The organism is Winogradskyella pulchriflava, assembly GCF_042434315.1.
Classification (GTDB): Bacteria; Bacteroidota; Bacteroidia; order Flavobacteriales; family Flavobacteriaceae; genus Winogradskyella; species Winogradskyella pulchriflava.
On record NZ_JBHLTQ010000007.1, the window covers coordinates 57,672 to 173,014 of the forward strand.

The 115,343-nt window shown below is 33.2% G+C and carries 90 protein-coding genes (2 of these 90 cut by a window edge); 66 read left to right on the plus strand and 24 right to left on the minus strand.

What is annotated here, in order from left to right:
• The 12 genes from ACFFGA_RS13840 to truA all read left to right on the plus strand — a co-directional run.
• A protein-coding gene (locus tag ACFFGA_RS13840; protein WP_386064921.1) for a prohibitin family protein crosses the window boundary here: on the plus strand, positions 1-170 show its end. The gene continues 643 nt to the left of window position 1, outside the view; the window shows 170 of its 813 coding nt (coding positions 644-813); its start codon lies off the left edge, out of view; it ends in the stop codon at positions 168-170.
• Between the two features lie 270 nt (positions 171-440).
• A complete protein-coding gene (gene hisG / locus ACFFGA_RS13845; RefSeq protein WP_386064922.1) occupies positions 441-1,298 on the plus strand; it encodes an ATP phosphoribosyltransferase in 858 nt (285 codons plus the stop codon).
• A 58-nt stretch (positions 1,299-1,356) separates the two neighbouring features.
• Positions 1,357-2,643, plus strand: a complete 1,287-nt coding sequence (gene hisD / locus ACFFGA_RS13850; protein WP_386064923.1) for a histidinol dehydrogenase — start codon at positions 1,357-1,359, stop codon at positions 2,641-2,643.
• On the plus strand, positions 2,640-3,677 hold the full coding sequence (hisC, locus tag ACFFGA_RS13855) for a histidinol-phosphate transaminase (protein WP_386064924.1): 1,038 nt from the start codon (positions 2,640-2,642) through the stop codon (positions 3,675-3,677). The genes hisD and hisC overlap by 4 nt, the downstream gene beginning before the upstream one ends.
• Positions 3,677-4,813 (plus strand): bifunctional histidinol-phosphatase/imidazoleglycerol-phosphate dehydratase HisB, encoded by a 1,137-nt coding sequence (gene hisB / locus ACFFGA_RS13860; RefSeq protein WP_386064925.1) that lies wholly within the window; start codon positions 3,677-3,679, stop codon positions 4,811-4,813. The genes hisC and hisB overlap by 1 nt, the downstream gene beginning before the upstream one ends.
• A 91-nt stretch (positions 4,814-4,904) precedes the next feature.
• Positions 4,905-5,486, plus strand: a complete 582-nt coding sequence (gene hisH, locus ACFFGA_RS13865) for an imidazole glycerol phosphate synthase subunit HisH (protein ID WP_386064926.1) — start codon at positions 4,905-4,907, stop codon at positions 5,484-5,486.
• A 72-nt stretch (positions 5,487-5,558) separates the two neighbouring features.
• On the plus strand, positions 5,559-6,293 hold the full coding sequence (gene hisA / locus ACFFGA_RS13870) for a 1-(5-phosphoribosyl)-5-[(5-phosphoribosylamino)methylideneamino]imidazole-4-carboxamide isomerase (RefSeq protein WP_386064927.1): 735 nt from the start codon (positions 5,559-5,561) through the stop codon (positions 6,291-6,293).
• Positions 6,294-6,361: 68 nt separating this feature from the next.
• On the plus strand, positions 6,362-7,117 hold the full coding sequence (gene hisF / locus ACFFGA_RS13875) for an imidazole glycerol phosphate synthase subunit HisF (RefSeq protein WP_386064928.1): 756 nt from the start codon (positions 6,362-6,364) through the stop codon (positions 7,115-7,117).
• Positions 7,114-7,713: a bifunctional phosphoribosyl-AMP cyclohydrolase/phosphoribosyl-ATP diphosphatase HisIE gene (gene hisIE, locus ACFFGA_RS13880; RefSeq protein WP_386064929.1), complete on the plus strand. Its 600-nt coding sequence runs from the start codon at positions 7,114-7,116 to the stop codon at positions 7,711-7,713. The genes hisF and hisIE overlap by 4 nt, the downstream gene beginning before the upstream one ends.
• A gap of 95 nt (positions 7,714-7,808) precedes the next feature.
• A complete protein-coding gene (locus ACFFGA_RS13885; RefSeq protein ID WP_386064930.1) occupies positions 7,809-9,605 on the plus strand; it encodes a zinc-dependent metalloprotease in 1,797 nt (598 codons plus the stop codon).
• 135 nt (positions 9,606-9,740) lie between these two features.
• Positions 9,741-12,869 (plus strand): DUF8693 domain-containing protein, encoded by a 3,129-nt coding sequence (locus tag ACFFGA_RS13890; protein ID WP_386064931.1) that lies wholly within the window; start codon positions 9,741-9,743, stop codon positions 12,867-12,869.
• Positions 12,870-12,979: 110 nt separating this feature from the next.
• Entirely contained in the window at positions 12,980-13,765 is a 786-nt protein-coding gene (truA, locus tag ACFFGA_RS13895; protein ID WP_386064932.1) for a tRNA pseudouridine(38-40) synthase TruA, read from the plus strand.
• A 51-nt stretch (positions 13,766-13,816) separates the two neighbouring features.
• Here truA and ACFFGA_RS13900 read toward each other — a convergent pair whose 3' ends face one another.
• Together ACFFGA_RS13900 and ACFFGA_RS13905 are read right to left on the minus strand one after the other, a co-directional pair.
• On the minus strand, positions 13,817-14,251 hold the full coding sequence (locus ACFFGA_RS13900; protein WP_386064933.1) for a hypothetical protein: 435 nt from the start codon (positions 14,249-14,251) through the stop codon (positions 13,817-13,819).
• Between the two features lie 163 nt (positions 14,252-14,414).
• Positions 14,415-14,636, minus strand: coding sequence for a hypothetical protein (locus tag ACFFGA_RS13905; RefSeq protein ID WP_386064934.1), 222 nt, complete (start codon positions 14,634-14,636; stop codon positions 14,415-14,417).
• Positions 14,637-14,889: 253 nt separating this feature from the next.
• Here ACFFGA_RS13905 and ACFFGA_RS13910 point away from each other — a divergent pair, with 253 nt between their 5' ends.
• The 6 genes from ACFFGA_RS13910 (at position 14,890) to ACFFGA_RS13935 (ending at position 17,820) form a co-directional block, all read left to right on the plus strand.
• On the plus strand, positions 14,890-15,381 hold the full coding sequence (locus ACFFGA_RS13910) for a Dps family protein (RefSeq protein WP_386064935.1): 492 nt from the start codon (positions 14,890-14,892) through the stop codon (positions 15,379-15,381).
• Positions 15,382-15,435: 54 nt separating this feature from the next.
• The gene (locus ACFFGA_RS13915; protein ID WP_386064936.1) at positions 15,436-16,338 is read left to right on the plus strand and encodes a mechanosensitive ion channel family protein; all 903 of its coding nucleotides are present in this window, start codon (positions 15,436-15,438) and stop codon (positions 16,336-16,338) included.
• Positions 16,339-16,451: 113 nt separating this feature from the next.
• Positions 16,452-16,613, plus strand: a complete 162-nt coding sequence (locus tag ACFFGA_RS13920) for a DUF1328 domain-containing protein (protein WP_386064937.1) — start codon at positions 16,452-16,454, stop codon at positions 16,611-16,613.
• Positions 16,614-16,657: 44 nt separating this feature from the next.
• The gene (locus tag ACFFGA_RS13925; protein WP_386064938.1) at positions 16,658-16,828 is read left to right on the plus strand and encodes a hypothetical protein; all 171 of its coding nucleotides are present in this window, start codon (positions 16,658-16,660) and stop codon (positions 16,826-16,828) included.
• Positions 16,829-16,839: 11 nt separating this feature from the next.
• The gene (locus ACFFGA_RS13930; protein WP_386064939.1) at positions 16,840-17,055 is read left to right on the plus strand and encodes a hypothetical protein; all 216 of its coding nucleotides are present in this window, start codon (positions 16,840-16,842) and stop codon (positions 17,053-17,055) included.
• Positions 17,056-17,130: 75 nt separating this feature from the next.
• Positions 17,131-17,820 carry a DUF2461 domain-containing protein gene (locus ACFFGA_RS13935; RefSeq protein WP_386064940.1) on the plus strand — a complete coding sequence of 230 codons (690 nt, stop codon included), beginning with the start codon at positions 17,131-17,133 and terminating at the stop codon, positions 17,818-17,820.
• Here the strand turns inward: ACFFGA_RS13935 and ACFFGA_RS13940 are convergent.
• Positions 17,806-18,222, minus strand: coding sequence for a glyoxalase (locus ACFFGA_RS13940; protein WP_386064941.1), 417 nt, complete (start codon positions 18,220-18,222; stop codon positions 17,806-17,808). The genes ACFFGA_RS13935 and ACFFGA_RS13940 overlap by 15 nt on opposite strands.
• A gap of 191 nt (positions 18,223-18,413) precedes the next feature.
• Between ACFFGA_RS13940 and ACFFGA_RS13945 the strand changes: the two genes are divergently transcribed.
• Positions 18,414-19,307: a DUF72 domain-containing protein gene (locus ACFFGA_RS13945; RefSeq protein ID WP_386064942.1), complete on the plus strand. Its 894-nt coding sequence runs from the start codon at positions 18,414-18,416 to the stop codon at positions 19,305-19,307.
• 22 nt (positions 19,308-19,329) lie between these two features.
• Positions 19,330-19,722, plus strand: a complete 393-nt coding sequence (locus ACFFGA_RS13950; RefSeq protein WP_386064943.1) for an acyl-CoA thioesterase — start codon at positions 19,330-19,332, stop codon at positions 19,720-19,722.
• Here ACFFGA_RS13950 and ACFFGA_RS13955 read toward each other — a convergent pair.
• The gene (locus ACFFGA_RS13955; protein WP_386064944.1) at positions 19,719-20,957 is read right to left on the minus strand and encodes a mechanosensitive ion channel family protein; all 1,239 of its coding nucleotides are present in this window, start codon (positions 20,955-20,957) and stop codon (positions 19,719-19,721) included. The genes ACFFGA_RS13950 and ACFFGA_RS13955 overlap by 4 nt on opposite strands.
• On the minus strand, positions 20,950-21,246 hold the full coding sequence (locus tag ACFFGA_RS13960; protein ID WP_386064945.1) for a DUF3817 domain-containing protein: 297 nt from the start codon (positions 21,244-21,246) through the stop codon (positions 20,950-20,952). Before ACFFGA_RS13960 ends, ACFFGA_RS13955 begins: the two co-directional genes overlap by 8 nt.
• 130 nt (positions 21,247-21,376) lie before the next feature.
• Between ACFFGA_RS13960 and ACFFGA_RS13965 the strand changes: the two genes are divergently transcribed.
• The 4 genes from ACFFGA_RS13965 (at position 21,377) to ACFFGA_RS13980 (ending at position 25,453) form a co-directional block, all read left to right on the plus strand.
• Positions 21,377-23,845 (plus strand): zinc-dependent metalloprotease, encoded by a 2,469-nt coding sequence (locus ACFFGA_RS13965; RefSeq protein ID WP_386064946.1) that lies wholly within the window; start codon positions 21,377-21,379, stop codon positions 23,843-23,845.
• A gap of 5 nt (positions 23,846-23,850) precedes the next feature.
• The gene (locus ACFFGA_RS13970) at positions 23,851-24,309 is read left to right on the plus strand and encodes a DUF4251 domain-containing protein (RefSeq protein WP_386064947.1); all 459 of its coding nucleotides are present in this window, start codon (positions 23,851-23,853) and stop codon (positions 24,307-24,309) included.
• 156 nt (positions 24,310-24,465) lie between these two features.
• Positions 24,466-24,921: a cold-shock protein gene (locus ACFFGA_RS13975; RefSeq protein WP_386064948.1), complete on the plus strand. Its 456-nt coding sequence runs from the start codon at positions 24,466-24,468 to the stop codon at positions 24,919-24,921.
• A 64-nt stretch (positions 24,922-24,985) separates the two neighbouring features.
• On the plus strand, positions 24,986-25,453 hold the full coding sequence (locus ACFFGA_RS13980) for a GyrI-like domain-containing protein (protein ID WP_386064949.1): 468 nt from the start codon (positions 24,986-24,988) through the stop codon (positions 25,451-25,453).
• On the opposite strand, the gene ACFFGA_RS13985 is transcribed toward ACFFGA_RS13980, so the two are convergent.
• Together ACFFGA_RS13985 and ACFFGA_RS13990 are read right to left on the minus strand one after the other, a co-directional pair.
• Positions 25,442-27,667: a type IA DNA topoisomerase gene (locus ACFFGA_RS13985; RefSeq protein ID WP_386064950.1), complete on the minus strand. Its 2,226-nt coding sequence runs from the start codon at positions 27,665-27,667 to the stop codon at positions 25,442-25,444. The two genes, ACFFGA_RS13980 and ACFFGA_RS13985, sit on opposite strands and share 12 nt — an antisense overlap.
• 38 nt (positions 27,668-27,705) lie before the next feature.
• Positions 27,706-28,638: a peptidoglycan DD-metalloendopeptidase family protein gene (locus ACFFGA_RS13990; RefSeq protein ID WP_386064951.1), complete on the minus strand. Its 933-nt coding sequence runs from the start codon at positions 28,636-28,638 to the stop codon at positions 27,706-27,708.
• A gap of 199 nt (positions 28,639-28,837) precedes the next feature.
• On the opposite strand from ACFFGA_RS13990, the gene ACFFGA_RS13995 reads away from it, so the two are divergent.
• The 8 genes from ACFFGA_RS13995 (at position 28,838) to ACFFGA_RS14030 (ending at position 38,783) form a co-directional block, all read left to right on the plus strand.
• The gene (locus ACFFGA_RS13995; protein ID WP_386064952.1) at positions 28,838-29,263 is read left to right on the plus strand and encodes a PepSY-like domain-containing protein; all 426 of its coding nucleotides are present in this window, start codon (positions 28,838-28,840) and stop codon (positions 29,261-29,263) included.
• A 102-nt stretch (positions 29,264-29,365) separates the two neighbouring features.
• On the plus strand, positions 29,366-30,919 hold the full coding sequence (locus tag ACFFGA_RS14000) for a DEAD/DEAH box helicase (protein ID WP_386064953.1): 1,554 nt from the start codon (positions 29,366-29,368) through the stop codon (positions 30,917-30,919).
• Positions 30,920-30,945: 26 nt separating this feature from the next.
• Positions 30,946-32,064, plus strand: coding sequence for a DEAD/DEAH box helicase (locus ACFFGA_RS14005; RefSeq protein ID WP_386064954.1), 1,119 nt, complete (start codon positions 30,946-30,948; stop codon positions 32,062-32,064).
• An 83-nt stretch (positions 32,065-32,147) separates the two neighbouring features.
• Complete coding sequence (locus ACFFGA_RS14010; protein ID WP_386065182.1) at positions 32,148-32,327, plus strand: cold-shock protein; 180 nt, start codon at positions 32,148-32,150, stop codon at positions 32,325-32,327.
• Positions 32,328-32,729: 402 nt separating this feature from the next.
• Positions 32,730-33,860 carry a hypothetical protein gene (locus ACFFGA_RS14015; protein WP_386064955.1) on the plus strand — a complete coding sequence of 377 codons (1,131 nt, stop codon included), beginning with the start codon at positions 32,730-32,732 and terminating at the stop codon, positions 33,858-33,860.
• A complete protein-coding gene (locus ACFFGA_RS14020) occupies positions 33,847-35,664 on the plus strand; it encodes an adenylate/guanylate cyclase domain-containing protein (protein ID WP_386064956.1) in 1,818 nt (605 codons plus the stop codon). Before ACFFGA_RS14015 ends, ACFFGA_RS14020 begins: the two co-directional genes overlap by 14 nt.
• A 43-nt stretch (positions 35,665-35,707) precedes the next feature.
• Positions 35,708-36,439: a hypothetical protein gene (locus tag ACFFGA_RS14025; RefSeq protein WP_386064957.1), complete on the plus strand. Its 732-nt coding sequence runs from the start codon at positions 35,708-35,710 to the stop codon at positions 36,437-36,439.
• Between the two features lie 730 nt (positions 36,440-37,169).
• Positions 37,170-38,783, plus strand: coding sequence for a hypothetical protein (locus ACFFGA_RS14030; RefSeq protein WP_386064958.1), 1,614 nt, complete (start codon positions 37,170-37,172; stop codon positions 38,781-38,783).
• Positions 38,784-39,054: 271 nt separating this feature from the next.
• Here the strand turns inward: ACFFGA_RS14030 and ACFFGA_RS14035 are convergent, their stop codons facing one another.
• From ACFFGA_RS14035 to ACFFGA_RS14050, 4 genes are all read right to left on the minus strand, one after another.
• Entirely contained in the window at positions 39,055-39,780 is a 726-nt protein-coding gene (locus ACFFGA_RS14035; RefSeq protein ID WP_386064959.1) for an NAD(P)-dependent oxidoreductase, read from the minus strand.
• 67 nt (positions 39,781-39,847) lie between these two features.
• Positions 39,848-40,906: a serine hydrolase domain-containing protein gene (locus ACFFGA_RS14040; RefSeq protein ID WP_386064960.1), complete on the minus strand. Its 1,059-nt coding sequence runs from the start codon at positions 40,904-40,906 to the stop codon at positions 39,848-39,850.
• 141 nt (positions 40,907-41,047) lie between these two features.
• Positions 41,048-43,546 (minus strand): ABC transporter permease, encoded by a 2,499-nt coding sequence (locus tag ACFFGA_RS14045; RefSeq protein ID WP_386065184.1) that lies wholly within the window; start codon positions 43,544-43,546, stop codon positions 41,048-41,050.
• Positions 43,547-43,593: 47 nt separating this feature from the next.
• Positions 43,594-44,283 (minus strand): ABC transporter ATP-binding protein, encoded by a 690-nt coding sequence (locus ACFFGA_RS14050; RefSeq protein ID WP_386064961.1) that lies wholly within the window; start codon positions 44,281-44,283, stop codon positions 43,594-43,596.
• A 26-nt stretch (positions 44,284-44,309) separates the two neighbouring features.
• On the opposite strand from ACFFGA_RS14050, the gene ACFFGA_RS14055 reads away from it, so the two are divergent.
• Positions 44,310-45,062 (plus strand): arylesterase, encoded by a 753-nt coding sequence (locus tag ACFFGA_RS14055; protein WP_386064962.1) that lies wholly within the window; start codon positions 44,310-44,312, stop codon positions 45,060-45,062.
• A gap of 9 nt (positions 45,063-45,071) precedes the next feature.
• Here the strand turns inward: ACFFGA_RS14055 and ACFFGA_RS14060 are convergent, their stop codons facing one another.
• The gene (locus tag ACFFGA_RS14060) at positions 45,072-46,811 is read right to left on the minus strand and encodes a patatin-like phospholipase family protein (protein WP_386064963.1); all 1,740 of its coding nucleotides are present in this window, start codon (positions 46,809-46,811) and stop codon (positions 45,072-45,074) included.
• A 205-nt stretch (positions 46,812-47,016) separates the two neighbouring features.
• On the minus strand, positions 47,017-47,610 hold the full coding sequence (locus tag ACFFGA_RS14065) for a hypothetical protein (protein ID WP_386064964.1): 594 nt from the start codon (positions 47,608-47,610) through the stop codon (positions 47,017-47,019).
• 462 nt (positions 47,611-48,072) lie between these two features.
• On the opposite strand from ACFFGA_RS14065, the gene ACFFGA_RS14070 reads away from it, so the two are divergent.
• From ACFFGA_RS14070 to ACFFGA_RS14095, 6 genes are all read left to right on the plus strand, one after another.
• A complete protein-coding gene (locus ACFFGA_RS14070; RefSeq protein WP_386064965.1) occupies positions 48,073-48,546 on the plus strand; it encodes a hypothetical protein in 474 nt (157 codons plus the stop codon).
• Between the two features lie 257 nt (positions 48,547-48,803).
• Entirely contained in the window at positions 48,804-50,120 is a 1,317-nt protein-coding gene (locus ACFFGA_RS14075; protein WP_386064966.1) for a beta-helix domain-containing protein, read from the plus strand.
• A 103-nt stretch (positions 50,121-50,223) separates the two neighbouring features.
• Complete coding sequence (locus tag ACFFGA_RS14080; RefSeq protein WP_386064967.1) at positions 50,224-51,684, plus strand: T9SS type B sorting domain-containing protein; 1,461 nt, start codon at positions 50,224-50,226, stop codon at positions 51,682-51,684.
• Between the two features lies 1 nt (position 51,685).
• Positions 51,686-54,280: a PorP/SprF family type IX secretion system membrane protein gene (locus ACFFGA_RS14085; protein ID WP_386064968.1), complete on the plus strand. Its 2,595-nt coding sequence runs from the start codon at positions 51,686-51,688 to the stop codon at positions 54,278-54,280.
• A 65-nt stretch (positions 54,281-54,345) separates the two neighbouring features.
• On the plus strand, positions 54,346-62,571 hold the full coding sequence (locus ACFFGA_RS14090; RefSeq protein WP_386064969.1) for a T9SS type B sorting domain-containing protein: 8,226 nt from the start codon (positions 54,346-54,348) through the stop codon (positions 62,569-62,571).
• 121 nt (positions 62,572-62,692) lie between these two features.
• Positions 62,693-63,682 carry a PorP/SprF family type IX secretion system membrane protein gene (locus ACFFGA_RS14095; protein ID WP_386064970.1) on the plus strand — a complete coding sequence of 330 codons (990 nt, stop codon included), beginning with the start codon at positions 62,693-62,695 and terminating at the stop codon, positions 63,680-63,682.
• A gap of 6 nt (positions 63,683-63,688) precedes the next feature.
• On the opposite strand, the gene ACFFGA_RS14100 is transcribed toward ACFFGA_RS14095, so the two are convergent.
• Positions 63,689-64,549: a winged helix-turn-helix domain-containing protein gene (locus ACFFGA_RS14100; RefSeq protein ID WP_386064971.1), complete on the minus strand. Its 861-nt coding sequence runs from the start codon at positions 64,547-64,549 to the stop codon at positions 63,689-63,691.
• Between the two features lie 130 nt (positions 64,550-64,679).
• Here ACFFGA_RS14100 and ACFFGA_RS14105 point away from each other — a divergent pair, with 130 nt between their 5' ends.
• The 7 genes from ACFFGA_RS14105 (at position 64,680) to ACFFGA_RS14135 (ending at position 75,240) form a co-directional block, all read left to right on the plus strand.
• Positions 64,680-65,243: a YceI family protein gene (locus tag ACFFGA_RS14105; RefSeq protein WP_386064972.1), complete on the plus strand. Its 564-nt coding sequence runs from the start codon at positions 64,680-64,682 to the stop codon at positions 65,241-65,243.
• 342 nt (positions 65,244-65,585) lie between these two features.
• Positions 65,586-66,449, plus strand: coding sequence for a hypothetical protein (locus ACFFGA_RS14110; RefSeq protein ID WP_386064973.1), 864 nt, complete (start codon positions 65,586-65,588; stop codon positions 66,447-66,449).
• Positions 66,449-70,840 carry a DUF8693 domain-containing protein gene (locus tag ACFFGA_RS14115; RefSeq protein WP_386064974.1) on the plus strand — a complete coding sequence of 1,464 codons (4,392 nt, stop codon included), beginning with the start codon at positions 66,449-66,451 and terminating at the stop codon, positions 70,838-70,840. Before ACFFGA_RS14110 ends, ACFFGA_RS14115 begins: the two co-directional genes overlap by 1 nt.
• 169 nt (positions 70,841-71,009) lie before the next feature.
• Positions 71,010-72,209 carry an alanine dehydrogenase gene (locus ACFFGA_RS14120; protein WP_386064975.1) on the plus strand — a complete coding sequence of 400 codons (1,200 nt, stop codon included), beginning with the start codon at positions 71,010-71,012 and terminating at the stop codon, positions 72,207-72,209.
• A gap of 10 nt (positions 72,210-72,219) precedes the next feature.
• Positions 72,220-72,591, plus strand: coding sequence for a hypothetical protein (locus ACFFGA_RS14125; RefSeq protein WP_386064976.1), 372 nt, complete (start codon positions 72,220-72,222; stop codon positions 72,589-72,591).
• A gap of 89 nt (positions 72,592-72,680) precedes the next feature.
• Positions 72,681-73,700 (plus strand): NAD-dependent epimerase, encoded by a 1,020-nt coding sequence (locus tag ACFFGA_RS14130; RefSeq protein WP_386064977.1) that lies wholly within the window; start codon positions 72,681-72,683, stop codon positions 73,698-73,700.
• 160 nt (positions 73,701-73,860) lie between these two features.
• The gene (locus ACFFGA_RS14135) at positions 73,861-75,240 is read left to right on the plus strand and encodes a nucleotide sugar dehydrogenase (RefSeq protein WP_386064978.1); all 1,380 of its coding nucleotides are present in this window, start codon (positions 73,861-73,863) and stop codon (positions 75,238-75,240) included.
• Positions 75,241-75,334: 94 nt separating this feature from the next.
• Here ACFFGA_RS14135 and ACFFGA_RS14140 read toward each other — a convergent pair whose 3' ends face one another.
• Complete coding sequence (locus ACFFGA_RS14140) at positions 75,335-80,077, minus strand: T9SS type A sorting domain-containing protein (RefSeq protein ID WP_386064979.1); 4,743 nt, start codon at positions 80,075-80,077, stop codon at positions 75,335-75,337.
• Positions 80,078-80,445: 368 nt separating this feature from the next.
• Between ACFFGA_RS14140 and asnB (ACFFGA_RS14145) the strand changes: the two genes are divergently transcribed.
• Positions 80,446-82,251: an asparagine synthase (glutamine-hydrolyzing) gene (gene asnB, locus ACFFGA_RS14145; RefSeq protein WP_386064980.1), complete on the plus strand. Its 1,806-nt coding sequence runs from the start codon at positions 80,446-80,448 to the stop codon at positions 82,249-82,251.
• 7 nt (positions 82,252-82,258) lie between these two features.
• Here the strand turns inward: asnB (ACFFGA_RS14145) and ACFFGA_RS14150 are convergent, their stop codons facing one another.
• Positions 82,259-83,584: a right-handed parallel beta-helix repeat-containing protein gene (locus tag ACFFGA_RS14150; protein ID WP_386064981.1), complete on the minus strand. Its 1,326-nt coding sequence runs from the start codon at positions 83,582-83,584 to the stop codon at positions 82,259-82,261.
• A gap of 447 nt (positions 83,585-84,031) precedes the next feature.
• On the opposite strand from ACFFGA_RS14150, the gene ACFFGA_RS14155 reads away from it, so the two are divergent.
• The 11 genes from ACFFGA_RS14155 (at position 84,032) to ACFFGA_RS14205 (ending at position 96,619) form a co-directional block, all read left to right on the plus strand.
• Positions 84,032-85,582 carry a lipopolysaccharide biosynthesis protein gene (locus tag ACFFGA_RS14155; RefSeq protein ID WP_386064982.1) on the plus strand — a complete coding sequence of 517 codons (1,551 nt, stop codon included), beginning with the start codon at positions 84,032-84,034 and terminating at the stop codon, positions 85,580-85,582.
• A 4-nt stretch (positions 85,583-85,586) separates the two neighbouring features.
• On the plus strand, positions 85,587-86,681 hold the full coding sequence (locus tag ACFFGA_RS14160; RefSeq protein WP_386064983.1) for a glycosyltransferase family 4 protein: 1,095 nt from the start codon (positions 85,587-85,589) through the stop codon (positions 86,679-86,681).
• A 19-nt stretch (positions 86,682-86,700) separates the two neighbouring features.
• Positions 86,701-87,825 carry an O-antigen ligase family protein gene (locus tag ACFFGA_RS14165; RefSeq protein ID WP_386064984.1) on the plus strand — a complete coding sequence of 375 codons (1,125 nt, stop codon included), beginning with the start codon at positions 86,701-86,703 and terminating at the stop codon, positions 87,823-87,825.
• The gene (locus ACFFGA_RS14170) at positions 87,822-88,403 is read left to right on the plus strand and encodes a serine O-acetyltransferase (protein ID WP_386064985.1); all 582 of its coding nucleotides are present in this window, start codon (positions 87,822-87,824) and stop codon (positions 88,401-88,403) included. The genes ACFFGA_RS14165 and ACFFGA_RS14170 overlap by 4 nt, the downstream gene beginning before the upstream one ends.
• A gap of 17 nt (positions 88,404-88,420) precedes the next feature.
• Positions 88,421-89,386, plus strand: a complete 966-nt coding sequence (locus ACFFGA_RS14175) for an ATP-grasp fold amidoligase family protein (protein ID WP_386064986.1) — start codon at positions 88,421-88,423, stop codon at positions 89,384-89,386.
• A 117-nt stretch (positions 89,387-89,503) separates the two neighbouring features.
• On the plus strand, positions 89,504-90,436 hold the full coding sequence (locus tag ACFFGA_RS14180) for an ATP-grasp fold amidoligase family protein (protein WP_386064987.1): 933 nt from the start codon (positions 89,504-89,506) through the stop codon (positions 90,434-90,436).
• Positions 90,429-91,511 (plus strand): glycosyltransferase, encoded by a 1,083-nt coding sequence (locus ACFFGA_RS14185; RefSeq protein WP_386064988.1) that lies wholly within the window; start codon positions 90,429-90,431, stop codon positions 91,509-91,511. Before ACFFGA_RS14180 ends, ACFFGA_RS14185 begins: the two co-directional genes overlap by 8 nt.
• Positions 91,512-91,771: 260 nt before the next feature.
• The gene (locus tag ACFFGA_RS14190; RefSeq protein ID WP_386064989.1) at positions 91,772-92,923 is read left to right on the plus strand and encodes a glycosyltransferase; all 1,152 of its coding nucleotides are present in this window, start codon (positions 91,772-91,774) and stop codon (positions 92,921-92,923) included.
• A 12-nt stretch (positions 92,924-92,935) separates the two neighbouring features.
• Positions 92,936-94,840 carry an asparagine synthase (glutamine-hydrolyzing) gene (gene asnB / locus ACFFGA_RS14195; RefSeq protein ID WP_386064990.1) on the plus strand — a complete coding sequence of 635 codons (1,905 nt, stop codon included), beginning with the start codon at positions 92,936-92,938 and terminating at the stop codon, positions 94,838-94,840.
• Between the two features lie 6 nt (positions 94,841-94,846).
• Positions 94,847-95,980, plus strand: a complete 1,134-nt coding sequence (locus ACFFGA_RS14200) for a glycosyltransferase family 4 protein (protein WP_386064991.1) — start codon at positions 94,847-94,849, stop codon at positions 95,978-95,980.
• 24 nt (positions 95,981-96,004) lie between these two features.
• Entirely contained in the window at positions 96,005-96,619 is a 615-nt protein-coding gene (locus tag ACFFGA_RS14205) for a sugar transferase (RefSeq protein WP_386064992.1), read from the plus strand.
• Here ACFFGA_RS14205 and ACFFGA_RS14210 read toward each other — a convergent pair whose 3' ends face one another.
• Together ACFFGA_RS14210 and ACFFGA_RS14215 are read right to left on the minus strand one after the other, a co-directional pair.
• Positions 96,620-97,276: an HAD family hydrolase gene (locus tag ACFFGA_RS14210; protein WP_386064993.1), complete on the minus strand. Its 657-nt coding sequence runs from the start codon at positions 97,274-97,276 to the stop codon at positions 96,620-96,622.
• Positions 97,260-98,231, minus strand: a complete 972-nt coding sequence (locus ACFFGA_RS14215; RefSeq protein WP_386064994.1) for an ATP-grasp domain-containing protein — start codon at positions 98,229-98,231, stop codon at positions 97,260-97,262. Before ACFFGA_RS14215 ends, ACFFGA_RS14210 begins: the two co-directional genes overlap by 17 nt.
• Positions 98,232-98,541: 310 nt before the next feature.
• Between ACFFGA_RS14215 and ACFFGA_RS14220 the strand changes: the two genes are divergently transcribed.
• The 4 genes from ACFFGA_RS14220 to ACFFGA_RS14235 are packed head-to-tail and all read left to right on the plus strand — an operon-like array spanning position 98,542 to position 104,756.
• On the plus strand, positions 98,542-99,669 hold the full coding sequence (locus ACFFGA_RS14220; RefSeq protein WP_386064995.1) for a DegT/DnrJ/EryC1/StrS family aminotransferase: 1,128 nt from the start codon (positions 98,542-98,544) through the stop codon (positions 99,667-99,669).
• On the plus strand, positions 99,663-101,558 hold the full coding sequence (locus tag ACFFGA_RS14225; RefSeq protein ID WP_386064996.1) for a polysaccharide biosynthesis protein: 1,896 nt from the start codon (positions 99,663-99,665) through the stop codon (positions 101,556-101,558). The genes ACFFGA_RS14220 and ACFFGA_RS14225 overlap by 7 nt, the downstream gene beginning before the upstream one ends.
• Before the next feature lie 33 nt (positions 101,559-101,591).
• A complete protein-coding gene (locus ACFFGA_RS14230; protein WP_386064997.1) occupies positions 101,592-102,368 on the plus strand; it encodes a polysaccharide biosynthesis/export family protein in 777 nt (258 codons plus the stop codon).
• 21 nt (positions 102,369-102,389) lie between these two features.
• A complete protein-coding gene (locus tag ACFFGA_RS14235; protein ID WP_386064998.1) occupies positions 102,390-104,756 on the plus strand; it encodes a GumC family protein in 2,367 nt (788 codons plus the stop codon).
• Positions 104,757-104,806: 50 nt separating this feature from the next.
• On the opposite strand, the gene ACFFGA_RS14240 is transcribed toward ACFFGA_RS14235, so the two are convergent.
• Entirely contained in the window at positions 104,807-105,979 is a 1,173-nt protein-coding gene (locus tag ACFFGA_RS14240) for a proline dehydrogenase family protein (protein WP_386064999.1), read from the minus strand.
• Between the two features lie 101 nt (positions 105,980-106,080).
• Between ACFFGA_RS14240 and aroB the strand changes: the two genes are divergently transcribed.
• A complete protein-coding gene (aroB, locus tag ACFFGA_RS14245; protein WP_386065000.1) occupies positions 106,081-107,157 on the plus strand; it encodes a 3-dehydroquinate synthase in 1,077 nt (358 codons plus the stop codon).
• Between the two features lie 90 nt (positions 107,158-107,247).
• On the opposite strand, the gene ACFFGA_RS14250 is transcribed toward aroB, so the two are convergent.
• Complete coding sequence (locus ACFFGA_RS14250) at positions 107,248-107,727, minus strand: Lrp/AsnC family transcriptional regulator (protein ID WP_386065001.1); 480 nt, start codon at positions 107,725-107,727, stop codon at positions 107,248-107,250.
• A 65-nt stretch (positions 107,728-107,792) separates the two neighbouring features.
• Positions 107,793-108,947, minus strand: a complete 1,155-nt coding sequence (locus ACFFGA_RS14255) for a M14 family metallopeptidase (RefSeq protein WP_386065002.1) — start codon at positions 108,945-108,947, stop codon at positions 107,793-107,795.
• A 304-nt stretch (positions 108,948-109,251) separates the two neighbouring features.
• On the opposite strand from ACFFGA_RS14255, the gene ACFFGA_RS14260 reads away from it, so the two are divergent.
• The 3 genes from ACFFGA_RS14260 to ACFFGA_RS14270 are packed head-to-tail and all read left to right on the plus strand — an operon-like array spanning position 109,252 to position 110,852.
• Entirely contained in the window at positions 109,252-109,623 is a 372-nt protein-coding gene (locus ACFFGA_RS14260) for a helix-turn-helix domain-containing protein (RefSeq protein WP_386065003.1), read from the plus strand.
• A gap of 45 nt (positions 109,624-109,668) precedes the next feature.
• Complete coding sequence (locus ACFFGA_RS14265; RefSeq protein WP_386065004.1) at positions 109,669-110,058, plus strand: hypothetical protein; 390 nt, start codon at positions 109,669-109,671, stop codon at positions 110,056-110,058.
• A 5-nt stretch (positions 110,059-110,063) separates the two neighbouring features.
• Positions 110,064-110,852 (plus strand): TerC family protein, encoded by a 789-nt coding sequence (locus tag ACFFGA_RS14270; protein WP_386065005.1) that lies wholly within the window; start codon positions 110,064-110,066, stop codon positions 110,850-110,852.
• On the opposite strand, the gene ACFFGA_RS14275 is transcribed toward ACFFGA_RS14270, so the two are convergent.
• The 3 genes in view from ACFFGA_RS14275 to ACFFGA_RS14285 are tightly spaced (each overlapping or abutting the next) and all read right to left on the minus strand, a layout consistent with a single transcriptional unit that may run on beyond the window.
• Positions 110,849-113,524, minus strand: coding sequence for a DNA gyrase/topoisomerase IV subunit A (locus ACFFGA_RS14275; RefSeq protein WP_386065006.1), 2,676 nt, complete (start codon positions 113,522-113,524; stop codon positions 110,849-110,851). The two genes, ACFFGA_RS14270 and ACFFGA_RS14275, sit on opposite strands and share 4 nt — an antisense overlap.
• Complete coding sequence (locus ACFFGA_RS14280) at positions 113,525-113,998, minus strand: hypothetical protein (RefSeq protein ID WP_386065007.1); 474 nt, start codon at positions 113,996-113,998, stop codon at positions 113,525-113,527.
• Positions 113,995-115,343: the 3' portion of a DNA topoisomerase IV subunit B gene (locus ACFFGA_RS14285; protein WP_386065008.1), read on the minus strand. Its footprint extends 511 nt past the window's final position; the window shows 1,349 of its 1,860 coding nt (coding positions 512-1,860); its start codon lies beyond the right edge, outside the window; the stop codon is at positions 113,995-113,997. The genes ACFFGA_RS14280 and ACFFGA_RS14285 overlap by 4 nt, the downstream gene beginning before the upstream one ends.

Sequence of the window (115,343 nt, forward strand, 5' to 3'; positions counted from 1 at the left end):
CGCAAGGTAAAGCAGACGCTAACCGTATTTTGAGTGCATCATTAACGGATAAAATCCTTCAAGATAAAGGTATTGAAGCCACAGTTAAATTGTCTGAATCTCCAAACAGCAAAGTAATTGTTATAGGTTCTGGTGATTCTGGAATGCCAATTATTTTAGGAAATCAATAATTTAAACTAGCAAATATTAAAAATTTCCTAAAAATTGAATTTCATTGAGTAATTATTAGGATTAATAAATTTTATTTATCAATATTTGTAGCAACAAAAGAAATATGACATTAATTCAATTACATCATCATTTTCATATAATCGCTCAAGCGAGGTGAAAGTGTATTGAATAAATTCAAAATATATTTTAAAAACCCGTTTGAGAATTCAGACGGGTTTTTTGTTTTTTAAAGCTCGACTAAGAATTCTTAGACACTACTAAAATTAAAAATGAGTAAATTAAAAATTGCAGTTCAGAAATCGGGTCGGCTTCACGATGATTCAATGAAAATTTTAAAGGAAATTGGTATCTCTGTCGATAACGGAAAGGACCAACTAAAAGCATCAGCTCGAAATTTTCCGTTAGAAGTGTTTTATTTAAGAAATGGAGATATCCCACAGTATTTACGAGATGGAGTAGTAGATGCGGCCATTATTGGCGAAAATATATTGATTGAAAAAGGGAATGATCTCACAATTATTGAACGTTTAGGATTTTCAAAATGCAAAGTGTCTATAGCAGTTCCAAAATCATCTAAAGCAAATAGTCTAAAGGATTTACAAGGCAAACGTATAGCAACATCATATCCAAATACAGTTAATCAATTTTTAGAAAAGGAACATATAAAGGCCAATCTTCATATCATTAATGGTTCTGTTGAGATTGCACCAAATATTGGTCTCGCTGATGGTATTTGTGATATTGTTTCTAGTGGAAGTACCTTATTCAAAAATGGTTTAAAAGAAGTTGAAGTGCTTTTAAAATCCGAAGCTGTTTTAGCCACTTCTCCAAAAATATCAACGGATAACCAAGCGTTAATTGATAAAATTCAGTTCCGTTTAAAATCCGTTTTAAAAGGACGAGAAAATAAATATGTGTTATTAAATGTACCAAATGATAAATTAGAGCAAATCATAGACATTCTTCCAGGTATGAAAAGCCCAACAGTTTTACCCTTAGCACAAGAGGGTTGGAGTTCTATTCACTCTGTGATTAACAAAAATGATTTTTGGAATGTTATTGACGAGCTAAAAGCTAATGGCGCAGAAGGTATTTTAGTCTGTCCAATCGAAAACATGGTATTATAGCTGTCATTCCTGCGAAGGCAGGAATCTCTTAATTAAATGAAATGAATTTAGTCTGAACATGAAACTTTACATAAATCCAAATAAATCAGATTGGCCAGAACTATTAAGGCGACCAACACAAACCGTTGAAGATATAGAAACTACGGTAAATCAAGTGTTCGAAGATGTTTCAAAGAATGGTGATAAGGCTGTCGAAAAATATACTAGTAAGTTTGATGGCGTAACACTTCAGAATACCATAGTATCTCAAGTAGAAATTTCTGATGCTGTCGCAAATATTCCTGAAAAATTAAAACAAGCCATTCAACTTGCAAAATCTAATATTGAGAAATTTCACAGTGCCCAAAAAACAGACAAGGTTTTTGTTGAAACCATGAATGGAGTAGAGTGCTGGCAAGTAAAACGACCTATCCAGAAAGTAGGTTTATATATTCCAGGAGGTACAGCACCATTATTTTCAACAGTTTTAATGTTAGCTGTTCCTGCTCAAATTGCTGGTTGTAAAGAGATTGTTCTGTGTTCACCACCTAATAAAGAAGGGAAAATTGCTGACGAAATTTTATATGCTGCTCAATTATGTGGAGTGACTCAAATTATAAAAGTTGGTGGTATTCAAGCCATTGCTGGACTTACATTTGGCACAGTAACGATTCCACAAGTTTATAAAATATTTGGACCAGGAAACCAATTTGTAACCGTTGCAAAGCAATTGGCAACCAAGTATGGTGTAGCAATTGATATGCCTGCAGGTCCAAGTGAATTGTTGGTGATGGCAGATGAATCTGCTAATGCTGCTTTTGTGGCATCCGATTTATTGAGTCAGGCAGAACACGGAAAGGATAGTCAAGTGATATTAGTGACAATGTCTAGGAATTTCGCGGATTTGGTTTCGGCAGAAGTAGAAAAACAATTAGAAGCGTTACCGAGAAAAGATATGGCAAAGATTGCCATTTCTAACTCTAAATCTATAGTTGTCGATAATTTCGAGAAAGCTCTAGATCTTATTGATATGTATGGACCAGAGCACTTTATTGTTGCTACTAATGATAATGACTTTTTTGTAGAAAACATTAGCAATGCAGGTTCTGTTTTTATTGGCAACTACACACCAGAAAGTGCTGGTGATTATGCTTCTGGAACCAATCATACCTTGCCAACTAATGGGTTTTCAAAAGCATATTCTGGAGTGAATCTAGATAGTTTTCAAAAGAGTATGACCTTTCAGAAAATTTCAAAAGTAGGTATTCAAAATATAGGAACTGCTATAGAATTAATGGCAGAAGCTGAAGGATTACAAGCGCATAAAAATGCGGTTTCATTACGATTAAAAGATTTGGAGTCATGAATTTAGATAGTTTAATTAGAGATAATATAAAAACTCTTAAGCCATATTCTTCAGCTAGAGATGAATTTAAAGAATTCTCTAGTGATATTGTTTTCTTAGATGCCAATGAAAATCCGTTTGAAAATGGTGTTAATCGCTATCCAGATCCGCAACAACTTTCAGTGAAAGCGAAATTGTCTGAAATAAAAGGCATACCAAGCGAGCATATTCTTTTAGGAAACGGGAGTGATGAAGTATTAGATTTAATATTCAGAGTTTTTTGTGAACCCAATAAGGATAACATAATTACTTTACCACCAACGTATGGTATGTATTCAGTTCTTGCTAATACCAATGCGGTAGGTATTAAAGAAGTGCCATTAAATGAAGATTTTCAGCCAAACGTTGATGCTATTCTAAAAACAGCAGATGCAAATTCAAAGTTGCTATTCTTGTGTTCACCTAACAATCCGACGGCAAATAGTTTTGATGCAAAAAAAGTTGAAGATTTAATAAGAAAATTTGAAGGCATTGTTGTTATTGATGAAGCTTATATAGATTTTTCAAATCAAGAAAGTTGGCTAAGTCGATTAAATGAATTTCCAAATCTTATAGTTACTCAAACATTGTCTAAGGCCTATGGAATGGCAGGCATACGCTTGGGAATCTGTTTTGCTTCCGAAGAAATTATAAATGCTTTAAACAAAATTAAGCCACCATATAACGTCAATCAATTAACACAAACCAAAGCGTTTGAAAGGCTGATTAAAATTGATGACGTCAACAAAGAAATTGCGGCAATTTTGGATGAGCGGAAGCGATTAATAGAAAAGCTTAATTCGATTTCATTTGTTGAAAAAATTTTTCCATCTGATGCTAATTTTGTGTTAGTAAAAGTTGATAATGCAACAGGGCGTTACAACGAATTAGTAAAAAAAGGAATCGTGGTAAGAAATAGAACCAATCAACCTGGATGTGAAAATTGTTTACGTTTTACAATTGGGACGGAAAAAGAAAATACGAGATTATTAAACACACTAAAAGATATTCAATAATGGGAAAGCCAGTACTATTTATAGATAGAGACGGAACCTTAATAAAAGAGCCTGCAGATGAACAAATTGATTCATTTGAAAAATTAGAGTTTTACCCAAAAGTATTTCAATATTTAAGCAAGATTGCTAAAGAATTGAATTTTGAAATTGTAATGATTACCAATCAAGATGGTTTAGGTACAGATGTATATCCAGAAGATACTTTTTGGCCAGTACATAATTTTGTATTAAAAACTTTTGAATCAGAAGGTGTTATCTTTAAAGAACAATTTATCGATAGAACTTTCGCAAAAGATAATGCTCCAACACGCAAGCCAAATACTGGTTTATTAAACAAGTATTTTTCTGAGCCTTATGATTTAAAAAATTCGTTTGTTATTGGAGATCGACTTACTGATGTTGAATTAGCCAAAAACCTTGGAGCAAAAGGCATCTTTATTAATGACAATACCAATTTAGGTACAGATGAAGTTACAGTAAGTAATAATGAATTAGAGCAGTATATTGCCTTAGAAACCAACGATTGGGAAGAAATTTATAAGTTTCTAAAATCTACAGAACGCGTTGGAAGCATAGAGAGAAATACCAACGAAACCAAAATTAAAATCGATTTAAATTTAGACGGAACAGGTAAAAGTAATATTGATACTGGTATTGCATTTTTTGATCATATGTTAGATCAAATTGCGCGTCATGGTCAATTAGATTTAAACATAACGGTTGAAGGTGATTTAGAAGTGGATGAACATCACACTATTGAAGATACTGCTATAGCTTTAGGTGAAGTGTTTGCTACAACTTTAGGTAACAAATTGGGTATAGAACGTTATGGATTTTCATTACCGATGGACGATTGCTTGGCTCAAGTTGCAATTGACTTTGGCGGAAGAAACTGGTTGGTTTGGGATGCCGAGTTTAAAAGAGAAATGATAGGCAAAATGCCAACAGAAATGTTTTACCATTTCTTTAAATCGTTTACTGATGGTGCTAAATGTAACCTTAATATAAAAGTTGAAGGTACCAATGAACATCATAAAATTGAAGCCATCTTCAAAGCCTTTGCAAAAGCCATTAAAATGGCGGTAAAACAAGATGTTGAGAAGATGATTTTGCCATCTACAAAAGGAATGCTTTAATTAGGGTTGTCATTCCTGCGAAGGCAGGAATCCACTTTGAAGAATTAAATAATTAGATTCCTGCCTTCGCAGGAATGACAATAAATTGTCAATGAAATTAACATTAGTAAATTACGGAGCAGGAAACATTAAAAGTATTCAATTTGCTTTTCAACGTTTAGGTTTTGAAGCAGTATTAACGAATAATCCAGAAGAGATAGTAGCATCTGATAAAGTTATATTTCCTGGAGTTGGTGAGGCTAGAAATGCAATGACAAAGCTAAAACAAAGTGGCTTAGATCAGTTAATACCAACTTTAAAACAACCTGTACTTGGTATCTGTTTGGGTATGCAATTAATGTGCAATCATACCGAAGAAGGAAATACACCAGGTTTAGGAATTTTTGATGTCAACGTAAAACGCTTTTCTAATAAGGTAAAGGTGCCACAAATGGGTTGGAACACCATTTCAAATCTGAAATCTGATTTGTTTAAAGGAATAAAAGAAAAAGAATACATGTACCTTGTGCATAGTTATTATGCCGAACAGTGCGATGAATCTATTGCAACATCAGATTATGAACTTGAATATGCATCAGCATTAGAGAATGATAATTTTTTCGGAGTGCAATTTCACCCTGAAAAGAGTAGTAAAGCAGGAGAGCAAATTTTGAAGAATTTTTTGGAGTTGTAGTGTCATTCTGAACTTGTTTCAGAATCTAATAAATATTAATTAAAAAAGATTCCTGCCTTCGCAGGAAATGTTATGAGAATAATACCAGCCATAGATATCATAGAAGGAAAGTGTGTGCGTCTTACAAAGGGCGATTACGACACCAAAAAAATATATAACGAAAATCCCATAGAAGTAGCAAAAGCTTTTGAAGATGCAGGTATTGAATACTTACATCTTGTAGATTTAGATGGTGCTAAAGCAAAGCACATTGTAAATTATAAAGTGTTAGAATTACTAGCTTCAAAAACTAATCTTAAAATTGATTTTGGTGGAGGCTTAAAGTCTAATGAAGACTTAAATATTGCGTTTAATTCTGGTGCAAAACAAATTACAGGAGGAAGCATCGCTGTCAGTGATAGAAACACTTTTGAAGGTTGGTTATCTAAGTATGGAGCACAAAAAATCATTTTAGGCGCTGATAGTAATGATGGAAAAATAGCGATTAACGGTTGGCAAGATAATAGTAAAGAGGAAGTGATTTCTTTTATAAAAGATTATCAAAGAAAACACATTCAGTATGTTATTTGTACCGATATATCTAAAGATGGTATGTTAGAAGGCCCTTCAATTGAACTATATAAAAAGATAATAGACGAATGTAGCAATAGTAGTGGAGCACAATCTATAAAATTAATTGCTTCAGGAGGTGTTTCAGAAATAAAGGATTTGGAAGATTTAAAAACTATTGGTTGCGAAGGAGTCATTATTGGAAAAGCACTGTATGAAAATAGAATTACTTTAAAAGAATTAGAAAAGTTTATATAAAAATAGGAAATAGCCTTTAGCAGTTGCTTATAGCTAATGCCTAAAGACTAATGCCTAAAAGCTAAATTATGCTAACAAAACGTATAGTCCCTTGTTTGGACATTAAAAATGGAAGAACTGTAAAAGGTGTCAACTTTGTAGATTTAAGAGATGCAGGCGATCCCGTGGTATTGGCCAAACAGTATGCAGAATTAGGAGCAGATGAATTAGTGTTTCTTGATATTGCTGCAACACTCGAAAATAGAAGGACTATGCACGACATGGTTTTAAAAGTAGCAGAACAAGTTAATATACCCTTTACAGTTGGTGGTGGAATTTCATCAGTTGAAGATGTAGATGATTTATTGCATTGTGGTGCTGATAAGGTGTCAATTAATTCTTCTGCGGTAAAACGACCAGAACTAATTAATGAACTTTCAGATAAATTCGGAAGTCAATGTGTAGTTGTAGCAATTGATGCAAAAGAGGTTGAAGGGGAGTGGCTAGTACATTTAGCAGGTGGAACAATTCCAACAGAATTAAATTTATTCGAATGGGCTAAAGAAGTAGAGCAACGAGGTGCTGGTGAGATATTATTCACATCAATGAATCACGATGGTACTAAATCTGGTTTTGCAAATAAGGCTTTATCTAGACTTTCTGAAATAGTAAATATTCCAATTATAGCTTCAGGTGGAGCAGGAACAATTCAGCATTTTATTGATACATTTAAGGAAGGAAAAGCTGATGCTGCTTTGGCTGCAAGTGTCTTTCATTTTGGAGAAATACCAATTTTAGAATTGAAAGAAGAGTTAAGAAAAAACAATATAGAAGTACGATTATGAACGTAGATTTTAGTAAAAATCCAGATGGTTTAGTGCCAGCAATCATTCAAGATGAATTGACCAATAAAGTATTAATGCTTGGTTATATGAACGATGACGCACTTCAAAAAACTATAGAAACCAAGTCAGTTACTTTTTTTAGTAGAACAAAACAACGCTTATGGACTAAAGGTGAAGAGAGCGGTAATACATTAAGGCTGGTTGATATAAAATTAGATTGTGATAGCGATTCACTTTTAGTAAAAGTCAATCCAAAAGGACCAACCTGTCATAAAGGCTCTGATACTTGTTGGAATGAAATAAATAATGAAACCTTTGGATTCATATCAAAGCTTGAGGATACAATCTCAAGTAGAATTAACTCTGCAGATTCAGATAAGTCCTATGTAGCTTCTTTAGTTGCGAAAGGCATTAATAAAGTGGCTCAAAAAGTAGGTGAGGAAGCTATAGAAGTTGTCATTGAAGCTAAAGATAGCAATGACGAATTGTTTTTAGAAGAAAGCGCAGATTTATTATTTCACTATTTAATATTATTACAAGCCAAAGGTTTTAGAATAAATGACATAATAACTGTGTTAAAGTTTAGGGGTAAATAATTATTTTTCATCGTTGAAATGCATATTTTTACGACAAAAGTATGGTTTTTCAAAATTTGGTGTATATTGCATCAAAATTAGTTATACCAATTTATATGAAAAAAATTACTCCTACACTAGCAATTTTAATGTTAGTCTTTATGTTTGGCAATATCTCAGCTCAGCAATGTGCTTTTGATTTGCAAAGGGAAAAACTACTTCAAGACCCTAACTATGTGCAGCTAGAACAAGCGGCGGAACAAAGAATTCAAAATGCAATTTTAAATGGTGAAACCGCTAGCAGAAATGGAACAGTTTACACTATTCCTGTTGTAGTTCACGTACTTCATTTAGGTGAAGCAGTAGGTTCTGGTACAAATATATCAGATGCTCAGATTCAAAGTAGTATTGACAATCTAAATTATTTTTATAGAGGCAATAGCCCATCTAGTCCAATAGATTTTGAGGTAGAATTTGCACTTGCACAAAGAGACCCAAACTGTGGCGCATCAACAGGTATTAACCGTATTGATGCTTCAGGTGTTCCTGGTTATAGTGCTGATGGTGTTTCTTTTCAAGGGCCTGGTGCAGACGAAACTACATTAAAAGATTTAAGCAGATGGCCAGAAGATGAATATTTTAACGTTTGGATTGTTACAGAAATAGATGGTAATAATGGTGGCTTTGGTTTTCAGGGTTATGCAAATTTTTACCAAGGTTTACCGTATGAAGGTTCTGTAATGATGTACACTGTTTTTGGTTATGATCCAGGTAATACAAATGGTTGGGGACTTAACTCTAATGGTGATAATAGTACTGTATTGCATGAAGTAGGTCATTATTTTCACTTGTACCATACGTTTCAAGGTGATGATACAAATAATGATGGCATTGCAGATGCATGTCCTGCCGATGTAACTGTAGGTACTGATAGTGATGGTTGTGCAGATACTGTACCGCACCAAAGAGAAACTAGTACTTGTCCTGCTAATAATACTTGTACAGGTAGTCCTTGGGTTGATAATAACACTATAAATAATACAATGAGTTATTATTATTGTACTGATAGATTAACAAATGATCAGAAAACGAGATCTAGAGCAATACTTGATGCAGCGCAAATTGTAAATTCTAAAGGAGATGAACCTCCAGTGCTAGGCTTTACTGCACCAAGTGCCGTTTGTTCAGTTAATTCTCCAGGAGCAAATAATTTTTCTGGTATAATGAGTGCAGAATTAAATGGTACAACATACACTTCTTCAACTACAGGTATAGATGGAGGTAATTTAGATAAAAGTGTAAACTGTAATGGTCTTTATGAAATTGATACTGCTTCAAGCAATACTATAAATGTTGAAATAGCACCAGGAAATTATCATCAATTAGGTATATGGATAGATTGGAATAATGACGGAGATTTTGAAGACGACGCAGAACAACAACATTTGTCTAACGATATTGTTGGTGGAAGTGTTGTACCAGTTGTATTAACATACCCTTCTTCAATTCCTTACGACAGTTTCGTAAGATTAAGATTCGTAACTGATGTAGATGATAGATTTGGTGGAGTAGAACTTATTGATTCTCCATGTTATTCTTCATTAGTTTATGGTCAATCGGAGGATTATGCTATTTACGTAGCACCTGAGACTTTAGCCATTGAAGATAATGACCTTACTAGCTTAGATATATACTCTAATTTTTCAACAAAAGAACTAACAATAGAAGGCCAGTTAATAAATGAAGCAAAAGCTTATTTATATGATATTCAAGGAAGGTTGGTTTATAATAGCTTACTTAATAACGAAACTACAATCAACAACATAGATGTTTCAATGCTAGGAACAGGTATCTACATCATAAAAGTAGTAGATGGGTCTAGAATAAAAACTAAAAAAGTTGTTGTAAAATAAACCTTAACTACTTCAATTTTATTGTAATAAAATAAAAGCTGTCAATTTATGTTGACAGCTTTTGTTATATTTGAACTCTGCTATTAGCCCTTCAATATTAATAAGATATAAACTACTATTCTTAAATTTTATTTTATGAAATCTACATTGCCATTTATTACCTGTATTTTTATTTTAAGTTTATTTACCACTTTACATGCACAGCAATGTGGATTTGATATTCAAAGAGAAAAATTATTACAAGATCCCAGTTATGCTGAGTTAGAAAGAGCCTCAGAAGAACGGATTAAAAATTTAATGTTGAATGGGGAAACTGCTAATAGAAATAGTAGCATCTTAACCATTCCTGTTGTTGTACATGTTTTGCATCTTGGTGAATCTGTTGGCTCTGGAACAAATATTTCTGATGCACAAATACAAAGCAGTATAGATAACTTAAATGATTTTTATAGAGGTAATACAGCTAATAGCCCTATAGATTTTGAAATTCAATTTGAATTAGCTCAGCGAGATCATAATTGTAATGTTACTAATGGCATTAATAGAATTGATGCTTCAGGTATTCCAAATTATGCTTCCAGTGGTGTTTCTTTTAATGGCGGAGCAGGTGCAGATGAGGACACCTTAAAGGATTTAAGTCGTTGGCCAGAAACAGATTATTTTAATATTTGGATAGTATCAGAAATTAACAATAACAATGGTGGCTCTGGATACCAAGGTTATGCCAATTTTTTTAATGGTTATGTTTATGAAGGTTCTGTAATGATGTACACTGTATTTGGTTACGACCCAACAAACGCTAACCCATCATGGCCATTACATTCTGCAAGAGATAATAGTACTGTAGTTCATGAAGCAGGACATTTCTTTCATCTTTACCATACATTTCAAGGAGATGATACAAATGGTGATGGTGTTTCAGATACTTGTCCTGCAGATACAATTGTAGGAACAGATAGTGATGGTTGTGCTGACACAGTACCTCACTTGAGAGAAACAAGTACTTGTCCAGCAATAAATAGTTGTACTTCTCTCCCATGGGTAGATAACAATACTATTAATAACATTATGAGTTATTACTACTGTACTGATCGATTAACTAACGATCAAAAGACTAGAGTTAGAGCGGCAATGGAGGGTTCATCAATTGTTAGGTCCAAAGGCGCAATAGCACCTGATGGAGCTTTTTCAGCACCAGTTTCAGTATGTAGTCTTAATAATGCTACAGATTTATCTGGAAATTACGCAGGTATTGTAAGTGTCGAAATGAATGGATTAAATTTTAAATCCTTACCTGCTGCTGCAGATGGTGGAAACTTGGATAGAAGTATTAATTGTTCTGGTTATTTTGAGATTGATGCGCTTACATCGAATACTTTAAATATACAAGTTGGACCAAATTTTAATCAATTAGGAGTATGGATAGACTGGAATGATGATGGCGACTTTGATGATGAAGCAGAGCAACAATACCCTGTTACTCAGGGAATAGCTGCAAATAGTATTGTTTCGGTAAACTTAACTTACCCAACAACGATTCCGTTTAACGATTTTGTAAGACTTAGAATTATTAATGATTTAGATAGTGGATATGCAAATACAGTTGCCATAGATTCTGCCTGTTTTCAAAACTTGTATTATGGGCAATCTGAAGATTACACCATTTATGTAGAAGCTGGTGCTGTAACTTATACATACAATAATGGTTGGCTACCAAGTAACCCAGTTGGTGTTTCCACATCAAATGATACTATTATAATTGAAGCTGGAAGTACTAACATTTTTGCCGATACTGAATGTAATACTTTAACTGTAGATCCTGGCGCAGCTTTAACTATAGATTCTGGTGTTACAGTTACGACTGCAACAGTTAACCTTAATTCCACATCGCAAATGTTTTCGAGTTTAATTTCCAATGGTACAATTACAGGAACAGTAAACTATAATAGATATACTTCGCAAGTTGGTGCCACAGGTACTAACGATTTGGTTTCTGCTCCCTTGTCAGGACAATTATTTGCTGCTTTTGCATCACTTAATCCTAATTTGGCAGAATCAGGAACAGTTAGAGCTTTTGCTCCTTATAACACAAGTGTGGGTATGTATCAAAATTATGATATAATCACAAATGCTTCTACAGCTTTAGATTCAGGTATTGGATATAGAGCAGGAACAACAGATGGAAGTACATTAACACATACAGGTACAGTTTTAACAAGTGATGTATTAGATGTTGCTATTTCAAGCGCTTCTGCTGGTTATGCGTGGAATCTTATAGGAAATCCATATCCTTCTTATCTAGATTTTAATACGTTCTTTCAACAAAATAAATCCGAATTTGAAACAGGAGCTGCATTTCAAGCTATCTACGGTTATGATGGAAGTGCTTCAAATGGCTGGACAGTGTGGAACCAAGCTACTATTGATGAAGGAAGTATAACTGAGCTTATTGCTCCTGGTCAAGCCTTTTTCGTTAAAGCTAAGCTTGGTGGTGGTTTAGTAGATTTTACAACAGCAATGAGGGCTAGTGGTGATTCTGATGATTTCATTGCTGGCAGACAAACTATTACTAATGCTGTGCTATGTAAATTAAATCTCGATAGCGAAACTAACTCAGCCTCAACGCAAATCTATTTTATTGATGGTACAACTAGAGGTTTAGATGATGGATATGATGCTGGCGCTTACTTTAGTGATGCTGGTGAGTTTTCAATATTTTCTAATTTGGTTGAAGACAACACTGGTCTGGATATGGCTATCCAAACAGTACCCTATAATGACTTAAGCGATATAGTAATTCCTATTGGTGTCAATACAGGTGCAGGAAATCAATTGCGTTTCAGTATTGATGATATTTCTAGCTTGCCTAGTAATGTTAATGTGTATTTAGAAGATAATTTATCAAATACTTTTACGCTGCTTAACATAAATGATTATATAATTACACCAAGTGTAAATTTAAATGGAACGGGACGTTTTTATGTTCATTTTACATCTCAAACACTTTCAAGTCCTCAAAATAGTTTGAATGAACTTGTAATTTACTCAAGTTCTAACCCTAAAGAAATTGTTATTAAAGGACGCCTAAATGCGGATGCCGATAGCAATTTATATGATATAAGAGGAAGGATTGTACTAAGAAAACCATTAGATGCTTTAGTAACAAAGAATTTTATATCTGTTACAGACCTTACACCAGGTGTTTACATTTTGTCAGTATCTAATGATAACCAAACCATAACAAGAAAGCTAATAATTAATTAAGATAACTTTTAATTTTAGTAAACAAACTGTTATGATATGCTGTCATAGCAGTTTTGTTTTTAATAAACCTCATTTTTTGTAATCTTCTTTAAAATAGCGTTATTGCTAATATGTTTGAAAAACGCTTTTACTACCTTATAAAAATTCAATATTTGGGCTATCGTTTTCATGGGTGGCAAAAACAACCCGATGTAAAAACGATACACTTAATGATAGACCGAACGCTTAAATACATTCTTGGGGAAAAACGTTTTAAAACTTTAGGTGCAGGTAGAACAGATGCTATGGTTTCAGCTAATGAAGCTGCTTTGGAGTTGTTTATTTACAATCATTCAATAACAGATTTTGATGAGTTTTTAGCGCTTTTTAACCATAATCTGCCACAAGACATACGTGCACTTTCTATTAAAGAAGTTGATAAAGATTTTAATGTTATACAGGATTCAAAACTAAAAGAATATCACTACGTGTTTTCTGAAGGGCAAAAAAACCATCCATTTTGCGCTCCAATAATGACAACAATACTGGAACCCTTGGATGTAGAATTAATGAAACAAGGTGCCAAACTTTTTGAGGGTAACCATAATTTTAAAACCTATTGTTATAAAGCCACTGATAAGGGTGAGTATGTTCGTGATATTGTATCTTCAGAAATTGTAGACAACACTATTTATACCGCAAACTTTTTTCCAGAAAAATCTTATGTTTTTAAAGTTATTGGTAAAGGCTTCATGCGAAATCAAATTCGATTAATGTTTGGTTGTTTAATAAAATTAGGAAGGGGAGAGGTGTCTTTAGATTATATCAAAAATTCACTAAAAGAAGACAGCACAGAAGTTATGGATTATATAGCGCCAGCTTCTGGGTTGATACTACATGCTTTGGATTTTGAATAAAAAAAGGAACCAGTAACTACTAATTCCTTTTTAATGATGGTTGGTTAATTGTTAATTTATCCAGCCTTTTCTAGACGAAGTATTTGCAAACCAAACTAAAAATGCAGCAAATACAATTATCATATAAGCCATAATCTTGTTGGCACTAAAATCCACACCATTTAAGTCAGCAATAAATAAGAAATAAACCATTTGTATGGTTGCGGTTATAAACGATAAGATTAAAAACCACTTTGCTGCTTTTTTTCTTAGCAGTAATAACAAGCATCCTATTACACCAGAGAAAACTGCAATGGCAAATAAGGCAGTGTACCACGATGGTAAAGTATTCATGATTTCAATTTGCTCACTTGTGTAAACATCAGTATAAGCACTAGTTTTGTAGGCTTGGCTTATGTAACCATGTACGCCCATTCCATTCCAAATAAGTGCAATAACACTTACAATCCAAAACCAAATAGGTGGTTTGTTTAAAGAATTTGTCATAATAAATTGATTTAGTTAGTTAGTAAATAGTATGCTTTATACGTACTATTTGTTTAACAATTTATAAAAAAAATTGTGACGTATTACATTTTTAATGATTTAATAGAAAACAAAAAGGGTGAAAATTTAAATTTTCACCCTTTTCTTAATACCATTTATATAGTTAATCTACTACATGTAATTTAGGTTCTTTATCAACAAATTTTCCGTTTACAGATTCGCCCAAAATGATAACTTCTTTAGAGCGTTCGTACATTTTTATTGCGCGATGCATCTGTAATTTTGTGCCGCTGTATAGTTTAACACCTGTTTTTGATCCTTTGTTTCTAATTTCGATATAATAACCATCTTTTAATTTTGTTGGTCTTGTTGCTGGTCTACCCATAAAATTTGTGTGTGTTTTAAAAGTTGTGCATAATACTGAAAATTCTGCCAACTCACAAGAATATTTTATACAATTCTATTTTGTAGCCCCAACACGTTAAAATTATTTAACAACTAACCACTTCATTAACATAATATTATGTTAATAAAGCTGTGCAATCGTTAAACACTGTTAAGTCACTTGACAAACCTGGTATACACCTTATATTAATAATAGACAAAATCACAAACCAATAAATTTTAAAACAATAGTTATGAGTTATTTAAATATCAACGACGAAAAAACATTACCAACTGTTGTAGAACTGAATACATTGTTAGCAGATTATCATATCTACTATCAAAACCTAAGAAATTTCCATTGGAATATTCTTGGAGAAAACTTTTTCGATTTACATCAAAAGTTTGAAGAGTTATACAATGACGCACAAGTTAAAATAGATGAAATTGCAGAGCGTATATTAACATTGCGTTACCATCCAATGAGTAAACTAAGTGATTATTTAGCCTCTTCATCTATAAAGGAGGTATCCTCTAAGCAAACAGATAAAGAAATGGTTAATGCAATTTTAGATAATCATGCAACAATTTTAAAGCAGATGTCTAAAGTGATTGATAAAGCCAATAAAATTGGTGATGAAGGAACAATAGACTTAATAGGTGCCTACATAAGAGAACTAGAAAAAAATAGTTGGATGCTTAACGCCTTTACCAAAAAAACCGCTTCACAGTTAAATGAGGTTTAACTAAATGCGATTAAGCAAATTAGTAATCATTTTTAACTGAAAAAGCAAAGCATCATGAAAGAACAATTTAATACTGCATTAGGCAATCTTGTAGAAAAATTACAAGGTTGGTTTAATACAATCATAGAATATATACCAAATTTTATCCTTGCTATACTAGTAATGGCTGTAGCTTATTTCGCTGCCAGATACGTTAGTAAAGCAGTAGCTAAGTTGGTGTCAAGAAAAGTGCAACAAGATTCCATTAAAAATGCCATAGCAAGAGTTTCGGCTGTTGTTGTAGTAATGGTCGGTTTATTTATAGCACTTGGTGTTATGAATTTAGGAAAAGCTTTAACATCTCTTTTAGCTGGTGCAGGTGTAGCAGGTTTGGCAATAGGTTTAGCATTACAAGGCACACTGGCCAATACATTTGCAGGTTTGGTATTGTCCTTTAGAAAGAAAATACAGATTGGCAATTGGGTAGAAACTACTGGATATGCAGGTGAAGTAATTGATATTAATCTTAAGGACTTCACACTAAAGGAAGCCGATAATAATATTGTTATCATTCCTAATAAGACCATATTAGAAAACCCATTAAAAAACTACTCATTAACAACAAGAATGCGTGTGTTTTTAGAATGTGGTGTAGGGTATGAGTCTAATCTTGAAAAGGTAGAGCAATTAACAAAAGAAGTTATTGCCAATACTTTTGATCAGGTAAAGCAACCTGAAGACGTTGAATTCTATTTTACTGAATTTGGTGACAGCTCTATTAACTACCTATGTAGATTTTGGATAGATGCAGAAAGCATGCTAGAAAAACTTAGAGCAAAGAACAAAGCCATAATAGAAATTAAAAAAGCTTATGATAAGGAAGGTATAAACATTCCTTTCCCTATAAGAACGCTCCAGTTCGATAACAAGTTAAATGTTAAGGCACCAGACCTTCAAGAAGCCTTTATTAATAATTAATACCTACTTAAGGTCTAGAATAATATTAGTGAAATTAGATAACATACTAAGTTTCACTCGGTATTCTGATAATCAGAATTACTTAAATAAATAATAATTTAAAACTTAAAATTATGTTACGTTGGACAATCACATTTGTAATTATTGCAATCATAGCCGGAATCTTAGGATTTGGTGGAATAGCAGGAGCATCTGCTGGAATTGCTAAAATACTCTTTTTTATATTTTTAGTACTTTTTGTACTATCTTTACTAAAGGGTGTCGTAAAAAAGTAATCCTTTTTTAAAAACCAATTATTAACTTATTAAAACCAAGAAAAATGAAAAAACTCACATATTTATTTATAGCACTTTTTAGTCTAAGTTTAATGACTACAAGTTGTAGAGAACAAAAATCTACAGGAGACAAAATTGAAGACGCCGTTGATGATGTCGGTGATGCAGTAGAAGATGCTGCTGACGATGTTGAAGATGCCGTCGATAACAAATAAAACCAAAGAAAATGAAAAAAGTATCATATTTGTTGATAGCATTATTTTCTCTAAGCTTAATAGTTTCTAGCTGTAGAGAACAGAAATCACCAGATGAGAAAGTTGAAGAAGCCATGGAGAGCGTTAAAGAAGATTTAGATGACGCCAGCGATGATGTAAAAGACGCAGCTGAAGATCTGGAAGACGAGATAAAAGAAGCTAAAGAAGAACAAAATGATGATAATTAATCATCAGCAGATTAATACAAGAAAAGCCATCAATTTCGATGGCTTTTTTTATTTTTATAAAAACTAAAAAAATCCATGAGCACATCTATACCAAAAGAAACCCTTTCGTTTTTTAAACAATTAGAAAAAAACAATGATAGAGATTGGTTTAATGAACATAAACCAGAATTTAAAGCTATTGAAAAAAAGGTAAAAGGGGCATACAATTATTTAGGCGAGTTAATGAATGCTCATGACCAGATTGAGAAAATCAAAATTTTTAGAATTTATAGAGATGTCCGTTTCTCAAAAAACAAACAACCTTACAAAACGCATTTTGGTGGTTCTTTCGCTAGAAAAAAACCAGAATTAAGAGGCGGTTATTATTTGCATATTCAACCTAATGACGAATCGTTTATAGCAACTGGTTTTTGGGAGCCAAACAAAGAAGACTTATTACGTATAAGAAAAGAGTTTGAAATGGATGATAGCGAAATGAGAGCTATTCTTAATGATAAAACGTTTAAAGCTACTTGGGGAAATTTTGTTGGTGATGAACTAAAAACTGCTCCCAAAGGTTTTGACAAAGAGCATCCTGCGATAGATTTAATAAGAAAAAAGCAATACATCTTTGTAAAAAAATACACAGATAAAGAAGTCTTGGAAAATGGTTTTCTAGAAGACGTTAATCAGTCTTTCAAAAAAATAAGACCTTATTTTGATTATATGAGTGACGTATTAACAACGAACCTTAATGGCGAGTCATTGCTTTTAAACAGCCATTAAAACTTCTGGCTTTACAAACATTTGTACGCTATCTATTAAGCGTTCTTTTACAATATTCATCATACGTTTGTTTAAAGCCGATGAATTTTGAATATAAAGTGTATACTCTTCAACAGTAAACTGACCAATAATCATTCCTTTTACTGAGTTTCTAAATTTCATGTCTTTGTGAATCACATTGTCTATATAAGCCAATTGCTTTTCTAAGGACAAATCATAAAATACATTTTTATGCTTGGCAATGTAATTTTTAAAAACAACTATCAACAAATCGTGCTGAAACTTTATAATTGGTCGTAATGTTTTGTTCTGAAATAACTCTTCTGCACCTATGGTATCATAGATTTTTGCAGATTCAATATGAGGTCTATGCGAGAGTAGGTTTTGAGTTCTGGAAGCCATCTATAGGTTTTTATTAGGTTAATTCGGAATTAAAATTAAGTATTAACCTACAGCTTTTCTTAAGACGGTAAATATGTTGTTAACGTGGTTATTAACAATAGTGATTTTGGTATTTAATATTCTAATACCTTTCAATCTTAAAATAGCACTTTAAAACTTATATTTGGGTAAACATTTTTAGAAAGAAGTTTATGAAGTTTGGAAGTGTAGATAATCCAGGTAATATAGATTTTACCTTACCACCAGATCATCCTGATACAATAAGAGTACTTAAAAAGAACCCATCAAAAAAAACTAATGTTTTTGTAGGTTGTGCAAAATGGAATAAGGCAGACCTAAAAGGGTTTTATCCAAGAGGTACTAAAGATGAATTAGAATATTATTCACGTCAGTTTAATTTAATAGAGTTAAATGCTACATTCTACAGAATATTTCCACCAGAGCAATTTTCAAAATGGTACGACAAAACTCCTGATGGCTTTAGGTTTTTTCCTAAGCTCAACCAAGAAATTAGCCATTGGAAACGATTAAATGATGATGTAGCTCCTGTGGTAGATAATTACCTCTATAGTGCTGTAAACCTTAAGGAAAAATTAGGCTGTGTGTTCTTACAGATGCATAATAATTTTGCACCAAAAGATTTTGATCGCGTTATAAATTTTATTGAAGGCTGGCCAAAAGAAATTCCATTGGCAGTAGAATTTAGACACACAGACTGGTATAATGACAAGGTAGTAGCAGAAGATTTATTCCAACTCCTAGAAGATAATAACATCGCTAATATTATAGTTGATAGTGCTGGCAGAAGAGATATAATGCATATGCGACTGACAAATTCTAGAGCCTTTGTTCGTTATGTTGGTGCTAATCATCAAAGTGATTATTCGCGCTTAGATGAGTGGGTAGAACGTTTAAAACATTGGAAAGCTAATGGTATTGAAGAAATTGACTTTTTTGTACATCAAAATATTGAAAAGGAATCACCATTACTTTCAGCTTACTTAATAAAACAACTAAACAAAGAACTTGGATTTAGTTTAAAAATTCCGAATGACGATTCAGATTCACAACAAACTCTGCTATAAATAAAGAAAACAAATAAAATAAATGAGATTCCACACAAGAAAATGGGTAAAACCTGAAGATTTAAATCCAAATGGCACACTTTTCGGTGGGCAACTTTTGGCATGGATCGATGAAGAGGCTGCATTATATACCATAATACAACTTGAAAATTCCAGAATTGTAACCAAATATATTTCAGAAATCAACTTTATGTCTTCAGCAAGACAAGGAGATATTGTAGAGATTGGCATTGAAGTTACAAAGTTTGGAAAATCCTCCATAACCATGAAATGCGAAGTTAGAAACAAAATGACCAGAGAAACTATTCTAACAGTAGATAATATTATAATGGTTAACTTAGGTGAAGATGGCAAGCCAAAGCCTCACGGTAAAACCCAAGTAGAGTTTGTAAAAGACCGATTGAAAAATAATTAGCCTTTATTACCTAAGGACAACTCATAAATTTCTAAGTCAAAATAAGATACACCAGCTAATACGTGGTCAAAAATATCACCAATAATGTATTCGTAGTTTTCCCATCGTTGGTCTTTACTAAACGCATAAATTTCCATTGGAATACCTTGTGCTGTTGGTTCTAATTGACGTACCATTAAAGTCATGTTTTTATTAATGGCTGAATGGTTATCGATATAGGTTTGAAGATACTTTCTAAACACTCCAAAATTGGTCAAATTTCTTCCGTTTATTAAGACAGATTTATCAACATTGTGTTCCGTATTATAGGTCTTTATATCCTGAGAACGGCTTTTTAAATAGTCAGTTATGAGTTCAATTTTCTGAAAACGATTAATGTCTTCATCTGTTAAGAATCGAATTGTTGATGTTTTAATAATTACAGATCGCTTAATGCGTCGTCCACCAGAAGCCAACATACCTCTCCAGTTTTTAAACGAATCAGAAATTAACGCATAAGTTGGGATGGTTGTTATGGTTTTGTCCCAGTTTTGCACTTTTACGGTTGCTAAATTTATTTCAACAACCTCACCATCTGCACCATATTTTTCAAATGTTATCCAGTCACCAATACGAACCATATCATTAATGGAAACTTGAATACTAGCTACAAAACCAAGGATAGTATCTTTAAAAATCAACAAAATAATTGCAGATGCTGCACCAAGCGTAGTTGCAAACTTTAAGAAAGAAATACCTGTTACAATAGCAAATATTGAAAACACACCAAGAAGCCAGGCAAATATCATAAACACCTGAACGTAGCTATCTATAGGCTTGTCTTTGTAGCGAGGTAATATTTTAAGGTAATCTTTAATAGAATTAAAGAAGCTTCTTATGATTCGCAATGTCAATATTATTCCAATAACTTTTAAGGTCTTTTCAATAATATTTTCAGCATATTCAAAATCTGAAAATACTTGTGGAATAAATTCAATAAGGATAATTAAAGGGATGATATGTGCAATATTTCGAGGAAGCTTATTACTAATAAGAATATCATCAAAATTTGTTTTAGTACGCTTTGCAACACCTGCCGAAAACCTCCATAAAATACGCTTTGTTATAAAGTCTATAACAAAAGCTACAATGAGCAATGCTAACAAAAGACCAATCATGTTGAGATATTTTGCAACATTCTCAGATAAGCCTTGCTCAATAAGAAAATCGTACAAGTAATGTTTTATATTAAGCATTAGCTTTTTTGTTTAAATATTTCTTGTCGATATAAAATGTACCAAACGGAATTATTGAGGCTAATAAAACAACCCATAATGTTCTGTTAGTCCATTTCATGTCTTTACTAATTAATACAGTCATAACAACATAAGCGATAAACAAGAGACCGTGAGGCATGCCTAACATTTTTACATACTGTGGGTCGTTAGCAAAATACTTTATTGGTGTTGCAATAAATAGTAAAAGAATATATGAAACACCTTCTAACAAGGCTGTAATTCTAAAAATGGGTAACAATTTTAACATAATAAATTTTCTGCAAAAATACTTTAGAAATTAGTATTTGCACTACTTTTTAACAGCTTTTAAGAAATTCTTAAAAACTATAATTCTATTGGTTATCTTTAGGCTTTCAATCAAAAAAATATTCTTCAGCATGAAAAAATTTCTGGTAATTACACTATGCGCAAGTTTAGTATTCTCTTGTGCTACGGCAAACAAAGCAGCTAAGTCTAAAAACGCACAAACCGCTTCATCAAAACCTCAAACTCCAAAAAAGAAGCCAGGAAAAATCAAAGATTATAATCAAGTTATAACAAAAGATGCTAAAACTGATGAAGGTTTGTTTGATGTACATCTAGTAGAGGATAAGTATTATTATGAAATTCCTGTAAAATATTTTAATACTGATATGTTATTAGTAAGCAGATTAGCAAAACTACCTGCAAACTTAGGTGGAGGTTATGTAAATGCAGGAACAAAAACCAGCACCAGAATGATTAATTGGGTGCGTTTTAAGGATAAAGTTTTAATAAAGGAAAAATCCTCTAGTGCAGTAGCAGCAGACAGTTTGCCAATTAATGTATCTGTAAGAGCCAATAATTATGAGCCAACTTTATTCGCATTTGATATTGCCGCATTCTCAAAAGATTCTTCTGCTGTAGTGATTGATGTCACTAAGTTTTACAGTTCTGATGTAAAGGCTATAAGTGGTTTACCTTCAGCTTTTAGAAAACAGTATAAAGTCAGAAATTTAGATAATTCAAGAAGTTTCATAAGTACCATGAAGAGTTATCCAAAAAATATTGAAGTGGTGCAAGACTTTACTTATAATGCTTCAGAGCCACCAAACAATAGCGGAGATGAAACCATAAGTGTACAAATGAATCAATCTATGATTTTATTACCAGAAACACCAATGCAACCACGTTATTTCGATGAGCGTGTAGGTTGGTTCACCTTAAGTCAATACGATTATGGCAGTAATGAATTAAAAGCAGACAGAAAGACCTATTTAAGACGTTGGAAACTAATACCTAAAGATATTGAGGCTTACAAAAGAGGTGAACTTGTTGAACCAGTAAAACCTATTGTATATTATTTAGATCCTGCAACTCCAATGAAGTTTAGATCCTACATGAAAGAAGGTATTGAGTTATGGCAAAAGGCATTTGAGGCTGCTGGATTTAAAAATGCCATTATAGCCAAAGACCCACCAACAAAAGAAGAAGATCCAGAGTTCAGCCCAGAAGACATTAGATATTCAGTTGTAAGATATGTAGCAAGTACTACACGAAATGCCACAGGGCCAAGTGTATCTGACCCAAGAAGTGGTGAAATCATTGAAAGTGATATTATTTGGTATCACAATCACTTACGTTCATACCGAAATCGCTATATGTTAGAAACTGGTGCAGCTAATCCTTCTGCGCGAACTTTAAATACACCTGATGAAGAAATTGGTGAAATGATGAAAATGGTTATCGCTCATGAGGTTGGCCATACGCTTGGGTTACCTCACAATATGAGTGCAAGCTATGCTTACGATGTAGAAAGTTACAGAGATGGAGCATTTACACAACAAAATGGTATAGCAGCAACCATAATGGATTATGCACGTTACAATTACATTGCGCAACCTGGAGATAAAAACATTCGTTTTGTAAGACAACTTGGACCTTATGATGATTATGCCATCAACTTCGGTTATCGCTATATTCCTGAAGCTAAATCTGCTGATGATGAAAAGGAAATTTTAAACAGTTGGATTATGGAAAAAGCTGGTGATCCAAAATATAAATTCGGAAAGCAAAGTAGCCGTTTCGACCCAACTGCACAAACCGAAGATATTGGTAATAACAGTATCTTAGCAAGTACTTATGGACTTAAAAACCTTAAAATTGTTGCTAAAAATTTACCAAGCTGGACCAGTGATAAAACTGATAATTATGAAGACTTAGCAGAACTCTATGGTGAGTTACTTGGAGTTTGGAGTCGATATGTTGGGCATGTGGTAACTCATGTTGGTGGAGTAGTAGAGGACACCAAAAATCCGTCGCAAGATGGTGTAGTTTATAGTCCTGTGGATAAAGCTTATCAAAAATCTGCAATACAATGGTTGCATGACAATGCATTTGCAACACCAACATGGTTGATAGATGAACAGATTCTTAAAAATATTAATTATGCTGGCTACACAGATAGAGTTCGAAGCTTACAAAGTCGTCATCTAAACAATTTATTGAGCTTTGAACGTCTTGGCAGACTCATAGATCATCAAGCGCTTGATGCTAGTAATTATTCGGCTTTAGATATGTTGCGTGATGTACGTTCTGGTATTTGGTCCGAAACAAAAACGTCATCTAATGTTTCTGTTTTTAGAAGAAATCTGCAACGTGTTTATTTAGATAGAATGATTAATTTAATGACAGAAGATTTAGACCCAAGACGTAGCCGACAATATTTTAATGTGAGCCAGTCAGATGTAAGAGCTTTGGTAAGAGGTGAGCTTAATGAATTAAAACGTATTCTAAATGCAGCATCAAGATCGGCATTAAACACTGAAACCAAATATCATTATAGAGATTGTATTGAAAGAATAAATCTTATCTTAGACCCAAAATAAAAGTCATGAAACATATAATTATACTCGCGCTATTGTTTAGTTTTTCGGCAACTACTTTTGTAGATGCACAATCTAAAACCACTCAAAAAGAGCAATTTCAATCCACTTACAATACTATAAAAGCTTTAGTAAAGTCTAAAAACTTTGAATTCGTAGGAGAGGTTGTGTTTAGCGATGCAGGAAGAAAAAGAGTTGATGGCGATACAAACTCTTTAAGCATTAATGAATCTAAAGGCATTGGTAGTTTATCAATGTTGAGCTCTGATACTGAAACGGTTAAAATTGATGGAGACATCTCAAATTATAATGTAAACTTCAATGACGATATGCAAAATATAGCCATTCAGTTTAGTGTAAACAAAATGACAGTTTATATTGATATTAAGCCAAATGGCAATGCTATTTTAACTGTTGAAACGGGTGTTAATAAGATTACACAGCTAGGAAAGCTTAAAAGCATATAAATTAGTATCTTTGTAATCAGTTTATTGAAGATAACTACACTTATAATCTTATCCTGAGATTATTATTAGGTTGAAATTTATTCATTGTTAATTAAATTAACTTGTATGCATTGTCAATATTTTCATAAGCATTAAGTATTAATTTTAAAACAACGAATGGGTAGATCACAACAAACATTTAGTAAAAGCGAAAAAGAAAAAAAAAGATTAAAAAAGCGAGAAGATAAGCGTAAGAAAATGGAAGCGCGTAAACTCGAAAAAGAAGAAAGTGGTACAACTGGTATTCCTTTGGCCTATGTAGACCATAATGGAAACCTTACTGACACTCCACCAGATCCTTCATTAAAAGTAAAGGTTAAAGCCAAAAATATTGTCCTTGGCGTTCCTCAAAAAGAAGATAGTGATGAGGAATTTGATCCTGTTAGAAAAGGGAAAGTTTCGTTTTACGATAGCTCTAAAGGTTTCGGATTTATTATAGATACCGAAACAAACGAAAAACATTTTACGCATGTCAGTGGTATTATTGATGAAATCATGGAGAACGATAAAGTTACTTTTGAACTTGAAAAGGGACAACGTGGCATGAATGCTGTAAAAGTGAAGAAAGCTTAGTAATTATATAACAACATATATAGCCATTATCTTAGATAGTGGCTTTTTTTATATGCAATCGTTTATGAATTCTAGAATTGTAAACCTACAAGAGAAAAAAGTCATTGGACTAAAAAGTAAGATGTTGCAACATGAATACGGCAATATTGTAGCGTTATGGAAACAATTTATGCCTAAAAAAAAGGAAATTCTAAATGCTTTAAATACTGAATTAATTGCATTGCAAGACTATTCAGGTTTTGGAAACTTTGAAAAACCTTTTGATATTTGGGCTTGTGTAGAAGTAGCGGATTTGAAGGTAATTCCAGAAGGAATGTTATCTAATACAATTCCTGAAGGTTTATATGCTGTGATTCCTCATAAAGGTATGGATGCATCTGCGACTTATCAAAGGATTATGACAGACTGGTTACCAAATTCAGGTTATCAAATAGATGACAGACCACATTTTCAAGTAATGGGAGAAAAATACAAAAACGGAAGTCCAGATTCTGAAGAGGATTTTTATGTACCGATAAAATTAAAAAGCTAATCGATAATCACAACCAACCTTATAATTGCTACAGCCAAAGGCAGCTTTGCCTTTTAAAATTTTGCCTGTTTTACACTTAGGACAAGCATCACCAGCTTTTACAGTTTTTGACTTAGTTTGCTTAGGCTCTAACTTTAGCTTAAAATCATCATCAAAACGTAATAAGCCATCAATAGATTTACCATCTACTTTAAAGCCTTTTAAGTTTACTGTTGAGCCTTTACTTAGTAAGCGCAAATACTGATTTTCTGAAATCTTTTTATCTCCATAACTAAACGGTAGTGTAAAATCACAAGACTTGCCATACAAGTTGCAACCATAAGCCAATTTTCCTTTTAAAAGCTGTCCGGCTTTGCATTTAGGACACGAAGCGCCAACCAATGTTTCTGCTTTAGACTTCGACTTTACCTTCGATTTTGTGTAGGAAACTGGCTTATTGTTTACAGCAGAGATTCTAGTTTGTACTTTTTCACTTCTTACTTCATAGACTAAGGCATCGACCATACGTTTCATACCTTTTATAAAGGCATTAGCGCTAATTTCACCTTTTTCAATATCCTTTAATTGCTTTTCCCAAGTTCCGGTTAATTCAGCGGACTTCAGTAATTCGTTTTGTATAGTGTCTATGAGTTGAATCCCAGTAACCGTAGGTAAAATCTGTTTTTTATTTCGCTTTATGTATTTGCGTTTAAAAAGTGTTTCAATAATATTAGCACGTGTAGAAGGACGACCAATACCATTCTCTTTCATTAAGTCCCTTAATTCGTCATCATCCACTTGTTTGCCAGCAGTTTCCATGGCTCGAAGGAGAGAAGCCTCTGTGTATTGTTTTGGTGGTTTGGTCTGCTTTTCTAAAAATGAAGGCTCATGTGGTCCTTTTTCACCCTTTGTAAAGGTTGGTAGAATAGATTCGCCTTTGCTTTTAGTAGCATCTGACTCAAAAACAACGCGCCAACCTTTAGATAAGATTTCTTTACCTGTAGTTTTAAAATTTACATCAGCTGCTTTTCCAATAACGGTTGTATTAGAAACTTTACAATCATCATAAAAAACAGCTATAAAACGCTTTACAATAATATCATAAACTTGTTGCTCATTGTATTGCAGATGCGTTTGCATTCCGGTTGGAATTATAGCATGGTGGTCGGTTACTTTTTTATCGTTAAACACCTTAGCTGACTTCTTTATTTTTTTGTTTAATAAAGGTGTAGTAAGGCTCGAGTAATCAGTAAGTTTAGATAAAATGCCTTTTACTTTTGGATACACGTCATTTGGTAAAAAAGTAGTATCAACTCTAGGATAGGTAACGGCCTTTTTTTCGTATAGTTTTTGAGCTATTTTTAAGGTATCGTCTGCCGAAAATCCAAACTTAGTATTGCAGTAAACCTGCAAACCTGTAAGATCAAAAAGTTTTGGTGCATATTCGGTACCTTTCTTTTTGGTAATTGAAACAATTTCAAAATCGTGCTCTTTTACTTTATTGGCCAAAACTTCACCATCTTCCATTTTTAAGAAACGCCCTTCTTCATAGCTAAATAAGGTATCTCTATACATGGTTTGCAATTCCCAATAAGGTTGCGGCACAAAGTTTTCAATTTCTTTATAACGATTAACAAGCATCGCAAGCGTAGGAGTTTGAACTCTTCCAACAGAAAGCACTTGCTTATAACCACCATGTTTTACAGTATATAATCGTGTGGCATTAATACCTAAAAGCCAATCTCCAATAGATCTTGAAAAACCAGCGTAGTAAAGGTTGTCGTAGTTTTCAGAGGGCTTTAAATTCTTAAATCCTTCCTTTATAGCTTCAGTTGTAAGGGACGAAATCCACAAGCGTTTTACTTCACCTTTATAATTTGCTTCATTGATTACCCAACGTTGTATTAATTCTCCTTCTTGACCAGCATCACCACAGTTTATGACAACTTCAGCTTTATCAAAAAGAGACTTTACAATATTAAATTGCTTTTTAATACCTTCATTATCGGCAACCTTAACCTGAAATTTATCAGGAAGCATGGGTAAGTTATTTAAATCCCAACTTTTCCAGTACGGTTTGTAATCGCTTGGTTCATAGAGTGTGCATAAATGGCCAAACGTATAGGTTACTGCATAACCATTGCCTTCAAAGTAACCATCACGCTTAGTGTTGGCTCCTAATACTGCTGCAATTTCTCTCGCTACACTTGGTTTTTCGGCTATACAAACTTTCAAAAGGAAACTAATTTATTGAGGCTACAAATTAACGAAAATTAAAGCTCTAAAATTAATTTTTGACCAATTCTCAATGTCGAAGATTTCTTTATTTTATTCGTTCTACAAATGGCAGTAATAGTAGTATTGTTACGTTTGGAAATTCGAGATAAGGTATCTCCTTTTCGTACCACATAAACTTTACGCATTTTTTCTAAACTTGCTAAAGCCGCTTCTTTAGTTTCAAAAAGTGTAAGTCTTGTTAACTGTTTAGAGCTATGGTAACTAGGTCTGGTCCATTTGCGTGTTACCCAAATTTTCTGTGAGCGAATGGCATTGGAATCATCAAAATTAAATAAGTAATCTGGATGAATATACTCGCCTTTATAGCTCGTTACTAAATGCAAATGACTACCTCTAGAGCGTCCAGTATTTCCACCTTTACCAAGGTATTCCCCTTTAGCAATAGTGTCATTAGCTTTTACAGCAATATGGGATAAATGTGCATAGGTGGTTTCTAATCCGTTGAAATGGCGCACAACAACCGTTTTGCCATGACCACGACTATATTGTGCAAAACGCACAATGCCATCGAGTATAGAAACCACAGAATCGCCTGTTACCAAATCTATATCAATACCTTTATGAGGTCGTCCTCTGCGCCAACCATAGCGCGATGTTACAACCTTAGGGTGTGGAACAGGAGAGGCATAGGTACTATCAGTAAAGGTAATCTCAATCGGAAATTCCGATACCAGTTGTCTGTAAGGATTATATACAGTTGTATCCCAATACTCGGCTTTAATATCAAGAGGTGTTTCTAAATCTGTTTTAGATTTAGGTTGGATTGCAATTTCAACCTCTTGAATAATCAAGCTTTTTTCAAGAGTGGTGGGTAATTTTATCTTAATTGAATTCTCTGAGGAATTTTCTTGGGCAAAACATAAGGAGGTTGTAATAATAAGGGCAATGCAGAAAAAAATGTACTTCATGTAATAAAAAATAATCTTAATAGCTATTCAGTTTTTCTAACGAAAACGTAAAACTAATATTGTTTAACATATGTGTTTCTGTTACGTCTAAAATTTATTAACAGATGTTGTCAATATGTTAAACTTAAGGTCTTGTTAAAACCTTTATAGTTCTGCATTATTTTCCTTAATTTATACGAGAACCCAAAAAACTTAAATTTTGAAAAAATTATTAATACCAATATTTGTTATCGTTTTAGCATTTAACTGCAATACCAATGCAAGCGCACAAGCGCCAGATGCTGTTAAAAAAACTTTTCAATCTAAATATCCTGGAGAAAACGATCCGGATTGGCATAAAGATGCTAATGGCTATTATGAAGCCAACTTTAAAATTGATGGCATAAAGTACCGAGCTGACTTTAAAGCTGATGGTAGTTGGGTAGAAACCGAAACCAGTATTGATAAAAAAGACTTACCGAAAGCTATTAAAAAGGTAATTGAAAGTAAGTTTAAAGATGAAGACATTACAGAAGTAGAGAAGGTGCAAAGTGCAACAAAAGGAGAATTCTATGATGTGGAGTTTAAACAAAAAGGTAAAAACAAAGATGTAGAGTTTAGAGCTGATGGCACTATAATCAATTAAAAAAATAACACTCACCATAAAAAAGCATCAATAACTACTGATGCTTTTTTTATGCCTCAAAGTGTTGTAAATTTGCACTTTCTTAAAAATTAAACTCCATTTATGTCTGAAACAAACCAAGCGATTCAAGAAAAGAAAACCGATAAAGAATTATACGAATACCAACAAGGAGCCATAAGTCAGATTTTTGACAAATTTGATAACGCTCCAGACGATTATCACTTACTATACCAACTACCAACTGGTGGTGGAAAAACGGTTATTTTTTCTGAAATGGTTCGCCAATACTTAAAAAATCATAATAAAAAAGTATTGGTAATGACTCACAGAATTGAGTTGTGCAATCAGACCTCTAAAATGCTTACAAGTTTTGGTGTTACCAATAAAGTGGTAAATAGTAAAGCTAACCTAGATGACCAAGCCGATTACTCGTGCTTTGTGGCCATGGTAGAAACCCTAAATAACCGCCTTAATGAAGAGAAACTCGACATTTCTGATGTTGGTTTAGTGATTATAGATGAAGCACATTACAACTCATTTACAAAACTGTTTAAGTTTTTTGAAAATTCCTTTATCCTTGGTGTTACCGCAACACCATTGAGTTCTAACAAAGAACTTCCAATGAAAGACAATTACGATGAACTCATTGCAGGTGAAACCATTGAAAACCTTATAGAAAATGAGTTTTTAGCACGTTGCGAAACCTATGCTTATGATATGAGTTTAACTTCATTAGAAGTGGGTTCTAATGGTGACTATACCGTAAAATCTTCTGAAGATTTATACTCTAGTCCAGCGATGTTGCAAAAAACCATAGACGCTTACAAAAAACATTCGCTAGGGAAGAAGACCCTTATCTTTAACAATGGTATAAACACATCTATTAGTGTGTATTATGCATTTAGAGAAGCAGGTTTGCCAATAATGCACTTAGACAATACTGCAACCAAAAAACAACGTAAGCAAATTTTAGAATGGTTTCATAATACACCAAATGCTATACTGACTTCGGTAAGTATTTTAACCACTGGTTTTGATGAGCCAACTATAGATACTATCATCCTTAACAGAGCTACAAAATCGTTGACATTATACTACCAGATGATTGGTAGAGGCTCGCGTATTCTTAATAACAAGTCTAAATTTACAGTAATTGACTTAGGAAATAACCTCTATAGATTTGGACCTTGGGGAGCAGATTTAGACTGGCAACTTATTTTTAAATCACCAAACTGGTTTGCAGACCGTATTAAGGATGATGAATCAATCGAAGCGAATTTTAAACACGAATTGTCAGATGATATTAAAGATGAGTTTTCAAAATCTGAAAACACGTATTTTGATATTAGACAAACCTACAAAGACGCTGTAGATGCAGGTGAATCCTCTAAAGTAGTGCTAGAACGTTCCATTGAACAGCACGCCAAAATTTGCATAGAAAACAGTGAAGATGTGTATGATGCCATTGCTTTGGCAAAATTGCTAAAAGATGATATTAATATGCGTATTGAAATCTATGCCAAGTGTATCAGTAAAAGCACGCATAACTTCTTAAAATGGTTAAAAGACGATTATAAGCAGAAATTGAATTCATATTTACGTGCCAACTTTGACGAAAAGTTTGAAGAAATTCATGGGCATCCACCAGAGGATTAATTTCCTTATAACACAACATATTTATTATGGCAACATTTTCAGAATTAGGCATTCATAAATCGTATATAAAAGGTCTAAAAGAACTCGGTATTGTAAATCCAACAGAGATACAAGAGGCCGTTATTCCTGTTTTGTTAGAATCTAAGACCGATTTGATTGGTTTAGCACAAACCGGAACAGGTAAAACAGCAGCCTTTGGCTTACCAGTGCTGCATAGCATTGATAAAAATGAGGATAACGTACAAGCCCTTATCATTGCACCAACAAGAGAATTGGTACAACAGATAAAGAAGCAGCTCTTTAAGTTTACTAAATATATTGATGGTAAAATCTTTGTTGAAGGTGTCTATGGTGGTGAGAAAATGGATCGACAAATAAAAGCCTTAACCAGAGCCACACATATTGTTGTGGCTACACCAGGACGCTTACTAGATTTGGTAGAGCGTGGAGCTGTAGATATTTCTACTGTAAAAACTTTGGTTTTAGACGAAGCTGATGAAATGCTTAGCATGGGTTTTAAAGAAGATCTTAATAAAATATTAAAGTACAATACAACAAAGCGAAATACTTGGCTGTTTTCAGCAACCATGCCAGAAGAAATTCAACGTATTATAAAAACATACATGTCGCCAGATGCCGTTAGAGTAGAGGTGAACAAGAATACTTTGGTAAACGCTAACATTTCGCATCATTATATTCAGACAAATATTAAGGATAAGCTTAATATGATTATCCGAATTTTGGAAAAGCGACAAGACGAACGTGGTATTATCTTCTGTAGAACAAAAGCGGGAACAAAAAATTTAGCACAACAATTGCAACACGAAGGTTTTTCAGTTGCAGCTTTAGAAGGAGATATGCAGCAAAAGGAACGCGATAAAGTGATGCGTGCGTTTAAAAATGAGAGTCTTCAAGTTTTAATTTCTACGGATGTTTCTGCAAGAGGAATCGATGTTAATAATCTCGCCTTTGTGCTACATCATCAGTTGCCAGAACATTTAGATTATTATACACATCGCAGTGGAAGAACAGCAAGAGCAGGTAAAACAGGACAATCCATTGCCTTAATAATTCCAAGAGAGATGCAAAAAGTCATTGAAACCCAAAAAGCTTTAGGTATTGTGTTTAGTGAGATTACGCTGTAATCCTATTCTTAAAATATTCATTGCATCATTGTTGGAATACACTTTGTAATTAATGCTAAAATTATATTACAATGAGTACATGAATAGTAAAATTCTTCAACAATGACAAGGGTTTCGGCTTTATTACAGAAGAAGGTTCAAACACAGATCATTTTGTTCACATTTCTGGATTGGTAGACGAAATTCGCGAAGGAGATAAAGCTGAATACACTCTTACAGAAGGCAAAAAAGGACTAAACGCAGTAAACGTAAAAGTTATCTAAGATATATTTAGCTTAACCTAAAATTATGGAGGCTCATCACTATGTGATGGGCTTTTTTTGTTTTAACGTCTTTATCTTTTTGAATATCAATAAGTTTTAAGGTCTTCTTATTAGGTTATCATAAAATTATTGCTTACATTTAAATCACCTTAATCTTCAAGAACACAGCCCTGTTTCTTGTTATCCCATTTAGACCACAATATATATTTTTAGAGCCCTTCTTCTAGACAGCTAAACCTTAACGAAGTTTAAAGATGGTCATTAAAATACATGAAATGATAGTGCTTACATTACGTCTTACGGAAAAATCTTTAGCCATGGAATACCAGTAGTTATTCTCCATTATTCATAATTCCCTTATACCTTAAAATTTAGCTATTAATCAATTAAAAATTAGAAATTATGAGTGCAAAAGACACAAATGTCACTGTAACAGTGGATACAGCGGCAATTAACAGTGGTAATACCAATACTACAGTAGTATTTTCAGACGATTTAGGCGATCCGTTAAGTCCAGGCGATCCAGCTAATTATGTTTCAACCGTTTATAAGAATAAGAAAATCACATGGACTGCCATTGCCTTAAATGGAACAACTCCAGTGTTCTTTCAAGATGTCAAAGCGGATGGAGGCTCTAAAATACTTAAAGACCTTCGTAGAGGAGACGGAATTAACAAGTACACAGCTAAAATAAAAAGTAACGGTTTTAGTGATGGTGACGAAGAAAGTTACAGTATCACTATAGGATTAGCTGGCTATGAAGGTATTGCTGGCAATAACGAATATGGACCTATTGCTTATCTAGGCAATAAAGTAGCTTTTATGAATAGTTATCAAAACAATGTTTGGCAAGTGGTTTCGGATGCGCCTTTTGAAATAGAAGGGGTTGCTGGTGAAAACACTCATGGAGCAATCGTTTATGCAGGTAGCCAAGTGGCATATATGAACAGTTATCAAAATAATGTCTGGCAATTGCTGTCACCTGCACCTTTTGAAATAGAAGGCATTGCTGGAGATAATGCACATGGAGTCATAGCATACTCGGGTAATCGCGTGGCTTATATGAACAGTTACGCCGAAAATGTTTGGCATGAAGTTGCTAAAGCTCCCTTTGATATTGAAGGTATAGCCGGAGAAAATACAGCTGGTGCCATTGTTTATTCAGGAAATCAAGTAGCCTATATGAACAGTTATCAAAACAATGTTTGGCAAACCGTTGCACCAGCACCATTTGATATCGAAGGCATTGCAGGTAACAATTCCCATGGCGTTGTTGCTTACGCTGGCTCACAAGTAGCTTACATGAATAGCTATGCCAATAACACATGGAATTCGGTGGCAAATGCTCCGTTTGTTATCGAAGGTATTGCAGGAAACAACTCTAAAGGTCCAATTATTTTTTATGGTCCGCAAGTAAAACATATGAGTAGCTATGCAGCTAATCTATGGACTGATGTGGCTCCTATGCCTTTTAATACTCAAACTTTTACTGTTGATCCTAAGATCAGAATGAAAGCCGATGGTACAAGATAAGATCTATCTTAATAAAGTTAAGACCTATTTTAGGATAGGTCTTTTTTTATGTTGCCTTCAAATTGTTGGTGGTCAGAACCAAAAGAAAGCAGATTATCTTAAAAATTTATTAAAAACAGGAAATTACAGTCTAACTGAATTTAGAATCCTTACTAAAATTACCGAATCTGAGACCAATCCAGATTCTATTCTTGCTTATGCCAATATTCTAATTGATAAAGCCGAAGCTGTTAAGCCTAAAGATTCATCTTTAGAGGCATTTAAAAATGGTTATTTAGCAAAAGGCAACGCACTATATTTCAAAGGAAATAATTCAAAAGCTATAGATGCATTTCTTAAAAGTCTTCATTACGCTGAAAAGGCTAAAGACAAACGTTCTATGGGCTACCTCCAGATATCTATAGCAGACACTTATGCTGCTATGGAAAATAATGAATTTGCAGGGCTATATTATAATAATGGTATTGAGGTTTTAAGAAAAATTCCTGATTCAACAAATCTAGCATCCGCACTTTTGAATGCTGGTGATTGGTCTATTACCTATCAAAAGTATGATGAGGCATTAGTCTATTTTAAAGAGTCGAGCCTTATTTTCAAAAAATTGAATAATGCAATGGGGAGAGCCTATAATCTTGGTAATATAGGCATAGTCTATGCTGAGCAAAATAAAGACGTACTTGCCGAAAATAACATAAATGAGGCTATTACAATTTTAGAAGAATTGGACGATTACTATGCGATATCTATCTACCTCACTTATTTAGCTGATATATATGCCGATAAAGAAAATTTTGATTTGGCATTTAAATATGCAAATCGAGGTCATACTCTATCAAAGAAAAATGGTTTAAAAAAAGAAATAAGTGATGCCAATCTTAAACTTTCAGAATTATATGAAAAAGCAGGTAATATAGAACTAGCACATCGTCATTACAAAGATTATATTATTTATAGGGACAGTGTAAGAAATATAGAAGAAGTTCAAAGAATTGGTAATGCTATGACGAGTAAAGCTCAAACTGAAGCAGAATTAGCCAATCAAAAACAAAAAACCCAAAATGTTCTAATGTGGGCATCTGTAGGTGTCTTATTCCTTATAGGTTTACTGGCTTATAGCTTATTTAAACGCCACAAATTCGTAAAGGCGACCAATAAAATCATTGCTGCCGAAAAGCAACGCTCAGACGACTTGTTATTAAACATTTTACCCGAAGACACAGCCCAAGAGCTCAAAGATAATGGGAGAGTGGTAGCTAAGAAGTTCCCGTCTGTAACGGTGTTATTTTCGGATTTTAAAGGCTTTACAAGCTATGCAGAAAACCTATCACCAGAAGATTTGGTAAAAACGATAGATTATTATTTTTCGCATTTCGATTTAATTATGGAAAAATACGGTCTAGAGAAAATAAAAACCATAGGTGATGCTTATATGGCTGCAGGAGGTTTGAATTTTGACAACGATAAACATGCCGAACAAATGGTTTTGGCAGCCAATGAAATGAATGCATTTGTTACCAAGGCCAAACAAGAAGACATAACCGATGCTACTTTTGATATAAGAATTGGCATCAACACAGGACCTGTTGTAGCTGGAGTAGTGGGTACCAAAAAGTTTGCTTACGACATTTGGGGAGATACCGTTAATATTGCTTCGCGTATGGAAAGTAATTCCGAACCAGGACGCATCAATATCTCTGAGGATACTTATAAAATGGTGCAACACGCATTTAATTGCGAATACAGAGGAAAACTAGCTGTAAAAAACAGAGGTGAATTGAATATGTATTTTGTGAATTATACCTAATACATAAAGCTACCAGACTGCAGTTTTTTTGTACTTTAATCCCATGAAATTATTTAATAAAATTAGATATAGGCTATTAAAGGGCAAACAGCTAACTAATTATTTAGTTTATGCCTTTGGTGAAATTATCCTTGTTGTTATTGGTATTCTTATTGCGTTATGGATTAACAATTGGAATAATGACCGCCAAATAGCCAACATCAACAGAAACTTACAAGAAAAGGTTTTGGTGCAATTAGATCGTGATATAGCGACTGTAGATTATTTTAGAAAAGAATTAGACACCTTAGATCAGGTGTATTTAAAATACTTGGAACGCGAATATGATGAAAACAAAGCCGCTGGTAAGAATGTTTTTTCAATGATATTGTTTGAAGTCACAGAACTAGGTCTCGATGAACATATAGTAAATTGGGTAGATAATGCCAAATTAGACGACACCAAAGCCTCAGAAAAACTTATTGATTTGAGTGGCACTTATAAATTATACTTTAAGAACATCAGTGATATTGAACGTATTATTTATGATAAAATAACAAGTAATCTCGAAATTCTTGAAAAAACACAACCTTGGTATTCAGAATTGATTACAGATTTTAGTTGTAAAACAGATTGTGTTAAGTATTTACTTGAAGACGAAAACCATAAAGCAAGAATTGCATCCTTACGATTTATATACATTAAAGCCTATGGTGATATTGTCAATGGCTTTTATTATGATTTACAAAGTGCAAAAAAAGATTTAAAAGCTAAAATGGGTGTTGCTACAGAATAATACACTTATTGTATTTTGCATTAACAGAGTACAGGTTCAAAAAATACTATTTTACATAATATAAATTATAGGACACTTTTAATATTTGATTATCCAGTGGATGATTAAATATAAAACGATTAGAAGTTCTAATAAACATGTAACCTATAATTTGTTTTAAAATGAAAACATCCTCAGGATCTTCTCATTTTAAAAGTATGTAAAATATCCCACAGTGTTCATAATTCCATTACAATATACAGTACTTGGGCATTAAATTACAGTACTCATAAATCTATTTATTTGATTTCCTTAAATCAAATGTAAGACCAACTGATAATTCATTTAGTTTTTAATAAAATCGCTGACAGAAATTCAAATAATACTAATGAAAAGTATCGATGTGTCATTAATACTTTTAATTCTTATTCATTCCACACACATTTTTGCTACTATTCAACTCTTTACTCATGTGGTTTCTACTTTATTAAATAAGTAATCATTAATCTCGTATCTCGATTTCAGAAAGATAGTGTTCCATTAGCTGATAAATAAACTATTTTAAATGAATTTTTCTGAAAACCTATACTGATATGAGCTTATACCAAAGCCTGTATTTTCAGAACATTTATATATGAAATTGATAATTTAATATTAGTACTGTCTAGGCTTGTCCTCATTTGTAAAGAAATAACTTCCTTTGGTTAGATATTTTACTAATTTTAAATCTATAAGCATAGAAATAAATTATATGGCATTTATTATCTTTTATCTTATTGGAGCATTTATATATTTACTATTAACAAAATCAACCTCTAAAAGATTTTTATATCTATCCTTTAAAAAGGAAGGAATTAAACAAGCAATTTCAACTATTGCGCATGACTTTTCCAAAATAATATATTGGTTGCCAAGCAGCATTTCAACTATAATTACTCTCCCTCGCAAAATTAGAGATGATAATGTTTACGGTTCGTATTTCTATTTAAGATATCCCATATACTTATTATTATTTATATTTTTTGTGCTATCACAATCTATAATCTTCATTTTTCTGGGTAAGTATTATTTTGATTATCAATATTCTAATATTGTAATTGTATTTTTTGAGATAGGCATTATTTTGTTTGGAATTAGTCACATAATTGGTATTAGAAGTGTAACTAACAAGCTTAAAACGTCAAATCTAAACATTTACTTAAGTTATATACTCTTCATATTCTTATTTGGTTTAACTTGTATTGGAACTGCCTATTTCAATGAATATCTATTTAATTCTTCCTCATTCCTTATTGAAAAGAAAAATTTCTTCGAATTCATAAGGAATTTTTACAACTTAGGTTATTCAGATATTTACAGAAATGTGACTACAGGGAACTTAAACGTTTTGACTTATGTTAATATAATTATTGCAATTATTTTTCTTGCAATTGCAATTTTTGACACTAGTATATTTTCAACTTTAAAAAGAACAGAAACTAGTAACTTAACTGTTGCTAAATGTTTGATATCAATAGGTAAAGAAAAAGAAGCAATTAAATGGTTTGATAAATGTGAATCAAAAAATGAAGATTACTACTCTATTAAATCTGTACTAATGATTGATCAAGACATTGATAAATCTATTTCATATGCAAATAATAGCTTATCAAGATTAGACTCAACTAGTAAAGATATAGTTTATGCCAAATTGATTTCTGATTTATTATTATTTGGAAAAATAAAGAAAGTGGAAATTATTTTTTCAAAATGGAGAAAGGAAATAAAAAATTATGAATTATATCAAGCATTTCTTTTAATCGCTGGCCAAATTAATAACAAATCTTTGATACCAAAAAAGAAGCACTTAAAGTCATCCAACAGAAAAAAATATCAAAAACATTTTGATTCTTTAGATTCTTTCGAACAAATTCTAGTCTTATATTTTGAACAAAGTTTCTCACTTAACAAATTTAGAGAAAGGGTCAGTAAAGCTATAAAAAACAACCCAGCAAAAATCTATACATATTCCCCTCATTTTATTCATTTCTTTCTGGGTAATAGGTTTATATCAAACGACATATATAAGGAGCTATCACCTAACCTTATTATTGAATTAGACGAAGTTGCTTATTTTATTGAATGTGTTAGAGATTTCGAAAACAATTCAGAATCACCTTTTGCAAGGCGGCTAATATGGGACTTCATAAGAGCATTTAGTATTGATTTTAAAAATACTTTTGAGAATCCGTTATGTAGATATATTAACAATTTTACTTTTGAAATTCCTGTTGAAGTTGATGATTATGGTTATAAATTAATAAAAATCAATTCATTAAGGCAAAGTATAAATAAATTAATCTATAAGTTTGACATAGGATTTTAATATAATGATTAATCCATTCCACACACATTTACTCCACTACTCTACCCGTGCGAAAAAGAGTGTTCCATTAACATTGTAAATAAACTTTTAGAAATAAATTTTTCAGAAACATAAGTACTAACATGCGCTTTTAACCAAATCGAAGAGTGAGATTCGACGAAGCTTGCGCAGTCACTTATCTCATTCAAGATTCATGAACTCATTAATTAAAAATAGAAATCTCGCGAATAAAGCCCATATTTACATAACGCTAGTACATTATGAAACATTTTTAATAATTTTTACCATAAATCACTGGCATCTGCCCTTTCCATTTATTCCATAAGTTTTTATCAGAAATTAAACTTGCCATAAAGTGCGCTACATTAATACGGCTTACTTTACCTGCGTTGAAAATAGCACTTCGTGTTGGTGATGGGTGAATCTCATAAGGTGTAACAGTATCTTCATTAATTAAGCCATCTGGTCTTACAGCAGCCCATTCTATATAATTGTCATTTTGTCCAATTTGAGTGCGTAAATAGTCTGCTGCTTTTTCATTATCCACATGAGGTGGTAACAACAAACGCAGTAAACCAATAACACATTTTTGAGCAAAAGAAATAGGTTCTTTTAAATCGCGATTACGATTGCCTGTAGTGTTCATTAAAACAAACTTTGTTGTGCTTTGCGGATGATTTGCTTTTATAGCATCGCATAAACGTCTCGTAGCATCTGTAACTAATTTCCTTGGTTGTCCATAGATGCCTTTAAACGTTAGGTTATGTCCAAGGCACGATGCTACAGCATCACAGTCGCTAACAATAGTACGCATTTCTGCTTCGCTTAAGTCTAAAACACTTGCAGTGATAATCTGTAAATTGTCGTTAGTTTTCCAAGATTCTGGTAACTTTTCTGGTGATCTTACAATAACTTTTACCTTCTGATTTTGAACAAGCAACTGTTCTACTAATTTACTACCTGTGGCACCACTTGCTCCTACTACTAATACTGTCATGTTGATTTTTTTTGATTGATTAATGTATTTTAAAGACGATAAACTAAAACGATTGTTTCACAATGCATTATAAACCCTTTGATTTACGCAAAATCTTTACAACACGACTATGTGTTATTTCTAATAAATTCCATTGGTAGCCTTCAAAATCGGTTGTATTCATAAATTGAATAACAACAGCATCAATATCTTTATGGTATTCTGCCATACATTGGTAGCCAGGAGCTAATCCACCATGATTAAACTCATAAAGTGAACTGTAGAGTTTCATTTCATTTTCATTGAGTAATGTACCATCGTTTAGAGCTCTTAAAAAGATGCCAACATCTTCAGCAGTAGCTATCATCATGCCGTTATTTTCGTTTTTGAAGTCTTTGTCAATGCCAACATAATAACCGCTCATAACATCGTCTAGATGTTTTACTTCATCTAGAGAACCAAACGTATTTTTTAGTCCAAGAGGTATTAGAATTTTGGTTTTAAAATACTCTTGACGAGAGCCTACTGTAACTTGCTCAATAATTCTCGAAAGCAATAAATAATTGGTATTGGAATAGCCATAATCTTCGTTAGGTTCAAAGTTGGCTGGTAAATCGAGTGCATATTTAAGCACGTCGATATTTGTGTTAGGTTGATTTTTCCAAAAGTCTGGATTGTCTGTAAAATTAGGAATACCACTACGATGTTGCACTAGCATTCGCAAAGTGATCTTGTCTGCATGTTCAATTCTTCCTACGAGTTCTGGGAAATAATCCGCTACTGTTTTATCTAAAGAAATATGATTTTCATTGGCTAATTTAGTGATAGCAACTGCAACATACAGCTTGCTAATACTCGCTATTTTGAATAAGGCATTTGGTTTGGCTGGTATTTTCTCTTCTTTATTATGATAGCCAGCTGTGTAAAAGGCTGGTGGTTTTCCGGCTTCATCTACATAGACAATGACACCATCAAAACCATAACTCAAAGTTTGGTCCACTTGCTCTTGAACCGTATCTGGCAATGGCAGTATCCAAGCCTTAACTAAAATCCATGGAATAAACCATAAGGATATAAATGTCCCAACAAATAATACAATTCTAAAAATCTGTTTGCCTTTTGATGTCTTCTTTTTGTTGTTTTTCATTTTTTGATGGTGTACTAATGTCAATTATAGTACAAATATCTTTTAGATTAAAACAATAACAAATTATGACTTACCGAACTGTAAAATATTAGGGATGAATTGGTTAAATTATCCTTTTATAAGTAAATAATAGAGTTTTTGTTAAACCTCACGTCGTAACACTTCCAAAGGAGAACTTTGTAACACACCTCGAATATTGCTGAGTCCAATGCCTAAGACCAAAAGTGAAATTACTGGTAAAAACACTAAAAATGGAACAACGGAAGGTACAAACGGTTCATTAAATACAAAAACTGCCAACAACATGGCACTTAGTAATGCCAATATAATGCCTACCAAACTACCGATAAGACCCAACAATACGTATTCTAAAGCCGAAATTTTGAGAATTTGCTTGTTTTTAGCACCTAAGGTTCTTAGTAAAACACTTTCCTTAATTCGCTGATATTTACTGGTTCTAACAGAACCAATTAAAACGATAATCCCAGTTAAGATACTAAAGAATGCCATAAAATTGATGATCCAAGTTACCTTGCTTAATATATCCTCGACAATCGTATAGACTTGTCTTAAATCTATAACCGTTACATTTGGATAATTCGCTACTACATCGCGTTGTAAATCTGCCGAACTGGCTTCATTAGGCGCGTTTGTGGTTAAGACATTAAACTGTGGTGCATTTTCTAAAACACCTTTTGGGAAGACAATGGAAAAATTAAGCTGTAATTGTCCCCAATCTACCATACGAATACTGCCAACAACGGTTTCCATAAGCACACCTTGCACATTAAATACAATAGGATCTCCTACTCTTACCTGAGCATCTTCAGCAAGATTATCTGAAATGGAAATTGGTATCACATCACCAGATGCTACTTTTGGTGTCCACTCCCCTTCTAGAATTTCTTCGGAAGCAATCAAACTATCTCGATATGTTGTTCTGAATTCATGATTATACACCCAACGCCTTATATGCACAGTACTATCTTGCTCAGCAACATTAGAAACTAAACCTTTAACGCTATGTATACGCATGGTTACTAATGGAATATTATTAATAACCTCTAAGTTATTATCTGTAATAGTTTTACTAATGGCAACACCTTGCTCTGGTTGAACATCTAATAAAATGATATTGGCAGATTGTGCCGTATTACCAACTTCGGTTTTAGACAGTAAAATATCTTTAGTAAAATATAACGTACTAATTAAAAATGTTCCTAAACCTATGGCTACGATTAACACCAAAGTCTGATTATTTGGTCTAAACAGGTTTAATAAACTCTGACGTGTCGTATATCCCAAAGACTTTGGAAACCACACTTTTATCATGCGCATGGTTAATTTTGCTATTCCAGCGAGTATAGCAAAGGTGATGAGCACACCAACTACAAAAGCAATGGCATAAGGCACATGTCTCAGTAGCCAATACGAAAACAAAAACAAGAATAAAATGATAGCACCAAAAACAGCAAACCTAGCTAACTTGGGCTGTATGGCATTGTTATCATCACTGATGCGCAATGCTGAAAGCGGAGATACATACCATGTGTTTAATAACGATAATAATGCAAACAATACAGCCATTAAAAACCCAAGTACAATACCCATTATAATAGGTTGAGCTGTAATAGATATAGTAACATCAAAAGGCAAAAATTCCTTTAAGATATACGGAAAGGATTCCTGAATACCAATACCAATAAGGCCTCCAATACAACCTCCTATGATACCAATTCCAGCAATTTGAATGAGATAAATTAAAAAACTTTGACGTCTTGAAGCACCCAAACATTTTAAAACTGCAATATGTTTCAGTTTTTCCCTAATGTAAATATGTACCGAACTCGCAATGCCAACACAACCTAAAAGTAAAGCAATAAATGCCACAAGATTTAAGAACTTGCCCATATTCTCATAACGACGACCTAAACGTCTGCTCGTGCTTGTATGTGTATCTAAATCTGCATTTTCAGCATCAAGCATGGGTTCTAAAACATCTTCCAATTGCTCCAAATCTGTTTGTGCATCAGCTTTATAATAGTATTGGTATTCTTTTCGACTTCCAAATTGAAGCAATTCGGTTTTTGGCACCAAACCATAAGGTATGACCACTGGTGGAGCCACAGAAGACATTACTGCAGAGCTACCAGGTAAACTGTTTAATGCGCCAATAATTGGTAAGGTTAATTGGCCTACTTTAATGGAATCTCCTGGTACAATATTATATTGAAGCATTAAGGTTGCATCGACCAAAGCACCTTGATCTTCTTGATACGATGTTGTGGCATCCTCTGGTTGGGTTTTCATTTTTCCATAAATAGGAAATGTACCTTCCAGTCCTCTAACACGCACCAACTTTGTACCTCCATTTTTTGGAAAGGCAATCATCGATACAAAATTAACTTCGGTAGCCACAGGTTTTAAAGAATCGATAATGGCTTGCGCACGTTCATTAGGAGTTTCGTTAATATCAATAAGATAATCCGCTCCCATTAAGGACTTGGATTGTTGTTGAATATTATCCTGAAGATTATCCCGGAATAACTGAATGGATACTACAGCAGCAATGCCTAAAACGATAGATGCCATAAACAATACCAAGCGCACGCGACTAGCCTTAGCATCTCTCCATGCCATCTTAAAGAGCCATGGCAAATTGGTTTTTGATTTTAATGGTTGTGAATTCAATGTGCAGCAGTAGGTTGATTAGTTATTATTTTTCCACCTTTTAATCGAAGGATTTGTTGGGTACGGTTTGCTAAATCTAAATCGTGAGAGACTATAACCAAAGTCGTATTAGATGCTTTGTTTAAATCGAATAACAACTTAATCACTTTTTCTCCGGTTTCTTCATCTAGATTACCAGTTGGCTCATCAGCAAATAAAATAGAAGGAGAATTAGAAAATGCTCTAGCTAAAGCCACACGTTGTTGTTCACCTCCAGAAAGTTGTGAAGGATAATGATGAAAACGATCCGCTAATCCAACCTGTTCTAAGAGTTCCATACCACGTTTTGAGGCATGCTTTGCACCTTGAAGTTCTAACGGAACACTAACATTTTCTAATGCTGTAAGTGTTGGCAATAACTGAAAGTTTTGAAATATAAAACCCACTTCCCTATTTCGTAATTGGGCACGTTCATCTTCACTTAAGGTGCTGAGATCATGGCCGCATAACTCAACACTTCCTGCATTAGGAGTGTCTAGCCCAGCACAAATACCCAATAAAGTGGTTTTTCCACTACCTGAAGGTCCAATGATAGAAAAGGTCTGCCCTTTTTCCACATCAAAACTAATATTTTGTAATACTGTTAATTGTTTGTTACCGCTTGTATATGTTTTTTCAAGACCATTAATCTTTAATATCTTTGACATAAATCGTTTAATTTATTGCTTCATTTATGAATAAGGCTCAAAATAATCAATTGGTTTCAATTCTTCTAAATTCTCTATCGCATAAAATCTTAAAGTTTTGTTATTTTATGGTGCTTTGCCTATTCATAGTATCCTGTGGAGACAATAACAAAAAACAAAATACAGAGAATAGTAATGAAGTAGTTTCTGAAGAAACCAAAAACACCAATACTTCTGCAACTAAAACAATTCTCTTTTTTGGAGACAGTATTACAGCAGGTTATGGTTTAGACACAACAGACGATGCTTATCCAGCAGTAGTTCAGCAAAAGATAGATTCTCTAGACTTGAATTATACGGTTGTTAATTCTGGTGTTAGTGGTGAAACTTCTGCAGGTGGTAGAAGTCGGATTGGCTGGATATTAAATCAGGATATAGAAATCTTTCTTTTAGAATTAGGTGCTAATGATGGTTTACGTGGTGTGCCTTTATCTGAAACACGAAACAATTTACAAACTATTATTGATGCCGTAAAGAAAAAAGATCCAAGTATAAAAATCATATTAGCAGGAATGGAACTGCCACCAAATATGGGTCAGGATTATACTTCCGAATTTAGAAAAATGTATGCTGAACTGGCTAAAATTAACGAGGTTGTATTTATCCCTTTTATTTTAAAAGATGTTGGTGGTATTGCTGAACTCAATCAAAATGATGGCATTCATCCTACTATTGAAGGTCACAAAATTATTGCCAATACCGTTTGGGAATATTTGAAGCCTTTAGTGGATTTAAAATGATAAAATCAATTACATTCCACGTTTTCTAAAATCCTTTTCAATAGTATCGACAACCCAATTCGTGATTTTTTTAGCTATAGAACCTCTAAATAATCCAATAGCTTGTCGTAACCACCAATTGTCAATTTTCCCCTTTAGCTCTGCCTTTAAAATCGCTTTTACTCGATTTTTTATTGGAGTTTTTAACTCTGAAAAAGCTTTAGCATCAAACTCAGGCATCTCTTGCATTATATACTTTGATGGATTGGGCTCATCATTAGGATCTAATTTGCTAACATCTGGTATAATAGGCATATAGATTTTGCCATTATCCTCTTTTTTAAATTTTTCTACAGCTTCAGCACTTACTCCATAGAAAAGATTTTTGGGATCATCTGGAATATATTCCAAGAAAAGAAAACCTCGTAAAAAATTCTTAGCATTCTTACGTCCCAAAAAGAAATCGTGTTGCCTAAACTTTATATCTAAAAAGCCACCAAAACCACCAATGGCTCCTGTTGCCAAAGGATATTTTAATTCTTCAGTTAAATTTCCTAATTCCTTATATTTAAGAGGGTAAGCCATTAGTTTGAACAAATCAGTACCATAAGTATCTGATTGCTTGTTACGCGCTTGATTAAGAATTGTAGGTACAAGATGACCAACGATATCCAAAATACTCTTTACTTCTCTATTTGGTTTTTCATCTGAAGCCTCATCTTTAAAATTTGGAAAAGGATCTATCATTATTGTGCCATACTTAGGGTTTTTGGCATTAATATTTCCATGATTGGATTTTAGGCAGCGTAAAACTTCATCAAAAGGTTCATTATTTATAGCACCTCCATCTACTGCTGTAAAATCAAAATCGTCAGAATCTATAGCGTCAAAATCAATATCCATATTGGCAGTAAATCTTTTGCGCTTACTTAAGCTATTCTGTACATAGGTTTTGGTAAATTCATTTTTAAAATAGCGCGGAGATAAACCTACCGGAAATGCTCCAGTAGCCTTTGTAACCTTAATTAAAAAATCTTTGTTGCTAGATACTCCAGGTTTAGAAACTGGTCTAAACGGCAAGTAGTTTTCTACATCATCTAAATTACTATCATCGTAGTTAAGCTTAAAATGAGCAACAATATCATGATTACTAATACGATGTGAAGGCGGAATAGTCTTTAAAAACTTAGATTTTAATCGACTTAATCCTACCTTATAATCTAATGGTCTTAAGCTGGTGATGGTTAACAATACTCGCAAATCGTCAGAAACATAATTTGGTAAATTATTAGTATCCCAATTACTTGGAAGCTTTTCAAAAACACTTTCCGCTATCCTGTCTATTGGTTTAGAATTTAGTAATGAAGGTGCACCTTTTTTATTATCAAGGTCTGAATTGGAAAGCATTTTCTTAAAAGTGGTCTCCCCTTTACCTCTACCGTCGTATAGACTATCGTCATCATCTAAAAACACCCAACTATCATACAGAACGTTTCCTGTTTTGGTATTTGCTCTTTCTTTTACGGGTTTTAAGTTTCCATCACAAAGTGCCAGCGTGGTAATCATGCTTACCATACCACCTGCAGATGCACCTCCAATAGCATCAATGACAACATTATGATTGGGAATAAAGTCGTTATTTAACTGCTTAGCTTTTTCCCACTCTGATAATGCTTCTAAAATGTAATCCATAAAACCAGCTGTGTATGCTCCAGCAGAAACTGCACCAGCCATAGTTAAGCCTAAATGAAATGTATTGGACTGAGACATAGTGTTTTTTTTTCTTTTTATATAACAATGAGGCATAACCTTTATGGCTATGCAATACGTCAACAAGATTAATAACAAGGAATTATTAAGGGATAGTTAAAGGTAAAACTTTTTAAGAAATATAAGGATGGTAAAAGTTTAAAAACAAAAAAATCCTGAATGAACATTCAGGATTTTTAATGGTTATATAAAGTATATAACGTAATTATATATTCGGTTCAGTATAATCTGTTAATACAATATCCTTATTAGCCACAAGGGTACCGTTTTCTTCTTTTGTAGTTAGAATTCTATCTGTTTGTTCGCTTTTAGTTAAGCGTTTACGACATCTTTTAGTTAATAATGGGTCGTCATTAAAAATAAATGATTGCAACTCGTATGCTTCCTTTGAAGGGGCTTTAATTAGCGGAAAAATTTGTTGTAACTGGTTGTAACGTCTGTCGTTACCTGGTACAAAGGTGTAAAATGTATATTTTCCATCCGCATCAGTCTTTACCCAACTTCTATGAAACACATAACGTTCATCACCTGTTCTTCTAAGGTCAAAATCACCATCTTCATCAGGTTGCTCTATATATAGAATAACATCCTTAGCTGGTGTTACACCATCGCTTTGATAGACTATACCACTTAGTATTAATTTATTAGTTTTAGATCTGTAGTCTGGTATTGTATCTGTATTACTTAACTGGTTTTCAGCACGATCATGTATAGGATTATTTGAAACTTCTTGTGCAGAAATTGGATTAATAACGCTGTAAAAACAAACTAAAAATAAAGTAATGATTAGATTTTTCATAGTACTAAAGATTTGGGTTACACCAAAAATGCTTCAAATCTCAGTACTATCCTTAAAAACTATATAAAAGGATACAATTGTACGACTAAATGAAAAAGCTAACCAAATTCTTCGGTAAACTACATAGATAATTTTAAAGAAAAAGTAGTATTAGAGTCAAATTTTTTGGAGTCATATTCACGGTTTTTTTGTCAAAAATTTACCTCATTTTCGTAGTTTCAAAACTGATTTTTTCGACTAATTTCGTTATAAATTATGTTAAAATTTCAACTCAAAACCCAAAAATTAGCACTGTGTATTTCATCGATAAAATATGCATTTTATCCACTATTTACGCACTTAATCCATGTTTTTTGCATTTAAAGTGTTAAAATTTTTAAGGAAAAAATGATGAATTTTACTTGTTTTTCTTATAAATTTATATAGATTTGTCTTCATTAGTCCAAATCAAACACATAAAATATGAAAACAAAACTTACTTTATTTGGTGCCATTTTTTTTATAATGATGAGCATGGGTCATGCTCAAGAAAAAAAAGTTATCAAGAAGAAAAAAAATGAATCACAGAGTATCATCAGTGGCAAGGTAAATATATCAAAATACCATAGTCGTGAACAGTTAGATGATATGACAAAAGGCGAATTACTGGATCTATATATAGAACGCATAAGAGTAATTGTGAATATTCTGCCAAATATTGCTTTCGCTACCAAGCCTGGGGTAACTATGGAAGACTTGGGGATTCCTGAAACTAAAGATAATGTTAATGCTTTAGAAGACAATATTGAAGCTTCAGATGATTATTTTGATAGCACTATTGAGTTTCAGAAGAAAATTTTACCTTATTCTGATACCAATGACCTTATTGCTGCTATATTATTTTATGAAGCAACATTAAAATCTTTACATACTTATAACGATTTTAAAGAGGATTAATTTTATAGAATATATGTTCTTTATATCGGCAATAATTGTCGAGCTCTTTTAAGACACAATAACCAAGTATATGATTTACAGCCTGTTATTAAAACTATAAAAACTTGACATATAAATGTTAATTTTGTAGGAAAATTAATAATATTTGTAATATATTATGTATTTCGTCGATAATATTTGTGTTTCATAGGTTCAATGGCTATGTTTGGTAGTCATAGATCTAATAATTTTTATCTAAAATAATTGAATTAACTACTATGAAAAATTTTATTCAAACCGCTCTTGTATTTTTATTGGTGTGCTCCAATGGTCTGGCACAGCAAGAAAAAGGAATAATTGGTTATGACAATTGGCTGAATGCTTGGACTGAGTTTAAACCTAGTACAGCTAAATATGGTGAGCCTACACAAATTTTAAGTGGTAATATATCATCAGACACCAAATTATACAAACGCGATACCTACCTTCTTTTAGGTGATGTTTTCGTTACTAACAATGCTACACTTACCATTGAACCTGGTACAGTTATCATGGGCGATTTTAAAACCAAAGGATCGCTTACCATTAGTAAAGGATCTAAAATCATTGCAAAAGGTACGCAGACAGATCCTATTGTATTCACTTCAAACAGAGGAAGTAAAAAACAAGGTGATTGGGCTGGATTATTTATTCTAGGCGATGCTCCTTTAAATATTTTTGGAGAAGTAGCATCTCTAAACTACGGATTAAAAACATCTTCTACCGAACACATTTCTTATGGTGGTGATAACGTAGAGAGCAATTCTGGTATCTTAAAATATGTAAGAGTAGAATTTGCTGGTAAAAGAACTAAAGCTCACGGTTACCTTAACGGAGTTACATTAGCAGGTATTGGTAATAAAACCATTGTTGAAAATGTAATGGTAAGTTATTGTGCAGGTAATTCATTCAATATATTAGGTGGTAATGCTATACTAGAAAAAGCTGTGTCTTATAGATCTAGTAGAAACGATTATGAATTCAACTATGGTACGCAATGCCAATTGATTAACTCTCTTGCTATTAGGACTCCATATATTTCAAGTGCTGATGGATCGAGATGTTTAGTAGTAAAATCATACAATGAAAAAGAAGAGGCAGATACTACCAAAAAACAAACTTTTGTTAATGCTGAAAATTTAACCTTGGTTAATATTTCTGAAGATTTAAGGTCTGACATAAACGTTGGATTGGTGCAAGAAGCTATTTACGTTGGTGCAGATGTATCTTTTTCAATAAATAAGAGTGTTATTTCAGGCTTCTATCCTGCAGTAATCTTAGATAATAACATTCAATTGAACAACCAAAACCTTGAAAAGATTCAATTTACAAGAACTTATTTTAATAACTGTAAAGGTAATATCTACAGAAGTGGCTATACAAATAATGATGATTTAGAAAGTTGGTACGGAAGTAGAGCTTTTGATAATTTATATGCTCGAGGTTCTGATTCAGAAACATTTATTGATGCTAAAAGCAGTAGAAATCCAGACTTTAGACTTCAAGTAAATAGAATTATTGCTTCAAACGATTTTATTGATGATGATGACGACTAAAACCGCAATACATTAAATTTTAATAAAAGTAAATAACTATCAATTTGCTATTGAGATAACAAATTATAAACGCTTATAGATTAAAGAATTACACCTAACAAAAATGCTAACTACTAAATCAAATAGATTTTATCTTATACTATGCTTTATTGCCTTTGTATTTCATGGAGAAGTCTATGCTCAATTGGTTATTGGCACTCCAAACTTAGGTTTTAGCCAAGCTTGTGCTAGTGATGCGTTCAACTCTTATGATGTAACTTTTGTATTCTCCCCTGAGTCTGCATTAAATGCTTCTAATCAATTTACTATAGAATTATCAGATGCAAATGGCGATTTTTCGAATGCAACAGTAGTTTATACATCTTCACCAGGATGGGTAACAGATTCTCCAGCTACACTTAATTTTTCACTACCAGAAGATACGGCTGGCGAAAATTATAAAATCCGTATAAAAAGTAGTTCACCTGCGGCTACAAGTACAGCTTCAGTTGCTTTTGCGGCATATTACAAACTACAAGATTCACCATTTACAATTAATAATTTAGTTTCTACTGGTGCCTATTGTACAGGTGGAAGTTATTTACTTGCTATTGATAATCCAGGTAATGGCAACAACGATTCTCCACTCAACTACCCTTCCCTAACATTTAATTGGTATAAGGAAACAAGCCCTACAACTTCAGTATTTGTTGCAGAAGGGAATTCCCTAACAGTTAGTGAGGAAGGTACATATTTTGTTGAAACCAATTATGGTAGTTGTACCTCAAATTCATTTTCTAACCGTGTTACAATTAGCGAAGCAGTATCTGGGCAAGCCAATGCCACTATCGCTTCGAGCTTAGGGAATCCTTATTGTCCGGAACAAGGTATGACAACGCTTAGCACTATTGGAGGCATTAGTTACCAATGGTTTAAAGACGGAATTATGATTCCTGATGCCACAAATCAAATGTACCAAACTGATGAGTCTGGTATATTTTCAGTTCAAGTGGACTTGGGAGATTGTTCCGCAATAGGCTCAATAGATTTAGTGAGTGAACTTTTTGAAAGTGAAATCAATGTTGACGAAGCCAACAATATGTTGGCAGGTGAAACACTTACTGTTACAGTTACCACAAATGCAACAAACCCAGAATATTTCTGGTACTATAACAATCAATTATTAACCAATGAAACTCAAAATACTTTTGAAGCTTCTGAGTTTGGTGATTATGAAGTTGTGATTACTGAAACCTCAGGATGTAATGCTTCAAAATCTTATCAATTTTCTATTGAAGAAGGCATTGATCCTTTTCCAGATGTAGATAAGATTCCTAATGTTATTAGCCCAAATGGTGATTTCACCAATGATACTTGGGTATTGCCATTGCAATACACAACAGGTACTAACACAGAAATTGTGATTTTAAATGAACAAGGTAAAGTTGTTTTTCAAACTATAGACTATCAAAATAATTGGCCAGAGAATGATTTAAATCTTATAAGCGTCAATCAATTATATTATTATATCATCACAACCAGTGATGGTAAAGTTAAAAAGGGATCAATAACTATTGTTAAATGATATGAAAACACCTCTTCTGATCCTCGTAATAATATTCTGTTCTGTCCAGTTCATCTGGTCACAGGAGGAGGATGGTGTGGTTTCTTTTGATTTACCAATAAGAAATTCTTTAGTATTTAACCGTTATTCCATTAACCCAACGTTTAGCTTTGTAAGAGAGCAAAACAAATACATTAGCTTCAACAACAAGAGAGAATGGGTGCAATTTGAAAATGCACCAGAAACATTTTTAGGTAGCTACTCTGGGCGTTTTTCAGAAAACATTGGTGCTGGTTTAGCCGTATTTCAACAAAATTATGGGGTTTTAACAACCTTTGGAGGCTTGTTAAACTTTGCCTATAACGTTAAGCTTAGACAAGATACTAACCTTACTTTTGGTCTTAACGTAGGTGCATATAAAAGTGGTGTTAATACCTCTAATGTGGTCACTAACTTTGATGATCCATCTTTACAAAATGTACCAGAAAACTTTTTGCTTACTGTAAACCCAGGAATTAATTACGGAACAAAATTTATAGATTTTGGTGTATCCATAAATAATCTTGTGCTTTATAATATTGAGACATCTGCAATGATTGAAGATGATCCTAAACAAAGTATTCAAGCGCATGTTATGCATACTGGCTATTTTGATGGACGTGGTTTTTTTGAAAAAACTAAGTTTTCAGGAATTGTCATGTCAGAATTTAGAAAAGACGAAACTATTATTTCAGCTATTGCATCACTTAACGTACCAAAAGGTATTTGGTTTCAACTCGGATATAATAATCGTTATGGAGTATCTGGTGGCTTGGGCTTAAATGTCACAAAAAATATTGCATTAGAGTATAATGTAGAAAAAGCAATTGGTGAGATGGTTGAATTTGGACCATCACATGAAATAACATTGGCTTACAGGTTTATCTCTAAAAAGAAATTTGATTATAGTGGAGATGAAACAGTGAGTGGCTTATTTACTAAGAAAAGGAAAAAACCTATTGTTGAAGCTTCAGAAGAAGAACTTGCTGGTATCAGACAACGAGCGGCAGAACGTAGAGAACAAGCTAAATTGGCAAAGGAAGAAGAGTTAAAAGCTAAAGAAGAAGCTGAGGCCAACGCACTTGCGGAAGCAAAAGCAAAAGCACAACAAGAAGCCGAAGAAAAGGCAAAACAGTTAGCAGAAGAAAGAGCTAAAAAAGAAGCTGAAGCACAAGCTAAGTTAATTGCAGAACAAAAAGCAAAAGAATTAGCAGAAACAAGAGCTAAGTTACTAGCTGAGAAAAAAGCAAAAGAGGAGGCTGATGCAAAAGCCAAACAATTAGCAGAGCAAAAGGCTAAAGAAGAAGCTGAAGAAAGAGCTAAACTTTTAGCAGAGCAACAAGCACAACAAGAAGCTGAAGCTCAGGCACAATTATTAGCTGAGCAGAAAGCTAAGGAAGCAGCAGCATTACGTGCTAAAGCATTAGCGGAACAAAAAGCAAAAGATGAAGCTGAAGCACAAGCTAAACTTATAGCAGAGCAACAAGCACAGAAAGAGGCTGAAGCTCAGGCTCAATTATTAGCAGAGCAGAAAGCTAAGGAAGAAGAAGCATTACGTGCTAAAGCCGAAGCTGAAGCACAAGCTAGACAATTGGCAGAACAAAAGGCTAAAGAGGAGGCTGAATCGCAAGCGCAACTATTAGCGGAGCAAAAAGCTAAGGAAGAAGCTGAGGCTAAATCTACGGATGAATTATTCCCTAATCCTACTGACGAGATTGGTAAATCAATGCTTGAGATTACTAAAGAAGCAGAAAGCGCAAAAGCAGCTCAAAATAAACTATTAGAGCAGTTTGACAATATAGTTGAAATTAAAAATAAAGATCTAAAAGATTTAAAAGAAGAAAATGATCTTAGCGAACAAGGTATTGCAGTACAACCTAGACCTTTTAAAAGTATAACTGCAGAAAACAATGCCCTAAAAGCTATTAAAGTTGATTTAGATAAAGTTATTAATTCTAGAAATGAAAAGATTGAAGAATTAAAAACACTTTACGAACAAAGAACAAAAATTAAAGAAACCGAATTAGATGAAGTTACCCTTTTCTACAAAAATAAGATAGAACGATTAACAGAGGAACAATTAACAAGCGTAAGAGTCAAAGAGCAGTTAGAGAGCAAATTAGAAACTATTAGAGTAGCAACTGAATTTGAGAAAAGAAGACGTATTAAACGTGCTGCTTATGATAATGAATCAGACAGATATGCACAAGATAGAGCCATGTTGCAAAACATAAAACGCACAACGGATCTTACCACTACTCCTTTTACAGCTGAAGATTTTGATTTTGGAGAAATACAAAGTGGCAACATTAAGATTCTAAAGAATGTAAGTAATACCGACAGTGGATATTACCTAATCATTGCCGTGCATAGTAATATTAACAAACGAAATAGCTTTGTTACTAAAGTAGTAGCATCAGGACGTAGTAATGTAGATTTCTTCTATGATAAGAGCACTAGTAAATACTATATTTACTACGATAAGTTTGAAAACATAGAGCAAGCTATTACAGCTATGGAAGCTAAAGGAAATAGACCGTATAATAAAAACATGACCCTCGTGAAAATAGAAAATTAAATAAGTTAAGCCGTTCTTAATTATTTCATGCCCCAGAAATAATCAAGAATAAAAATTAAAGTATCATGAAAAAACCTACTTTTTCAAGAATTACACTAGTCGTACTTACGCTATGCCTTGGTCTGGCATCGTATGCGCAAAATTATGTTCCTTTCACACCAAGGTTCAATCAAGATTTAAAGGGAGATATTGTATTAATTGGAAATAATATTCTTGGGCCCGACAACAATGCTTTTAATGACGGTAATATCTACAACCATAATGTAGATATGCGTTATATAGATATTGATGGTGATCCATCAACATTTAGTTCTTCAAGTTCAGACTTAGAAATACCAAACCCAAATTGTTACAGAATTATTTATGCAGGCTTATATTGGGGAGCTGTAAATCCTGGAAGCGAACCTATCACTAACGTAAAGTTTAAAGGACCTGTAGGTGGTTACAATGACATTACTGGAACCGTTATATTTGATGCTAACGGTACCACTATAGATGGTGGAGATAGTTTTTCTTATGCATGCTTTGCAGATGTTACAGACATTGTAACAAGTTTTGGTTCTGGTGTAGACTTAGGAACATATACCGTTGCAAACGTATCGTCTGGTGAAGGAGAAACTGCAAATTTCAGCCCTTATAACGGAACTGGACAGTCGGCTGGTTGGTCACTTTTTATTGTTTATGAAGATCCAACACTGCCTGGCAAATCCATTACAAGTTTTGATGGATTTAGTGCCATTAGTGTTCCCGGATCTAATCCAGCTTTAGACATTCCTGTAAGTGGTTTTAGGACTGTGCCTGCTCCTGCTCCTGTAAGAGCAAATTTTGCTTTTGCTGTTTTAGAAGGAGATAGTCCAATTTTAGGCGATCAATTAAAATTAAATGGAGTTAACCTATCTACTGCAGATCGTCCTCAAACAAACTTTTTTAATAGTTCCGTAACGCAATTAGATGCAACACCTGTAAACAACAGAGTCCCAAATAGTGCTAATACATTAGGTTTTGACACTGGTGTAATGGCTGTTCCAAATCCTGGGAACTCTGTAATTGCTAACGATGCTACTTCTGGTACGATACGATTAGAAACTAGCGGTGATACCTATTTCCCATATTTCTTTGCTTTTGCAGTTGATATCATTGAACCACATATTGTACTCACAAAAATAGTTGAAGATGATGCAGGAAATGATATTGGAGGCCAAACTGTTGGGCTTGGAACCCCATTAAATTATGTTATAGGTTTCCAAAATACAGGTAATGATCATGCTACTAGTTTACAAATTAGAGATGTACTTCCTATAAACATTATTTATAATCATCCAACAGATTTAATTTTACCACCTGGTGTTACAGTATCTAGTTACAATCCTGTAACACGTGAACTAATTTTTGATGTCGATGATTCCTTAGTTGAAGAAAATGACCCAGTTTATGAAATTAGAATTGAAGTACAAGTAGTTGACGGTTGCGACCAATTAGCTGATGCGTGTTCAAACATTATTAATAATCAGGCTTTTGCTACTTACAATGGGTATTATAACCCTACATTCCAAATTACAGACGATCCAAGTGTAAATAGCAATACAGGTTGTTTACTGACACCACAAGCTACTAACTTCTTAGCGGATCTTGACTGTGAATTTATTTATGAAGAAATTCTTTGTGGTAACAGTTTAGAATTGACAGCTGCTAATGGTTATGATTCATACTCTTGGTCAACAAGCCCAACAGGAACACCTATTATTGGGAATACACAAACCATAACTGTAACTGATACAGGAACCTATTACTCTTTCAATACCGCTACTGCTCCATGTCAATCTATTGAGCAAGTTTTTAATGTTCAACTGTTCGGTGGTAATACTACAAATCCTGTGATTCCTTATGCAGATGAAGTTGTAACATGTCCTAATGATGGTAAATTATTACCAAATATATTTTTATGTGGTGCTGACGATTCAAGATATATTCAAACTAATATTTCAGACTCTACTTCTATTATTTGGGAGCAGTTAGATGAATCAAGCTGTGCAGCAGTATCAGATCCAGATTGTGCTAATGAAGACCCAGGCTGTACTTGGAATGAAGTTGGCACTGGTCCTAACTTTTTAGCAGATACATCTGGTCAATTTCGTTTAACAATCAACTATCCTGGCGGCTGTTTCAATCAGTTTTATTTTAATGTATATCAAAACCTGTTAGTACCAACAGTTGTATCTACTGATATAATTTGTACAACAGACGGAAGTATCATAGTAAATGATGTGCCTTCAGGTTATGAGTTTAGTATAGATGGTGTTAATTACCAAACCAGTAATATATTTACCGTTACTGTACCTGGAACATATAGTGTTTTTGTGAGACAAATTGGTGTACCAACTAACCCTTGTATTTTTGGTGTTCCAGACGTATTAATTAGAGATAGGGATTTTACCACGACATCAACAATATCACAGCCACTATGTTTTGGTGATAAAGGAAGTATTCAACTTGCTGCCAATGATGTGGATCCTCAATATACCTTTACTTTAAGTCAAGGCGCAACTATAGTCAATACTGTTGGCCCAATAATAGAAAACACCTATGTTTTTGAAAATTTAAATCCTGGTACTTATACAGCTACGGTTGAAACTGAAAACGGGTGCCTATACTCTGAAGATGTTACCATAGTTGAGCCTCCTCTACTTACAGTTACAGCAGCTCTTACGGTTCCGCTAACATGTACGGATGGAGAAATAACGATTTACCCAGAAGGAGGAACACCTCCATATTTCTATTTTATAAATAGTACAACAGATTTCCAAACAGTACCAGAAGTTGTAGTAACAGCGCCAGGTGTTTATGACATTACTGTTGTTGACTCAAATAACTGTAGTGCTAGTACAACGGTTACAGTTGAAGACAATCCTGAGCCAGAATTCAACATAACAAGTACTGATATATTGTGTGGTGGAACTGGTGATACAGGAACTATTACAATTAATGTTACAAACGCCAATGGATTCGCTGTAGAATATAGTATAGACAATGGAGCTACGTTTTTCAATTCATCAGTATTTACAGGACTTACGGCTGGTGATTATGATGTTGTAGTACAATATTCTTTAGGCGCTTCGGTTTGTACAACGAATCCACAAACGATAACTATAATTGAAAATACAGCAATAGATGGTGCTGCTCAATTAACTGCACCTTATACATGTACAAGCGATGGAACAATAACCGTTACTGGAGTTACAGGAGGCACACCACCTTATGAGTACAGTATTGATGGTACAACATTTCAATCAAGTAATATATTTTCAGGATTAACACAAGGTACTTACACCATCGTTATAAGAGATGATAATGATTGTACAACCATAACTAATGAAATTGCTATAGATGCATTAAACCCACCAACAGATTTAGAGTTTGATAGCTCTCCTATTACTTGTCCAACGAACACAAGTGATATTACAATAACTAATACTGTAGGTGGTTCTGGAATTTTAGAATATCAAATAATTGCTCCAGCATCAGCAATAACACCATATCAAACTTCTAATGTGTTCTCTGGATTAAGTGCAGATACTTACACCTTTCAAGTAAGAGATGAAAACAATTGTATATATAGTGAATCTTATACCATTGACCCAATACCAACTCCAACAGTTAATGTGGTATTGACTGAAGGTTTAGATTGTACAGCAACACCAGATGCAGAATTCACAGGAACAATTACTGGCACTTCTCCATTCACTTATGCAGTTTCTTTTAATGGCGGAACTTACACTTCTTTAGGAACAACAGGTGCAACATTTACGTACACAACATCAAATGATGGCACTTACCAATTTCAAATTACTGATGCCAATGGTTGTACAGCAGAATCTTCTATAATAACTGTTAACGCTATTTCTCCACCAGCATTGAGTGCTGTTGTGGTAAGTCAACCTATACTTTGTAATGGAGATTCCAATGGAGCTATAGATATAACTATTGATAATACAACTGGTACTCCTCCATTTACAATTAATGTAAACAATGATACAACAAGTACAGATTATGGTACGCAAACCTCAGGATTACCTGCAGGAACTTATACAATAACTATAACAGATGCCAATTCATGTACAGCAACTGAAACTGTAACCATTTCAGAACCTAATGCTATTGCTTTTGATTTAAGTAAAGTTGATATAACTTGTAACGATCCAGGAGGTTCATCTTTAGGTTCAATTTCGGTTGAAAATGTTACAGGAGGCACAGCTCCATTCACATACTACATTACAAACAACTTTGGAGATCCCATTCCTGGAAATCCTTATAATGCAGCATCAAATGAAGATCATACCTTTAACATTATCAACTTCGGAACGTATACTATAAATGTTGTTGATGCTAATGGCTGTAGTTTGTCGCAACAAATTGATATTGCCTCTCCTCCATCTGATTTAGATATTAACGTTAATGTGTTAGTACCTGATTGTACTTCTGGAGGAACAGCTGAAGTAACAGCAATATCTGCTCTTGGAAGTGGAAATTACGAATTTGGAATATTAGAATATAATTATATTCCTTATACAGATACGTACTATTCTCCTGATACAATGCCAGGAGGAAACACAAGAACCTTCACCAATTTAATACCTGGTGTGGTCTATACTTTCGTGGTTCATGATTTAACAACCAATTGTTACTTTGTAAAATCAGCTGATGCACCAATAGATCCTGCTTCAACCCTAACCTCTAGCGTAGAGCCTAACAATGTATCTTGTCTAGGAGCAGCTGATGGAAGTGTGACCTTTACTATTGATAATTTTGATAGCACAACAACCTCAGTAGATTATTCAATTTATACGGCTTATGACAACCAATTGGTCGATGGTCCTACAAATTTACCTGTAACTTTTGGTGTGCCAGAAACCGTTACTACACCAAATCCAGGAACTTTAACGCCAGGTCAATACTATATTGTCTTTACTGAAAATGGAACTGGTTCATTTAATGGTTGTAATACAGCTTCAACTATTTTTGAAATATTAGAATCATCTGTTCAATTAGACTTAACTGTTTCTGTTGACCAAAATGCCAATTGTAATCCAAATTCTGGTCTTATAAGCGCTATAGGTCAAAACGGAACTCCACCTTATGAATATCAAATCACAACAACTCCTGCAGCACCTTTAGTCACTGATACTGGTTGGGATGCTGCAAGCGTATTTAATGTTGATGCAGGAACCTATTACATTCATGTTTTAGACGCTTATGGTTGTATTGTTTCAAGTCCTGCCACTATTGTAGATACTGATGCTGAGCCAACAATTTCAGCAACTTTAAACAATACGTGCGAAATTACAGATGGTAATTATGAAATTGAAATTACTTTGGATACTCCAAGTGCACCTCCATACAGCTATAGTATTAATGGAGGCACATTTCAAACCCAAACAGCTCCGTTTACAATTTCGAACTTGTTTTCTGGAACACATACGATTGAAATTCAAGATGCCAACGGTTGCGGTAATCTAGTATCAATTGATATCGGTGAGCCTATAGATTTAACTTCAGAAGTTACAGCTTTACCTTCATGTAATAATGATGATGGTGAGATTACTGTAACTGGTTCAGGAGGTTCAGGTACTTATACCTATAGTATTTCGCCTAATCCTGCTTCTATAAGTTTAGCTGGAAACGTATTTTCTGGTGTGCCTTCAGGTATTTTTACCGTAACAGTAACCGATACAGTAACCTCTTGTACTTCGGATGTGACAATTTCAGTACCAGAAGCTGTTCTTCCAACTTTTGAATTATCGTCAACTTCAGTAACCTGTTTTGGTGATAATACTGGATCATTCGACATCAACATTACAAATTATTCTGGAGCTTATACCTATGAAGTCTTTGACAGTTCTAACACTTCAGTTACAGGAATTGTTAATGCTAATACGTCCACCAATCCTTTAACCGTAACAGGAATGGAAGCTGGAACATTCTCAGTAGTCATTACAGAAACTGAAATACCATTTTGTTCCAACACATCAAACGTTATTATTTCTTCTCCGCAAGAGGCTTTAACGCTTTCGCTTTCTGAAACCTCTAACGTAACCTGTACCAATAGTCAAGGTACAATTACAGCAATTGCTGATGGTGGTTGGGGAAGTTATGAATATGAGTTAACAGGTGATGCTGCCGTAGCCTATTCAGCTAATAATTCGTTTTCAAATTTATCAGCAGGAACTTATACAGTAAATGTCAGAGATGCTGAAGGTTGTATAGCTTCTGAAACTATTACACTTAACGAGCCGACACCAATTACAGCTACATTTACACCTAGTACAACTACGCTGTCATGTTTTGGTGACCAAGATGCAAGTATTACTGTGAGCATAGTTTCTGGTGGACAAGGTACAAACTACGTTTATACATTAAACACAATATTACCTGTAGCGAGTTCTTCAGGACCTCAAACCTCTAATGTTTTTAACGACTTAGGAGCAGGAACTTATACGGTTACCATAACTGATGGTTTTGATTGCGAAATGACTTCACTAGATATAGTTATTTCAAACCCTACGATTATTGAGGCAAATTTAGTTAGAACTTCAACACAGACATGTTTAACAGAATCTACTTTAACACTAAGTGCAACTGGTGGAACTGGTCCTTATGTTTATAGTGATACAGATACATTTGCAACTGTAATAGGCAGTTTTAGTTCATCTACAACATTCCCAGTATCAGAAGGAACATATTCGTATTATGTGAGAGATGCAAACGGTTGTATTTCTAATGTTTCTAATGAAATTACAGTTGACCCATTACCAGAGTTGGTGATTAATTTAGACGCTGTTAACCCAACAATTAATTGTGCAGGAGATAATACAGGATCCATTTTGGCCACAGCACAAGGTGGATTAGGAGATTATATATATACGCTTCAAGATGGTGGTGGAAATCCTATAACAGCAACCCAAAATAGTCCTGGTTATTTTACGCAACTTGTAGCTGGTAATTATATAGTAATGGTAGAAAGTGGTGACTGCAATACAACATCAGCACCAATTAGCATCACACAGCCAGCAACACAATTAGATGCAACTATTGCAGTAAATGATGTTACTTGTGCAGGAAATGAGAATGGTTCTGTTGAAGTAACTGCTACTGGTGGAACAGGTATCATTAAATATGCTATTTCACCTCAACTAAACCAGTTTTTTGAAAGCAATATTTTTGAAAACTTAGGACCTGGTGATTATGATTTAATTGTTCAAGATGAACTTGGTTGTTACCTTACTTTCAATTTTACAATTCACGACCCAGAACCAGTGATTATAACTATAGTTGCAAATTCGTTATTCCCTGAAACTTGTGAAGGTGATGAAGATGGTGAATTCAGTATTGACATTTCTGGTGGAAACTTACCGTATAGTGTAAGCTTAGATAACTATGACGGTCCATATATCACAGGTAATCCTACACAAACTGAGTTCGACTTCACAAACTTAAGTGGTGGAGATCATATTGTTTACATACGAGATGCTGAAGGCTGTGAATCTGAATGGAATATAACTTTCCCAGAATCAGTAGCTATAAATCCAGAAATAGAAATTGAATATCTATGTGAAAACAACGCTCAAGGTAATACAGTTACAGTAAGTATTGATGATTCTAACACAGACTTATCACAGTTTGATTATTCTCTCAATGGCGGAACATACCAAACCAGTAATGTATTTAACAATGTACCTGTAGGAACAGATCATTATATTGAGGTGAGACATACCAATGGTTGTATTCAAACAACAGAATTGTTTGATATTGAAGGTTATACGCCAATTACCTTAACGCTTACTGAAGGTGGATTAAATGAAATTATTGCCAATGCATCTGGTGGTACTGGTGAATATGAATTTATTATGAATGATGAAAGTTATGGTACAACAAACATCTATACTATTACTGAGACAGGACTTTATGTTGTAACTGTAATTGATAGTGCTGGCTGTATGGCAGAAGCACAGATAGAATTAGAATTTGTTGGTCCATGTATTCCAAACTGGTTTACACCAAATGGTGATGGAGAATACGATACTTGGGCACCAGGCTGTGTAGAAAACTACCCTAACCTAACTTTTGACATCTTTGACCGTTATGGACGTAAAGTTGCAACTTACCGTGTTGGTGAAGTATGGGATGGACGCTACAATGGTCATGAATTGCCAACCGGAGATTATTGGTTTGTAGTTAAAACCAACGACCCAAATGTAAACAAAGAGTTTGTCGGGCATTTTACATTATACCGCTAACCCAAACAGAATGCACAAAACCTACTTATGATGAAACATCCTATAATGAAACTTAATCGATCAACGAAAAGAATGATATGGATGTTCCATGTGACCGCTAAAAAATAATAAAACTGAACACATGAAAAAGATTATTCTATATATAGCATTTCTTACTGTAACATTCAGTTATAGTCAGGAATTGAATTTACCTGTTTGGACACAATATCTTGCAGATAATGATTTTGTGATTTCACCAACTTATGCAGGTATTGGCGACAATTTAAAAATTAGAGCTAACGGACTAACACAATGGGTAGGCATTAAAGATGCGCCAGATAACCAGTCTATTTATGCGGATTTTAGAATTTCTAATCGTTCAGGTATTGGTGTTTCGGCATATAATGACAAAAACGGTAACACACGACAAAAAGGGTTAAAACTGTCATTTGCGCATCATCTGATTTTAGATTGGAAATCCAAACAATATTTATCCTTAGGGCTTTCATATAATATTAACACCTTTAGAATTGATATAGAAAATTTTAATACTACTTACGATATACCTATTCTAGATCCTGCCATCAACGGAGATAGAGCTGTTAACAATAATAATTTTGATGCTGGTATATTATATAGATGGAACAAATTTTATTTAAGTTTTAATGCAAACAATTTAGTTTCTAAAGATATTGAAGACTTTACAGGTGGCATAGAACCTTCGTTATTACTCAATTACCAGATATACTCTGGTTATGTTATTAGTCCAAAAAAGAATAAGAATGTTGAATTTGAACCTTCAGTGTTCTTTCAACTATTTGATAGTGATAAACGATCGGCTACCGATGTCAATTTTAAGTACAGAAAGTTTAACAGAAATGGAGATTATTATTGGATTGGTGCCTCATACCGATTTTTAAATGACCAGTTTTTTAATCCTTTAAATCTTGGGCCAATGGCTGGTATCCTGCATAACAAACTTTATTTTGCATATTCGTACCAATTAACATTTAATGATTTATCCAGTTTTAATTCTGGTACTCATGTTGTAACCATAGGTTTAAACTTATTACAAAGCGCGAGTAATTGTCCTTGTACTAGAGGAACAAGTCAGAGTTATTATAGGTTGTAAGATTAATTAGTTCAGTTCTAATTTATATCCAACTCCATGTACATTTGTCAATTTAATCGAAGTATCTGCCTGTAGTTTTTTACGAAGTTTAGAAATATAGGTGTCCAAGCTTCGACCAACAAAAACGCCATTATCTTCCCATACTCTTTTGGTAAGTTCGTCACGTTTAATAACTTCGTTTGGTCGTTCTACAAAAAGTGCTAGAAGCTCACATTCTTTTTTAGACAAAGCGATTTCTTCTGCTTCTTTGATGAGTATGTTTTGTTCAGGATAGAATTTAAAAATCCCTAAAGCTTCATAATTAATGGCATCTATAGTTGTCTTGGCATTGTTTTTCTTTTTATACCACCAAAAGACAAGTCCAATAAACACTAGAGCTCCAAAAAGACCAATAAAAAAACTTAAATTATGGTTTGCCGCAACGTTTTCAGTAAAATTAACTTCTATAAAATAACAGGCATTGGGTAAATAACGACCCTCACATGGTATTATAGTGCTTTCTAAAATAGTTGTCATTTGATAACTGTAAGCCACTTCTCTATCCTTGCATTGAATGACTTCAACAATATAATGTTCAGGAAGATTAGATTTCACAAAACTGTTACTTATTGCTTCAACTAATATGTTAGGTTCAAAACCCAAAGAATTATGAAATGATAACTGAAATTTATTGGGACTCAACTCTTTTACTGGCAATATCAATGAGATAGAATCTCTATTACTCAATAATAAGTTATGACCAGCATCTCGAAGAGCAACTTTAGTGCGCTCAGAAAAATCTTCTTCCTTAAAGCTACAAGAAGCTATAATGAGAAATAACAGAAATACTAAAGACTTGATGAAGTAAATGGAAGTACTATGTTTCATATTGTTTTACAAATAACTAATATTTCATCTAAATTTTGCAAGTGTTTGACACTTCTTTTACACTTTTTTGACATTCTTTTCTGTCGCTGTATCTAGTTTTACATCATCATTAATCATTAAAAATATATAAATGAAAAAACTTACAGTATTACTAGTATTAATGCTTACAGCAAGTATTAGTACAAATGCACAAGAAAAATTGAACATCAACATTTCAAAAAGCGAACTCAAATGGTCTGGCGAGTATTCCTTTTATTTTGGAGGGCATAATGGCACAATAGATTTTACAGAAGGCTATTTTATAAAAACAGATGATGTTATTACAGGTGGTGAATTTATAATAGATATGAATTCTATAACATGTTTGGATATTGAAAGCGATGAAGGAAAAGCCAATCTTGTTGATCATTTAAAAAATGAAGATTTTTTTGATGTAGAGAAGTTTCCAACAGCAAAATTGGTAATTACAAGTGTCGAATATTATGAAACTAACCAAATGAAAATTTATGCAAACCTTACTATAAAAGGTATAACATTGCCTGTAGAATTTCATGCGGAAGCCAATTATAAAACACGACAAATGGTTACAAAATTTAAAATAGACAGACAACGTTGGGGAATTGATTATAACAGTAAATTAAGGGATGGAGCCATCGCAGACGGTATTGGTTTTGAAGTGACATTGAGCTTATAAACTTCTAACAAAAAATAATTAGTTATTACTAAAGCACTACAATGAATGTAGTGCTTTTTTGTTTTATAAATTCAAATAGTTCTAATCTATTATCTGCTCAAAACTCACTAATTTAGAATAAGTATAAAATAATTTAGAAAGGTGGAAAAATGTTAGTTAAAAAAGTAAAAAACAACTGTTGATAAAGTGAAATAATTCCAAACATTATACTTTAATTATCAATAAATTATGCCACTATTATTGATGATAAACGTACTAAATATGCTAATCAAAGGATTTATTATCAATTAATCGAATATTAAAAATTATCTGATTATTATTAATTAGTTTTAAGTGCTCTAAATGAATAAACTTAAATTAATATGGCTAGTAAAAATCTGCGCCTTCACCGTTTTCTTGGGAAGGGCTTATCAGTTATATTTTTTTGGCGCTCCGTTTAGAGCCTTTCTATGGGATGAGAGTTTGTTGACTCCTATAGTGGAAGGATTATCTAATTATACCTGGCAAGATTATGCGAGCAGTTCTAAGGTAAATGTTTGGATAGATGGCTTTATAAAGTTCTGTAGTCTTATATTCTTGCTGGCTGCGATAATTAGCTTGTTCTGGAATAAAATTGGTTATAGAAGGTTAAAACAAATAGTTATGAGTTTTGCCTTGCTCGTTTTGCTGTTCATCGGTATTTGTATGGTGAAAGATAAGAACTACGAGTATTTACTGTTTTTTGAATTATTTATTCAATTAGCTGCACCAATTTTATTATTGTTGAATGTTAGATTAGATGTAACAGATAACAAAAAGATTATCATTGGTCTAAAGATTGCCATTGCTTGTACATTTATAGCGCATGGTCTTTTTGCAATGGGACTGATATATTTGCCTGGATATTTTGTGGATATGACCATTATGATATTAGGGCTAAACGAATCTCAGGCTACAACATTTTTATATGTTGCAGGTGTTTTAGATTTAGTAATGTCAGTTTTAATTTTTGTACCTAAACTATCAAAATATGCACTATGGTATATGGTGTTTTGGGGTTTAACTACAGCATTAGCAAGATTGTTTGCAGGTTATAGTTCAGACTTTGTTTCATCATCACTGCATGCTAGTGTTTATTTAGTTATATATAGATTATCCCATGGACTTTTGCCACTAGTGGTTTTGCTTATGGAAAAAAAATTGAGAAAAAGAAAAATTACCTACTAATGAAAACAAAAATACTTTTAACCAAAATACTGTTCCTAATCGTATGTGGTACTTATGCCAATAACGATAGATATCGTATTATTTTGGTCGATGACCCTGCAACAACAATCACTATCGCTTGGGATCAAACCTCTGGTACAAATCCAATTGTACACTATGACACAACAGATTATGGCACCAACTATTTATCATATGCTAATTTTAAAGCGGTAGACAGAGCTATTGTTTATAAAGGCATGGACAATAGATTTGTGCGCTTATCAGGTTTAACGCCAAATACAGACTATTACTTCGTTATACATGATAGTGAAGGGACAAGCCAAAGATTTTGGTTTAGAACCGCGCCTAATGATAATAGTAGATTATCTATAATTGCAGGTGGAGATTCTAGGAATAATAGAACTCCGAGACGAGCAGCCAATTTACTAGTAAGCAAATTAAAGCCTCATGCTGTTTTATTTGGTGGTGATATGACGGACGATAGTACAGATACGGAATGGAGCAAATGGTTTGACGATTGGCAAGATACCATAGCTAGTGACGGAAGAATGTTTCCTATTGTACCAACTCGTGGTAATCATGAAGACCCTACAGATATCTATAATTTTTTTGACACACCAAACAATAACTCTTATTATGCCATCACTTTTGGCAATAATCTGTTTAGAACCTATACACTTAATTCAGAGATATCGGTTTTTGGAGATCAATTGACATGGCTAAAAAATGATTTAGACTCACCTGCAGGTACTAATGCCATATGGAAGGCAGCTCAATATCATAGACCAATGCGTCCTCATACAGCCAATTCAGACAAACCAAACAACAATACACTTTATGATGCTTGGGCAGAATTATTTTATGACGAAGACGTACGTTTAGTAATAGATTGTGACTCTCACATGTCTAAAACTACGTGGCCAATAAGACCATCGTCAGAACTCGGAAATGATGAAGGTTTCGTAATCGACCATAGTAATGGTACCGTTTACACAGGAGAAGGTTGTTGGGGTGCACCACTAAGAGATAACAATGATGACAAAAGCTGGACAAGAAACTCAGGTAAATTCAATCAATTCAAACTCATATTCATTGAGTCTTCAAAAATTGAATTAAGAACAATAAAAGTTGACAATGCTGGCGTAGTTGGTGAAGTAAGTAATACGGATCCTTTTACACTACCTGCTAATCTTGATGTATTTTCACCACCAACAGGTGCTGTAGTTACTATTAACAATACTAATGATGTCGTTTGCCCAGCTTCAGGCATTCCTTGTGAAGATGGAGATCCAGATACCATTTTAGATGAAGAAGATGACTCATGTAATTGTGCAGGATTTAATTCTTATGATCATACTGTATTTATGGCAGAGGTATCAACATCTAGCGATGATGCCGAAGAAGATGTTGTTTCTGGAAGTGTGGATACAGGTAGTAGCGACTTAGAGTTGGTATATGATGGTGGAGATCAAATTATTGGAGTACGTTTTAATAATGTTGAAATTCCCGAAAATGCTACTGTTGTTAGAGCTTATATTCAGTTTTCAACAGATGAAAGACTTGCGTCACAACCTACGACCAATTTAACCATTCATGGAGAATTGGCTAGTAACAGTAGCACGTTTACTTCTGCAGCTAATAATATTTCATCACGCACAACCACAAGCAACTCAACGCCTTGGAGCGACTTGGCTGCTTGGGGCTCTATTGATAATGTTGGGTATTACCAACGCACTCCTGACCTCAGTGACGAAATGAATGAAATTATCGCACTACCTGGTTGGGTAAAAGGTAATCCAATAACTTTTATAATTTCAGGTACAGGCGAACGTGTAGCAAATGCTTATGAAGATAGTGGACCAGCTCCAAAATTGGTTGTATTGTTTGATACAGATTGTCCATTGGGAGATGTACAATTGGGAGCTACCAACATGTGTGACGACAGTAACGACACCTATACACAAGACATCGTAGTAACCTATCAGAATGCACCCTTAACAGGCACTCTCAATGTAAATGGGCAGGCTTTCCCTATTACTTCTAGTCCACAGGTAGTGACTTTAACAGGTTTGGACGCTGACGGTTTTGAAGTAGATATTGAAGCATTTTTTAGCGATGTTCCAACATGTATAATTTCAAAAGACGATCTTTATGAAGCGCCTAGTGCTTGTAGTAATGGTGGCATACCGGACAATACACCAGATGATAACTTGAACCTAGCTTTGTTATCTGAAGCCACTGTAAGAGGTAGCATCGATGGCGGCAGAGGAACTCCAGACCATATTTTATATGACCCATCAATTAATGATTATTATATTACTTCTGACTATAACGAATATGGTCTTGACCATAATGCAGTTATAGAAGCATCTAATAATCCTGATGACGGATTAACATGGCAAGTAAATTGGGATAATGTTAAATACATTAATTACATAACATTCGGTGGAGTTTATACTACAAATGATCAAGAACAACCTAATACTATGTGGCGAATAAGTTATAGACGAGATGGTATTTGGACAGTACATGATGAAGGCTTAGCTGGTTGGGTTAATGGTGGTATATATGAATGGGGAGGCGTTGCATTTAACCCTATTGAAGCTGACGCCCTTAAAGTTCAATTGTTTAGTGATGGTTTTAATGAACTTAAAAGCACACATTTAAGAGGACGAGGTGGTGTATCTTTCAATATTGATGATAGTGCAACAACTCCAAAAGCTACCTTGATTCAGTATTTAGCTCCCGGAAATAGTTGTGGTGTTACAATCCCTTCAGGCTCGATTTTATATTGTGGTGGAGATTGGATTTACAGTGATGGTCCTGATGATACTTCTGGCACAATCAATGCTATTATTGCAGATGGAATATACACAATAGACAATGAGAAAGATGTTGAAGTCAATAATCTGGAAATCTATCCAGGTGCAACGGTAATAGTTAAAGAAGGTTCTAGTTTAACGGTAAAAGGAAATTTAACCAATAATGGAACGCTACAATTAGAATCTATATCAAATAAATATTCAAGTTTAATTGTTGATGGTACAATCTCTGGAAACGTATTGTACAAGAGACACGTAAATAATGCGGCTGGCACTGGAACTACTACCACTGCTAACGATTTAATAAGTGCACCTGTAACAGGTCAAACATTTGGTGCTTTTAGATCCGCAAACCCAAACATATTATCTGGTACTATTGGTGGCAACCCAGCATTTTTATTCGGGCCATTTGATACATCAACGGTTTCTTATGTAAACTTCTCGCCTTCAGACGATAGTACTGTTCTGGCTGCAGGTACAGGCTATAGGTCTGGATCCACGGATGGAGGTACTTACACTTTTAGTGGTAGTGTTCAAAATAGCACTGTCAATGTTGCTGTAACGTCAGGCGGAGCTAGTAATTGGAATCTTATTGGTAATCCTTACCCAAGTTATCTTAATGCACAAGAGTTCTTAAATAATATTGCAAATTCTGGATTAATTGATGAAAATTCAGTTGGTATTTACGGATATGATGGTACTGCAGCAGATGGTTGGACTATATACAATTTAGCTACTACAACTCCTAGTACTGTAATTGCACCAGGACAAGGATTTTTTATTGATGCCGAAGCATCTGGAAATATTGCATTTACACCTAGTATGAGAAGTAAAGGATCTGATGACGATTTTATTGCTGGTCGTAATACAAATGTTGTGCTTACGTATTTAAAACTAAAAGCAAATACAGATAATCAGTCTTACCACACAGATTTTTACTTTAATGAGAATGCAAGTTTAGGATTAGATCCAGGATATGATGCAGCAATATGGAACGAAATTCCACCAAATTTTGCAATTTATTCTAATTTGGTACAAAACAGTACTGGTGTGCCAATGGCCTTACAAGCATTAAATATTAATGACATACCAGATGTTGTTATTCCATTAGGAGTTAACGCTAACGCTAATAAAACCTTAAACTTCAGTATCATGGAATCCACGCTTCCAAGTACAGTAAATGTTTATTTAGAAGATGTTGTAACTAATTCAATAGTTTTATTGAATTCAGGAGATTATGTAATAACGCCTTCTGAAAACCTTTCGGGTACTGGTCGTTTTTATTTACGATTCAATGCTAGTGTTTTAAATACTGTAGAACAACCTTTAAAAGCTCTTAATATCTTTACAGATTCCACAAATAAAACTGTTGTAATCAGTGGTCAATTATTTACTAAGACCAATTTCAATCTATATGATATTAACGGAAGAATTGTAAGTACTAAACCGTTAGACATAGACAACAACAGGCAATCAATAGATGTTTCTCAATTAAGCACTGGAGTTTATATTGTTGAATTAGTTTCAGAAAACAATGAAAAACGCATTAAAAAGCTTATAATTAATTAGTATTTCTAACTTATTGCTAAGCGACTAGATATTTATATTCTTTATAAATATCCAGTCGCTTTACTTTGCAATCAAAAAATATTCGTAATTTGAAGTGAGATTAATTTCTAAAGCTGTTTGTATGTAGTGTTTTACTATCTTGCAGTTTTGATACCAATTAACTGACTTAATGAGTAAATCTATATCACCATTTACCAAAGCCCAATTATTACCACAAGAAGAGACGCTAGAGATTTTCAAAAAAAAGGGCGAACTTTTTATTGGAATACCTAAAGAAACCCATTTTCAAGAAAAACGTGTTTGTTTAACACCAGATGCCGTATCAGCATTGACAGCAAATGGTCATCGTGTACTTTTAGAGTCTGGTGCTGGTGAAGGCGCTAATTTTAAAGATAAAACTTATAGTGAAGCTGGTGCCGAAATTACCAAAGATACAGCAAAGGTGTACTCCTGTCCTATTATTTTAAAAGTAGAACCACCTTCGCTGGATGAAATTTCACTTATAAACCCTCAAACAATTTTAATTTCGGCATTGCAAATTAAAACGCAGAGCAAATCTTATTTTGAAGCTTTAGCTAAAAAGCGAATTACAGCTTTAGCTTTTGAGTATATTAAAGACGAGGATGGTGCCTATCCTGCTGTACGCTCTTTAAGTGAAATTGCAGGAACAGCTTCCATATTAATAGCTTCAGAATTACTTTCTAATGTTAATGGTGGTAATGGTCTTATGATGGGTAATATTAATGGAGTGCCACCTACAGAAGTGTTAATACTCGGTGCAGGCACTGTTGGTGAATTTGCCGCACGTTCTGCCATTGGTCTTGGTGCTAATATCAAAGTTTTTGATAGTTCCATTACAAAGTTGCGTTGTATTCAGAATAACTTAGGACGTACTATATATACGTCAACCATGCAACCTAAGAACTTGCTAAAAGCCTTAAAACGCTGTGATGTAGCTATAGGTTGTGTAAGAGGTACAAATAGATCACCTATTGTAGTTACTGAGTCTATGGTAAATCAAATGAAACAAGGCTCAGTGGTTATAGATGTTAGTATAGATATGGGAGGTTGTTTTGAAACCAGTGAGGTTACAACTCACGACCATCCTACTTTTGACCACAATGGTGTTGTTCATTATTGTGTTCCTAATATTCCTGCACGTTACTCTAGAACAGCTTCAGTTTCAATTAGTAATATATTTACTCCGTATTTGTTAGAGATTGGTGAGTATGGTGGATTAGAAAATGCACTTCGTTTTGATAGAGGTTTAAAAAATGGGTTGTATTTTTACCACGGCATTTTAACAAACAAATCTGTTTCGGAATGGTTTGGTTTAGATTATAATGATGCCAACTTATTGATTTTTTAATCTATTTTATATGAAATTTGTACAGCGCTTAGGTTACTATCTAGGAGGTTTTGCCATTGGTATAGTTATTCTTATGTTTTTTTTAAACGGAAAAGATGCATCATGTGATTATGGCCCAAATGCAAGAACTGTAAAAAATATAAGTTCAAAGCCTATAGCCTATTCAGATATAGCATCAGCTTTTATTAGTAAGCAAGATTTAGATTCTACCACTATTATCAACTTAGTTAAATACGGAAGTGTAGATTTTTCAAAAAGCAAAACAAAGTTAGATTCTTGCAAAATATACCATATTGACAATAGTTATAAAAAACGCGATATTGAGCTTACAGTACAAAATTGCGACTCCCTCTCAACAGTTTTAACTATTGACTATAAATAATTAATCCACAATTTTTTGGACGAAAATTTAGATGCTATCATATAAATTTTCATCTTTGATGTTAAATTTTTAAAAGTAATTCACAGAATATGAAAGTATTAGTTACTGGCGCAGCAGGTTTCATCGGTTTTTTTACAGCTAAAGTACTCTTGGATAAAGGGCACATAGTAGTTGGACTTGATAATATCAATGATTATTACGATGTTAACCTAAAGTATTCTAGACTAAACGAACTTGGTATTGATAGAAATGATGCCGAAGTATTTAATAAAATATGTAAAAGCGATAATGATAATTTCACTTTTGTAAGAATGAATTTGGAAGATAGAGATGCGCTTCCAAAATTATTTAAAAATGAAAATTTTGACATTGTCTGCAATCTCGCAGCACAAGCTGGTGTAAGATATAGTTTAGAAAACCCAGAAACTTATATAGACTCTAATTTAGTCGGTTTTTTAAATATCCTAGAGTGTTGCAGAAATAATTCAATTAAACATCTTGTTTATGCAAGTAGCTCTAGTGTTTATGGGTTAAATAAAAAAATACCGTTTTCTACTGATGATAATGTAGATTACCCAATAAGTCTTTATGCTGCAACAAAAAAGAGCAATGAGCTTATGGCACATACCTACAGTCATTTGTTTAATATTCCCACAACTGGCTTAAGGTTTTTTACAGTTTACGGACCTTGGGGAAGACCAGATATGGCAATGTTTTTGTTTACTGACGCCATTGTAAACAATAGACCAATCAAAGTTTTTAACCATGGTAAAATGGAACGCGATTTCACCTATGTAGATGATATTGTTGAAGGAGTTGTAAGGATAATAGAAAAGTCTACAGCAGAAAGAGTTGAAAACAAAGAACTTTACAAAGTATATAATATCGGTAATAATAATTCTGTTAAGCTACTCGATTTTATAAAAGAAATTGAGGTTAATTTAGACAAAACAGCAGAAAAAAATATGTTACCAATACAACCAGGAGATGTAGAACGAACTTGGGCTGATGTAGATCAATTAATCAAAGATTATAATTATAGTCCTAATACATCTATAAAAGAAGGTGTAAAATCATTTGTGGATTGGTACAAAAGCTATTATAAATAAGGATATGTAATATAACGATATATTGTGCTTCTTTTGACGATGTAATGAAGTTTATCGTAAAAACGGGTCGTTGATATATTAATTTAGAAAATACAGAAAACTTCTTACAAATTTGTGACTCTAAAATGAGAGTTAACCCAAGTCGAATAAACTTAAAACTATGAAAATAAATAAGATATGTTGCATTGGTGCTGGTTATGTTGGTGGACCAACAATGGCAGTAATAGCAAAGAAAAATCCCAATATACAAGTTACCATTGTTGATATTAATGAAGAGCGTATAGCCGCTTGGAATGATAAAGACGTATCAAAATTACCAATATACGAACCTGGGCTTGCAGAAATAGTAGAAGAAACAAGAGGAAAAAACCTATTCTTCTCCACTGAAATAGACAAAGCAATTAACGAATCTGAAATGATTTTTATTTCGGTAAACACACCAACCAAAACCTATGGTAAAGGAAAAGGTATGGCTGCCGATTTAAAATATGTAGAGCTTTGTGCAAGAAATATTGCCGAAGTTGCAACTACTGACAAAATAGTTGTAGAAAAATCTACATTACCAGTAAGAACTGCACAAGCTATAAAAAGCATCTTGCATAATACTGGAAGTGATGTAAAGTTCGATATACTCTCTAACCCAGAGTTTTTAGCGGAAGGTACAGCTATTCAAGATTTATTAAATCCAGATAGAGTTTTAATTGGAGGAGAATCTGAAGATGCTATTGAAAGTTTAGCTAATATTTACGGAAGTTGGGTTCCACAAGAACAAATTCTTAGAACTAATGTTTGGTCTTCAGAATTATCAAAATTAACAGCAAATGCCTTTTTAGCACAAAGAATTTCATCTATCAATGCTATTTCAGAATTGTGCGAGCATACTGAAGCTAATGTGAACGAGGTAGCTAGAGCTATTGGAATGGACTCTAGAATTGGTCCTAAATTTTTGAATGCTTCAATAGGTTTTGGTGGTTCATGTTTTCAAAAAGACATATTAAACCTAGTTTATATTGCTAGAAGTTACGGTTTAAATGTTGTTGCTGATTATTGGGAACAGGTTATAATCTTGAACGATCACCAAAAAAGACGTTTTTCTGACAACTTAATTAGCACATTATACAATACCGTTTCTGGTAAAAAAATAGCCATGTTAGGCTGGGCTTTTAAGAAAGACACTAACGATACACGTGAATCTGCAGCTATTTATGTTGCTGATCATTTATTGAGTGAACAGGCGAATATTGCTGTTTACGACCCTAAAGTACCAGCAAAAAAGGTACAAGCAGATTTAAATTACCTAGAAACACGTTCTGCTGATGAGAATAAAGACTTAGTTACATCGTATGATAGTCCTTATGAAGCTGTAAAAGATGCACATGCTATTGCTATAATGACAGAATGGGACGAGTTTAAAACCTACGATTGGGAAAAGATTTATGCCAGTATGAAAAAACCAGCATTTATTTTTGATGGTAGAAATATATTAGATAAAGCTGAAATGAATAAAATTGGTTTTGAATATTCTTCAATAGGCCAATAGCTAGTTTTAATCAATTACTATAAAAAGTAACGGCACTAAACCTCTTTTTTAGAGTGTTTTAGTGCCGTTTTCAATATAAAAACTAACTTTACTTTTACTTAATTATTAACTTTTTTGAAATTTCTTGCTTAACATCAACTAGTCTGATATAATACATACCAGGATGTAAATGACTTACATCTATTCTTCTAGTAGTAGATACACTCATGTTTTCGTTAGAAATAATTTCAGAATGAATCAACTTACCTGTAATATCATATAAATATATTCTAGAGAGTGCTGTTGAACCTGCAAGTTTTACATTAACGACATCTGATGCTGGATTAGGATATATACTAAAATCAAAATCAAGTGGCTCACCAGTACCTGGATCTACATATTCTTCACAATTAGTATCTACTATAACTTGTACAGAGTCTTCATCAAAATCCAATGAATTAAATACTGTAACTGTATATTCTGTTGTTTCTGTTGGTGACACTTGTATACTTTGGGTAGTTGCACCATTACTCCACACATATTCATCACCACCTGATGCTGTTAGTACAACCACATCTCCCAAGCAAATTTCAACATCCTCACCTGCATCTGCTTCTACTTCCGGAATTACATTTATTGTAACTTGTTTTTCATCATAACAATCACCAACATAACCTCTTACTTCATAAGTAGTCGTTTGAGATGGGCTAACAGCAATGTTAGGCTGTGTTGCTCCATTATTCCATTGGTAAGTGTTAGCACCTGTAGCAGATAATGTAACAAAATCACCAGGCATTATATCTACACTTTCACCATTAAGAATTTCTACTTCTGGATTTGGATCAACATAAACAGTTACTTCATCAGTATCTTGTTGGTTACCAGAAGTTACTGTTACCGAATAAGTAGATGTAGATAATGGACTTACAGTAATACTTTGGGTTGTTTCGCCAGTACTCCATAAATAACTATCACCTTCATTTGCAGTTAAAACAACTTCATAATTATCTTCTTCACATACACGTTCATCTGCACCAGCCGAAGCTTCAAATAATTGTTCTACAGTTACAGTAACTTGTGCTTGAGCAGAACATGTATTAGTAGTACCAATCACGGTATAAGTTGTAGTTTGTGTAGGACTTACAACAATAGAACTTGAAGTCTCACCACTACTCCACTGATAGGTGGTTGCTCCTTGAGCAACTAATGTAGTGCTTTCTCCTTCTACTATAAAAATATCATCACTTACAGTTACTACTGGTGTTTCATTAACTGTAATTGTAACACTATCCGTGTCTGTATAGCCATAAGCATCTTCAACAGTTACAGTATAGGTCGTTGTTTCAGTTGGACTTACAGTAGGATTAGCACCAGTACCACCAGTATTCCATGTATAAGCTACACCACCTGAAGCATTCAGCGTAATACTTTCACCACTACAAATGGTTGCGTCTTCACCAGCATCTGCAACGACTTCGGGAATTATGGTTACTGTAACTTGTTCTATATCTGCACAACCACCAACGGCAGTTGAAATAACTGTATATGTTGTTGTTTCTGTTGGAGTTACTTCAATAGAAGCTGCAGTTTCACCTGTGTTCCATTGGTAATTATCTCCACCACTTGCAGTTAAAATCACTGTTTCTCCTTCTAAAATTGCCACATCATCACTTACTGTGATATCTGGAGTTTCATTAACCGTTATAGTAACACTATCAGTATCAACATAACCGTAATCATCACCAACTGTAACCGTATAAGTTGTTGTTGTTACTGGACTCACTACTAATTCTGGTGTAGTAGCACCTGTATCCCAGAGGTAATTTGTTCCTCCACTAGCTGTTAAGGTAACCGTTTCCCCACTACAAATAGTAGTATCATTACCAGCATCTGCAATTACTTCTGGAATTACTGTTACCACAATATTTTCAGTAGTTGAACATCCATTAGTACTAAGAGAAGTTACTGTATAAGTTGTTGTTGCTGCAGGTGAAACTGTTATAAACGCTGAAGTTTCTCCAGTATTCCATAAATAGTTATCGCTTCCACTTGCGCCAATTGATACTGAATTCCCTTCAACAAGAACCACATCATCACTAACCGTAAGATTTGGAGCTTCACTTACAAAAACTGTAACCGTATCTGTACTAGAACAATTATTTGAAATAACTTCAACTGTGTATGTGATTTCAGATGTTGGACTCACATCAATAGTTTGAGTAGTTTCACCAGTACTCCATAGATATTCATTTCCTCCTGAAGCACTCAAAGTAATTGTTTCACCTTCACAAATGGTTTGGTCATCACCTGCTTCAGCCACAGGAATTGGGTTAACTGTCACCGTTACACTATCTTCATCTGAATTGCCTTCATTATCAAAAACAGAGACAGTATAAGAAGTTGTTACGGTAGGATTTACTACTATAGTTGCTGTAGTTTCACCATTGTCCCATAAGAAATTAGGGCCTCCAGAAGCCGTTAGTGTTGCGGTATCACCTTCACAAATACTTTGATCTGGACCAGCATTTGCGACAGGTAGCGTGCTAAAAAAGAAAGTTAAGTCAAAAGTATCGATAGCAACTACAGTACCAGCGGCACCATCTTGGCTAAAATATGTTACGGTAAATGAATAAGTACCAGCCTCAACCACATAAGGCTCAAAATCAAAATCCACATGACCTCCTGGTAATCCAGCATAAATTGGTCCACTTTCTACCCATGTACCACTTGTTGGACCTGTCCATACAACTTGAACACTTTCTACATCTGGGTTATCATCTCCGTTTTGAGGTATACTTCTAAAGTTTATTTCATTAGATTCATTTCCTAAGTTAATGTCTGCATCTCCAACAATATTCTGAATCATTATATCTGTTGTTGCATTATAAAGTTCATATGTACCATAAAATGTATCAACAACAGTAATAGTTGCGCTATCATTCAAACCTGAATCACTAGCAGTATAAGTAATAATTGCTTCACCATCACTTACAGCTGTAACTAATCCATTTTCATCAACTGTTGCTACGGACTCGTCACTACTTGTCCAAGTTCCACTATTATCAGTAGTATCCTCAGGCAATAATTCTTTAGTTAATTGAACTGATTCACCTACATCTATTGTTGCTGTTTCTGGTGTTACAGAGACGGATACCAATGGAATTACAATATTAGTTACTGTAATTACTGATTGGTCTGTAAAACCACCATCATTAGATGTAAAGGTAATTGTAGCTTCACCTTCAGCAATTGAAGTTACTAGTCCATTAGTATCTACAGTTGCTATAGTAATATCACTTGATTCCCAAACACCACTTTGGTTCGTAGTATTTACAGGAGTAAATGTTTTAGTTAACTGAAGTGTTTCAGGGACATTTAAAGTTGCTGTTTCAGGTGTAATTGATACACTTTCAGCAGGTACGTCTGGTATCTGTCCATTTGCAGTTTGATTTAAAAATTCTTCTAAATCGGTATAGCCATCACCATCAGTATCAATAACACCATCGCTACTTAAATCACCAAATTCTGCAATTTCCCAGTAATCTGGCATACCATCAATATCGCTATCCGAATATGGTGTACCATTAATTATGATAGGAAAAACATTAGTAACTTTATTTTCTGTACTTATACCTAAATCCACATCATTAACAGCTCTAGCATCTTCTGAATCCCTCAAAGGTAAGGAAGCACCAACATGGGTTCTTAAATTATCCCAAATATCAGTAGCGTCCCATAATGCAACATTCTCTGTTATTATTGGTGTGTTATTAACGGTATAACTTCTTAAATTGTCAGGAATTAAAACATCTCTATCCGCTTGTCCACCTCCATTTTGACCAATCTCCCATTGGTCGTAAGAGTCATCAGGTCTATAAGGTGTTATATTGTCTTGAACATATATCTCCATGCCATTACCATCGGTTTTAGCTCTTAACCAACGTCTGCTACTAATACCCGTATTTGCAACTGTTGGTGAAGGAATACCATTTTCTTTAGCCCAGTTTTTAATAACATTTACATAATAAATTCCAGCATCTATACTCGGGTCATTATTTGTGTAAGAAGGGCCATTTGTATAATCATAATGAAAATTATTTACATGCTCATAATAGCAATCCCAAGTAGGAGCTTCATTTATAGGTGTAGAAACAGAAGGGTTACGAGTTGCAGTACTTAACCAAGCATTTCTAAACCAGCTTATATTTGTTGGTCCTCTAGAAACTAAAAATGTTTTATTACTGCCTCCGTAAGAATTTGTAAAAATGCAATATTGAATAGAAATATTAGAACATTCTATTTGAGGTGGTCTACCTGGTTGTCCATCATAATTTGCAATATCTAAATTACCGTCTGATGACCAAGCAAAGGAACAATGATCAAATATTATATTATTACCACTATTTACCCATACATTATCAGGATTATTTCCGCTCTCGTAAGATGTAGAACGTCTAAACCTTAAATATCTTATAATAACTTCATCTGTATCTATTTCTAAAATAGGTCTATCATTAGTTTCTCTTGTTAACATTATACCACCACCTGGAGCTGTTTGCCCTGCTATAGTAATATATGGATTAGTAAGTTTAATGGTAGGTCCAGAGACCTCTATTCTACCTCCTACTTTAAAGATTACAGTTCTTGGTCCACTTGCTTCACAAGCAGCCCTAAAACTACCAGGACCACTGTCATTGAGATTTGTTACTTCAATGACTTGACCACCTCTACCACCAACTGTATATTTTCCATAGCCTTCGGCACCTGGAAAAGCGGGTATTTGAGCAAATAAATTAAGGGTTAGGCAAAAAAAGACAATACAAAGTAAGGACTTAGTTAGTTTGTTTGGGGCACTCATAACTTTTTATACGGTTTTAAAATAGTTCAGCAATATATATAAATAAAATGCGTTTTTTAGTTTAAATACTTTATAATTCGATGAAAAGTAATATTATGTAGGAAATAAACTACTTACTAATTTCGTATCGACAAAATATGGTTTATATACGGTGAAATACACGTCATAGATGTCTCAAATTCAACTTTAACATATTGAAGAAGAATAGTACAAAAAAAGGCCAGTAAAACCAGGAATATCTAATTTAATTTATTTCAATAAAAAAAATTATGAGCAGATAATATGTTGACTTTGCCTTTTAAACGGTTTTTAAAAAAATATTATTGGTTTTAAAATAAAATTCCTTTGTTTTACAAAAAACTAACTACATGTGTGGTATATATTTAACCAATATTCCTTTTGAAGAAAAAGTTGTAAAGGAAAAATTAGATTCAATTTCATTTAGAGGACCAGATTTTACAGGTATAGACAAAGTGGGTGATATAACATTGGGCCACCTACGTTTAGCTATATTGGACTTAGACCCAAGGTCTAACCAACCTATGTGTTATGAAGACCTCACTCTTGTGTTTAATGGTGAAATCTATAACTACAAAGATATAAGGAGGGAGTTAATCGATTTGGGTTATGAATTTAAAACAGAAAGCGATACAGAAGTCCTTTTAATTGGTTTTAAACACTGGGGAAAATCTGTTTTGGATAAGACCAATGGCATGTTTGCTTTTAGTATTTACAACTCTACAACTAACACACTCTTTTCTGCTAGAGATCGTATGGGTGTAAAACCATTTTATTACTATTGGAATGGTAGTGAGTTAGAGATATGTAGCCAGATTCGCCCAATGTTAAAAGGGAAAAACATCAATAAAGAAGCCATTTCTATTTTTCTGGATTGCATGTTTATACCAAGTCCTTATACCATAGCAGAAGATATTTACAAATTACCTCCTGGATGCTATATGGAGCTTGACTTCAACACCAATAAGCTCACAGTTGAAGAATATTGGAATTTAAAACACGTTAAAGTTAAGGACATCTCTTACGAAGATGCAAAGCAAGAACTTCATGAGTTATTAAAAGATGCCGTAAAAATAAGATTACAATCTGATGTACCCATTGGATCATTTTTATCCGGTGGAATAGATTCCGCATTAGTGTCCAGTATAGCTTCAAAGGTCTCACCTACGCAAATCAATACGTTTTCAATTGGTTTTGAGGATCCTAAATATGACGAAAGTAAAATTGCAGAACAGTATGCTGAAATTATAAATTCTAACCATACAACAACAATTTGCAGTCCTGATGATATTTTGGAGCTCATACCCAAACTAACAGAAGTTTACGATGAACCCTTTGCAGATAGCTCAGCTTTACCTTCACTTCTATTAAATAAAGTAACCAAACAATATGTAACGGTCGCGCTTTCTGGAGATGGTGGTGATGAAAGTTTTATTGGTTATCCTTATTTTGATTCACTTATAAAAAATAAGAAAATAATAGACATTCCTTATCCTATAAGGAAATTTTTGTCTCATCCTACACTACTAAAGTTATTTGGTATTAACTCTCACAGAGTAAGAAATGCTTTGACGACTAAAACCAGAAATGATTTTATCGAAAATATTTTTTCTAGAAAAGGTTTACTTCTTAAGAAAAAGAACCAAGATTATATGAAGCATTATCAAGGCTATAAAAAATGGTCTAATATATTTCTTCAAAAAGCAGCTGACCTCAATATAAAACTTTGGTTAGAAAATGATAGTAACGTAAAGGTTGACAGAGCCAGTATGGCCTATTCTGTAGAAGTTCGAAGTCCTTTTTTAGATTATAGAGTTATAGAATATGCAAGAACGCTTCCTATGCATTTTCGATATGAAAAAGGACGTCAGAAAAAAATATTAAGAGATCTATTAAAAGAGTATATTCCTGAAGAGGTATTTAACCAACCTAAAAGAGGATTTGCTGTACCAATTGGTAATTGGATGCGCAACGAGTTAAAAGATGAATTTCTTACAGCACTTAATGATGATTTTTTAAACAAGGTACCAAACCTTAATGTTGAAAAATTCAAAACACTTTTAGATGAACACATGAGTGGTAAGGCAAAGCATACTCCAAACATCTGGAAACTTTTTGTATTGAGTAAGTGGTATGATGAGTTTGGGTTTAATTAAAAAACACCTAGTTTTTTAACGTATAATTCACCTCAAAATCCACATTTTTATTAGGATTATACTTAATGTACTCTATAAATTCTTTTAGATTGGGATTTTCAATTGTAATGTGACCTTTAATGTTTTTTACACCATTTAATGTTCCCATACTAGATCCTCTTATAGTAAAGAAAGACGATTTTGTGTCAAACTTTACATATGTATTATTAAAAGAAAATCCACCTAACGGACCTGAGGATTTAAAGTAATCTGGCACCTCTAAATAAATAACGCTCATGTCATCTTCTTGCTGGCAAATGTTTCTAGCACTAAGGTTATTAAATGAAACATGGTATGCTTTACTCGGTTTTCTAGAATAAATTAAACCCCATTTACTACCATCTACAATAATATTATTAAACGATACTTTTCCTTTAACTGGGTTAAAAGGGTTTGAAGACACAATGATTTCTGCTTTTGGATAGCGATTAGAAATATCGTGATTCATACTCAAATAACAGTTAGTAAAATTAATACTTACAGGTTTAGATTTATCTGTTAAGTTGTCTAATCCTAAAACAATACCTGAGTGATTGTTGTTAGTAAATGAACAATGGTCAAAATTTACATTTATAATAACATCTGTTTCCTTATCTGGTTCAATATCTAAACCTGCTTCTGGCAAAGTACCTTTTGTTTTGGTAAACACTGAATTTTTTACCCAAACATCTTTGGCACTAATAATACTTATACCTTGCCTTTTGTTATTAGTAGAAATAATGCTATCAATTCTAATATTTTCGGAGTATAACATTTCCTTATAACCATCAATATAAATGCCATCACCACCAGAACTTGAGATTGTTAAGTTACTTAGTGAAACATTACTGCAACCCATAAAACTTAAACCCATCCTCCACTCACCATCAATATATTCTTCTTTGTTCATAGTAAGTAGTGCTCCATTGCCGATAATGGCTATATTTTTGCAGTCCACAAATTTCATTAAACAATCACTCGTAGATGTATAAGCACCGGGTTTTGCTCTTAAAACCACATCATTTTCAAAAATAATTGTCTTGTTTTCAAGTCCTCTAAAAGTTAATGGAGATACTAACCATTCGCTATGTTGTTTATCAATTATTATGGTATCGTTTGTTCTGATAGCCTTGTAAATAGAGGGCTTAGTATCAGTAGTATTAAAACCATAGCTAGATACTTTAACTCCTTGTCCTATTGATACATACGGAAATAAGAATAGAATTATATAAAACAGTAAGTTTTTTATTGATGTAGGGAAAACTTCATACAAAAGTTTTTTCATTGAACGCAAAATATCTACTTTTAGTCGCATTAATTGGTTTTAGACGTAAAATAATGTTTTTAATCAAAAAAAATGCTTGTTATGCATTGGTTTTTTAATCTTTGCGATTACCAAATTTACTAGATTTATCGTTATTTATGACCTATGGAATTAAAAGAATATTAGAATCTTAGAGCTTTTAAAAAAGTTTTTAATAAGAATAAATATTCTAAAAGTGCTTTCGATTATTGTGATTTAAACCCAATCTTAATGTCTTATTTTGCTGTTAAGATTACTCATACGAAAACCAACAATTTCCTAAAAATTAATTACCGGTATTTTCTAGAAATTTAAGCTTAACTGTATTAATATGTAATTTAATATCAGTCATTTATAATGGTATTATTTAAAAATTAAGAATGAGTATAAGTTTATTTAGTTAAGTAAAATTTATATTCTTGTATAAGTATAATGTTATTTAAAGCAAATCACTAATAAATGTCTAGAGTAAGTAAATCTTTAAAAAACGCGAAAGTTGGTGTATTCTTCTTTGTTGCAACCATATTCGTTCAGTTTTACTCTAGAGAACTATTCTTAAACTATCTAGGAGATGAGTTTATTGGTCTAGAAACTACACTACGAAGTGTACTCGGATTTCTAAACCTTGCTGAACTTGGTATTGGTACAGCAATTGGTTTCACGCTATACAAACCTATTTTTGATGAGAACCATAACGAAATCAATAAAATTATTGCTCTTCTAGGAGTTTTATATAAGCGCATAGGCTATTTTATAATTGGTGTTGGCGTTGTGGTATCTCTGTTTTTTCCTTTAATATTTGGGGAAACCGCATTTTCATTGACATTGGTTTATTTTGTGTTCTACACATTACTATCCTCTACGTTACTAAGTTATTTTGCTAACTATCATCAAAGTTTACTTGGTGCTGATCAAAAAGGTTATATCATTCAAGGGTATTTTCAGACACTAAATATTATTAGAGTTATTCTACAAGCCTTTGTAGCAGTATATCTTAAGGATTTTTATATCTATATTGTTCTAGAACTGGTTTTTAGTATTATCTACAGTATTGTCGTAAGACAGAAAATAAAAAAGGAATATCCATGGCTTATTATTAATTCTACCCAAAAAGCTGAAATCATAAAAGAATACCCAGATATCATTAAAAAAATTAAACAGGTTTTTGTACATAAAATGGGATCTTTTGTAAAAAATGGAACAGATAACATCCTTGTATTTGCTTTGGTAAATGTGCAAAGTGTTGCCTTTTTTGGCAATTATCAACTCATCCTTACAAAACTAAGTGGTTTAGTAAAAATGGCCTTTGCAGGTACAGGATCTGCAGTTGGGAATTTAATTGCCGAAGATGATCAGGAAAACATTAAAAAGGTATTTTGGGAACTAATGGCTATTCAATTTTTTATTGCTGGTTTCTTTAGCTTGATTTTATACTTTACAATGGAACCGTTTATATTGCTATGGTTAGGAGAAAAATACATACTTGCTAAAACAACTTTGATATTGTTAATAGCTAACTTTTTTATCTTTCAGATTAGTTCAACGGTAGAACGTTTTAAAAATGCATACGGACTTTATCAAGACACTTGGGCAGCAGCAACCGAAGCCATATTAAATTTAGCCATATCCTTAATTTGCGGAAGTATTTGGGGAATTGATGGTATTATTTTAGGTACACTAGTGAGTCTAATTTTAATGGTGGTAATTTGGAAACCTTATTACCTTTATGCTAAAGGCTTTAACAAAAGTGTATGGCTGTATTGGAAAGGTGTGTTACCACTAGCTATAGTGTTTTGTGTATCAGCTTTAATTGTAAATTTCAGCGCCAACTATTTCCCTTATGATAGAGAGGCTTCAAATTTTCTGGATTGGATAATTTATGCTTTAATCATTACAAGTTTAGTTACTGTCACATACGGAACACTAATGTTTGTATTCGTTAAAGGGTTTAAAACTTTTGTTTTTAGAATGAAAGATTTAATAGTAAAAAAACTAATTAGAAAAACCTAATCTCTTGGCAAATAAAAAGAAAATAGGATTTGTTATCGGTACGCTTTCTTCTGGAGGTGCAGAACGCGTTATATCGACGTTGAGCAATGAACTTATCGAAAGATTTGATATAACTATAATTACATTTACCAAGTCAACACCATTTTACACGCTTGATGACAGGATAAAAGTTATTTCCTGCATGGAAAAAGCAGACAAACCTAAGTCTGCCTTAGACTCACTGAAGTTAAATTACACCTTAGTGAAACGTATTTCTAGAATATCTAAACAAGAAAAGATAGACATACTTATTGGCTTTATAACTTCTGCCAATGTTTTGACTGTAATTGCTTCAAAATTAAACCGTATTCCTTCTATTATAAGCGAACGAAACAACCCTTTAGTAGAAGACGTACCAAAATTATGGGAAATACTAAGAAAATACACATATCCAAAAACCGATACATTAGTACTTCAAACTAAAGGCATCAAAAAGCTCTACGAGAAAAAAATAAGACCTCACAAAATCACTATATTGCCAAATCCAATTTCAGCGGATTTATCAAATTTAAGAACAGATAATACAAAAGAAGAAAATATAATTTTATCTGTAGGCAGATTGGATAAAAACAAATGTCATGACGAATTGATTACGGCTTTCAATACTATAAACCCAAAAGGTTGGAAAGTAAAGATTATTGGTGATGGCAATAAAAAGCAAGAGCTAACAGCTCTTATAGAAAAGTATAATCTAACAGACAGAATAGAGATTATTTCAAAAGTTAAAGATATAGACAAATACTATAATGAAGCTTCTATTTTTGTGTTTACATCAAAAACCGAAGGGTTTCCAAATGCACTTATGGAAGCAATGCATTTTGGTTTGCCATGTATTTCGACGGATTGCAATTTTGGACCATCGGATTTAATACTCAATGGCGAAAATGGGTTCTTGATTCCTGTAAATGATCAGGAAGAGCTAACCAAAAAGCTATCACAATTAATTGATGATAAGGCTTTACAGAAAAAGTTTTCAGAAAATGCAAAGCGCACCACTGAAAATTATATGAGTAAAAACGTAGTAGCGCAATGGGAAGCTATAATCAACTCTCATATTTAAAGTATCAACTGAATAAAGAATGAAAATAATAAAGTACATAACCTTAGCACTTGTATTACTTAACCTACCATCTATAGGGCTTTTTGCTTATGGAGGTGGTGTTGGAGCAATGCTAAGTTATGCTACAATTCTTATGCTGGTGATTTACTACGCTTTGGAAAAGAAAACAACACCAAATTGGTGGATTTTTGTCATCGCCATGTTGTACTTTATCATTGGTAGTCTGCAGTATTATGGAGCTCCCATGGTGTTTATGATGGAGCTGATTAAGTATTTCATTTTTGTAATAGCTGGATATGAATTGGCGAAAAATGTTAGCACTTTAGAATTATTTGTATTCTTTTTAATAGGAGCATTAAGCGTTGGTGTTGAAGCCATGTCCTTTACCAATGATTATGGTCGCTATGCTGGTTTTTATCTGAATGCTAACGTTGCTGGATTTATTTGTATCTATGGCTATTCAACCATATATGGACTAAAAAGTGGTACATTAAAGCTATTAGGACAATTTGTATTTACTTTAATGGGATTACTTACATTCTCTAGAACATTTATTGTAATCTGGTTGTTGCTTAATGTTATTTCATTAAAAGTTAGTATTAAGAATATCAGGATTTTCGGAATTGCCTTTTTAATTTTTTCCACGCTTTTACTTATTGACCAGGTTGTAGGACTTAACAATCCACGATTTGAACAGCTAAAAAATATTGTTAGTGATGATAAAAAAGTGTCTAGTGAAGAAATAAGTGAAGACTCAAGAACAGAAACTTGGGCTAAGTTTTATGATCAAATTTTTGAAGCACCAATAATTGGTAATGGTTATGGTACTTTTTCAGGTAAAACTAATGCTATGGGTGTTCATAACACATACTTAATGATTATTGGCGAAGCTGGCATCTTACCATTTTTCTTGTTTTTAATTTATATGGCACGTCTCTTTTTTAAGAGTTTTATGCATTTTAAAGCCGCACCATATCTCGTAATGCAGACCATATCGTTGGCTGTGTTTTTATTGGCAAATCATAACTTTTTTACTTTTTACTATATGACTTTTGCGGCAATGTGGATACAGTATCAATTGTATAAACTGGACAACCCAGAAGACAAAAAAGAAGAGAAAGAAGAAAAACTATTAGAAGTATGATAAGTTCTAAAGCAGATTATATTGATCATATTAATCAAGACAAAAAAGCACTTGGTATAAAATCCAATGGTATTGGTGGTAAAATTATGGACTACCTCTCGCCTAATTATATTTGGAAGTTTCAAAAAACCATGCGCAAACTAGAATACTATAGTAATTGTAAAAACAAGGGTGTTACTAAGTTATACGTTGCTTACTTAAAATATAAGTTTAAGAAAATCTCAGTAAAATTAGGCTTTTCAATACCTATAAATGTATTTGGTCCAGGTTTGTCAATTGTACACTATGGTACCATAGTTATTAATAGAAACACAAAAATTGGACGTAATTGTAGAATGCATGCATGTGTTAATATTGGCGCATCTGGTGGTGAAAAAGGTGCTCCTCAAATTGGTGATAATGTTTATATAGCTCCTGGAGCAAAAATCTATGGAGATATTAAAATTGCAAGTAATATTGCTATTGGCGCAAATGCAGTTGTCAACAAATCCTGTGAGCAAGAGAATGTAGCACTTGCAGGTGTACCAGCTAAACCTATTGGCAATGTTGATATCAAAAAAATAATTAAACATATTTAACTAGAATACAAGTAAAAATGTCCACAGATCTACGTAAAAAAGGCTTAAGAAAAACAGTGTCCAAAATCTATGGTTCGGACCTAGGTTACTATGCTGTACGACCAATTTATAAAGTTTATGAGGTTATACTCAAAATGATACCTAGTGATGTTTTGGTAAAGAACAGCTTTAAAAAACACATGGGCTATCCTCTGGATTTAAAAAATCCACAAACCTTAAATGAAAAAATTAACTGGCTTAAGGTTTATCATAGAAAAGATATACATACCACCATTGCTGACAAGTACAAAGTAAGAGAATATATAAAGGAAAAAATTGGTGAAGACTATTTAATTCCACTACTCTACCACACTAAAAATCCAAATGACATTACGCCAGAAAACATGCCAGATGTAGATCATATTATAAAATGTAATCACGACAGTTCTGGAGGTATTGTAGTAAAAGATAAATCTGAAATAGATTGGGAAAAAGCCAGAAAACGATTCAAAAGACTCTTAAAGCAGAATCATTATTACGCAACAAGAGAGTGGCAATATAAAAATATTGAACCTAGAATTGTGGTAGAAAAACTATTAACCACTGAAGATGGCAACCTGCCTGATGATTATAAAATTCACTGTTTTAATGGTAAGGTACAATTCTTTGGAGTTGATGTTGATAGACACTTACCTACTCGTGGTAGAAACTTATATGATGCTAATTGGAATTTATTACCATGTAATTGGGGAAGACCAAACGGAAGAGATTTACCAAGACCAGAAAACTTAGAAGAAATGATTGCTCTTGCCGAAAAACTTGCAGAGGATTTTGTATATCTAAGAGTCGATTTTTATTCAGTAAAAGGCAAAACCTATTTTGGTGAGTTAACACTGCATCAATCCTCTGGTTTTAGAAAATTCTGGCAACACGAATGTGATGAAAAATTTGGTAAAATGCTTAACATAGAGCATTTAATTAATAATACATTAACACAGGATTAATATATAGCAGTTATAGAGTTCAACATAAGACTATTAATTAATAAAACAGTAATAGAGGCTTAATATCTATACCAACTATTTTGTTGTATTTACAATACAATAATAATGGTAGTAGATATGAAAAATTTAAGACAAATGATTTCTGAAACTTATAGAGAAACAGAACTAGGCTATTATATGTTAAAACCATTTTACGGTCTTTACGAGCACGGTCTAAAACTTGTTCCTGATGAGTTTATTGTAAAAAGAAGCTTCAAAAAACATATGGGATATTCAATTAATTTAGATAACCCATTAACTTTAAATGAAAAGATAAATTGGCTCAAATTGTATGAAAGAAAGGCACTTCAAACAAAAGTAGCAGACAAATACAATGTTAGAGATTATATTAAAAAAACCATTGGCGACAAATACCTAATCCCTTTATTATTTCATACAAAAAACCCTAAAGAAATAAGAAAAAACAGTTTACCTAATACAGAGTTTATTATAAAAACAAATCATGATAGCTCTGGTGGTATAATCGTTAGAGATAAGTCTAACGTAAAATGGAAAAAGGTAAGAAAGAAGTTAAAACGTTTAATGAAACAAAACTATTATTATTCTACACGAGAGTGGCAATATAAAAATATTGAACCAAGAATTATAGTAGAAAAACTATTAACTTATAATGATGGTAGCATACCAGATGATTTTAAGTTGCATTGCTTTAATGGCAAAGTTGCTTTTGTCATGGTAGATATTGGTAGGCATACGGATGAAAGATGTCGAAACCTGTATGATAAAGATTGGAACTTATTACCCTGTAATTGGGGCAGGCCAAATGGCGATGATATAGTAAGGCCATCAAACCTTGAAGAAATGATAATGCTTGCAGAAAAAATTGCAAGAGATTTTACATATGTTAGAGTAGATTTTTATTCTGTTGAAGGAAATACGTATTTTGGAGAATTGACATTTCACCATGCCTCAGGGTTTCAAAAGTTTTTTCAAGAAGAATGGGATTACAGATTTGGAAGTCAATTAAAAATTCCTACTGCTTATGGATAACAAAACAAAAGTATTTTTTATTCTACCAACACTTTTTGCAGGTGGTGCAGAAAGGGTTATCACCTTTGTTTCAAAAAACTTAGATAAAACTAAATTTGATGTAACACTTATAGTCATTGGCTTTGAAAAAGACAACAAGTATGATGTTTCTGGCTTAACCGTTGTTTATCTAAATAAACCACGTGTGCTATCTGGTGTTACAGGTATCATTAAATTATTGGTAAAGCACAAACCTCAGGTTGTAGTGAGTTCAATTTCTCACTTAAACATTATGATGGGTTTAATTTCTAAACTATTTCCAAAAATTAAGTTCATTGGAAGACACGCTACAATAACCAATGTAGCACAGAAGTACAAAAAGCCTAAGAAAAAATCTTTAATTTCATCGTTAATCAATTTAGACCAAATTGGTATTAAAAGTCTGGATTATATCATTTGTCAATCGTCTGATATGAAGAATGATTTTCTAAAAATATATAACATTGACGAAAACCGAATAAAGATTATCCACAACCCAGTAACTCAAATAGATGTTTTAAAACCAAGCGTAAATAAAACCAATGGTGTTAAACGATTTATTACCGTTGGAAGAATGACCAAGGTTAAAGGACAAGCCAGACTTTTGGACATCCTAAGCAGACTTACCATACCTTTTCAGTTTACAATTATTGGAGATGGAAGAAACAAAGAAGATGTATTAAACAAAATTGAAGAACTTCAACTCGGTGATAAAATAACTCATATAGAACATTCTGATGATGTGTTTAGTCACTTAATTGAGCACGACATGTTTTTGCAAGGATCATATTCTGAAGGTTTTCCAAATGCATTATTAGAAAGCTGTACTGTTGGTGTGCCTGTAGTTGCTTTTAACGCACCAGGTGGCACAAAAGAAATTGTAACCAATGGTGTTAATGGCTTTTTAGTGGAAAATGAAGACGAGTTTTTAGAAAAGCTTCAAGACGATAGAGATTGGGACCCAAAAGCAATCAGCTCATATGTAAACAAAAAGTTTAATAAAGAAAAAATCATCGGAGATTATGAGCAACTCTTTATAGATGCTATTGGTGGTTAAATCTAAAATATTTAATCTCAACCACATATTTAGAGGTATTTGAGCTATTAAACATAAAAAACGCTCAACAAATCGAAGAAATGAATATAAACTGTTAGTAACTGTTATATTTGACCAAGAAACAAAAATCAATTATTTTCAATTTTTAAAAAATCTACCTACTAGGTTTTTTATATCCATGATTGTAAATTAAAAAGTATTGATTTAATCGTTTATTATTTAAGTGATTACTTTTGTTTCTTTAGTTAAATAAAATAACAATGGCCCCAAAGACCAAAAAAAATATAGCCATACTTAGTATTACTCTAGGTAGCGGTGGAGCAGAAAAAGTAATAAGCCTTCTTTTAAAAGAATTAAAAAAGGATTACAACGTTACTTTGGTGCTTTTTCACAACACTATACATTTCCCTATTCCAGAAGGTATTACTATTAAAATACTTTCTGATAATCCTCCAGACAGAGCATTTTACTTAAAGTTTATAGATACGTTTAAATACATCATTAAGTATTATCGTTTTGTAAAAAACAATAAGATTGATATTTCAGTATCTTTTTTGGCATTTCCTAATTTAATAAACGGCATCGTTTCTACCTTTAATAAAAAGGTAAAAACCATTATTAGCGAACGAGGATTTCCTTCAGATAATGTAACGAGCAAGTTATCGTTCTACATTTCAAAGCTGTTCTACCCTATTTTTTATAATAGATGTACAAAGCTATTTTCAAATTCTGTACACATTAATAACGATTTAAGAGATAATTTTGGTGTTAAAATACCTATGGAAGTTATTTATAACCCAATTGAATTGCCAAATAATACCATTGTACCAAACAGCCTTAATACCAATACTGAAAAACTTAAGGTAATAACTGCAGGTACACTTAATAAAAGAAAAAATCAGATCATGGTTATTCGTGCTATAAAAGCATCAAATTATAATTATGATTTTTCAATATTAGGAAGTGGAGATTTACATGATTATTTATCTAATGAAATTATTATAAACCAATTAGAAAACAGCGTTACGCTTAAAGGAAAAGTAAAAAATGTAAACGAACATTTACTTAACAGTCAGTGTTTTGTGTTATCATCTTTTACAGAAGGGTTTCCTAACGCTTTATTAGAAGCAATGGCAGTAGGTTTGCCATGTGTTTCTACAAATTGCTTATCTGGCCCATTAGAATTATTAAACGAAAATGAAGCTATTACTATAGCAGATGGCGAATTTTTTATTGGAAAATACGGCCTTCTAGTAAATAATGATGACCACCTAGGCTTAAGTAAGGCAATGGATTATTTTCATAATAACCCAAGTGAAAGAGAAAAATACAGTAAGCTTAGTTTAGAACGAGCAAGACAATACAATTTAGAGAATATTTACTCTAAATTTAAACAGTTTATAGAAAGTTAATCAACCAAAGATATGTGTGGAATTAATGGTATTATAGCCAAGACCAACCGAAGTGACAGTGATATTAAGACCATTCTTAATAGCATGAATGATCTTATCGTTCACAGAGGTCCTGATGAAGATGGACTGTTTTCTGAGGAAAACAATAATTTTTCCGTTGGTATGGGAATGAGAAGATTGTCTATTATAGATTTATCTTCTGGTCAGCAACCAATTTTTTCTGATGATAAGCAAATTGTAATTGTTTTTAATGGTGAAATCTATAATTACCGAAAAATAAAAGCAAAATTAGAAGCTGAGAACGTACACTTTAATACATCGAGTGATACAGAAGTTATATTAAAAGCCTATGAAAAATACGGTGTAGAATCGTTTCAGTGGCTAGATGGCATGTATGGCTTTAGCATATACGACAAAAAGATAAATAAGCTTTTTATTGCTCGTGATTTTTTTGGTGAAAAGCCTTTGTATTATACGCATACAGACAAAGAGTTTATTTGGGCATCAGAGCTAAAATCAATAATAAACACTATAGATTTTACGCCAAATATTTCAAAAAAAGGGTTGAATCTATACTTTAGATTAACCTATATTCCTGCACCACATACTATATACGAAAACATTTATAAGTTAGAGGCCAATCATTACATTGAATATGATTTAGCTTCAAACAATACAACGATACATAAAATAAACGCTGAACCCAAGCCAAAAACAATAGATATTTCTTTTGATGATGCTAAAGCAAAAACTAAAGAACTGGTTTATAATAGTGTAGATAGCAGATCGATTGCAGATGTTGGTCTAGGTACATTTTTATCTGGTGGTGTGGATTCTTCAATTATATCACTTTGTTTAGCACAAGCAACCGACAAAAAAATAGATACCTTTTCAATTGGGTTTAAAAAAGCCTCTTACGACGAAACGGATAAATCTAGAGTTGTTGCAAAAATGATTGATAGTAATCATCATGAGTTTATTATAGATGAAGACGATCTTAAAAACAACATCCATGAAATTTTAGTCAATTTTGACGAGCCTTTTTCAGATACGGCTGCACTACCTACGCACCTATTGTCCGAAAAGACAAGAGAACACGTAACTGTTGCCTTAACAGGTGATGGTGGCGACGAAGTTTTTGGTGGTTACAACAAATATTATATTGGCAAAATGAACAAAAGGTACACAAGCATTGTACCTAAATTTCTACATAAAACGGTTTCAGGTTTAAGCAACAAATATCTTGTTGATAAAGATGATTCGCGTGGTAAAAAATTCAAAATCAACAAGCTGTTAAATGCCATTGATTATGATGGAGATTTCTATTGGGATATAATTTCACTGGCAAACACAAGCAGCCAATTAGCAGAAATTTTAAAGCCAGAATATTTTGAGGATAACTTATTTCAAGAGTACAAAACAGTTCTCGGCAAACAAAAAATTGAAAGCTTAACTGATTTTAGACTGGTAGACAAAATATTGAGTTTAGAGGGAGGCATGCTTGCAAAAGTAGATAGAACAAGCATGATGACTTCATTAGAATGTAGAGCTCCTTTCTTAAATAAGGATATATGGGAATTCACCAATACCTTACCAGAAAGCTATTTAATGAAAGGTTGGAATAAAAAGCATATTTTAAAAGAAGCTTTTAGAGACCAGTTTCCAGATGAGTTTTTAGAAAAAGGCAAAAGCGGCTTTGGAAGCCCAACTGGAGATTGGTTAAGACAAAGCTTAAGAAAAGAACTTGAAAGTTATATAGAACCTAATATGCTTAGAGAGCAAGGCCTTTTTAATGTAGAGGTTATTACAAAACTGGTTAGAGATCACTTAGACAGTAAAAAGGATAGCACATTTAGAGTGTGGTCATTCTATTGTTTTCAAAAATGGTATAAGTATAATTTCCTCAAACAAAATTAAATCAAAATGCAGAAAAAAAGAATATTACTTATAGCATCGTATGATGGATCTCTCATTAGATTTAGAGGTGATTTTATAAAAAGTTTAATCGCTAATGGTTTTGATGTTTTTGCGGCTGCTCCAAGTTTTACGGAGAAGTACAGTCAGCAAATAAAGGATATGGGAGCAACACCTATAGAATTTAATTTGCAGCGTACTGGACTTAACCCTTATAAGGATTTTAAATCCATACAAGAGCTAAAGTCCGTCATTAGAGATAACAAAATAGATTTAGTATTTCCATATACCGTTAAGCCAGTTATTTATGGCTCAATGGCTGCAAATATGTGCAAAGTTCCTGTGATTTCGCTAATAACTGGGTTGGGTTATGCTTTTACTGGTCTAACAACTAAAGCAAGAATACTCCAACGCTTTAATGAAACCTTATACAAATTATCAATTAGAAAAAATAAGGTAATTGTGTTTCAAAATGAAGACGATTACCAACTATTTTTAGACCGAAAGATTATTTCAAAAAAGCAAAAAGTTGATTTTGTAAGTGGTTCTGGTGTCAATCTTGACAAGTTTAGTTTCAAAGAAAAAAATGCTTCAGATAAAGTGAGTTTTCTTTTGGTTGCAAGGTTAATCGAAGAAAAAGGTATTGCCCTATATATGAAGGCAGCTGAAATATTAAAAGCAAAATATCCTAAAGCTGAGTTTCATTTAATTGGCTCAGCAGAAACATCACCTTCTGCCATAAGTGAAGATGAAATTAATCGTTTACACAAAGAAGGAACCATTGTGTTTCATGGAAAACAATATAATATTGAAGAACATTTACACAATAGAGATGTATTTGTTTTACCAAGTTATTATAGAGAAGGTTTACCGAGAACAACTTTGGAAGCATGTGCTTGCGGAAACCCTATAATAACTACAGATTCTGTAGGTTGCAGAGAAGCTGTTAAAGAAGGAGAAAATGGTTTTTTAATTGAACCTAGAAATCTTGATGCATTAGTAAAACCAATGGAATATTTTATAACTAACCCAGAGAAAATCAAGGAAATGGGTATTAATAGTAGAAAATATGCCGAGGAACGATTTGATGTCGATATAATAAATAAGGAGTTAAACGATTTAATTAAAGAAGTCCTTAGTTAACCCAAATAATTAAAACCTATAATTATGAAACTTTATCCAACACTAATAAAGCGTATTGCAGATTTTTTTGCAGCATTAATAGGATTATTAATAGTTTCACCATTACTAATAATTCTCATTATTGTGATGTCTATTTATAATAATGGAAAGCCCTTTTTCTATCAAACAAGAACTGGAAAAAACGGAAAGCTTTTTACAATTATTAAATTAAAAACCATGACTGACAAAAAGGATAGTGATGGTAATCTTTTACCTGTTGCTGAACGCATCACTAAGGTTGGTGATTTTTGTAGAAAATTTTCATTAGATGAAATTCCACAACTGTTTAATATTCTTAAAGGTGATATGAGTTTGGTTGGTCCTCGCCCACTCTTGCCAAAATATTTACCACTTTATACTGAAAGACAAAATAGAAGACATGAAGTAACTCCAGGTATTACGGGTTGGGCTCAAGTAAATGGTAGAAACACTATAAGTTGGGAGCAAAAGTTTGAATATGACGTACATTATGTTGATAATCAGTCATTTTTATTAGACTTAAAAATTATTTTTATGACTATTGACAAAGTATTAAATAGAAAAGACGTGTATTATTCAGATAATGACGACATGCCAATATTTACAGGTACAAAGGAATAATTAAATGATATTTAGTTCCGCTAAGGACAAAACAAACCCTTGTGGCTGGTGTATTTGGTCTAAGTATTTATAAGAATTATAATGAATATTCATACCATTATCTATAAGTGCAACAGTCTGCCAATTTAATTCATTAGGAGCAACAAAGTCTTTTTTTAGATTATCTGCAATGTACCAATAACTATGTTTTGGGAATGCAGATTCAATAAGCTTAAAATTTGCTTGATCTGGTTTTTCAGTACCAATTTCTTCAGAAATAACAATTTTATCTATTAAATCAATTATACCAAGAGCTTTAATCTTAGATAATTGCGTGTTTTTTCTACCGTCAGTTACAATACCAATTTTTCCGTTTTTTAACTTAATAGAGTGTATTAACTCCAGTGCTCCATCAAATATTTTAATTTTTGGCTCATGGCAACGATACATCTCTAATAAGGTCTCAATCTTAATGTTGTATTTTAATACCAATGCTTCAAAAACATTCTGCTTGTTTCTGTAGAGAGAAAACATTGAGGAATATAAAGGTTTCCAATCCTTAGGCTCAAAATGCTGCGCAATGCTTTGGTATGCGGATTTTAAAAAATCCAGCTCGTTATAAAGTGTATCATCTAGATCAAATACTACAACGGTATTCTTATTAACCTTTATATCCATGCACTAAAATTTCATCATCATATCTAATCATAAGCAAATCACTTTCCCAAGAATCAAATTTATCTTCTAATGGTTTTTCAAGTAAATATTCTTCTATAATCCATTTAGGGAAATTAGCACCTGCCAAATAAGATAAAGGGTATCCTCCACCAAATCTTGGGTTTATTTCAATGCCATATACTTTTGACTCATCATTATTATGAAGAAAAAACTGAGCAGTAATACAACCAACGGCACCGTCAATCTTATTGAGGTGTTTTTTTAAATAATCCACTAAAATATTATTTTGTGTATGCGCTTTATACACCTCACCATCTCTAACTTCTAATCGTTTTCTTGGTACAACACATTTTAGCTCATGACTTTTGGAATAATACATATCACAAGTAAATTCGGAAAAATCGGAATGACATATATACTCTAAAAACATAAGTTTTTCGTTATTAAAATGATAATCAATCAATTCGCTTTCTTTGTTTACTAGATAGGTATCAACACTTCTACTACCATCATAAGGTTTTATAAACATAGGTAGAGAATAGTTGTCTTTTTCGTACTCCTTAGCAGTTAAAATCCCATTAGTCTCAAAAAAATTATGAATAACCCTTTTATTGCGGCATTTACGGACAAATTTTACTGAAGAAATAACAACTGTAATCCCAATTTCCTCTAAGCGATCTTTATTTTGCGCTAGCTGAAGTAACTCAGTATCAATAGTTGGTATAATAAGTTTTATATTATGAGACTTACAGAGCTCAACAAATTCTTCAAAATACGAATCGTCTTCTAATCTTGGTACGTCAAAATAGTCATCTGCTACTTGACAAGCTGCTGAAAGTTCAGGTTTGGAGTCAGAAGCAAATACTTTAGAATCTGGAGAAAATTTCTTGAGTTCTTTTTGAAAAGCTCTTACTAATGAAACTCTTCTTCCAGCTGAAGTGATTAAAATGTTCATTTTATTTTGTTAAGGGCAAATATAATTTTCACTAATATATTAAAAACAAATATACTTTTTTGATTGGTCTAACTTTTAAATAAACCCTTATGTACAAAAAAATTAGATAAAGTTACGCCATGTCTCTAATCACCTTAAAATGCATTTATTTGCGCTATTATTTAACAACGTAAATATTTGCTTTTTATCGTGTTTATTTGGGTAGAGTCATATTATTAACGCATATTTAACCGATTTTTAGATCGTGTCCCAAATCCCTCTAAGACATGAAATTGAGATAGTAATGTCTATTACTTAACAATTTTTGCTTATGAAACCTAAAATATGGTTATCGTCACCTCATATGAGCGGTGCCGAACAAACTTACATAAAAGAAGCTTTTGACACTAACTGGGTTGCTCCATTAGGACCAAACGTTAATGGCTTTGAAAATGATTTGCAATCTTACCTTAATGAAGACCGATATGTAGCTGCATTAGCTTCTGGTACTTCAGCCCTACACTTAAGCCTTATTTTATTAGGTGTTACTTATGGTGATGAAGTTATTTGTCAAAGTAAAACCTTTTCGGCTTCTGCCAATCCAATTGTTTACCAAGGAGCTACACCTGTTTTTGTAGATAGCGAAAGTGACACTTGGAATATGTGCCCTATTCAACTTGAAATAGCTATTAAAGATAGAATTGCAAAAAGCAAAAAACCTAAGGCTATTATTCCTGTACATTTATATGGGATGCCTTATAAAGTTGATGAAATTCATAAAATAGCAGAAACTTATAATATACCAATAGTTGAAGATAGCGCAGAATCACTTGGTAGTTTATACAATGGCCAAAACTGTGGTACATTTGGTAACTTATCAATTCTGTCTTTTAATGGTAATAAAATTATAACAACCTCTGGTGGAGGTGCCTTAGTTACAAGAACAAAAGCACATAAAGACAAAGCTGTATTCTTAGCAACACAAGCAAGAGACGATGCTCCACATTATCAACATTCGCATATTGGTTATAACTATAGAATGTCTAATATCGTAGCTGGTATTGGTCGTGGTCAAATGACAATCCTAGATAGCCATGTTGCTAAACGTCGTTCTAATCATGAGTTTTATAAAAATGAGCTTTCTCATATTAATAAGATTACATTCTTAAATGAACCAAAAGGTCATTTTTCTAACCGATGGTTAACGGCTATATTGCTAGATTCTATAGAAACAAGAGAAGGTTTAAGATTAGCACTTGAGGAAGAAAATATTGAATCAAGACCATTATGGAAACCAATGCATCAACAACCAATTTTTAAAGATGCACCTAGTTATTTAAATGGTGTTTCGGATGAGTTATTTGATCGTGGACTTTGTTTACCAAGTGGTTCAAATCTTACTAATGAACAATTGGATAGAGTAATTTCAGCCATAAATACGTATTTTGCAATATGTTAGTCAATTTTCTACATAGAATTTCACAGAGATATGCCTCAAAATGGTTAGTATTACTATTTGACGTAACAATTGTTGTTGCTACTTTTTTCTTAGCATATCTTATAAGATATAACTTTCAGTTTGATTTTGATTTACTTACCGTTTTAAAACAAACACCTTATGTTGCTGTTATAGCTGCTATAAGTTTAATTGCTATTGGCTCGTATAAAGGTGTTGTAAGATTTACCGGATTTAAGGATATCATCAATGTTATTATTGGTGCCAATATACTGGCAACAATACTTATATGCTGTACATTTCTAAGTAGAAAATTTCTCGGAGATGAAAATCTGTTTGATATTTCGGGTTCAATTATATATATCCATTTATTGCTAAATATTTTATTCTTAATTGGAGCCAAATTATTTATAAAATCGCTTTACAATCAGATTACTCAGGATTTTAAAACCATTTCCAATGTATTAATATTTGGTGCTGGCAATTCAGGAATGCTTACTTATGATGCCATTCAAAATGACACTAAAAGTGGCTTGGAAGTTGTTGGCTTCATTGATGATGATGAACGAAAAGTAGGAAAGAAAATAAACTTGCTTAAGGTCTTTAGTATAAGTGAAATTGACGAAAAGTTTATAAAGAAACATAATGTAGAAGATGTTATCATCTCTATTCAAAACATTGATCCTACAAGACTTCTGCAAATAACAGGAAGTTTATTTTCCTTAGGACTTAAAGTAAAAATAGTTCCTCCTGTACAAAGCTGGATTGATGGTGATCTAAGTGTAGGTCAGATAAAAGAAGTAAAAATTGAAGATTTACTTGGTAGAGATCCAATCAATATTAAAAATCCGGATTTAGAAGAACAATACGACAACAAAGTAATATTAATTACAGGTGCTGCAGGGTCTATTGGTAGTGAAATATGTAGAAAAGTAAGTCTATATAATTACAAAAAACTAATTCTTGTGGATAATGCAGAATCAGCACTATACGATATTCAACAAGAATTTAGACAACAAGGATTATCAAATATTGATGCTATTGTAGCCGATGTAAGAAACAAATCTAGAATAGACCAAATATTTAATCAATATAAACCTAAAGTAGTCTTTCATGCTGCAGCCTATAAACATGTTCCTTTAATGGAGAATAACCCGTTTGAAGCTGTTAGTGTTAATATAGGTGGTACCAAAAATGTAGCTGACATAGCAGTTAAGCATAGCGTAGATAAATTTGTTTTAATTTCTAAAGACAAAGCTGTAAACCCAACTAATGTTATGGGTGCAACAAAACGAATTGCAGAACTATATGTAACATGTCTTAAAGGCAAAGGACACACTAAATTCATTACCACAAGATTTGGTAATGTACTCGGCTCTAACGGTTCAGTAATTCCTTTATTTAAAAAACAGATTGAAAAAGGAGGTCCTTTAACGGTGACACACAAGGAAATAACACGTTATTTCATGACCATCCCAGAAGCATGTCAATTAGTACTAGAAGCAGCTGCAATGGGTAATGGTGGCGAAATATTTGTATTTGACATGGGAGAACCTATAAAGATTTTCAACCTAGCAACTAATATGATTATTCTTTCCGGATTACGCTATCCTGAAGATATAGATATAAAAATTACAGGTCTAAGACCAGGTGAAAAAATCTATGAAGAACTTTTAGCTGATGGAGAAAACACAAAGAAAACCTATCACGAAAAAATAATGATTGCTAAATCCAGACATGTGGATATTGATGAAGTTGAAAAACAAATCAATAAATTAACGGCAGTAAAAACCCTAACACAACCACTGGAAATCGTATCATCTATAAAACAGTTAATACCTGAATATATATCCAATAATTCGACGTACGAAGTCTTAGACACAAAAAAATAATCCAAATAATAAACTATACCTAAAAAAATAAAAATGAAAACTCGTAATCTCATTATTCCAATACTTGCATTATTAATGTTGTCTTCTTGTGGTTCTCGCAAAAACATAGTTTACTTTCAAGACGAGCCCATAGAAGGAGATGTTACAATGTCCGAGCCTAAGCAGTTAATCTATAAACCAGATGACATTTTAACAATTAATGTTGCTGCATTAGACCCAGATACTGTAAGACCTTTTAATCTTTCTTTTGTTTCTGGCGGAACAACAGATATTCTAAATGCAAGAGGTGGTACACAACAACAAACCTATTTGGTAGATTACGATGGTAACATACAATTTCCTGTTTTAGGAACATTACAAATAGCTGGTTTAACAAGAACAGAGCTAACAAATATGCTAACTGAAAGGATAAGTGAATACGTTACTGACCCAATTGTAAATGTAAGGTTAGCCAATTTTACAGTGACCATTTTAGGTGAGGTAAGAAATCCTGGTACATTTACCATACAAGATGAAAGAATCACTATCCTTGAAGCTTTAGGACTGGCTGATGACTTAACTATTTTCGGAAAACGAAAAAATGTACTTTTAGTAAGAGAGATAGATGGCAAAAAGAAATATGCAAAAATAGATCTTACTACGGTAAATGTAGTTAACTCACCAGTATATTATTTACAACAAAACGATGTTATATACGTTGAACCGAATAATGCTAAGATTCGTTCATCTACGTATAACCAAAACAATTCAGTATTAATTTCAGCTATTGGTACACTTACTACCATTGCAGCCGTTTTCTTAATAAGATAATAGTATACATTTATAGTATTTATGGAATCAAACTCAAGTTCAGTAACCGCAGATATAAAACAAAAAGTAGAGCTTTTCCTTTCTTATTGGAAATGGATTCTGCTATCTGTTATTCTAGCAATCGCAATAGGATATGCTTACCTGAGATATACTACGTATGAGTTTAAAGCCACTGCCACTATTAAGATTCGTGATGAAAAACAATCTACTAAATTACCTAGTATTGAAGAAATTAGCAGTGAAGGTCTATTTTCTGGAGGAACCGATAAAATAAAGGATGAAATTCAGATTATAAAGTCACGTACATTGATGGAAAACATCATAAAAAAGCTAAGACTTAATATTCGAATATTTAATCAAGGTAAGATAAAAGAGAAAGAATTATATGAAAACCCACCTATCAGTATAAGCTTTTTTGAAAGCGATTCTGTAATCAATAATGTAAAGGCAAACATTTATATTAAAATAAAGAATGATGCCGAGTTTATTTTGTTTAAAGACGATGGTAAGTCATTTATGGATAGAGACGAATCCGAAGGTAAAGTATATGCCTTCGGTGACAAAATAGACACAAATTATGGTGGCATTGTGCTCGTTCCTAATTTAGAATCTGATTCCTTTATAAAAGGAAGAAATCTTAAAATAACTATTACACCAGTAACAAAACTTGTTAGCGGATACCAAAAAAGCGTTAGCGCTTTTACAGAAAAAGGCTCTAGCGTAATTGAGTTAGAGTTAAAAGAAACCGTCGCTCAAAAAGCGGTAGATTTTCTTAATCAATTGATTGCAGAATATAATGATGATGTTCTTAATGATAAGGAAGAGGTTGTTAGGGTAACCTCAGATTTCATTAACAAACGTCTAGAGCAAGTACAAGAAGAATTAGGTGAAGTAGAAAATAATGCTGAGCAGGTACAACAACAAAACAATTTAACTGATTTAAGTTCTCAAACCAATTTAAATCTACAAGCAAAAAAACAACTAGATCAACAAATATCTACCACAGCCACTAATATTCAGATGATTTCTTATTTGCAAGAAGAACTCAATGATGAAAATAAAATTAGTGATATGTTACCTGCCAATGTAGGTATCGGTGATTCTAATACGGCACAGATTATTAGAAACCATAATGAATTGGTTGCTAAAAGAGATAAGCTTCTAAAAAGTTCTACTGAAAAAAACCCAACGGTTGTACAATTGAACAATCAGATTGATGCCTTAAAAAACAATCTTCAAAGTTCATTGAACAGTATGAAGAAAACTTCAGAACTTACGCTAAATAATTTAAACAATGAAAGTAATAGAATAAGTGGACAACTCTATGTCGCACCATCAAAAGCTAGGAAGTTTAGAGGTGTACAACGTCAACAAGATATTAAAGAATCTCTTTATTTGTACTTATTAGAAAAGAGAGAAGAATCAGCGATAAGACTTGGTATGTATCAACCAAATGCAAAAATTGTTGATGATGCCTACTCGTCATTTAAACCTGTAGCACCAAATCCAACAATTACATATTTGGCAGCATTAATTTTTGGACTCATGATTCCGCTTGGGTTAATTTATGTTTCTGACTTGTTAGACACCAAACTCTATCAAAAGAATGATTTAGTTAGTATATTAAACATACCATATATTGGTGACATTCCTAGATCTTCTAAAAAGGAAAAGCTTGTTAAAAAAGCTGATTATTCTCCAAAAGCGGAAGCTTTTAGGATCGTAAGATCTAATGTGGATTTTATGCTTAAAGGAGTAGATGGAAGAGCCAAGAGGTTATTTATTACATCAACTAAAGCACAAGAAGGAAAATCGCACACAAGTACAAATCTAGCAACTTCTATTTCATATTCAGAAAAGTCAGTACTCTTAATAGAAATGGATATTAGAGTCCCAAAAATCTTAGATTATCTTGAGATTGCTGAAAAGCCTAAAAAGGGACTTACAGATTATCTAGCTGATTCATCTATAAAACCTCAAGAAGTTATAGTGAAACGTAAAGGTAATCCATACTTAGATATCATTCCATCTGGTACAATACCTCCAAATCCATCAGAATTATTGATGAGCGATAGAGTTGAAGAACTATTTAATTATTTTGATAAAAAATATGATTACATCATTGCTGATACTTCGGCAGTAGGTTTGGTTAGTGATACGCTACTTATTTCTAAGTATGCAGACATGTTTATTTATGTAGTTAGTGCAGATGGTGTGGACAAACGACAATTAGTACATGTTGCCAAAACACTTTACGATGATAAACGATTACCTAACATGACAATGTTATTGAATGGTTTAAAATCTGGACCAAAAGGTTATGGCTATGGCTACGGCTATGGAGATAATCCTAATAAGAAAAAGAAATGGTATCAAATCTTTTCGTAATCAAAACGCACAATTAATATTTTACAATGCCTTGTCCAATGGACGAGGCATTATAATTTTCGGCGTTTTTTTTCTGCTTTCAAAAGTGAAAGTTCTCGATTGGTTTGCCCAGCAACAGAAGTATTCTCCTCTGCCCTTCTAATTAAATACGGCATAACATCTTTTACAGGACCAAAAGGAATGTATTTAGCCACGTTATAACCTGCTGCTGCCAAGTTATAACTAATATGGTCACTCATACCATACAATTGCCCAAACCAAACATTGTTATCGCTTTTAGAAATATTAAATTTTTCCATAAGTTCCATGGCGAGATAACAACTTTTTTCGTTATGAGTTCCAATGAATACAGATATCGTATTTAAATTTTCTAAAATGTATTTTAAGGAGTTATTAAAGTTATCATCTGTTGCAAGTTTGCTTTCACAAATTGGAGATGTATATCCCTTTTCCTCTGCTCTATTGCGCTCTTTTTCCATATAAGCACCACGAACAATTTTAATACCCACCTTAAAGCCTTCAGTTTTTGCACGTTGGTGCAACGCTTTGAGATAATCTAAACGGTCCCAACGATAGGTCTGCAATGTATTGTAAACAATAGTATTCTCTTTATTATAGGTGTACATCATATCCTCAACCAAATCGTCAGCAGCATCCTGCATCCAACTTTCCTCACTATCTATTAATACCTCAACATCTTTTTCTTTTGCAAGCTTACAAACAGCATCAAACCTTGCAACAATTCTGTTCCACTCCTCTTGTTCAGCTTCAGTAAAATCTACACCTTCGGTTTTTTTCTGGTAGAGATGGAACCTCCCAAAACCTGTAGGTTTAAAAACAACGATAGGCATGGCTTCTTTTTCATCACAAAAACGGATAATCTTTAATATTTTCTCTAAAGCACTGTCAAACTGATTTTCTGTCTCCTTTCCTTCAACAGAATAATCTAAAACAGAACTAACACCTTTTGAGTACAATTTATCTATAACCGGCAAACAATCGTCTTCACTAACTCCACCACAAAAATGGTCGAATACTGTAGAACGAATTAAACCCTCAACAGGCAAATTGGCTTTTAACGCAAAATTAGTGGCTGCTGTTCCTATACGAACCAAGGGTTGAGAAGAAATCATTTTAAACAGAAAATATGCACGCTCTAATTCGGAATCAGATTTTAATGCAAATGCAGTTCCAGTATCTTCAAATAGTGAGTGGTCTATCATTAGTGAAAATTATATGGATACAAATATATTTAATCCTTATCGTACTTTTTTCTAAAAAAAGAAAGTAATTTTAACAACTTTAATTTTCGCTTATTCATACTATGACGTCTATAAAAACAAAAAACGCTGTAATTCACTTCAATAAAGAAGTATATGTAGAATTAAACAAATATATTAAGGCAACAAAACCTTCAAATATCTTTGTCCTTGTAGATACTAATACCCATGAGGACTGTCTTCCAAGTTTTTTAGCCGAACTAAAATCTGGCGAAATTATCGTTGAAGTTATGGAAATGCCGGAAGGCGAAGACCATAAAACCATAGACATCTGTACAGGTGTTTGGGAAGCATTATCAGATTACAATGCTGATAGAAAAAGCTTAATGATTAACTTAGGAGGTGGTGTAGTTACAGATTTAGGTGGTTTTGTGGCGAGCACTTATATGCGTGGCATCGATTACATTAATATACCTACTTCATTGCTGGCAATGGTAGATGCCTCTGTTGGTGGAAAAACAGGTGTTGACCTAGGTACATTAAAAAATCAGATTGGAGTTATTAGTGAAGCAAGCATGGTGCTCATCGACACAGCTTTCCTGGATACTTTACCTCCTCAACAAATGGTTTCTGGGTATGCTGAAATGCTTAAACATGGTTTAATCTATGATAAAAACTATTGGGAAACCCTACTTAATTTTGAAAAATTAACACTATCGGACTTAGATGATTTGATATATGATTCAGTAGTTATAAAAAATAAAGTAGTTACTGAAGATCCTGGAGAGCAAGGTTTAAGAAAGATTTTAAATTTTGGACACACCCTTGGACATGCCATTGAAAGTTACTTTTTAGGCAACGCTGACAAAACACCGCTTTTGCATGGTGAAGCAATAGCTATTGGTATGATATTAGAAGCATATTTATCCAATAAAACAACTGGTTTGCCTGATAGTGAATTAAAGGCTATAACTGATGGTATTTTAAAAACATTCAACAAAGTTGATATTAGCCTAAATGACCAAAAATTCATTTTCAATCTATTAAAACACGATAAGAAAAATAGCCATGGCATTGTAAAGTTTGTGCTTTTAGAAGCCATTGGCAAGCCAAAAATAGACTGTCAAGTGGAAAATGATTTAATTACTGAGGCTTTTGAATATTATAATTCACAAAATTAGCGTCAACATTACCACAAATTGTGTAGAATTATAAAAAAAGCCCTTAGTACAATAATACTAAGGGCTTTTTTGATATATAAAATTAGTTAGTTATAGTTCGTTGAAAATAGTATGCATCAATCGTTTTTTGTCATTGATACTTTCTTCTAGAGATATCATAGTCTCAGTTCTATAAACTCCATCAATATCATCTAGCATAAAAATAATATCCTTTGCATGCATTGTATCCTTAGCTCTTACCTTACAAAATATATTAAATTTCCCAGTTGTGATATGAGCTACGGTAACATAAGGAATTTGATTAATGCGTTCTAATACAAATTTGGTCTGTGATGTATTTTGAAGAAAAACACCAACATAAGCTATAAAAGAATACCCTAACTTTTTATAATCTAAAGTTAAGGAAGATCCCTTAATGATACCTGCCTCTTCCATTTTTTTAACGCGTACATGAACTGTACCAGCAGAAATCAATAATTTTTTTGCTATATCTGTAAATGGAATACGCGTATTATCAATGAGCATATCCAAAATTTGGTGGTCGATTTCGTCTAATTTAAATTTTGCCATAATTGTATTATTTTTAAACAATACGCAAAATTAAGATAAATTATTCAAGGAATACCTACAAATAGCTAATTTTTTAGTGGTTTCAATGCGATTTTTTCATTATTCACTAAAACGAAATCGATTTCGTAAGTTGTTTTTAGGACAGAATTTTCTACTGATTTTACTATACCTCCTTTTGCATCAATTTCTTTATGACCAAAATGATTTTTTAAATCTGAAATAGATTCAATAACAGGAATAAATGCCACTTTTCCATTAATTAGCTCTTCTCTATATAAAATAGCGATATTTACATTATCATCTATTGCCTCATCAAGTTTCGCATTTCTAATGATAATATCATAAAACCGTTTGTCATTCTCTGGTATAGAAAAATAGTTTTGATAATCAGATTCATCAACACCTTTAGAAATTGCATATAAACCTGTTAAGATTGCCGAAAACATTAAACGTCTCACCTCTTCCCTATTATAGTCATTAGGCAAATGCCCTGCTTCGTACAATAAAGTGGCCACACCAAGGTTCTGAAACGTATCACCAACACAATTGAGATTAAAACCATCATCATAGCGCGCTATACCATTAGGAATTTCCACCTGTAACGCATCATTTATCTTCGAAATAATATGCATAGCAGCCTTTCTGTTTGCGGTTAGAGAACGCTCATTATCTTGTGATGGTGACAAAAACGATAATGTTGATGACACATTACTTTCTCCAACATTATAGATGGTTCGCTGTCCATGAAGATTAAAACAGTAGTCTGGCTTAAAGCTATCAAACACCGATCGCAGCACTTTACTTTCTGGTTGCGAAAGATGCTGTGCATCTCTATTTAAATCAACATCGTTAGCATTTACTCGTGTATAACGCTCAGCACCATCTGGATTTAAAATAGGAATAACCATTAACGTACAAGCTTCCAAAATACTGTTTGGAATGTCATTATTGGTTAAAAAGAGGTTGAAACAATCAAATAATGCCTTAGTCGTTGTGGATTCGTTACCATGCATTTGCGACCATAATAATACTTTGTTTGGACCAGCTCCAAATTCTACACTATAGATAGGACGATTTTCAACTGACTTACCTATTACAGAAACAATAGATTGTGGAAATTTTTCAAGACACTTTTCAATATCTGAATTGGTTATATAGCGACCATATAACGATGATGATTTTACTAACGAATATAAACTATTTAGATGCTCTAACTTCATTGGTGAATTCTATGAGGTTACAAATGTAATCATTTGACATTTTACATTTGTAAACAATAAATTTTAAACAAAATGTTACAATGTTATACAAATGCACTTCTATTTTACTGTACTATTCCACAACATATTGAAAAAAATTCAATAAAGATATTTTTAAAATAATATTACTTTATATATCAGTTAGTTATGTAATTTTAAACAACTAATACTTTAAGTATTTAATAGTGAATATTATAATTTTAACAGCAAATCAAATACTATTGTTTACATTTGTATCGTTATAAATGTGTTTTAAAAGTTTACAATGATAAACTCAGCCAAATTTACCGAACGACTACAAAAAGTCATCGATTTTCACGACGAAACTGCTTCAAGTTTTGCTGAAAAAATTGGTGTACAGCGCTCTAGTATATCTCATATACTTTCTGGCAGAAATAAGCCTAGTTTAGATTTTGTAATGAAGGTACTACACTCCTATCCAGATGTTGAATTGTATTGGTTGCTAAATGGCAAAGGACAGTTTCCTAGCACCCAAAAGATTTCTGACTTACCAGATTCAAATTATTCTAAGCCTGAACCTGAACCAATAAGAAGCAAAAACACCGAAAACACCTCAGAAATAGAAAAAATCGTTATTTTTTATAAAGACGGTACTTTTAAAAGCTACAAACCATAGTTCAAAATCATAATGCTATTCATTATCTTTGTACAAAGCCATAAAATGAAAGCACTTTTAGCAATTTTACTTTGTCTTACATTAGTAAGCTGTTACAACAATGAGCGCAATTGCGCAGACTTTAAGACGGGAGAGTATAAATTCAATTACATTGTTGATGGGGTTGAAAAAACAGCTAGATTTATACGCACAGATAGCTTAAGCATCAATTATTACGATGGAAAGGTAGATTCGTCATCAGTGAGATGGATTAATGATTGTGAATTTATTTTAAAAACATTGAATCCTAAATCCAATGCAGAAAAAGACCCACTGCACATGAAAATATTATCAACTGACGGAACATCTTCCTATTCATTTGAATACAAGCTTACGGTAAAAAAACCTAATAGACCTTTGCGTGTCGAAAAAGGCGTTGCCTATAGAATTAAATAAAAACTATGTTAGAATTTTTGTTCACTTCAGATGCCATTATGGCATTACTCACACTCACATTCCTAGAGATTATCCTAGGAATAGATAACATTGTATTCATCTCTATTGCAGCCAATAAGCTACCTGAACATCAACGCAACAAAGCAACTAATATTGGCTTGGTTCTTGCTATGGTGCAGCGCATTGTACTACTGTTCTTTGTGTCATTTCTAGTTGGCTTAAGCGAGCCTTTTTATAAGTTTGAAAGTAATTGGCTTACTATAGCTGTGAGTTGGCAAGCCATTATTCTATTTGCCGGAGGATTATTCTTAATCTACAAGAGCACCAAGGAAATAAGGGAAAAGGTTGAAACGCCAGCTCATGATAAGAATGCCGTAAAATCTAAAGTTATAAAATCCCTAAACCAAGCGATAACACAAATACTTATTATCGATTTTATTTTTTCTGTAGATTCTATTTTAACAGCAGTTGGCATGACCAACGGCTTACACCCAAACCACAACTACACTCTTGTTTTAATGATTATAGCCGTTATGATATCTATCGCTGTCATGATAGGCTTTGCTAACCCAATCCGTAAGTTCATAGACCGCAACCCAAGTATGCAAGTCCTGGGCTTAGCATTCTTAATTCTTATAGGCTTTATGCTTATTACTGAGGCTGCACACCTATCTCACACGGAATTCTTTGGAAAAACAGTTGGCGCGATACCAAAAGGTTATCTCTATTTTGCAATAGCATTCTCGCTTTTTGTAGAGTTTTTAAATTTTAAAACTGTAAAGAAGAAATCTTAAAATAAGGTTACCTGACCTTTATCATCAACATCCAAATCATCTTCATCATCACTATTTTTTGATGATGAATTAGATTCTGAATTATCCGAATTCTGAGAAGTACTTAAATCTACCGATACAGTTTCTTCATCAACAACATCCAGCTCATCTGCATGAACTTCTTCTGGTGCTTCGTAAGGTAAGGGATCTAACAAACTAATCTGATTTACTTTATCTTTAGTTAATTGATTTCCAAGAGCGTTAATACCTTTTACTGAAATAAATTCTTCAAGATTAACTTCCATGTTAGGCTTACGATCTTTACCACGTTCTTTAGTGAATTCTACATCTGCCATAGGCCTCCAATCTGTAGAAACAATCTCTAATTGCGAGTTAGCATGATCTGAAATAAACGACTCTTCTTTGCCTTCATGCTCTATTAAAAAACGCTTTACATAATAACGTTCTTTTTCGCCATCATAGTAAATTGCTGAAATAGGTTTTTTAGGTATCCATTTTTCCAATACAATCATATCACTATCAAAATGCGTCGTTAATTCTGGAATAATGGTTTTAACCAATCCTGATTGTGTAATGACAAGTATGCGGTCTTCACCTCTAAACTCACCTATTAATTCACCTCTACCATCAACATTTAGTCGTTGCACAGTATCGTCAAACCATATTTTGCGAGGTTTTAGTGTTGAAACACCTTTCTCTTTAAGCTCTACACGTTTTACAGGATGTTTAGTCACCTGATTACCTTTAGATGCTCTACCTTTTATTAGTATATCTGCAAAATCTAAATCCCATTTCAGTTTTTTAATACTTCCTACTTGACGAAGCATAATAGTAACCACTTCGGCTTCACCATTTGGATTTGCAGAAAAATACCAAACTACAGAACCTTTGTTTCCGTTTGTTAAATCATACTCTCTATCTCTAGTGATGCTAGTAACGGCAAAACGTTTTACATAAGAAGGTCCACTTTTACCATCGCGATAAATCATATTGTAAATCGTACGCTTATCTTTTTTCTTGAATACAGCAACGTGGATAATGTTCTTGCCAACAAAAGTCTTAGAATCTACTTTTGTTACCATCATTACACCTTCTTTAGTGAATACAATGATATCGTCTATATCACTACAATCACACACGTATTCGTCGCGCTTTAGTGATGTACCAATAAACCCTTCTTCTCTATTGACATAGAGTTTTGTATTACGTATAACTACTTTTGTAGCATCAACATCTTCAAAAGCTCTTAATTCTGTTTTACGCTCTTTTCCTTGTCCATATTCCTTCTTAAGCCTTTCAAAATAAGCAATAGCATAATCAATAAGGTTTGCCAAATGATGTTTTACCTCAGCTATTTGATCTTCTAATGCATCTATTTTTTGCTGTGCTTTATCAATATCAAATTTTGAAATACGTTTAATTCGAATTTCGGTTAACCTAACGATATCTTCCTCAGTAACCTTACGCTTTAAATGTTTAATATGAGGTTGAAGCCCTTTGTCAATAGCCTTAATAACGCCTTCCCAGGTTTCCTCTTCTTCAATATCACGATAAATCCTTTTCTCTATAAAGATACGCTCAAGTGATGCAAAGTGCCATTGCTCTTCAAATTCACCTAATTTTATTTCAAGTTCTTGCTTTAAAAGCTGAACCGTATTATCTGTTGAACGACGCAACATTTCCGATACACCAACAAAGTAGGGTTTGTTATCTTCAATAACACAACCTAGTGGTGAAATGGATGTTTCGCAGCTGGTAAATGCATATAAGGCATCTATTGTCTTGTCTGGCGACAATCCTGAAGGCAAATGGATTAGTATTTCAACTTCAGCAGCAGTATTGTCTTCAATCTTTTTAATTTTTATTTTCCCTTTATCATTTGCTTTTAAGATTGAATCTATAAGCGATGATGTAGTGGTACCAAATGGAATTTCGGTAATGGTAAGCGTATTTTTATCGTGCTGGGAAATTTTGGCTCTAACCCTTACTTTTCCACCACGCATGCCGTCGTTATAATTAGAAACATCAGCAATACCTGCTGTTGGGAAATCTGGTAACAATGTAAATCGCTTTCCTTTTAAATGCTTAACAGAAGCATCAATAAGCTCAATAAAGTTATGCGGTAAAATTTTAGTTGAAAGTCCAACAGCAATACCTTCACCACCTTGAGCCAGCAGTAATGGAAACATTACAGGTAAATTTACAGGCTCTTTTCTTCTTCCATCGTAAGATGCCTGCCATTCCGTTATTTTTGGGTTGTAAACAACATCTAAAGCAAATTTAGACAACCTTGCTTCGATATATCTAGAAGCTGCGGCTCTATCTCCAGTTAAAATATTTCCCCAGTTTCCTTGCGTGTCTATCAATAAATCTTTTTGCCCAATCTGTACCATGGCATCGGCAATACTCGCATCTCCATGCGGATGATACTGCATCGTATGCCCAACAATATTAGCAACTTTATTGTAGCGACCATCGTCTAAATCTTTCATAGAATGCATAATACGACGCTGCACTGGTTTAAAACCATCTTCAATAGCTGGTACAGCACGTTCTAAGATTACGTAAGATGCATAATCTAAAAACCAATCTTTATACATTCCAGTAACCTTTGTAATTGTTTCTTGGTTACTGTTATCTTCATTTAACATTTCTTCATGTTCTTCTGCCATCTATCCTTCTTTAAGCTTTCTATTTGCTTTTACTGTTTTACTTAATGATTGCTTTACGTATTTCAACTTTTTGCGTTTTAGCAATGTAATATTAAAGCGTTCTTTTGTTTTTCTTCCGTCATAGCCTTTTATTAAAAGCACTAACGACTTATAAAATATGTAGTTTTTTATTTTGAATCCAACGAGCTGTTGCCTCGCAAACTCAACTTTGTTTTCTCTGTAATTAATGTACTCTGTTAGTATAAGCCCTTTATTCAGCACAATTATTTTAGCTCCATCGCTGTCATATTCAAAATATCCAGCCACAGAATGGAATAGCACCAACAGTATGAAAAGTCCTAAAAATATAAAAAAGGTGCTGTCCACAAAAAATTCTAATGACTTAAAAACTGTAGCTAAAAGTATGGCAAATACTACTAGGATAAAATAAATAGATACTACTGTATTTTTTACTTTTCTATTGTCTGTTCTCATATAGTATCCTCAACAATATCAAGTTCAACCTTAAGATTATCTATAATAAACTCTTGTCGCGTTGGTGTGTTTTTACCCATGTAGAAAGATAACAACTCTTCTATGGACATATCTTTATCCAACATTACAGGATCCAGGCGTATATCATCACCTATAAAATGTTTAAATTCATCTGGAGAAATCTCACCAAGTCCTTTAAATCGCGTAATCTCTGGTTTTGGTTTAAGCTTTTCTATGGCTTCAACGCGCTCTTCTTCAGAATAGCAATAAATTGTTTCTTTTTTATTTCTTACTCTAAACAAAGGAGTTTGCAGAATATACAAATGACCTTCTTTTATAACCTCAGGAAAGAACTGCAAAAAGAACGTAATCAACAACAAGCGAATGTGCATACCATCTACATCTGCATCAGTTGCTATCACCACATTGTTATATCTTAAATCTTCTAAGGACTCTTCAATATTTAAAGCAGCTTGTAAAAGATTAAATTCTTCATTTTCATATACAATCTTCTTGCTTAAGCCATAGCAATTTAAAGGTTTTCCTTTTAAGCTAAAAACCGCTTGTGTATTAACGTCACGTGATTTTGTAATACTACCAGAAGCCGAATCTCCCTCTGTAATAAATAACGTTGTTTCAAGATATCTTTCGTTTTTGGTATCACCAAAGTGTACTCTACAATCGCGTAATTTTTTATTATGAAGACTCGCTTTCTTAGCTCTATCTTTTGCTAATTTTCTAATTCCGGATAATTCTTTACGCTCACGCTCTGCCTGTAGGATTTTGCGCTGAATCTTTTCAGCAGCATTAGGGTTTTTATGTAAATAATTATCTAAATGCGTTTTTACAAAATCATTGATATAAGTTCTAACCGTAGGCAAATCACCTCCCATATCTGTAGAACCCAATTTGGTTTTGGTCTGACTCTCAAAAACAGGCTCCATGACTTTTATAGCAATGGCAGACACAACGGATTTTCTAACATCAGAGGCATCGTAATTTTTTCCGTAAAATTCTCTTATAGTTTTTACCAAAGCTTCTCTAAATGCCGCTAAATGCGTTCCTCCTTGTGTGGTATTCTGTCCGTTAACAAACGAATGGTATTCTTCGCTATACTGGGTTTTACTGTGTGTTAATGCTACTTCAATATCATCACCTCTAAGATGAATGATAGGATATAGCAAATCGGATTCATTGATGTTTTCGGCCAAAAGGTCTTTTAAGCCATTTTCACTATAGTACTTTTCGCCATTAAAAACTATGGTCAATCCTGGATTGAGGTAAACATAGTTTTTAAGCATTTTTACAACATACTCATTTCGGTATTTGTAGTTTTTAAAAATGC

What these genes read in the sequence shown, in the direction of transcription:
- ACFFGA_RS14055 (WP_386064962.1), top strand. Translation starts at nt 44,310, where the DNA reads ATGAATAAGGCTCAAAATAATCAATTGGTTTCAATTCTTCTAAATTCT.
- ACFFGA_RS13950 (WP_386064943.1), top strand. Translation starts at nt 19,330, where the DNA reads ATGAGATTCCACACAAGAAAATGGGTAAAACCTGAAGATTTAAATCCA.
- ACFFGA_RS14025 (WP_386064957.1), top strand. Translation starts at nt 35,708, where the DNA reads ATGAAATTATTTAATAAAATTAGATATAGGCTATTAAAGGGCAAACAG.
- ACFFGA_RS13915 (WP_386064936.1), top strand. Translation starts at nt 15,436, where the DNA reads ATGAAAGAACAATTTAATACTGCATTAGGCAATCTTGTAGAAAAATTA.
- ACFFGA_RS13925 (WP_386064938.1), top strand. Translation starts at nt 16,658, where the DNA reads ATGAAAAAACTCACATATTTATTTATAGCACTTTTTAGTCTAAGTTTA.
- ACFFGA_RS13885 (WP_386064930.1), top strand. Translation starts at nt 7,809, where the DNA reads ATGAAAAAAATTACTCCTACACTAGCAATTTTAATGTTAGTCTTTATG.
- hisA (WP_386064927.1), top strand. Translation starts at nt 5,559, where the DNA reads ATGAGAATAATACCAGCCATAGATATCATAGAAGGAAAGTGTGTGCGT.
- ACFFGA_RS14065 (WP_386064964.1), bottom strand. Translation starts at nt 47,610, where the DNA reads ATGAAAAATCTAATCATTACTTTATTTTTAGTTTGTTTTTACAGCGTT.
- aroB (WP_386065000.1), top strand. Translation starts at nt 106,081, where the DNA reads ATGACGTCTATAAAAACAAAAAACGCTGTAATTCACTTCAATAAAGAA.
- ACFFGA_RS14020 (WP_386064956.1), top strand. Translation starts at nt 33,847, where the DNA reads ATGGTACAAGATAAGATCTATCTTAATAAAGTTAAGACCTATTTTAGG.
- ACFFGA_RS14035 (WP_386064959.1), bottom strand. Translation starts at nt 39,780, where the DNA reads ATGACAGTATTAGTAGTAGGAGCAAGTGGTGCCACAGGTAGTAAATTA.
- ACFFGA_RS14110 (WP_386064973.1), top strand. Translation starts at nt 65,586, where the DNA reads ATGAATAAACTTAAATTAATATGGCTAGTAAAAATCTGCGCCTTCACC.
- ACFFGA_RS14265 (WP_386065004.1), top strand. Translation starts at nt 109,669, where the DNA reads ATGAAAGCACTTTTAGCAATTTTACTTTGTCTTACATTAGTAAGCTGT.
- asnB (WP_386064990.1), top strand. Translation starts at nt 92,936, where the DNA reads ATGTGTGGAATTAATGGTATTATAGCCAAGACCAACCGAAGTGACAGT.
- ACFFGA_RS14280 (WP_386065007.1), bottom strand. Translation starts at nt 113,998, where the DNA reads ATGAGAACAGACAATAGAAAAGTAAAAAATACAGTAGTATCTATTTAT.
- ACFFGA_RS13955 (WP_386064944.1), bottom strand. Translation starts at nt 20,957, where the DNA reads ATGCTTAATATAAAACATTACTTGTACGATTTTCTTATTGAGCAAGGC.
- ACFFGA_RS14000 (WP_386064953.1), top strand. Translation starts at nt 29,366, where the DNA reads ATGTCTGAAACAAACCAAGCGATTCAAGAAAAGAAAACCGATAAAGAA.
- ACFFGA_RS13960 (WP_386064945.1), bottom strand. Translation starts at nt 21,246, where the DNA reads ATGTTAAAATTGTTACCCATTTTTAGAATTACAGCCTTGTTAGAAGGT.
- ACFFGA_RS14125 (WP_386064976.1), top strand. Translation starts at nt 72,220, where the DNA reads ATGAAATTTGTACAGCGCTTAGGTTACTATCTAGGAGGTTTTGCCATT.
- ACFFGA_RS14185 (WP_386064988.1), top strand. Translation starts at nt 90,429, where the DNA reads ATGGATAACAAAACAAAAGTATTTTTTATTCTACCAACACTTTTTGCA.
- ACFFGA_RS13910 (WP_386064935.1), top strand. Translation starts at nt 14,890, where the DNA reads ATGAGTTATTTAAATATCAACGACGAAAAAACATTACCAACTGTTGTA.
- ACFFGA_RS14100 (WP_386064971.1), bottom strand. Translation starts at nt 64,549, where the DNA reads ATGAAACATAGTACTTCCATTTACTTCATCAAGTCTTTAGTATTTCTG.
- ACFFGA_RS14210 (WP_386064993.1), bottom strand. Translation starts at nt 97,276, where the DNA reads ATGGATATAAAGGTTAATAAGAATACCGTTGTAGTATTTGATCTAGAT.
- ACFFGA_RS14085 (WP_386064968.1), top strand. Translation starts at nt 51,686, where the DNA reads ATGAAAACACCTCTTCTGATCCTCGTAATAATATTCTGTTCTGTCCAG.
- ACFFGA_RS14040 (WP_386064960.1), bottom strand. Translation starts at nt 40,906, where the DNA reads ATGAAAAACAACAAAAAGAAGACATCAAAAGGCAAACAGATTTTTAGA.
- ACFFGA_RS13965 (WP_386064946.1), top strand. Translation starts at nt 21,377, where the DNA reads ATGAAAAAATTTCTGGTAATTACACTATGCGCAAGTTTAGTATTCTCT.
- ACFFGA_RS13905 (WP_386064934.1), bottom strand. Translation starts at nt 14,636, where the DNA reads ATGGGTAGACCAGCAACAAGACCAACAAAATTAAAAGATGGTTATTAT.
- ACFFGA_RS14030 (WP_386064958.1), top strand. Translation starts at nt 37,170, where the DNA reads ATGGCATTTATTATCTTTTATCTTATTGGAGCATTTATATATTTACTA.
- ACFFGA_RS13930 (WP_386064939.1), top strand. Translation starts at nt 16,840, where the DNA reads ATGAAAAAAGTATCATATTTGTTGATAGCATTATTTTCTCTAAGCTTA.
- hisB (WP_386064925.1), top strand. Translation starts at nt 3,677, where the DNA reads ATGGGAAAGCCAGTACTATTTATAGATAGAGACGGAACCTTAATAAAA.
- ACFFGA_RS13975 (WP_386064948.1), top strand. Translation starts at nt 24,466, where the DNA reads ATGGGTAGATCACAACAAACATTTAGTAAAAGCGAAAAAGAAAAAAAA.
- ACFFGA_RS14270 (WP_386065005.1), top strand. Translation starts at nt 110,064, where the DNA reads ATGTTAGAATTTTTGTTCACTTCAGATGCCATTATGGCATTACTCACA.
- hisC (WP_386064924.1), top strand. Translation starts at nt 2,640, where the DNA reads ATGAATTTAGATAGTTTAATTAGAGATAATATAAAAACTCTTAAGCCA.
- ACFFGA_RS14170 (WP_386064985.1), top strand. Translation starts at nt 87,822, where the DNA reads ATGATAAGTTCTAAAGCAGATTATATTGATCATATTAATCAAGACAAA.
- ACFFGA_RS13935 (WP_386064940.1), top strand. Translation starts at nt 17,131, where the DNA reads ATGAGCACATCTATACCAAAAGAAACCCTTTCGTTTTTTAAACAATTA.
- truA (WP_386064932.1), top strand. Translation starts at nt 12,980, where the DNA reads ATGTTTGAAAAACGCTTTTACTACCTTATAAAAATTCAATATTTGGGC.
- ACFFGA_RS14095 (WP_386064970.1), top strand. Translation starts at nt 62,693, where the DNA reads ATGAAAAAGATTATTCTATATATAGCATTTCTTACTGTAACATTCAGT.
- hisD (WP_386064923.1), top strand. Translation starts at nt 1,357, where the DNA reads ATGAAACTTTACATAAATCCAAATAAATCAGATTGGCCAGAACTATTA.
- ACFFGA_RS14190 (WP_386064989.1), top strand. Translation starts at nt 91,772, where the DNA reads ATGGCCCCAAAGACCAAAAAAAATATAGCCATACTTAGTATTACTCTA.
- hisG (WP_386064922.1), top strand. Translation starts at nt 441, where the DNA reads ATGAGTAAATTAAAAATTGCAGTTCAGAAATCGGGTCGGCTTCACGAT.
- ACFFGA_RS13890 (WP_386064931.1), top strand. Translation starts at nt 9,741, where the DNA reads ATGAAATCTACATTGCCATTTATTACCTGTATTTTTATTTTAAGTTTA.
- ACFFGA_RS14050 (WP_386064961.1), bottom strand. Translation starts at nt 44,283, where the DNA reads ATGTCAAAGATATTAAAGATTAATGGTCTTGAAAAAACATATACAAGC.
- ACFFGA_RS14140 (WP_386064979.1), bottom strand. Translation starts at nt 80,077, where the DNA reads ATGAGTGCCCCAAACAAACTAACTAAGTCCTTACTTTGTATTGTCTTT.
- asnB (WP_386064980.1), top strand. Translation starts at nt 80,446, where the DNA reads ATGTGTGGTATATATTTAACCAATATTCCTTTTGAAGAAAAAGTTGTA.
- ACFFGA_RS14115 (WP_386064974.1), top strand. Translation starts at nt 66,449, where the DNA reads ATGAAAACAAAAATACTTTTAACCAAAATACTGTTCCTAATCGTATGT.
- ACFFGA_RS14045 (WP_386065184.1), bottom strand. Translation starts at nt 43,546, where the DNA reads ATGGCATGGAGAGATGCTAAGGCTAGTCGCGTGCGCTTGGTATTGTTT.
- ACFFGA_RS14230 (WP_386064997.1), top strand. Translation starts at nt 101,592, where the DNA reads ATGAAAACTCGTAATCTCATTATTCCAATACTTGCATTATTAATGTTG.
- ACFFGA_RS14105 (WP_386064972.1), top strand. Translation starts at nt 64,680, where the DNA reads ATGAAAAAACTTACAGTATTACTAGTATTAATGCTTACAGCAAGTATT.
- ACFFGA_RS14255 (WP_386065002.1), bottom strand. Translation starts at nt 108,947, where the DNA reads ATGAAGTTAGAGCATCTAAATAGTTTATATTCGTTAGTAAAATCATCA.
- ACFFGA_RS14135 (WP_386064978.1), top strand. Translation starts at nt 73,861, where the DNA reads ATGAAAATAAATAAGATATGTTGCATTGGTGCTGGTTATGTTGGTGGA.
- ACFFGA_RS14240 (WP_386064999.1), bottom strand. Translation starts at nt 105,979, where the DNA reads ATGATAGACCACTCACTATTTGAAGATACTGGAACTGCATTTGCATTA.
- ACFFGA_RS13900 (WP_386064933.1), bottom strand. Translation starts at nt 14,251, where the DNA reads ATGACAAATTCTTTAAACAAACCACCTATTTGGTTTTGGATTGTAAGT.
- ACFFGA_RS14200 (WP_386064991.1), top strand. Translation starts at nt 94,847, where the DNA reads ATGCAGAAAAAAAGAATATTACTTATAGCATCGTATGATGGATCTCTC.
- ACFFGA_RS14080 (WP_386064967.1), top strand. Translation starts at nt 50,224, where the DNA reads ATGCTAACTACTAAATCAAATAGATTTTATCTTATACTATGCTTTATT.
- ACFFGA_RS14180 (WP_386064987.1), top strand. Translation starts at nt 89,504, where the DNA reads ATGAAAAATTTAAGACAAATGATTTCTGAAACTTATAGAGAAACAGAA.
- ACFFGA_RS14250 (WP_386065001.1), bottom strand. Translation starts at nt 107,727, where the DNA reads ATGGCAAAATTTAAATTAGACGAAATCGACCACCAAATTTTGGATATG.
- ACFFGA_RS14220 (WP_386064995.1), top strand. Translation starts at nt 98,542, where the DNA reads ATGAAACCTAAAATATGGTTATCGTCACCTCATATGAGCGGTGCCGAA.
- ACFFGA_RS14165 (WP_386064984.1), top strand. Translation starts at nt 86,701, where the DNA reads ATGAAAATAATAAAGTACATAACCTTAGCACTTGTATTACTTAACCTA.
- ACFFGA_RS14120 (WP_386064975.1), top strand. Translation starts at nt 71,010, where the DNA reads ATGAGTAAATCTATATCACCATTTACCAAAGCCCAATTATTACCACAA.
- ACFFGA_RS14090 (WP_386064969.1), top strand. Translation starts at nt 54,346, where the DNA reads ATGAAAAAACCTACTTTTTCAAGAATTACACTAGTCGTACTTACGCTA.
- ACFFGA_RS14225 (WP_386064996.1), top strand. Translation starts at nt 99,663, where the DNA reads ATGTTAGTCAATTTTCTACATAGAATTTCACAGAGATATGCCTCAAAA.
- ACFFGA_RS13920 (WP_386064937.1), top strand. Translation starts at nt 16,452, where the DNA reads ATGTTACGTTGGACAATCACATTTGTAATTATTGCAATCATAGCCGGA.
- ACFFGA_RS14060 (WP_386064963.1), bottom strand. Translation starts at nt 46,811, where the DNA reads ATGTCTCAGTCCAATACATTTCATTTAGGCTTAACTATGGCTGGTGCA.
- hisIE (WP_386064929.1), top strand. Translation starts at nt 7,114, where the DNA reads ATGAACGTAGATTTTAGTAAAAATCCAGATGGTTTAGTGCCAGCAATC.
- ACFFGA_RS14260 (WP_386065003.1), top strand. Translation starts at nt 109,252, where the DNA reads ATGATAAACTCAGCCAAATTTACCGAACGACTACAAAAAGTCATCGAT.
- ACFFGA_RS14130 (WP_386064977.1), top strand. Translation starts at nt 72,681, where the DNA reads ATGAAAGTATTAGTTACTGGCGCAGCAGGTTTCATCGGTTTTTTTACA.
- ACFFGA_RS13970 (WP_386064947.1), top strand. Translation starts at nt 23,851, where the DNA reads ATGAAACATATAATTATACTCGCGCTATTGTTTAGTTTTTCGGCAACT.
- ACFFGA_RS14070 (WP_386064965.1), top strand. Translation starts at nt 48,073, where the DNA reads ATGAAAACAAAACTTACTTTATTTGGTGCCATTTTTTTTATAATGATG.
- ACFFGA_RS14150 (WP_386064981.1), bottom strand. Translation starts at nt 83,584, where the DNA reads ATGCGACTAAAAGTAGATATTTTGCGTTCAATGAAAAAACTTTTGTAT.
- hisF (WP_386064928.1), top strand. Translation starts at nt 6,362, where the DNA reads ATGCTAACAAAACGTATAGTCCCTTGTTTGGACATTAAAAATGGAAGA.
- ACFFGA_RS13980 (WP_386064949.1), top strand. Translation starts at nt 24,986, where the DNA reads ATGAATTCTAGAATTGTAAACCTACAAGAGAAAAAAGTCATTGGACTA.
- hisH (WP_386064926.1), top strand. Translation starts at nt 4,905, where the DNA reads ATGAAATTAACATTAGTAAATTACGGAGCAGGAAACATTAAAAGTATT.
- ACFFGA_RS14155 (WP_386064982.1), top strand. Translation starts at nt 84,032, where the DNA reads ATGTCTAGAGTAAGTAAATCTTTAAAAAACGCGAAAGTTGGTGTATTC.
- ACFFGA_RS14005 (WP_386064954.1), top strand. Translation starts at nt 30,946, where the DNA reads ATGGCAACATTTTCAGAATTAGGCATTCATAAATCGTATATAAAAGGT.
- ACFFGA_RS14205 (WP_386064992.1), top strand. Translation starts at nt 96,005, where the DNA reads ATGAAACTTTATCCAACACTAATAAAGCGTATTGCAGATTTTTTTGCA.
- ACFFGA_RS13990 (WP_386064951.1), bottom strand. Translation starts at nt 28,638, where the DNA reads ATGAAGTACATTTTTTTCTGCATTGCCCTTATTATTACAACCTCCTTA.
- ACFFGA_RS14235 (WP_386064998.1), top strand. Translation starts at nt 102,390, where the DNA reads ATGGAATCAAACTCAAGTTCAGTAACCGCAGATATAAAACAAAAAGTA.
- ACFFGA_RS13940 (WP_386064941.1), bottom strand. Translation starts at nt 18,222, where the DNA reads ATGGCTTCCAGAACTCAAAACCTACTCTCGCATAGACCTCATATTGAA.
- ACFFGA_RS14175 (WP_386064986.1), top strand. Translation starts at nt 88,421, where the DNA reads ATGTCCACAGATCTACGTAAAAAAGGCTTAAGAAAAACAGTGTCCAAA.
- ACFFGA_RS14075 (WP_386064966.1), top strand. Translation starts at nt 48,804, where the DNA reads ATGAAAAATTTTATTCAAACCGCTCTTGTATTTTTATTGGTGTGCTCC.
- ACFFGA_RS14275 (WP_386065006.1), bottom strand. Translation starts at nt 113,524, where the DNA reads ATGGCAGAAGAACATGAAGAAATGTTAAATGAAGATAACAGTAACCAA.
- ACFFGA_RS14215 (WP_386064994.1), bottom strand. Translation starts at nt 98,231, where the DNA reads ATGAACATTTTAATCACTTCAGCTGGAAGAAGAGTTTCATTAGTAAGA.
- ACFFGA_RS14015 (WP_386064955.1), top strand. Translation starts at nt 32,730, where the DNA reads ATGAGTGCAAAAGACACAAATGTCACTGTAACAGTGGATACAGCGGCA.
- ACFFGA_RS13945 (WP_386064942.1), top strand. Translation starts at nt 18,414, where the DNA reads ATGAAGTTTGGAAGTGTAGATAATCCAGGTAATATAGATTTTACCTTA.